General features: G+C 74.9%; 111 protein-coding genes and 4 tRNA genes (1 of these 115 running past the window's edge). 56 read left to right on the forward strand and 59 right to left on the reverse strand.

Features of this window, described 5'->3' with window-relative positions; genetic code table 11:
- Positions 1-155 precede the first annotated feature (155 nt).
- Positions 156-1,415 carry a phosphoserine phosphatase SerB gene (gene serB / locus ACI79E_RS02125; RefSeq protein ID WP_456930898.1) on the forward strand — a complete coding sequence of 420 codons (1,260 nt, stop codon included), beginning with the start codon at positions 156-158 and terminating at the stop codon, positions 1,413-1,415.
- 137 nt (positions 1,416-1,552) lie between these two features.
- On the opposite strand, the gene ACI79E_RS02130 is transcribed toward serB, so the two are convergent.
- Positions 1,553-2,128, reverse strand: a complete 576-nt coding sequence (locus ACI79E_RS02130; protein WP_456930899.1) for a nicotinamidase — start codon at positions 2,126-2,128, stop codon at positions 1,553-1,555.
- Between the two features lie 13 nt (positions 2,129-2,141).
- Positions 2,142-3,425 carry a nicotinate phosphoribosyltransferase gene (locus ACI79E_RS02135; protein WP_456930900.1) on the reverse strand — a complete coding sequence of 428 codons (1,284 nt, stop codon included), beginning with the start codon at positions 3,423-3,425 and terminating at the stop codon, positions 2,142-2,144.
- Positions 3,426-3,491: 66 nt separating this feature from the next.
- Between ACI79E_RS02135 and clpS the strand changes: the two genes are divergently transcribed.
- Together clpS and ACI79E_RS02145 are read left to right on the forward strand one after the other, a co-directional pair.
- Positions 3,492-3,788, forward strand: coding sequence for an ATP-dependent Clp protease adapter ClpS (gene clpS / locus ACI79E_RS02140; RefSeq protein ID WP_456923165.1), 297 nt, complete (start codon positions 3,492-3,494; stop codon positions 3,786-3,788).
- Positions 3,789-3,792: 4 nt separating this feature from the next.
- Positions 3,793-4,290 (forward strand): DUF2017 family protein, encoded by a 498-nt coding sequence (locus ACI79E_RS02145; RefSeq protein ID WP_456930901.1) that lies wholly within the window; start codon positions 3,793-3,795, stop codon positions 4,288-4,290.
- Here ACI79E_RS02145 and ACI79E_RS02150 read toward each other — a convergent pair.
- The gene (locus ACI79E_RS02150; RefSeq protein WP_456930902.1) at positions 4,229-4,585 is read right to left on the reverse strand and encodes a hypothetical protein; all 357 of its coding nucleotides are present in this window, start codon (positions 4,583-4,585) and stop codon (positions 4,229-4,231) included. The genes ACI79E_RS02145 and ACI79E_RS02150 overlap by 62 nt on opposite strands.
- Before the next feature lie 82 nt (positions 4,586-4,667).
- Here ACI79E_RS02150 and ACI79E_RS02155 point away from each other — a divergent pair, with 82 nt between their 5' ends.
- The 5 genes from ACI79E_RS02155 (at position 4,668) to ACI79E_RS02175 (ending at position 8,681) form a co-directional block, all read left to right on the forward strand.
- Positions 4,668-5,141 (forward strand): Mov34/MPN/PAD-1 family protein, encoded by a 474-nt coding sequence (locus ACI79E_RS02155; protein WP_456930903.1) that lies wholly within the window; start codon positions 4,668-4,670, stop codon positions 5,139-5,141.
- Between the two features lie 169 nt (positions 5,142-5,310).
- Complete coding sequence (locus tag ACI79E_RS02160) at positions 5,311-5,589, forward strand: ubiquitin-like small modifier protein 1 (RefSeq protein WP_436693918.1); 279 nt, start codon at positions 5,311-5,313, stop codon at positions 5,587-5,589.
- Positions 5,590-5,637: 48 nt separating this feature from the next.
- A complete protein-coding gene (locus ACI79E_RS02165) occupies positions 5,638-6,588 on the forward strand; it encodes a PLP-dependent cysteine synthase family protein (protein WP_456930904.1) in 951 nt (316 codons plus the stop codon).
- Between the two features lie 302 nt (positions 6,589-6,890).
- Positions 6,891-7,631, forward strand: coding sequence for an MBL fold metallo-hydrolase (locus ACI79E_RS02170; RefSeq protein WP_456930905.1), 741 nt, complete (start codon positions 6,891-6,893; stop codon positions 7,629-7,631).
- A 96-nt stretch (positions 7,632-7,727) separates the two neighbouring features.
- A complete protein-coding gene (locus ACI79E_RS02175) occupies positions 7,728-8,681 on the forward strand; it encodes a DNA polymerase domain-containing protein (RefSeq protein ID WP_456930906.1) in 954 nt (317 codons plus the stop codon).
- Positions 8,682-8,716: 35 nt separating this feature from the next.
- On the opposite strand, the gene bcp is transcribed toward ACI79E_RS02175, so the two are convergent.
- Together bcp and ACI79E_RS02185 are read right to left on the reverse strand one after the other, a co-directional pair.
- Positions 8,717-9,217, reverse strand: coding sequence for a thioredoxin-dependent thiol peroxidase (gene bcp, locus ACI79E_RS02180; RefSeq protein ID WP_456930907.1), 501 nt, complete (start codon positions 9,215-9,217; stop codon positions 8,717-8,719).
- A 61-nt stretch (positions 9,218-9,278) separates the two neighbouring features.
- Complete coding sequence (locus ACI79E_RS02185; RefSeq protein ID WP_456930908.1) at positions 9,279-9,683, reverse strand: YjbQ family protein; 405 nt, start codon at positions 9,681-9,683, stop codon at positions 9,279-9,281.
- A 59-nt stretch (positions 9,684-9,742) separates the two neighbouring features.
- Between ACI79E_RS02185 and rph the strand changes: the two genes are divergently transcribed.
- Together rph and rdgB are read left to right on the forward strand one after the other, a co-directional pair.
- The gene (gene rph, locus ACI79E_RS02190) at positions 9,743-10,498 is read left to right on the forward strand and encodes a ribonuclease PH (RefSeq protein ID WP_456930909.1); all 756 of its coding nucleotides are present in this window, start codon (positions 9,743-9,745) and stop codon (positions 10,496-10,498) included.
- Positions 10,495-11,106, forward strand: coding sequence for an RdgB/HAM1 family non-canonical purine NTP pyrophosphatase (gene rdgB, locus ACI79E_RS02195; protein WP_456930910.1), 612 nt, complete (start codon positions 10,495-10,497; stop codon positions 11,104-11,106). The genes rph and rdgB overlap by 4 nt, the downstream gene beginning before the upstream one ends.
- A 6-nt stretch (positions 11,107-11,112) precedes the next feature.
- Here the strand turns inward: rdgB and ACI79E_RS02200 are convergent, their stop codons facing one another.
- From ACI79E_RS02200 to ACI79E_RS02210, 3 genes are all read right to left on the reverse strand, one after another.
- Complete coding sequence (locus ACI79E_RS02200; protein WP_456930911.1) at positions 11,113-11,697, reverse strand: hypothetical protein; 585 nt, start codon at positions 11,695-11,697, stop codon at positions 11,113-11,115.
- Positions 11,694-13,742: a glycosyltransferase gene (locus ACI79E_RS02205; protein WP_456930912.1), complete on the reverse strand. Its 2,049-nt coding sequence runs from the start codon at positions 13,740-13,742 to the stop codon at positions 11,694-11,696. The genes ACI79E_RS02200 and ACI79E_RS02205 overlap by 4 nt, the downstream gene beginning before the upstream one ends.
- 70 nt (positions 13,743-13,812) lie before the next feature.
- Positions 13,813-13,992 carry a hypothetical protein gene (locus ACI79E_RS02210; RefSeq protein WP_456930913.1) on the reverse strand — a complete coding sequence of 60 codons (180 nt, stop codon included), beginning with the start codon at positions 13,990-13,992 and terminating at the stop codon, positions 13,813-13,815.
- A gap of 189 nt (positions 13,993-14,181) precedes the next feature.
- Between ACI79E_RS02210 and ACI79E_RS02215 the strand changes: the two genes are divergently transcribed.
- Both ACI79E_RS02215 and ACI79E_RS02220 read left to right on the forward strand, forming a co-directional pair.
- The gene (locus tag ACI79E_RS02215; protein ID WP_456930914.1) at positions 14,182-16,359 is read left to right on the forward strand and encodes a putative bifunctional diguanylate cyclase/phosphodiesterase; all 2,178 of its coding nucleotides are present in this window, start codon (positions 14,182-14,184) and stop codon (positions 16,357-16,359) included.
- Between the two features lie 54 nt (positions 16,360-16,413).
- Positions 16,414-17,388 (forward strand): Hsp20/alpha crystallin family protein, encoded by a 975-nt coding sequence (locus tag ACI79E_RS02220; RefSeq protein WP_456930915.1) that lies wholly within the window; start codon positions 16,414-16,416, stop codon positions 17,386-17,388.
- A 108-nt stretch (positions 17,389-17,496) separates the two neighbouring features.
- Here ACI79E_RS02220 and ACI79E_RS02225 read toward each other — a convergent pair.
- Positions 17,497-17,577: transfer RNA gene (locus ACI79E_RS02225), tRNA-Leu, on the reverse strand.
- A gap of 90 nt (positions 17,578-17,667) precedes the next feature.
- Between ACI79E_RS02225 and ACI79E_RS02230 the strand changes: the two genes are divergently transcribed.
- Positions 17,668-17,898, forward strand: coding sequence for a DUF3618 domain-containing protein (locus tag ACI79E_RS02230; protein ID WP_456930916.1), 231 nt, complete (start codon positions 17,668-17,670; stop codon positions 17,896-17,898).
- A gap of 24 nt (positions 17,899-17,922) precedes the next feature.
- On the opposite strand, the gene ACI79E_RS02235 is transcribed toward ACI79E_RS02230, so the two are convergent.
- Positions 17,923-18,531 carry a TetR/AcrR family transcriptional regulator gene (locus ACI79E_RS02235; protein WP_456930917.1) on the reverse strand — a complete coding sequence of 203 codons (609 nt, stop codon included), beginning with the start codon at positions 18,529-18,531 and terminating at the stop codon, positions 17,923-17,925.
- A gap of 140 nt (positions 18,532-18,671) precedes the next feature.
- Between ACI79E_RS02235 and ACI79E_RS02240 the strand changes: the two genes are divergently transcribed.
- Positions 18,672-19,781, forward strand: coding sequence for an EAL domain-containing protein (locus tag ACI79E_RS02240; protein WP_456930918.1), 1,110 nt, complete (start codon positions 18,672-18,674; stop codon positions 19,779-19,781).
- A 177-nt stretch (positions 19,782-19,958) separates the two neighbouring features.
- Here ACI79E_RS02240 and ACI79E_RS02245 read toward each other — a convergent pair whose 3' ends face one another.
- A complete protein-coding gene (locus ACI79E_RS02245; protein ID WP_456930919.1) occupies positions 19,959-20,540 on the reverse strand; it encodes a histidine phosphatase family protein in 582 nt (193 codons plus the stop codon).
- A gap of 116 nt (positions 20,541-20,656) precedes the next feature.
- Between ACI79E_RS02245 and ACI79E_RS02250 the strand changes: the two genes are divergently transcribed.
- A complete protein-coding gene (locus tag ACI79E_RS02250) occupies positions 20,657-21,511 on the forward strand; it encodes an aldo/keto reductase (protein WP_456930920.1) in 855 nt (284 codons plus the stop codon).
- Positions 21,512-21,523: 12 nt separating this feature from the next.
- Here the strand turns inward: ACI79E_RS02250 and ACI79E_RS02255 are convergent, their stop codons facing one another.
- Complete coding sequence (locus ACI79E_RS02255) at positions 21,524-22,018, reverse strand: STAS domain-containing protein (protein WP_456930921.1); 495 nt, start codon at positions 22,016-22,018, stop codon at positions 21,524-21,526.
- Positions 22,019-22,192: 174 nt separating this feature from the next.
- Between ACI79E_RS02255 and ACI79E_RS02260 the strand changes: the two genes are divergently transcribed.
- Complete coding sequence (locus ACI79E_RS02260; protein WP_456930922.1) at positions 22,193-23,347, forward strand: acyl-CoA dehydrogenase family protein; 1,155 nt, start codon at positions 22,193-22,195, stop codon at positions 23,345-23,347.
- Positions 23,340-24,029 (forward strand): PaaI family thioesterase, encoded by a 690-nt coding sequence (locus ACI79E_RS02265; RefSeq protein WP_456930923.1) that lies wholly within the window; start codon positions 23,340-23,342, stop codon positions 24,027-24,029. Before ACI79E_RS02260 ends, ACI79E_RS02265 begins: the two co-directional genes overlap by 8 nt.
- A gap of 58 nt (positions 24,030-24,087) precedes the next feature.
- Here the strand turns inward: ACI79E_RS02265 and ACI79E_RS02270 are convergent, their stop codons facing one another.
- Positions 24,088-25,098 (reverse strand): methyltransferase domain-containing protein, encoded by a 1,011-nt coding sequence (locus ACI79E_RS02270; RefSeq protein ID WP_456930924.1) that lies wholly within the window; start codon positions 25,096-25,098, stop codon positions 24,088-24,090.
- Positions 25,099-25,207: 109 nt separating this feature from the next.
- Positions 25,208-26,326 (reverse strand): NAD-dependent epimerase/dehydratase family protein, encoded by a 1,119-nt coding sequence (locus ACI79E_RS02275; RefSeq protein ID WP_456930925.1) that lies wholly within the window; start codon positions 26,324-26,326, stop codon positions 25,208-25,210.
- Positions 26,327-26,480: 154 nt separating this feature from the next.
- Here ACI79E_RS02275 and ACI79E_RS02280 point away from each other — a divergent pair, with 154 nt between their 5' ends.
- Positions 26,481-27,857 carry an ammonium transporter gene (locus tag ACI79E_RS02280; protein ID WP_456930926.1) on the forward strand — a complete coding sequence of 459 codons (1,377 nt, stop codon included), beginning with the start codon at positions 26,481-26,483 and terminating at the stop codon, positions 27,855-27,857.
- A 15-nt stretch (positions 27,858-27,872) separates the two neighbouring features.
- Here the strand turns inward: ACI79E_RS02280 and ACI79E_RS02285 are convergent, their stop codons facing one another.
- From ACI79E_RS02285 to ACI79E_RS02325, 9 genes are all read right to left on the reverse strand, one after another.
- Entirely contained in the window at positions 27,873-29,249 is a 1,377-nt protein-coding gene (locus ACI79E_RS02285; RefSeq protein WP_456930927.1) for an MFS transporter, read from the reverse strand.
- 52 nt (positions 29,250-29,301) lie between these two features.
- Entirely contained in the window at positions 29,302-29,493 is a 192-nt protein-coding gene (locus tag ACI79E_RS02290; RefSeq protein WP_456930928.1) for a hypothetical protein, read from the reverse strand.
- Between the two features lie 113 nt (positions 29,494-29,606).
- A complete protein-coding gene (locus tag ACI79E_RS02295) occupies positions 29,607-30,596 on the reverse strand; it encodes a heme-dependent oxidative N-demethylase family protein (RefSeq protein WP_456930929.1) in 990 nt (329 codons plus the stop codon).
- A complete protein-coding gene (locus tag ACI79E_RS02300) occupies positions 30,593-31,531 on the reverse strand; it encodes a PDR/VanB family oxidoreductase (RefSeq protein ID WP_456930930.1) in 939 nt (312 codons plus the stop codon). Before ACI79E_RS02300 ends, ACI79E_RS02295 begins: the two co-directional genes overlap by 4 nt.
- A complete protein-coding gene (locus tag ACI79E_RS02305) occupies positions 31,528-32,079 on the reverse strand; it encodes a dimethylamine monooxygenase subunit DmmA family protein (protein WP_456930931.1) in 552 nt (183 codons plus the stop codon). Before ACI79E_RS02305 ends, ACI79E_RS02300 begins: the two co-directional genes overlap by 4 nt.
- Positions 32,076-33,068 (reverse strand): heme-dependent oxidative N-demethylase family protein, encoded by a 993-nt coding sequence (locus tag ACI79E_RS02310; protein ID WP_456930932.1) that lies wholly within the window; start codon positions 33,066-33,068, stop codon positions 32,076-32,078. Before ACI79E_RS02310 ends, ACI79E_RS02305 begins: the two co-directional genes overlap by 4 nt.
- Positions 33,065-34,051, reverse strand: coding sequence for a PDR/VanB family oxidoreductase (locus ACI79E_RS02315; RefSeq protein ID WP_456930933.1), 987 nt, complete (start codon positions 34,049-34,051; stop codon positions 33,065-33,067). Before ACI79E_RS02315 ends, ACI79E_RS02310 begins: the two co-directional genes overlap by 4 nt.
- Complete coding sequence (locus tag ACI79E_RS02320; RefSeq protein ID WP_456930934.1) at positions 34,048-34,587, reverse strand: dimethylamine monooxygenase subunit DmmA family protein; 540 nt, start codon at positions 34,585-34,587, stop codon at positions 34,048-34,050. Before ACI79E_RS02320 ends, ACI79E_RS02315 begins: the two co-directional genes overlap by 4 nt.
- Before the next feature lie 5 nt (positions 34,588-34,592).
- Positions 34,593-34,952, reverse strand: coding sequence for a cupin domain-containing protein (locus tag ACI79E_RS02325; protein WP_456930935.1), 360 nt, complete (start codon positions 34,950-34,952; stop codon positions 34,593-34,595).
- 219 nt (positions 34,953-35,171) lie between these two features.
- On the opposite strand from ACI79E_RS02325, the gene ACI79E_RS02330 reads away from it, so the two are divergent.
- The 7 genes from ACI79E_RS02330 (at position 35,172) to ACI79E_RS02360 (ending at position 43,152) form a co-directional block, all read left to right on the forward strand.
- Positions 35,172-35,786: a helix-turn-helix domain-containing protein gene (locus ACI79E_RS02330; RefSeq protein ID WP_456930936.1), complete on the forward strand. Its 615-nt coding sequence runs from the start codon at positions 35,172-35,174 to the stop codon at positions 35,784-35,786.
- 253 nt (positions 35,787-36,039) lie between these two features.
- Positions 36,040-37,374 (forward strand): ammonium transporter, encoded by a 1,335-nt coding sequence (locus ACI79E_RS02335; protein ID WP_456930937.1) that lies wholly within the window; start codon positions 36,040-36,042, stop codon positions 37,372-37,374.
- A 252-nt stretch (positions 37,375-37,626) separates the two neighbouring features.
- A complete protein-coding gene (gene glnT / locus ACI79E_RS02340; RefSeq protein WP_456930938.1) occupies positions 37,627-38,988 on the forward strand; it encodes a type III glutamate--ammonia ligase in 1,362 nt (453 codons plus the stop codon).
- Positions 38,989-39,028: 40 nt separating this feature from the next.
- The gene (locus tag ACI79E_RS02345; RefSeq protein WP_456930939.1) at positions 39,029-39,922 is read left to right on the forward strand and encodes a hypothetical protein; all 894 of its coding nucleotides are present in this window, start codon (positions 39,029-39,031) and stop codon (positions 39,920-39,922) included.
- Positions 39,910-40,653, forward strand: coding sequence for a GltB/FmdC/FwdC-like GXGXG domain-containing protein (locus tag ACI79E_RS02350; protein ID WP_456930940.1), 744 nt, complete (start codon positions 39,910-39,912; stop codon positions 40,651-40,653). The genes ACI79E_RS02345 and ACI79E_RS02350 overlap by 13 nt, the downstream gene beginning before the upstream one ends.
- 13 nt (positions 40,654-40,666) lie before the next feature.
- Positions 40,667-41,971 (forward strand): FMN-binding glutamate synthase family protein, encoded by a 1,305-nt coding sequence (locus ACI79E_RS02355; protein WP_456930941.1) that lies wholly within the window; start codon positions 40,667-40,669, stop codon positions 41,969-41,971.
- Positions 41,968-43,152 (forward strand): NAD(P)/FAD-dependent oxidoreductase, encoded by a 1,185-nt coding sequence (locus ACI79E_RS02360; protein ID WP_456930942.1) that lies wholly within the window; start codon positions 41,968-41,970, stop codon positions 43,150-43,152. The genes ACI79E_RS02355 and ACI79E_RS02360 overlap by 4 nt, the downstream gene beginning before the upstream one ends.
- Positions 43,153-43,192: 40 nt before the next feature.
- Here the strand turns inward: ACI79E_RS02360 and ACI79E_RS02365 are convergent, their stop codons facing one another.
- From ACI79E_RS02365 to ACI79E_RS02375, 3 genes are all read right to left on the reverse strand, one after another.
- Positions 43,193-43,843, reverse strand: coding sequence for a pyridoxamine 5'-phosphate oxidase family protein (locus ACI79E_RS02365; protein WP_456930943.1), 651 nt, complete (start codon positions 43,841-43,843; stop codon positions 43,193-43,195).
- 37 nt (positions 43,844-43,880) lie between these two features.
- On the reverse strand, positions 43,881-44,321 hold the full coding sequence (locus ACI79E_RS02370; RefSeq protein ID WP_456930944.1) for an Hsp20/alpha crystallin family protein: 441 nt from the start codon (positions 44,319-44,321) through the stop codon (positions 43,881-43,883).
- A gap of 74 nt (positions 44,322-44,395) precedes the next feature.
- The gene (locus tag ACI79E_RS02375) at positions 44,396-45,229 is read right to left on the reverse strand and encodes an alpha/beta fold hydrolase (protein WP_456930945.1); all 834 of its coding nucleotides are present in this window, start codon (positions 45,227-45,229) and stop codon (positions 44,396-44,398) included.
- 113 nt (positions 45,230-45,342) lie between these two features.
- Here ACI79E_RS02375 and paaD point away from each other — a divergent pair, with 113 nt between their 5' ends.
- Entirely contained in the window at positions 45,343-45,843 is a 501-nt protein-coding gene (gene paaD / locus ACI79E_RS02380) for a 1,2-phenylacetyl-CoA epoxidase subunit PaaD (protein ID WP_456930946.1), read from the forward strand.
- Between the two features lie 6 nt (positions 45,844-45,849).
- Here the strand turns inward: paaD and ACI79E_RS02385 are convergent, their stop codons facing one another.
- On the reverse strand, positions 45,850-46,461 hold the full coding sequence (locus ACI79E_RS02385) for a TetR/AcrR family transcriptional regulator (protein ID WP_456930947.1): 612 nt from the start codon (positions 46,459-46,461) through the stop codon (positions 45,850-45,852).
- Positions 46,448-47,257, reverse strand: coding sequence for a hypothetical protein (locus tag ACI79E_RS02390; protein ID WP_456930948.1), 810 nt, complete (start codon positions 47,255-47,257; stop codon positions 46,448-46,450). Before ACI79E_RS02390 ends, ACI79E_RS02385 begins: the two co-directional genes overlap by 14 nt.
- A 92-nt stretch (positions 47,258-47,349) precedes the next feature.
- On the opposite strand from ACI79E_RS02390, the gene idi reads away from it, so the two are divergent.
- The 4 genes from idi (at position 47,350) to ACI79E_RS02410 (ending at position 49,973) form a co-directional block, all read left to right on the forward strand.
- A complete protein-coding gene (idi, locus tag ACI79E_RS02395) occupies positions 47,350-47,892 on the forward strand; it encodes an isopentenyl-diphosphate Delta-isomerase (protein ID WP_456930949.1) in 543 nt (180 codons plus the stop codon).
- Between the two features lie 91 nt (positions 47,893-47,983).
- Complete coding sequence (locus ACI79E_RS02400) at positions 47,984-48,799, forward strand: polysaccharide deacetylase family protein (RefSeq protein WP_456930950.1); 816 nt, start codon at positions 47,984-47,986, stop codon at positions 48,797-48,799.
- 77 nt (positions 48,800-48,876) lie between these two features.
- Positions 48,877-49,656: an SDR family NAD(P)-dependent oxidoreductase gene (locus ACI79E_RS02405; RefSeq protein WP_456930951.1), complete on the forward strand. Its 780-nt coding sequence runs from the start codon at positions 48,877-48,879 to the stop codon at positions 49,654-49,656.
- 29 nt (positions 49,657-49,685) lie between these two features.
- On the forward strand, positions 49,686-49,973 hold the full coding sequence (locus ACI79E_RS02410) for a hypothetical protein (protein ID WP_456930952.1): 288 nt from the start codon (positions 49,686-49,688) through the stop codon (positions 49,971-49,973).
- Here the strand turns inward: ACI79E_RS02410 and ACI79E_RS02415 are convergent.
- Positions 49,970-52,285 (reverse strand): SpoIIE family protein phosphatase, encoded by a 2,316-nt coding sequence (locus tag ACI79E_RS02415; protein ID WP_456930953.1) that lies wholly within the window; start codon positions 52,283-52,285, stop codon positions 49,970-49,972. The genes ACI79E_RS02410 and ACI79E_RS02415 overlap by 4 nt on opposite strands.
- Positions 52,282-52,887 carry a biliverdin-producing heme oxygenase gene (locus ACI79E_RS02420; RefSeq protein WP_456930954.1) on the reverse strand — a complete coding sequence of 202 codons (606 nt, stop codon included), beginning with the start codon at positions 52,885-52,887 and terminating at the stop codon, positions 52,282-52,284. Before ACI79E_RS02420 ends, ACI79E_RS02415 begins: the two co-directional genes overlap by 4 nt.
- 183 nt (positions 52,888-53,070) lie before the next feature.
- Between ACI79E_RS02420 and ACI79E_RS02425 the strand changes: the two genes are divergently transcribed.
- Positions 53,071-54,006 (forward strand): proline dehydrogenase family protein, encoded by a 936-nt coding sequence (locus ACI79E_RS02425; RefSeq protein ID WP_456930955.1) that lies wholly within the window; start codon positions 53,071-53,073, stop codon positions 54,004-54,006.
- A gap of 53 nt (positions 54,007-54,059) precedes the next feature.
- The gene (gene pruA / locus ACI79E_RS02430) at positions 54,060-55,685 is read left to right on the forward strand and encodes an L-glutamate gamma-semialdehyde dehydrogenase (protein ID WP_456930956.1); all 1,626 of its coding nucleotides are present in this window, start codon (positions 54,060-54,062) and stop codon (positions 55,683-55,685) included.
- A 41-nt stretch (positions 55,686-55,726) separates the two neighbouring features.
- Here pruA and ACI79E_RS02435 read toward each other — a convergent pair whose 3' ends face one another.
- Positions 55,727-56,371, reverse strand: a complete 645-nt coding sequence (locus ACI79E_RS02435) for a nitroreductase family protein (RefSeq protein WP_456930957.1) — start codon at positions 56,369-56,371, stop codon at positions 55,727-55,729.
- A complete protein-coding gene (locus ACI79E_RS02440; RefSeq protein ID WP_456930958.1) occupies positions 56,368-56,910 on the reverse strand; it encodes a DUF488 domain-containing protein in 543 nt (180 codons plus the stop codon). Before ACI79E_RS02440 ends, ACI79E_RS02435 begins: the two co-directional genes overlap by 4 nt.
- 88 nt (positions 56,911-56,998) lie before the next feature.
- Between ACI79E_RS02440 and ACI79E_RS02445 the strand changes: the two genes are divergently transcribed.
- Both ACI79E_RS02445 and ACI79E_RS02450 read left to right on the forward strand, forming a co-directional pair.
- Positions 56,999-58,147 carry an MFS transporter gene (locus ACI79E_RS02445; RefSeq protein ID WP_456930959.1) on the forward strand — a complete coding sequence of 383 codons (1,149 nt, stop codon included), beginning with the start codon at positions 56,999-57,001 and terminating at the stop codon, positions 58,145-58,147.
- A gap of 52 nt (positions 58,148-58,199) precedes the next feature.
- Positions 58,200-58,640, forward strand: a complete 441-nt coding sequence (locus tag ACI79E_RS02450) for a nuclear transport factor 2 family protein (RefSeq protein ID WP_456930960.1) — start codon at positions 58,200-58,202, stop codon at positions 58,638-58,640.
- A 122-nt stretch (positions 58,641-58,762) separates the two neighbouring features.
- Here the strand turns inward: ACI79E_RS02450 and ACI79E_RS02455 are convergent, their stop codons facing one another.
- The 5 genes from ACI79E_RS02455 to ACI79E_RS02475 form a co-directional block, all read right to left on the reverse strand.
- Complete coding sequence (locus tag ACI79E_RS02455; protein WP_456930961.1) at positions 58,763-59,104, reverse strand: hypothetical protein; 342 nt, start codon at positions 59,102-59,104, stop codon at positions 58,763-58,765.
- A gap of 125 nt (positions 59,105-59,229) precedes the next feature.
- Entirely contained in the window at positions 59,230-60,042 is an 813-nt protein-coding gene (locus ACI79E_RS02460; protein WP_456930962.1) for an ABC transporter permease subunit, read from the reverse strand.
- The gene (locus tag ACI79E_RS02465) at positions 60,039-60,956 is read right to left on the reverse strand and encodes an ABC transporter ATP-binding protein (RefSeq protein ID WP_456930963.1); all 918 of its coding nucleotides are present in this window, start codon (positions 60,954-60,956) and stop codon (positions 60,039-60,041) included. The genes ACI79E_RS02460 and ACI79E_RS02465 overlap by 4 nt, the downstream gene beginning before the upstream one ends.
- Before the next feature lie 205 nt (positions 60,957-61,161).
- Entirely contained in the window at positions 61,162-62,226 is a 1,065-nt protein-coding gene (locus ACI79E_RS02470; protein ID WP_456930964.1) for an NAD(P)-binding domain-containing protein, read from the reverse strand.
- A gap of 50 nt (positions 62,227-62,276) precedes the next feature.
- On the reverse strand, positions 62,277-62,633 hold the full coding sequence (locus ACI79E_RS02475; RefSeq protein ID WP_456930965.1) for a hypothetical protein: 357 nt from the start codon (positions 62,631-62,633) through the stop codon (positions 62,277-62,279).
- Positions 62,634-62,778: 145 nt separating this feature from the next.
- Between ACI79E_RS02475 and ACI79E_RS02480 the strand changes: the two genes are divergently transcribed.
- The 4 genes from ACI79E_RS02480 (at position 62,779) to ACI79E_RS02495 (ending at position 66,700) form a co-directional block, all read left to right on the forward strand.
- On the forward strand, positions 62,779-63,387 hold the full coding sequence (locus ACI79E_RS02480; RefSeq protein WP_456930966.1) for a hypothetical protein: 609 nt from the start codon (positions 62,779-62,781) through the stop codon (positions 63,385-63,387).
- 382 nt (positions 63,388-63,769) lie between these two features.
- The gene (locus ACI79E_RS02485; RefSeq protein ID WP_456930967.1) at positions 63,770-64,396 is read left to right on the forward strand and encodes a TetR/AcrR family transcriptional regulator; all 627 of its coding nucleotides are present in this window, start codon (positions 63,770-63,772) and stop codon (positions 64,394-64,396) included.
- A 57-nt stretch (positions 64,397-64,453) separates the two neighbouring features.
- Complete coding sequence (locus ACI79E_RS02490; RefSeq protein ID WP_097203593.1) at positions 64,454-64,840, forward strand: DUF6394 family protein; 387 nt, start codon at positions 64,454-64,456, stop codon at positions 64,838-64,840.
- 12 nt (positions 64,841-64,852) lie between these two features.
- The gene (locus tag ACI79E_RS02495; RefSeq protein WP_456930968.1) at positions 64,853-66,700 is read left to right on the forward strand and encodes a potassium channel family protein; all 1,848 of its coding nucleotides are present in this window, start codon (positions 64,853-64,855) and stop codon (positions 66,698-66,700) included.
- 55 nt (positions 66,701-66,755) lie between these two features.
- Here ACI79E_RS02495 and ACI79E_RS02500 read toward each other — a convergent pair.
- Positions 66,756-66,831, reverse strand: a tRNA-Lys gene (locus tag ACI79E_RS02500).
- Between the two features lie 176 nt (positions 66,832-67,007).
- On the opposite strand from ACI79E_RS02500, the gene ACI79E_RS02505 reads away from it, so the two are divergent.
- From ACI79E_RS02505 to ACI79E_RS02520, 4 genes are all read left to right on the forward strand, one after another.
- Entirely contained in the window at positions 67,008-68,183 is a 1,176-nt protein-coding gene (locus tag ACI79E_RS02505; RefSeq protein ID WP_456930969.1) for an Ig-like domain-containing protein, read from the forward strand.
- Between the two features lie 80 nt (positions 68,184-68,263).
- Positions 68,264-68,686 carry a hypothetical protein gene (locus ACI79E_RS02510; protein WP_456930970.1) on the forward strand — a complete coding sequence of 141 codons (423 nt, stop codon included), beginning with the start codon at positions 68,264-68,266 and terminating at the stop codon, positions 68,684-68,686.
- A gap of 72 nt (positions 68,687-68,758) precedes the next feature.
- A complete protein-coding gene (locus tag ACI79E_RS02515) occupies positions 68,759-69,838 on the forward strand; it encodes a WD40/YVTN/BNR-like repeat-containing protein (protein ID WP_456930971.1) in 1,080 nt (359 codons plus the stop codon).
- Between the two features lie 2 nt (positions 69,839-69,840).
- The gene (locus ACI79E_RS02520) at positions 69,841-70,122 is read left to right on the forward strand and encodes a MoaD/ThiS family protein (protein ID WP_456930972.1); all 282 of its coding nucleotides are present in this window, start codon (positions 69,841-69,843) and stop codon (positions 70,120-70,122) included.
- Between the two features lies 1 nt (position 70,123).
- On the opposite strand, the gene ACI79E_RS02525 is transcribed toward ACI79E_RS02520, so the two are convergent.
- Both ACI79E_RS02525 and ACI79E_RS02530 read right to left on the reverse strand, forming a co-directional pair.
- Positions 70,124-70,369, reverse strand: coding sequence for a hypothetical protein (locus tag ACI79E_RS02525; protein ID WP_456930973.1), 246 nt, complete (start codon positions 70,367-70,369; stop codon positions 70,124-70,126).
- A 176-nt stretch (positions 70,370-70,545) separates the two neighbouring features.
- On the reverse strand, positions 70,546-72,054 hold the full coding sequence (locus ACI79E_RS02530) for a mannitol dehydrogenase family protein (protein WP_456930974.1): 1,509 nt from the start codon (positions 72,052-72,054) through the stop codon (positions 70,546-70,548).
- A 349-nt stretch (positions 72,055-72,403) separates the two neighbouring features.
- On the opposite strand from ACI79E_RS02530, the gene ngg reads away from it, so the two are divergent.
- On the forward strand, positions 72,404-74,155 hold the full coding sequence (gene ngg, locus ACI79E_RS02535) for an N-acetylglutaminylglutamine synthetase (RefSeq protein ID WP_456930975.1): 1,752 nt from the start codon (positions 72,404-72,406) through the stop codon (positions 74,153-74,155).
- Between the two features lie 99 nt (positions 74,156-74,254).
- On the opposite strand, the gene ACI79E_RS02540 is transcribed toward ngg, so the two are convergent.
- Together ACI79E_RS02540 and orn are read right to left on the reverse strand one after the other, a co-directional pair.
- Positions 74,255-74,330 (reverse strand) — tRNA-His (locus tag ACI79E_RS02540).
- A 68-nt stretch (positions 74,331-74,398) separates the two neighbouring features.
- On the reverse strand, positions 74,399-75,073 hold the full coding sequence (gene orn / locus ACI79E_RS02545; RefSeq protein WP_456930976.1) for an oligoribonuclease: 675 nt from the start codon (positions 75,071-75,073) through the stop codon (positions 74,399-74,401).
- A 151-nt stretch (positions 75,074-75,224) separates the two neighbouring features.
- On the opposite strand from orn, the gene ACI79E_RS02550 reads away from it, so the two are divergent.
- A complete protein-coding gene (locus ACI79E_RS02550; protein ID WP_456930977.1) occupies positions 75,225-76,442 on the forward strand; it encodes a hypothetical protein in 1,218 nt (405 codons plus the stop codon).
- Positions 76,443-76,567: 125 nt separating this feature from the next.
- Positions 76,568-78,328 (forward strand): hypothetical protein, encoded by a 1,761-nt coding sequence (locus ACI79E_RS02555; RefSeq protein WP_456930978.1) that lies wholly within the window; start codon positions 76,568-76,570, stop codon positions 78,326-78,328.
- An 11-nt stretch (positions 78,329-78,339) separates the two neighbouring features.
- On the opposite strand, the gene ACI79E_RS02560 is transcribed toward ACI79E_RS02555, so the two are convergent.
- On the reverse strand, positions 78,340-78,933 hold the full coding sequence (locus ACI79E_RS02560) for an SACE_7040 family transcriptional regulator (protein ID WP_456930979.1): 594 nt from the start codon (positions 78,931-78,933) through the stop codon (positions 78,340-78,342).
- Positions 78,934-78,989: 56 nt separating this feature from the next.
- On the opposite strand from ACI79E_RS02560, the gene ACI79E_RS02565 reads away from it, so the two are divergent.
- Genes ACI79E_RS02565 through ACI79E_RS02575 form a run of 3 tightly spaced genes read left to right on the forward strand, consistent with a single transcriptional unit; the run spans position 78,990 to position 83,822 of the window.
- On the forward strand, positions 78,990-80,603 hold the full coding sequence (locus ACI79E_RS02565) for a carboxyl transferase domain-containing protein (RefSeq protein WP_456930980.1): 1,614 nt from the start codon (positions 78,990-78,992) through the stop codon (positions 80,601-80,603).
- 49 nt (positions 80,604-80,652) lie between these two features.
- Positions 80,653-82,662, forward strand: coding sequence for an ATP-binding protein (locus tag ACI79E_RS02570; RefSeq protein ID WP_456930981.1), 2,010 nt, complete (start codon positions 80,653-80,655; stop codon positions 82,660-82,662).
- Complete coding sequence (locus tag ACI79E_RS02575; protein ID WP_456930982.1) at positions 82,659-83,822, forward strand: acyl-CoA dehydrogenase family protein; 1,164 nt, start codon at positions 82,659-82,661, stop codon at positions 83,820-83,822. The genes ACI79E_RS02570 and ACI79E_RS02575 overlap by 4 nt, the downstream gene beginning before the upstream one ends.
- Before the next feature lie 76 nt (positions 83,823-83,898).
- Here the strand turns inward: ACI79E_RS02575 and ACI79E_RS02580 are convergent, their stop codons facing one another.
- From ACI79E_RS02580 to ACI79E_RS02590, 3 genes are all read right to left on the reverse strand, one after another.
- Positions 83,899-85,428, reverse strand: coding sequence for an AMP-binding protein (locus tag ACI79E_RS02580; protein ID WP_456930983.1), 1,530 nt, complete (start codon positions 85,426-85,428; stop codon positions 83,899-83,901).
- 205 nt (positions 85,429-85,633) lie between these two features.
- Positions 85,634-86,647: an NADPH:quinone reductase gene (locus ACI79E_RS02585; protein ID WP_456930984.1), complete on the reverse strand. Its 1,014-nt coding sequence runs from the start codon at positions 86,645-86,647 to the stop codon at positions 85,634-85,636.
- A 58-nt stretch (positions 86,648-86,705) separates the two neighbouring features.
- Entirely contained in the window at positions 86,706-87,353 is a 648-nt protein-coding gene (locus tag ACI79E_RS02590) for a haloacid dehalogenase-like hydrolase (protein WP_456930985.1), read from the reverse strand.
- A 142-nt stretch (positions 87,354-87,495) separates the two neighbouring features.
- On the opposite strand from ACI79E_RS02590, the gene ACI79E_RS02595 reads away from it, so the two are divergent.
- Entirely contained in the window at positions 87,496-89,361 is a 1,866-nt protein-coding gene (locus ACI79E_RS02595; protein WP_456930986.1) for a putative bifunctional diguanylate cyclase/phosphodiesterase, read from the forward strand.
- 23 nt (positions 89,362-89,384) lie between these two features.
- Here the strand turns inward: ACI79E_RS02595 and ACI79E_RS02600 are convergent, their stop codons facing one another.
- From ACI79E_RS02600 to ACI79E_RS02635, 8 genes are all read right to left on the reverse strand, one after another.
- On the reverse strand, positions 89,385-90,803 hold the full coding sequence (locus ACI79E_RS02600) for an APC family permease (RefSeq protein ID WP_456930987.1): 1,419 nt from the start codon (positions 90,801-90,803) through the stop codon (positions 89,385-89,387).
- A gap of 59 nt (positions 90,804-90,862) precedes the next feature.
- Positions 90,863-92,899 carry a primary-amine oxidase gene (locus tag ACI79E_RS02605; protein ID WP_456930988.1) on the reverse strand — a complete coding sequence of 679 codons (2,037 nt, stop codon included), beginning with the start codon at positions 92,897-92,899 and terminating at the stop codon, positions 90,863-90,865.
- Positions 92,900-93,044: 145 nt separating this feature from the next.
- Complete coding sequence (locus tag ACI79E_RS02610) at positions 93,045-95,648, reverse strand: bifunctional FO biosynthesis protein CofGH (protein WP_456930989.1); 2,604 nt, start codon at positions 95,646-95,648, stop codon at positions 93,045-93,047.
- Between the two features lie 28 nt (positions 95,649-95,676).
- Complete coding sequence (locus ACI79E_RS02615; RefSeq protein ID WP_456930990.1) at positions 95,677-96,534, reverse strand: ABC transporter permease; 858 nt, start codon at positions 96,532-96,534, stop codon at positions 95,677-95,679.
- Positions 96,531-97,544, reverse strand: coding sequence for an ABC transporter ATP-binding protein (locus tag ACI79E_RS02620; RefSeq protein ID WP_456930991.1), 1,014 nt, complete (start codon positions 97,542-97,544; stop codon positions 96,531-96,533). Before ACI79E_RS02620 ends, ACI79E_RS02615 begins: the two co-directional genes overlap by 4 nt.
- A 2-nt stretch (positions 97,545-97,546) precedes the next feature.
- Positions 97,547-98,626 carry a hypothetical protein gene (locus ACI79E_RS02625; RefSeq protein WP_456930992.1) on the reverse strand — a complete coding sequence of 360 codons (1,080 nt, stop codon included), beginning with the start codon at positions 98,624-98,626 and terminating at the stop codon, positions 97,547-97,549.
- Complete coding sequence (locus ACI79E_RS02630; RefSeq protein WP_456930993.1) at positions 98,610-99,131, reverse strand: RNA polymerase sigma factor; 522 nt, start codon at positions 99,129-99,131, stop codon at positions 98,610-98,612. The genes ACI79E_RS02625 and ACI79E_RS02630 overlap by 17 nt, the downstream gene beginning before the upstream one ends.
- A gap of 151 nt (positions 99,132-99,282) precedes the next feature.
- On the reverse strand, positions 99,283-99,795 hold the full coding sequence (locus ACI79E_RS02635) for a flavin reductase family protein (RefSeq protein ID WP_456930994.1): 513 nt from the start codon (positions 99,793-99,795) through the stop codon (positions 99,283-99,285).
- Between the two features lie 37 nt (positions 99,796-99,832).
- On the opposite strand from ACI79E_RS02635, the gene ACI79E_RS02640 reads away from it, so the two are divergent.
- A complete protein-coding gene (locus ACI79E_RS02640) occupies positions 99,833-101,251 on the forward strand; it encodes a dihydrolipoyl dehydrogenase family protein (RefSeq protein WP_456930995.1) in 1,419 nt (472 codons plus the stop codon).
- A 51-nt stretch (positions 101,252-101,302) separates the two neighbouring features.
- Positions 101,303-102,547, forward strand: a complete 1,245-nt coding sequence (locus ACI79E_RS02645) for an FAD-dependent monooxygenase (RefSeq protein WP_456930996.1) — start codon at positions 101,303-101,305, stop codon at positions 102,545-102,547.
- A 28-nt stretch (positions 102,548-102,575) separates the two neighbouring features.
- Here ACI79E_RS02645 and ACI79E_RS02650 read toward each other — a convergent pair whose 3' ends face one another.
- Positions 102,576-103,361 (reverse strand): transglutaminase-like domain-containing protein, encoded by a 786-nt coding sequence (locus ACI79E_RS02650; protein ID WP_456930997.1) that lies wholly within the window; start codon positions 103,359-103,361, stop codon positions 102,576-102,578.
- Between the two features lie 98 nt (positions 103,362-103,459).
- On the opposite strand from ACI79E_RS02650, the gene ACI79E_RS02655 reads away from it, so the two are divergent.
- Positions 103,460-104,254 carry an SGNH/GDSL hydrolase family protein gene (locus tag ACI79E_RS02655; protein ID WP_456930998.1) on the forward strand — a complete coding sequence of 265 codons (795 nt, stop codon included), beginning with the start codon at positions 103,460-103,462 and terminating at the stop codon, positions 104,252-104,254.
- Between the two features lie 2 nt (positions 104,255-104,256).
- Here ACI79E_RS02655 and ACI79E_RS02660 read toward each other — a convergent pair whose 3' ends face one another.
- The gene (locus ACI79E_RS02660) at positions 104,257-106,203 is read right to left on the reverse strand and encodes a putative bifunctional diguanylate cyclase/phosphodiesterase (RefSeq protein ID WP_456930999.1); all 1,947 of its coding nucleotides are present in this window, start codon (positions 106,201-106,203) and stop codon (positions 104,257-104,259) included.
- Between the two features lie 212 nt (positions 106,204-106,415).
- On the opposite strand from ACI79E_RS02660, the gene ACI79E_RS02665 reads away from it, so the two are divergent.
- Positions 106,416-107,456 (forward strand): LLM class flavin-dependent oxidoreductase, encoded by a 1,041-nt coding sequence (locus ACI79E_RS02665; protein WP_456931000.1) that lies wholly within the window; start codon positions 106,416-106,418, stop codon positions 107,454-107,456.
- A gap of 54 nt (positions 107,457-107,510) precedes the next feature.
- Here ACI79E_RS02665 and ACI79E_RS02670 read toward each other — a convergent pair whose 3' ends face one another.
- Both ACI79E_RS02670 and ACI79E_RS02675 read right to left on the reverse strand, forming a co-directional pair.
- Entirely contained in the window at positions 107,511-109,088 is a 1,578-nt protein-coding gene (locus ACI79E_RS02670; protein ID WP_456931001.1) for a flagellin N-terminal helical domain-containing protein, read from the reverse strand.
- Between the two features lie 151 nt (positions 109,089-109,239).
- Positions 109,240-109,312, reverse strand: a tRNA-Arg gene (locus ACI79E_RS02675).
- A 268-nt stretch (positions 109,313-109,580) separates the two neighbouring features.
- On the opposite strand from ACI79E_RS02675, the gene ACI79E_RS02680 reads away from it, so the two are divergent.
- The 3 genes from ACI79E_RS02680 (at position 109,581) to ACI79E_RS02690 (ending at position 112,474) form a co-directional block, all read left to right on the forward strand.
- Positions 109,581-110,114 carry a single-stranded DNA-binding protein gene (locus tag ACI79E_RS02680; protein WP_456931002.1) on the forward strand — a complete coding sequence of 178 codons (534 nt, stop codon included), beginning with the start codon at positions 109,581-109,583 and terminating at the stop codon, positions 110,112-110,114.
- A gap of 103 nt (positions 110,115-110,217) precedes the next feature.
- On the forward strand, positions 110,218-111,888 hold the full coding sequence (ettA, locus tag ACI79E_RS02685) for an energy-dependent translational throttle protein EttA (RefSeq protein ID WP_456931003.1): 1,671 nt from the start codon (positions 110,218-110,220) through the stop codon (positions 111,886-111,888).
- Between the two features lie 169 nt (positions 111,889-112,057).
- The gene (locus tag ACI79E_RS02690) at positions 112,058-112,474 is read left to right on the forward strand and encodes an acyl-CoA thioesterase (RefSeq protein WP_456931004.1); all 417 of its coding nucleotides are present in this window, start codon (positions 112,058-112,060) and stop codon (positions 112,472-112,474) included.
- Positions 112,475-112,492: 18 nt separating this feature from the next.
- Here the strand turns inward: ACI79E_RS02690 and ACI79E_RS02695 are convergent, their stop codons facing one another.
- A protein-coding gene (locus ACI79E_RS02695) for a YccF domain-containing protein (protein WP_456931005.1) crosses the window boundary here: on the reverse strand, positions 112,493-112,742 show its 3' portion. 191 nt of this gene lie beyond the right edge of the window; the window shows 250 of its 441 coding nt (coding positions 192-441); the start codon falls outside the window, past its right edge; it ends in the stop codon at positions 112,493-112,495.

Consider the following 112,742-nt stretch of genomic DNA (forward strand, 5'->3'; position numbering starts at 1 on the left):
CCCCCCCCCCCCCCCCCCCCCCCCCCCCCCCCCCCCCCCCCCCCCCCCCCCCCCCCCCCCCCCCCCCCCCCCCCCCCCCCCCCCCCCCCCCCCCCCCCCCCCCCGCGTCCGGGGCGGTCTCCGGACGCCGCGAACCGGTGGGGCACGATGGCGTCGTGCTGCACGACCCCACTCCCCGGACGCCGTCGGACCCGTCCGCGACGCCGCCCCGGGCGCTGCTGACCGTCACCGGGGTCGACCACCCGGGCGTCACGGCCCGGCTGTTCGGTGCCCTGGCCGCAGCCGGTGACGGCCGGCGGGCGATCGAGGTGGCCGACGTGGAGCAGGTCGTGGTGCACGGTCAGCTGGTGCTCGGCGTCGAGGTGACCGCGGTGGCGCTCGACGGCGGCGACCCGGTGGACGAGGCGGCGTTCCTGCGCCGGCTCACGCGGCTGGCCGCCGAGGTCGCCGACGCGACGGGCATGCAGGTGCAGGTCGACTCCATCGACGAGCAGGGCCGCCCGAGCGGCCGGGCGCACCACGTGATCGTCCTCGGCCGCCCCGTGCCGCCCGCCGCGGTGGCCGGCGCCGCCTCGGCGATCGCCGGCATCGGCGGCAACATCGACGCCATCCGCCGGCTGTCGGACTACCCGGTCACCAGCTTCGAGCTCACCGTGTCGGGGGCGGAGTCCACCGAGCTGCGCACCGCCCTCGCATCCGTGGCCGCCACCACCGGTGCCGACATCGCCGTGGAGCAGGTGGGCCTGGCCCGCCGCAGCAAGCGCCTGATCGTGCTCGACGTCGACTCCACGCTCGTCCGCGGCGAGGTCATCGACGAACTGGCCGCCCGTGCCGGGCGCGCCTCCGAGGTCGCCCGCATCACCGCCGCCGCGATGAACGGCGAGCTCGACTTCGCCGAGTCGCTGCGGGCCCGTGTCGCCGCCCTCGCCGGGCTGCCCGTCGGCGTGCTCGACGAGGTGCGCGAACACCTGGTGCTGACCCCCGGGGCGCGCACCCTGATCCGCACCCTCAAGCGACTGGGCTTCCGCTGCGGCATCGTCAGCGGCGGCTTCACCCAGATCACCGACCCGCTCGCCGCCCAGCTCGGGCTGGACTTCGCCGCGGCCAACACCCTGGAGGTCGCCGACGGGTGCCTCACCGGCGGACTCGTGGGCGAGATCGTCGACCGGGCCGGCAAGGCCCGCGCCCTGGCCCGCTTCGCCGACGAGTACGGCATCCCGCTGGACCAGACCGTGGCGGTGGGGGACGGCGCCAACGACCTCGACATGCTCAACGCGGCCGGCCTGGGCATCGCCTTCAACGCCAAGCCCTACGTGCGCGAGCAGGCGCACACCGCGCTCAACCAGCCCTACCTGGACGCCGTCCTGCAGGTGCTGGGCTTCACGCGCGACGAGGTCCTCGACGCGGTGCCCTGACACGGTGACACCGTCGTCCTCCGGACGACACCGCGGCCACGTGGCGTCCCCGGCCTGCGCGCAGCCGCTGCCCGTGTCCCGGTCGGGAGGCCCTCCGGGCCCCTGCCGTCCCCTGCGTCCGAGCGTCCGCGCGGCGCTCAGCCGGGCTGGTGGACCGTGCCCTCGAGCTCGACGCCGGCGGTGCGCAGCTGGTCCAGGGCGGCCGCGGTGGTCTCCGGCGCCACGCCCGCGGTCAGCGGCAGCAGGACGCGCGTGGTGAACCCCTCCGCGACGGCGTCCAGGGCGGTGGCGCGCACGCAGTGGTCGGTGGCGATGCCGACGACGTCCACGGCGTCCACCCCGTGCCCGCGCAGCCAGTCCGCCAGGGGCACGCCGTCGGCGGCGCCCTCGAAGCCGGAGTACGCGGCGGCGTACTCGCCCTTGTCGAACACCGCCTCGATGGGCCCGCGGTCGAGGCGGGGGTGCAGCTCGACGCCGCCGGTGCCCACCACGCAGTGCCGCGGCCAGGTCTCGACGAAGTCCGGCGCCGCGGCGAAGTGACCACCGGGGTCGACGTGGTGGTCGCGGGTGGCCACGACGTGGGCGTAGTCGCCGGCGTGCCGGCGCACGTGCTCGGTGATCGCGCCGGCCACCGCCTCGCCGCCGGCCACCGCGAGGCTGCCGCCCTCGCAGAAGTCGTTCTGCACGTCCACCACCACCAGTGCCCGGGTCATCGCCGATCCCTCCTCAGACCGTGACCGTCTCGATCGCGCACTCGCCCCGCGACAGCGCCCACGCCTCCTGCGGCAGGGCCTCCTTCACCCGCTCGTGGTGGGCGCGGGCCGCGGCGAGGGCCGCACGCGGCGACACGGGGTCGCACACCCGGCCGCCGCGCACCAGCTCCACGACCAGCTGCCGGTCGCCGTCCTCGGGGGTGATCGGGCTGCTGCAGATGACCTCGGCGGTCGCCGTCCCGTCGGCGTCGTGCCGGCGGACGGCGTGCTTGCGGCCGCCCACGGAGTTCTTGCCCTCGGACCGCTTGGCCACCGGGACGCCGTCGCGCTCCACCAGCTTGTAGACCATGCCGGCCGTCGGCGCCCCGGACCCGGTCACCAGCGAGGTGCCGACGCCGTACCCGTCGACCGGCGCCGCCATGAGCCCGGAGATGGCGAACTCGTCCAGGTCGCTGGTCACGATGATCCGCGTCCGCGTCGCGCCGAGGGAGTCCAGCAGCTCGCGGGCGTGCGTGGCCAGCGTGGGCAGGTCCCCGGAGTCCAGCCGGATCGCGCCGAGCTCCGGGCCGGCCACCTCGACCGCCGTCCGGATGCCCTGGTCGACGTCGTAGGTGTCCACCAGCAGGGTCGTGCCGACCCCGAGGGCGGCGACCTGGGCCCGGAAGGCCGACGCCTCGTCGTCGTGCAGCAGCGTGAAGGCGTGCGCGCTGGTCCCCGTCGTGGGGACGCCGTAGCGCCGACCCGCCTCGAGGTTGGACGTCGACGCGAAGCCGACCAGGTGCGCGGCGCGGGCCGCGGCCACGGCGGCCTCCTCGTGGGTGCGCCGCGAGCCCATCTCGATGCACGGACGCTCGCACGCGGCGGCGACCATGCGCGCGGCGGCCGAGGCGATCGCGCTGTCGTGGTTGAGGACCGACAGGATCAGCGTCTCCAGCAGCACGCCCTCGGCGAACGGGGCGCGCACGGTCAGCACCGGGGAGCCGGGGAAGAAGAACTCGCCCTCGGCGTAGCCGTCGACGTCCCCGCTGAAGGTGAAGTCGGCCAGCCAGTCCAGCAGCCGGGCGTCGGTGAGCCCCTGCTCGCGCAGGGTGGCGAGGTCCTCCTCGGAGAAGCGGAACCGGGGCAGCTGCTCCAGCAGCCGGCTGGTGCCGGCGACCACGCCGTACCGGCGGCCGTGCGGCAGGCGGCGGGCGAACACCTCGAAGACGCAGTCGCGGTCGGCGGTGCCGTCGGCGAGGGCGGCGGCGACCATCGTGAGTTCGTACCGGTCGGTGAGCAGGGCGGGACCCGTCGACATGGCTCCGGAGCGTAGGCGGCCGCGCCGGGGGCGACCCGTCGAGCGGCGGGGTCCTAAGGTGGGGGAGTGGGCGGACCACTTGCGCCGACACGGACGCCGGAGACGACGGTCGAGGAGCACGCCGATCTCGACCGGCCCTGGGTGACCATCGTCTGGGACGACCCGGTCAACCTGATGACGTACGTGACCTACGTGTTCCAGGAGCTGTTCGGCTACGACGAGGCGACCGCGACCGCGCTCATGCTCGAGGTGCACCACGAGGGCAAGGCGATCGTGAGCTCCGGGCCCCGCGAGCGGATGGAGCACGACACGAACCGGTTGCACGCCTACGGGCTGTGGGCCAGCTTCCAGCGGGACACGTGAGCCGGTGAAGCCCTTCCGCCGCCGCGGCGACGAGTTCGTCGCCCGGCTCAACGACGCCGAGGTCAGCATCGTGGGCCTGCTGCTCGACCAGCTCGAGCAGCTGCTGGACGCCGACGAGGCCGACGCGGGGTCCGACCCGGTCCTGGCGCGGCTGTTCCCCGCGGGGCACCGGGGGGACCGACAGCTGGCCGACGAGTACCGGGAGCTGACCCGTGACGGCCTGGCGTCGGGCAAGAGCGACGACCTGGCCACGGTGCGGGCCACGCTGCCCGCCGACGGCGGCGCCGTCCGGCTGGACCCCGACCAGGCGCAGGCCTGGCTGCGCACCACCAACGACCTGCGCCTGGCGCTGGGCACCCGGCTCGGGATCGAGGCCGACAGCGAGCCACCGGAGGACCTCGCCTCCGAGGAGGGCCAGCAGCTGGCGGTCTACTACTGGCTCACCGGCCTGCAGGGCTCACTCGTCGACGCGCTCGTGGCCGGTCGCGCCGGCCGAAGGTGAGCAGCACCAGCACGGCCAGCAGCAGGTCGAGCACGAAGAAGACGTGGACCAGGCCGTGCAGCTCCACGCCCCGGACCATCGCCCCGACCGTGGAGACGAGGACGACCAGCGACAGGGTGGCCACCAGCAGCAGGGTGAGCAGTCGGATCGACACCAGCAGGACCAGTGAGGCCCGGTCGGCCCCGACGTCGCTGCTGTAGTGCCCGCTGCGCCGGCTCAGGCCCCCGACGCCGAGGACCAGGGCCGGCACCGCGACGACCAGGACACCGACGACCAGGAGCACTCCGAGGACCACGGTCCGGCACGGTAGCCGGTGCCCGAGGCCCGTCGTCCCGGCCCGAGCGGGGGCGTTGCGACCGGGCGCCTAGACTGGGGCCGTGCTGCGCATCGACCGCGCGACCTACGACGCCATCGTGGCCCACGCCCGGGAAGACCACCCGGACGAGGCCTGTGGCGTCGTCGCGGGCCCCGAGGGCAGCGACCGCCCCGAGCGCTTCATCCCGATGCTCAACGCCGCGCGGTCGCCCACGTTCTACGAGTTCGACTCCGGTGACCTGCTGCGGCTGTACCGGGAGATGGACGACCGGGACGAGGAGCCGGTGGTCATCTACCACTCGCACACCGCCACCGAGGCCTACCCGTCGCGGACCGACATCAGCTACGCGTCCGAGCCCAACGCCCACTACGTGCTGGTCTCCACGCGGCACCACGGGGAGCAGACCGGGCTGGCCGGCGACGAGGTCGAGTTCCGCAGCTTCCGCATCGTCGACGGCGAGGTGAGCGAGGAGGACGTCGAGGTCGTCGAGTCCTACCTGTTCGGCCACTCGCCGACCACCGTCGTCTACGACTGAGGAGACCCCCGGCCCCCACGGCCCGCACGCCCGGCGCGGGACCCTGGACGGGGCCGGGCCGACGGGGCCGCCAGGAATGCCCCGCGGCGAGCGGGCGTTGCCCGTCCAGATGCACGTCCCGCGGCACGCGGGTCCGTACACCCCCACATCCTGAGGAGACCAGTACGCCATGGCCATCGAGGTCCGGATCCCGACCATCCTGCGCACCCACACCGGCGGCAACAAGACCGTCGAGGGCACCGGCGACACCCTGGGCGCGCTCGTCGACGACCTCGACGCCAAGCACCCGGGCCTGAAGAACCGCCTCGTCACCGAGGAGGGCAAGCTGCACCGCTTCGTCAACGTCTACGTCAACGACGAGGACGTCCGCTTCACCGGCGCGCTGGACACCCAGGTCAAGGACGGCGACTCCGTCACGATCCTCCCGGCGGTCGCCGGCGGCTGCTGAGCCCCGCTCGGCTCCCGCCCCGCACCCGTCTCCCGGAAGAGCACCCCGATGGCCCGCTTCGCCTCCCTCGTCGACTCTCTCGGCAACACCCCCCTCGTGGGGCTGCCGAACCTGTCGCCGACCCCTGACGTCCGGCTGTGGGCCAAGCTGGAGGACCACAACCCCACCGGCTCCATCAAGGACCGCGCGGCGATCTCGATGATCGAGGCGGCCGAGAAGGAGGGGAAGCTCAAGCCGGGCGACACCATCCTCGAGCCCACCAGCGGCAACACCGGGATCTCGCTGGCGATGGTCGCCCGCCAGCGGGGTTACCGGCTGATCTGCGTCATGCCGGAGAACACCTCGATCGAGCGGCGTCAGCTGCTGGAGATGTACGGCGCGCAGATCATCAGCTCCCCGGCGGCCGGCGGCTCCAACCAGGCGGTCGCCGTCGCCAAGGGGCTGGCCGCCGAGCACGAGGACTGGGTGATGCTGTACCAGTACGGCAACCCGGCCAACGCCGAGGCGCACTACACCGGCACCGGCCCCGAGATCCTGGCCGACCTGCCCTCGATCACCCACTTCGTCGCGGGCCTGGGCACCACCGGCACGCTGATGGGCGTCTCCCGCTACCTGCGGGAGAAGAAGCCCGACGTGCGGGTGATCGCCGCCGAGCCGCGCTACGGCGAGCTGGTCTACGGGCTGCGCAACATCGACGAGGGCTTCGTGCCGGAGCTCTACGACCCGGAGCTGCTGGACTCCCGGTTCAGCGTCGGGCCGCAGGACGCCGTCCGCCGGACCCGCCAGCTGGTGGAGCAGGAGGGCATCTTCGCCGGCATCTCCACCGGCGCGATCCTGCACGCCGCCCTCGGCATCGCCGACAAGGAGGTGGCGGCCGGGCGCCGGGCCGACATCGTCTTCATCGTCTGCGACGGCGGCTGGAAGTACCTGTCCACCGGCGCCTACGCCGGCACGCTGGAGGAGGCGACCTCCGCGCTGGAGGGCCAGCTGTGGGCCTGAGCCGGGGCCTGCCCTCCACCTGAGCGGGGGCATGCCCTCCACCTGAGCCGGGGCCTGCTCTGCGCCTGAGCCGGGGCCTGCTCTGCGCCCGAGCCGGGGCCTGCTCTGCGCCTGAGCCGGGGCCTGCTCTGCGCCCGAGCCGGGGCCTGCTCCGGGCGTGAGCCGGGGCCTGCTCTGCGCCCGAGCCGGGTCCTGCTCTGCGCCCGAGCCGGGTCCTGCTCCGGGCGTGAGCGCCGTCTCCCGGCGTCGCCCGCTAGCCTGACCTGCGTGCCTGGGACAGTCGACCGCCCGCGGGGCGCCGCGTGAGGCTCACGATCGTCGGCTGCTCCGGCAGCGGCCCCGGGCCGCAGTCGCCCGCGTCCTGCTACCTCGTGGAGCACGACGGCTTCCGGCTGCTGCTCGACCTCGGCAACGGCTCCTTCGGCGCCCTGCAGGGGCTGGCCGACCCGGCCGCCGTCGACGCGGTGTTCCTCTCCCACCTGCACGCCGACCACTGCCTGGACGTCGCGCCGTTCGTGGTCTGGCACCGCTACTCCGGGCGGTCCACCCGCCAGCTGGTGCCGATGTACGCGCCGGTGGGTGCCGAGCGCCGGCTGGCCCTGGCCTACGACATGGACGGCGAGGGGCTGACCGACGTCTTCGACTTCGTCCCCGTCGGGGCGGGGCGGCTGGACCTCGGGCCGTTCACCGCCGAGCTGGTCCGCACCGCGCACCCGGTCGAGTGCTACGCCATCCGCCTGGACGCCGGCGGCCGGTCGCTGGTCTACACCGGCGACACCGGCGCCAGCGACGCCGTCGTCCAGCTGGCCCGCGGAGCCGACGTCCTGCTGGCCGAGGCCGCGCACCCCGACGTCCCGGGCCTGCCGCCGGCCCTGCACCTCAGCGGCCGCGAGGCCGGTGAGCACGCCGCGGCCGCGCAGGCCGGGCGGCTGCTGCTCACCCACGTGCCGGCGTGGATCGACCGGGAGGCCCAGCTGGCCGACGCGCGTGCGGTGTTCGCGGCCAGCGAGCTCGTGGAACCCGGCGCCACCTACGACGTCTGACGGTCCCCCTCGCGCGCTCGGGGCGGTGCCCTGGACCGGGCGTGGCCGGCTCCCTCCGCGCTTGCTCGCTGCCGCGATGGCGGGCACGGTGGGCCGGTGGTCGACGACGAACGGGACGGCGTCCGGCTGACCAGCCTGGACGCGCCGCTGGGTGACGGGCTGGACGTGACCAAGGGCGACCTGGTCGACCACCTCGACGCCTTCGCCGACCGGCTCGTCCCCCTGCTGGCCGGGCGCCCGCTGTCGGTGATGCGGGTGCGCCCGGGCCAGCAGCCGTTCATGCAGCGCAACGTCGCCAAGGGCGCCCCCGACTGGGTGCGCACGGTCGCGGTCTGGTCCCAGGGGGCGCACCGCGAGGTGCACCAGGTGCTCTGCGACGACCGCCGGACCCTGCTGTGGCTGGCCAACCAGCGGGCGGTGGAGTTCCACGTCCCGTTCGTCCCGGCCGGCGCGGAGGAGCCGACGGGGATCGTCCTGGACCTCGACCCACCGGAGGGCGCCGGATTCGACGTCGTGGTGCGGGCCGCGGGCCTGGTCCGGCAGGCACTGGCCGACGCCGGGCTGGCCGGGGCGGTGAAGACCAGCGGCTCCAAAGGCGTGCACGTCGTGGTGCCCGTGCGGGGCGCCCGCGCCGACGACGCCGCGGCCGCCACCCGGGCGCTGGCGGTGCGGGCCGAGCGACTGGACCCGGAGCTCGCGACGACGGCCTACATCAAGGCCGACCGCCACGACCGGGTCTTCCTGGACTCCACGCGCTCCTACGCGTCGACGATCGTCGCCGCCTACAGCCCGCGGGTGCGGCCGGGGCTGCCGGTGTCGGCCCCGGTGTCGTGGGAGGACCTCCCCGCGACCCGGCCGGGCGACGTCACCGTCCGGACGGCGTCCGAGCGGCTGGGGGACGGCGACCCGTGGGCCGCCCTGCTGCCCGACCCCCAGGAGCTGCCGCCCGACCTCGTCGCCGAGGGGCACACCATCCCGGTCGCCCGCGTGCAGGCGATGCACGAGGGGCGCCGCCGGGCCCGCGCCCGCCGCGCGGAGGAGGCGGACTGACCCCCCGGCCCTGACGCGGTGACCGCGGCGGGATCTCAGGCCAGGCCGAGCTCCCGGCGCAGCTTGGCCACGTGACCGGTCGCCTTGACGTTGTAGGAGGCCTTCTCGATGCGGCCCTCGGCGTCGACGATGAAGGTCGAGCGGATCACCCCGACGACCTCCTTGCCGTAGAGCTTCTTGGGGCCGAACGCGCCGTAGGCAGTCAGCACCTGCTTGTCGACGTCGGAGACCAGGGTGATGCCGAGGTCCTCCTCCTCCCGGAACCGCAGCAGCTTCTCCGGCGGGTCCGGCGAGATGCCGATGATGTCCAGCCCGGCCTCGGCGAGGTCGCCCGCGGCGGCGGTGAAGTCGACCGCCTGGGTGGTGCAGCCGGGGGTCAGGGCGGCGGGGTAGCAGTAGACGATCACCCGGCGTCCGCGGTGGTCGGCGAGGGAGACCGGGTTGCCGTCCGCGTCGGGCAGCGTGAACTCGGGCGCCGGGTCGCCGGGGGCGAGGCGGACGGGTGCCGTGTCGGTGCTGCTGTCGGTGTCGGTCATGCCCGGCATCCTGCCGTGCGCCTCCGACGGCCCTCTACGGGGAGCACCCCGTGGGGAGGACTCAGCCCGGGAGGAACGACAGGCGCACGTGCCGCTGCGGGTTGTCGGTGTTGGTGTCGACGAAGCAGATGCGCTGCCAGGTGCCCAGCTGCAGCCGCCCCTCCAGCACCGGGACGCTCGCGTGCGGCGGCACGAACGCCGGCAGCACGTGGTCGCGGCCGTGCCCGGGGCTGCCGTGCCGGTGCCGCCAGCGGTCGTCCCGGGGCAGCAGGACGTCGAGCTGGGCCAGCAGGTCCTGCTCGCTGCCCGACCCCGTCTCGATGATCGCCACCCCGGCCGTCGCGTGCGGCACGAACACGTGCAGCAGCCCGTCGGCCTCGGCGCGCACGAACTCGGCGCACTCGTCGGTGAGGTCGACGACGGTGGGGACGCCGCCGGTGCGGACCGCGCGCAGCTCCGATCGCATGCCCCCGATCCTGCCGGGGCCGACCGGTGGCCGCGCGGCGCGCACTACTGTCGGCGTACGTGACGGCGACCCCCGCGAAGACCCGCCCCGACGGCCGGGCGGCCGACCAGCTCCGGCCGGTGACGATCACCCGCAACTGGCTCGACCACGCGGAGGGCTCGGTGCTCGTCGAGTTCGGCCGCACCCGCGTGCTGTGCGCGGCGAGCGTCACCGAGGGCGTGCCGCGCTGGCGGAAGGGCTCGGGCCTGGGCTGGGTGACCGCCGAGTACTCGATGCTGCCGCGCGCCACCCACACCCGCAGCGACCGCGAGTCGGTGAAGGGCCGGATCGGCGGCCGCACGCACGAGATCAGCCGGCTGATCGGCCGGTCCCTGCGCGCCTCGATCAACCTGGCCGCGCTGGGGGAGAACAGCATCGCCATCGACTGCGACGTCCTGCAGGCCGACGGCGGCACCCGCACCGCGGCGATCACCGGTGCCTACGTGGCCCTGGCCGACGCCGTGTCCTGGCTCGGTGCCCGCAGGAAGCTGGCCCGCCCCACGGCCATCGTGCAGTCGGTGGCCGCGGTGAGCGTCGGCGTCGTCGACGGGCAGCCGCGCCTGGACCTCGCCTACGAGGAGGACGTCCGGGCCGGCACCGACATGAACGTCGTCTGCACCGGCGACGGCAGCTTCGTCGAGGTGCAGGGCACCGCGGAGAACGGCGTCTTCGACCGGGCCACGCTCGACGCGCTGCTCGACCTCGCCGTCGCCGGCTGTGCCGAGCTGAGCCGGCTGCAGGCCGACGCGCTGGCCGGGGCGGAGGGCGGGCGGTGAGCACCCGGCTGCTGCTGGCCACCCGCAACCCGGGCAAGCTCGCCGAGCTGCAGCGGCTGCTGGAGTCCGCCGTCCCCGGGGTGGAGGTCGTCGGCCTGCGGGACGTCGAGGAGTACCCCGAGGCGCCCGAGACCGGTGCCACCTTCGCCGAGAACGCGCTGCTCAAGGCGCGGGAGGCGGTGCGGTACACCGGCCTGCCCGCGGTGGCCGACGACTCCGGGCTGACCGTCGACGCGCTCAACGGCATGCCGGGTGTGCTCAGCGCGCGGTGGTCGGGGCGGCACGGGGACGACGAGGCCAACACCGCGCTGCTGCTGGGTCAGCTGGCCGACGTCCCCGACGAGCGGCGCGGCGGGGCGTTCGTGTGCGCGGCCGCCGTCGTGACCCCCAGCGGGGCCGAGCACGTGCTGGAGCGCTCGTGGCGCGGCCGGGTGGTGCGGGAGAAGCGCGGCAGCAACGGGTTCGGCTACGACCCGGTGTTCCAGCCCGACGGCCTCGACCTCACCGCGGCCGAGCTGGCCCCGGCGGAGAAGGACGCCCGGAGTCACCGCGGTCAGGCCTTCTCGGCGCTGGTCCCGCTGGTGGCCGAGCTGCTGCGGCCGGCCTGACCGGGCTCACCGCAGGGCGACCCACCCGACGAACCACAGCGACAGCGCGGCGATCGAGGGCGGGAAGGCCAGCACGAGGAAGGCCGCGAACGCCCGGTCACCGCGCCAGACGATCCGCTGGCGGGGGCCCTTCATCCGGTGCCGGCCGGTGAGGGGCAGGGCGGTGCGGGCCACCCCGGCCTCCTCCCCGGCGGTCAGTGCGACCGAGCGGGCGGCCTGCCAGGCCTCGACCCGCGCCCAGCCGGGGGCGACCCCGCAGAGCAGCGCGAGCAGGGCCGCGCCGGCGAGCACCGGCACCAGGCCGACGACCCCGAGCACGAGCAGGCCCGCGGCGGCGGCGCCGGCGGTGAAGCCGGCGACGGTCACCGCGGCGAGGCAGAACACCGCGCCGAAGGTCACCATGAGGATCGCGTAGCCGGGCAGCAGCGCCTCGTCCCACGACCTGCCCATGACCAGCATCAACGGGATCTCGGCGGCCAGCACCAGACCGCAGACGAGGAAGACCCTCCGCAGGTCGACGCGCGGCGGGCGCACCGCCCACGCAGCCGCGGGAGCCGGCCGGGCGGGCGCCGGCAGCGAGGTCGTGGTCACCGCTGCACCTCCGGTGCGATGTCGGTCCAGGCCACCCGGCCGTGGACGTCGGCGGCGGCGTGCCGGCCGGCACCCGTGGACGCCGGTGCCTCGGAGCGCGCCGCCTGCCCGGACGGCGCAGCCGGTGCGCCCGGGCCCTGGACGTGGGCGGAGAGCCCGTGCTGGGTCTTCTCCCAGTAGAACGGCTTGGTCAGGAGCTGCCAGGCGGCCTTGTACGAGGCGATCGAGTGCAGCAGCCAGTAGAGCGGCGACAGCAGCGCGAAGGGCACCAGGCCGTAGCTGCGCCGCTTGAAGCCGGCCAGCAGCGACAGGTAGATGATCACGCCGTTGCCGAACAGCAGGTTGGCCAGGCTCACGAGGGTGAGCCACTCCGGCAGGTCCGGGACGATCACCCCCGGCAGCAGCAGGTCGGCGAGGAACAGCGCGTACAGCCACGGGGTGGCCAGGAACATCAGCGGGGTGCCGCCGATGAGCAGCGCGAAGCCCGCCGTCTGCCGCAGCCCGACGGTGCGGACCAGCGTGAGCGGGTGCCGGGTGTGCACCAGGACCGTCTGCATGTAGCCCTTGATCCAGCGGCTGCGCTGCCGGATCCAGTTGCCGACGGCCATGTTGGCCTCTTCGTAGGTCGTCGAGTTGACGACCGCGACGCGGTGCCCCCGGGCCGAGGCGCGGATGCCCAGGTCGGCGTCCTCGGTGACGTTGTACGGGTCCCACCCACCGAGCTGGCGGAGCAGGTCGGTGCGGAAGTGGTTGCTCGTGCCGCCCAGCGGGATCGGCAGCCGCAGCTTGTCCAGGCCGGCCAGGGTGTAGTCGAACCACGAGGAGTACTCGAGGGTGAACATGCGGGTGAGCAGGTTCTCCCGCGCGTTGAAGTAGTTCAGCGCGGCCTGCACGCACACCAGGTCCTCGCCGCCCTTGCGGAAGGCGATCAGCGACTTCTTCAGCTGGTCGGGGTCGGGACGGTCCTCGGCGTCGTAGATGACGACGAACTCGCCACGGGCGAACGCCAGGCCCACGTTGCACGCCCGCGGCTTGGTCTTGGGCAGCGAGTGCGGGACGACGATGATCCGGACGAGGTCCGGCGGGGCGGCGGCCAGGGCGGCGCTCAGCGTCTCCGGGTCGTCCTCCTCCAGCAGCAGGAGGATCTCCAGCTTCTCCCGCGGGTAGTCCAGCGCGGCGAGGTTGCGCATGAGCAGGCCGACGATGCCGGCCTCCTTGTAGACCGGCACGAGGATCGTGTACCGGGGCAGGTCGGTGTCCTGGAGCGCCGCGACCTCGGCGTCGGTCACCTGCTCGACGGTCTCGTACGCGGTGCCCACGGTGCTGATCAGCGCCTTGGTGCCGACGGCGAGGGCGACGGCGACGTTCACGACGGCGACCAGCCAGAACATCGTGGTGGAGAACCACAGCGCGGCGCAGACGATCGTGCCGACGGCGAGGGTGACGCCCAGCGCCACCTGCTGCCAGACGAACACCTTGGACGCCGACTCGTCGGGACGCCGCTCGGCCAGCGACCGCACCGCGTCGTGCACCAGCTCGTCCCGCCACACCGTGCGCAGGGCGCGCTGCACGTCCCAGTCGGTGGTGACCACCTGGCGCACCCGCTGGATGCCGGTGCGCTGCACGACCTCCTGGGCGACGTGGGCGGACGGGCGGCCGGCGGTCGCGACGACGACCTGCGGCTCGCCGTCGGCGTCGTGCTCCACCTGCAGCGGCACCCACACCTCGCGGGCGAGCATCGCCGAGGGGAACAGCCGCGCCAGGTCGGGGTCCACCTCGACCGGGTCGACGAAGGCCATGTCCGCGCCCCACACCTCGGCGAGCGCCACGTACAGCTGCCGGCGGGTCACCAGGCCCCGGGCGAGGAGCACCGCGCCGAGGGGCTCGCCGACCTTCTGGTGCTGGCGGAGCGCGTCGGTGAGCTGGGCCTGGGTCAGCACACCCTGCTCGACGAGGACGTCACCCAGCCGGCGCTCGGGGGGCGGCAGGGCCGCGCCGGGTGCCGTCAGGCCGGAGGTCGCCGGCTGCGAGGACAGAAGTGTCACGGCGAGGGAGTCGGCAGACCCGGGGCCCCGGTCAAACCGGGGGCCCCGGGCCGTCACCCGGACGGGTGAGTCAGCCGGCGGCCGGGGCGAACCCCAGCCAGTCCAGCAGGTCGCCGTCCACCCGGGGGTCGTACTCCGCCCGGTCCTCCTCGGGGGCGGCGTGCCGGCCCGGGCCGCGGTCGGTGGCGATGCGGACGACGTCGTCGGCGTCGGGGGCGAGGTGGCGGGGGCCGGTGAGGGAGAGGGTCACGCGACGTCGTCGGCAGGTCCGGCCGCGCGGCGGAGCGCCCCGGGCGACGACGACCCGATCGGGCGACGGGACGGCCCCCTCCGCGGGGTGAGACCGGCGCCGCCGGGCTCGGGACCGGTCGGTCCGGAGCCGATCCCCACCCCGGGTGCCCGCAGACGGCGGGCGCCGGACCGTGGGGGACGAGCACACATGAGCAACCCGACTGTGAGGACGTTGCGGGCGCGGCGCCGCCCGGGCGGGCGGAGGCTGTCCACCCACGCCGCCACCGCCGGCCTGGTCGCCGTGCTGCTGGTGCTGACCGTCTTCTCGGTCGTCGCCGCGGTCGCCAACGCCCGCGCGGCCCAGGAGGCCGAACGGAGCGCGGCGGTCTCGACGTGGTCGGCGGAGGCCGAGCAGTCCCTCCTGCAGATGGAGGACCTCGCCGACGAGCTGGTCGTGGAGCCGGACGACGAGGTGCGCGCGGAGTACGAGGCCACGCGGGCGGCCACGCGCCACGCCCTGGAGGAGCTGGGCTCGGTGGAGGGCGCCGGCCACGAGGGCCTGGTGGCCGGCTGGCTGCAGCGCCTGGACAGCTACGCCCGGTCGGTGGACGCGCTGATCGCCGCCGCCGCGCAGGACCCCGCCGCCGCGGAGGCGTTCGAGGAGGAGTTCGTCGACCCCCACTACGACGAGCTGGAGATCATCGTCAAGGACCAGGCGAGCGAGCACTGGGCCGACGCCAGCACGGCGCTGGACGCGATGGGCGACTCCCAGCAGCTGCTCGTCGTCGCCACGCCGGTCGTCTTCGGTGTGGGGCTCGGACTGGTCGGCTGGTTCACGGCGGTGCTCACCCGCAGCCGCCGCGAGACCGTCGCCCAGGCCGAGCGGAACCGCCAGCAGGCGCTGCACGACGCCCTCACCGGGCTGCCCAACCGGGCGCTGCTGCGCCAGCGCGGGGAGGCAGCCCTCGCCGCCCTCACGCCCGGGACGGCGCCGGCCGCGCTGATGCTCATCGACCTCGACCGGTTCAAGGAGATCAACGACACCCTCGGCCACGCCTACGGGGACCTCGTGCTGCAGGCCGTCGCCACCCGGCTGCGGGAGACCCTCCGCGCGACCGACACCGTGGCCCGGCTCGGTGGTGACGAGTTCGCGATCCTGCTGCCCAGCGTGGACGGGCCCGAGGCGGCGCTGGACCTGGCGGCCCGCGCGCTGGCGGCCATGGAGGCGCCGATCGACGCCGACGGGGTCTTCCTCGACGTCGACGCCAGCATCGGCATCGCGCTGTCCGGCGTCCACGGGACCGACGTCCAGACGCTGCTGCAGAGCGCCGACATCGCGATGTACTTCGCCAAGGACCGCGGCCTGGGCGTCTGCGTCTACGACGCCGAGCTCAACGTGCACAGCCCGGAGCGGCTGGGGCTGCTCGGCGAGCTGCGCCGCGCGATCGACGCGGGGGAGCTGGTGCTGCACTTCCAGCCCAAGGCCGCGCTCTCCGGCGAGGAGGTGCGCGGGGTGGAGGCGCTGGTGCGCTGGCAGCACCCCGAGCGCGGCCTGGTGGGGCCCGCCGAGTTCATCCCCCTGGCCGAGCGGACCCCGCTCATCCGGCCACTGACGCGCCACGTGCTCGACGCAGCGCTGGCGCAGTGCGCCCGGTGGCGGGCGAGCGGCCGGACGCTGCGGGTGGCGGTCAACATCTCCGCCCGCAACCTGCTCGACGAGCGGTTCGTCGACGACGTGCTCGAACTGCTGGCCCTGCACGACGTGCCGGCGTGGTGCCTCGAGCTGGAGGTCACCGAGAGCGCGATCATGGCCGACCCCGAGCGGGCACGGGCCATCCTCACCCGGCTCGCCGAGGTGGGCGTGACCCTCTCGATCGACGACTTCGGCGCCGGCTACACCTCGCTGGCCCACCTCAAGGACCTGCCGGTGCACCAGCTCAAGGTGGACCGCTCCCTGGTCACCGGCGTGACCCTGGACGGGAGCAACGCGCTCATCGTCCGCTCGGTCGTGGAGCTGGCCCGCAACCTCGGTCTCACCACCGTGGCCGAGGGCGTGGAGGACAGGGAGACCTGGGACCTGCTCGCCCGGCTGGGCTGCGACGTCGCCCAGGGGTACCTGCTGTGCCGGCCGATGCCGGCCGAGCAGCTGGAGGAGTGGTTCGACCGCACGGCGGTCGACGTCCGAGCTGGGACGCGACCGGAGGCCCGCGTGCGGGAGGGGGAACACCCGCCGGCTGCTATGCATCAAGGAGCCTGGCCGTGCGGGGGTCCCTCGTCGAGCGGGGCCCAGGCGACACTCCCTGCGTCCAGTGTCACTCATGTTCACGCTAGCGACGCTTCTGTCACCTCCTGCCGTCCACCAGTCAGCGAGCGTGACGTCTCCTAGAGCTCCTAGCTACCGTGGCCGAGTGCCGGCCCGGATCACGACACCGCCGCGCTGATGGACGACCCCTCGGCCTCGGTGGTCGCTGCCCTCCTCACTGCCTCAGTGGCGCTACTAGTCGGCCTGGTGACCGTTGCTCAGAAGTGGCGCAGCGAGGCACGCGAGGCCTGGTGGGCGCGGGCGCAATGGGCCATCGACAAGAGTCTGAGCGCCGACCCCGTCGAACGGGAGATTGGCGGTGACACCATGGGAGTCCTGGGTGCGCACTCGGACTTCGGCGTGACGGATGCCGACGTCCGCGTGCTTGAGATCGCGCTCCTGCGGGCCATGGTGGACACGGCGGCGTCGACGCGGAGCGGGCTAGAGCAACCTGCCGCGGAGTCGCGCTCAGCGAGCGGGAACTCGGGCGAGCTCGACCTGTCGGCCCGCGCCCTGCCACGCATCCCCACGGATGCCTATCGCGTCGGTGACAACATCGTCGTCCAGTTCGATCTCCCCGGCGCGAACTGCGAATCGATCGACCTAAGCGTCGAAGGCAACGAGTTGACCGTCAGCGCAGGGCGGTCGGTGCCACAGCTGGAGAATGCCGAGTGGATCGTGTCGGAGAGGCCGTACGGCACCTTCACAAGGCAGCTGGCACTCGGGAGCGACCTCGACGCCATCCGACACGAGGCGCTCTACCGCGACGGCGTGTTGACCGTCAGCATCCAGATGGCCGAGAAGGGGAAGCCCCGCAAGATCGTGGTGGCGCCATCGGCGCGCGATGAGGACCAGCGGGCGGGCACCACGGAAGACGCGGAGGACCTGGACACCGTCACGCCCCCCGTCGCCGCTACCGCAGTGCGTCATCTTCCGGACCCGGTGGAACGCGCCCAACGCTCAGCTGCCAGGGCGTTGGTCGCCGTGAAGGACCGGCTTGGTGAGCCTGTCGACGCCGAAGCCATCGAACGCGCCGGGATGGCGGTGGATGAGCGCCGCACCTCGCGTCGCAGACCCTCGAGCCGCCTAGGGCGCGGAGGTCGGGGCAACTGAACATCGAGGACGGGCCGGCGATGCGTGGTGACCTTGAATCCAGCTCAGGTCCCATTGCTTGCGATCCGCCACTGGACGTCGATTGACCTGCGAACAGGCGGCGACGCGTGCGGGAGGGGGGAGTCGAACCCCCACGCCCGAAGGCACCAGATCCTAAGTCTGGCGTGGCTGCCGTTACACCACTCCCGCTCGAGGGCCGAGTGTAGGGATCGCCCGTGCGGGTGGCCCTCGGCCGACGGGAACGCGCTGGACCGTGCCGCGTCTGGCAGGCTGTCGCCCGTGCCTCGCGACCCTCGACAGATCCAGCTGGAGATCGACGCCGCCCGTGAGTCGCTGGCGGCCACCCTGGACCAGCTGGTCTACCGGAGCAGCCCGCAGCGCCTGAAGGCCAAGGGTCAGGCCGCCGTCCAGCAGTTCCTGCAGACGCCGGCCGGGATGGCCACCGTCGGGGCGGTCGGCCTGCTGGTCACCCTCGTGCTCGTCCAGAGGGTCCGGCACCGCAACGACTGACCCACCGCCGCGCGCGGCGGGGGCTCAGGCCCCCGGCCGCGCGTTGGCGATCAGCGGCAGGACGACGACCTCGAGCACGCGCTCCACGTACTCGTCGTCCACCGGCTCGCCGGTGAGCAGCCACCGCTGCACGATCAGCGCGCTCGTGGCCTCGGCGGTCACCGACTGCGCCAGCCCGGGGCGGACCTCGCCACGGGCCTCGGCGCGCGCCCACATCCGCGCGTAGGCCGCCCGCCACACCGCCAGGGGCCCGTTCCGGAACGCCTCGACGAGGGCCGGCTGGTGCTGCATCGCGGGCAGCAGGGAACGGATCGCGGCCCCGGCGGGGCTCGTGGTCGCCGTGGCCACCAGGTGCATGAGCTCCCGCAGGTCGCCCTCGATGGTGCCGGTGTCGGCCGGCACGGCCATGGCGCGGCTCATGTCGGAGATCGTGTCGACGACGAGGTCCTGCTTGGTCCGCCAGCGGCGGTAGATGGTCGCCTTGCCGACGCCGGCCTCCGAGGCGACGGCGTCCATCGTCAGCGCGGCGTACCCGACCTCGGCCAGCAGTCGCAGGATGGCCGCCCGGATCACCTCGTCCCGGCTGGGGTCACGAGGGCGCCCACCCCGCGCGGGGCGTGGCATCTCAGTCATCTGCGGTGCGACCATGGAGCTGACCTTAGACATTCAAGTTGGCGACGCCCGACAGGCGTGCAACGTGTTTGTGTCCGACGGGGTTCCGCGAACCCGCGCGCCTGTCCGCGCCCCCGCCGCCGCTCGGTCATCCTGCTGCGGTGGGGAGCACCGTCGGCAGCGCGCGGCGCCGGGAGTACTGGCACGTCCCCGGCTCCGTGGGCCGGGTGATGCTGGGCAGCACGGACGAGGACCTGCTGGGGGAGGTGGCCCGCGCCGCACGGGGCGCCGGGTTGTCGGTCTCGGGTGGGCCGGACCTGCTCGACCTCACCGACGAGGACGGCGGCCGCGGCGTCGACCGCCTGTTCCGGCACCTGGCCCGGGAGCTGACCACCGCGGAGGCCGAGCACGTGCGGGTGGCCACCGACCCCCCGACGCACGGCTCCCCGCTGGCCGCCCGGCTGCTGAGCGCCCCGACGCTCGCCGTGGAGCTGGCCCGCCGCGGGGTGACCGCCGAGATCGGCGTCCTCGCCGAGGCCGAGCTGTGGTCGGTGTACCAGCCGATCGTCCGCCTGGCCGACCGGTCGGTCGTCGCGCACGAGGCGCTGCTGCGTGGCCTGGTCGACGGTCGGGAGGTCGGCGGTGAGGACCTCTTCTTCGTCGCCGAGTCCGCCGGCTGGCTGCCGCGGCTGGACCGGATCGGCCGGGAGTCGGCGATCGCCGGCGCCGCGCCGTGGCTGGGTGGGGCCGACCTCTACGTGAACTCCGACCCGGCGTCGGTCGTCCGGCCACGGACCGGCCTGGCCTCGACCGAGCAGGCGTTGCACGAGGCCGGCATCGAGCCCGGCCGGCTGGTGGTGGAGGTGGGCGAGGTCTCGGCCGTCGCCGACCGGGGTCACCTGCTGTCGGTGCTCGAGCACGCCCGTTCGCTGGGCTGGCGGGTCGCGCTGGACGACGTCGCGGCCGGCTGGTCGAGCCGGTCCCTGCTGTCCACGGTGCGCCCGGACGTCGTGAAGCTCGGCCGGGCGCTGGTGCAGGCCCTCCCCGACGCCGGCGCGCGGACGATGGTGCGCTCGGTGGTGGAGGTGGCCCACGGGCTGGGCGCCGAGGTCGTCGCCGAGGGCGTGGAGAGCGAGCAGGTCGCCGAGGAGGTCACGGACCTGGGGGCCGACCTGGGGCAGGGCTGGCTGTTCGGGCGCCCGGTGCCGCCGCCTCGGGGCGACGACGGGACGTCCGCCGGCTCCCCGCCCGTCCTCCGGGCGCCGCGCTGACCGTCGGCTGACCACTCCGGCAGCGTGCGCGCGGCCGCACCGGCGCGCGCGGGCCCGACGACGTGTTCCGGGGGGACCGAAGGACCCTGCCCGCGGGGTGTCGCCCCCGGGGGCGACCGCTCGGATCGGCACACCACTGGAAGACGCCTCCGCGCCCGGCGGATGACGGATCGGCCGTCAGTGCAGGCCCCACCCGGTGAGCACGGGGCGGCTGTGCTCGTGGCCGAGGATCCCGTAGGACCCCGCGGGCAGCGCCAGCAGGCGACCGGCCGCCGGGTCCAGACCGAGCCAGCGGGCGGTGAGGATCCGCAGCACGTGCCCGTGGGCGACCAGCACGACGTCGCCGTCGGCCAGCAGCGGCCGCGCCCGCTCCAGGACCCGGTCCACGCGCGTGCCGACGTCGGCCAGCGACTCCCCGGGGGTGTCCCCGGCGACGGTGCCGTCGACCCAGATGGACCACGTGCGGCCGAGCTCCTCGCTGATCGCCGCCGTCGTCCGGCCCTCGTAGCCGCCGTAGTCGAGCTCGACGAGGTCCTCGTCGGTGCCGGTCGGGGTCAGCCCGGCCAGCTCGGCGGTCCGCCGGGCCCGCAGCCGCGGGCTGATCCACACCGCGGCGAGGGTCCGGTCCGCGAAGACGCCGGCCAGCCGGCGCGCCTGCTCCTCCCCCTCGGGGAGCAGGGGGAGGTCGGTGACGCTGGTGTGCTGCCCGCTGAGGCTCCACTCCGTCTGCCCGTGCCGCAGCACGACGATCTCGCCCATCAGGCCTCCTGACTGTCCGGGAGGTCACATCGGGGAAGAGCAACCCCGGTTGTCCTCGCTGGCGCGGGCAGAGCCCCGCCGGCACCAGGCCGCGGGGCGCGGACCCGGGAGGATCCATGACCACGGTCGCACCCTCTGACACCTTCGTCCTCGGCGGCGACCTCCCCGTCCACCGTCTCGGCTACGGCGCCATGCAGCTGCCCGGCCCCGGCGTGTGGGGCGAGCCCGCCGACCCCGAGGCCGCGCGGGCCGTCGTCCGTGCCGCCGTCGAGCAGGGCGTGGACTTCATCGACACCGCCGACTCCTACGGTCCGGTCGTCAGCGAGCGGCTCATCGCCGAGGCGCTGCACCCCTACCCCGAGGGCCTGGTCGTCGCGACCAAGGCCGGCCTGGTGCGCACCGGCCCGGGGGAGTGGCACCCCGTCGGCCGCCCGGCCTACCTCAAGCAGCAGGTGGAGCTGTCGCTGCGCACCCTCCGCGTGGACCGCATCGACCTCATCCAGCTGCACCGCATCGACCCCGAGGTGCCGCTGGCCGACCAGCTCGGCGCCCTCCGGGAGCTGCAGGAGCAGGGCAAGGTGAGGCACATCGGCGTCTCGGAGGTCTCGGTCGCGCAGCTGGAGGAGGCGCGGCAGGTCGTCGACGTCGTCAGCGTGCAGAACCTCTACAACCTGACCAACCGGCAGTCCCAGGACGTCCTCGAGTACGCCACCGAGCACGGCATCGCCTTCATCCCGTGGTTCCCGATCGCCACCGGGGACCTCGCCGCACCCGACAGCCCGGTGGCCGACATCGCCCGCGAGCTGGACGCCACGCCGTCGCAGGTCGCGCTGGCCTGGCTGCTGCACAAGTCCCCGGTCGTGCTGCCCATCCCCGGCACGAAGTCGGTCGAGCACCTCACCGAGAACCTCGGCGCCGCGCGGCTCGTCCTCTCCGACGAGGACACGGCCCGGCTGGACGCGCTGGCCTGAGACCGGCTCCGGTCACCGCCAGCGGCGCAGCGCCGCGGTGCGGGTGCGCCGCCGGACCGGCCGGTCCTCGGACCGCCGCGCCGTCCGGCCCAGACGCAGGGCGACGGCGCGGCGGCCGGCGGCCGGCTCGGCCGGGAGCGCTCCCGGGGGCCGGTGCGCCGGGCCGGTCCGCACCGGGTCCTCCCCGTCGAGCGGGCCGTCGAGCTCCAGCCGGTCGGCCAGCCCCGCGTCACGCACCAGCCGGCGGGTGTCGGCGGGGGCGCCGACCACGCGGCACTGGCGGCCGGCGAGCGCGAGCGTGTCGGTGAAGACGGTGAGCGCGTGCAGGCCCGAGCAGTCGGAGAACCGGGTGCCCGCCACGTCGACCACCACCCTCCCGGTGCCGAGGCCCGCGGCCCGGCGGAGCGCGTCGGTGAGCCGGTCGACGGTGGAGGCCTCCGCGTCGCCGGTGACCCGGACGACGACCTGGTAGGGAGCGGGGACGAGGGCGACCTGCAGGTGCGGCACGGGCTCTCCGGCGGGGTGTGCAGCAACCGCCGGCGGGTTCGGGCGGCTGCCGTCGACGCTAGTGCGGACGGCCGACCGCCACAACACGGAGTGCTGGACCGACTGCGCTGCGCGGTGGCGTGTCGAGCGCGACCCGCCGAGGCGCGACACCGCCGCGCGCGGCAGCATGGCGGCGTGGACGCCGAGGACTTCAGCCAGGTCAGGGACGCCGTCCGGCAGCTGGTGCGGGACGTCGTGATGCCGCTCGAGGAACGCATCGAGGACGAGGACCGCATCCCCGACGAGCTGCGGGCGCGGGCGGCGGAGATGGGCCTGTTCGGGTACGCGCTGCCCGAGGAGTACGGCGGGCTCGGCGTGACCATGGCCGAGGACGTCGAGCTGGCGTTCGAGTTCGGCTACACCACCCCCGCGTTCCGGTCGCTGTTCGGCACCAACAACGGCATCGCCGGCCAGGTGATCGCCCGGTTCGGCAGCGACGCGCAGAAGCAGCGGTACCTGCCGGGGCTGGCCGCCGGGGAGCTGATCGGCTCCTTCGCCCTCACCGAGGCCGAGGCCGGGTCCGATCCGGCCGGCCTCCGCACGAGCGCCCGGCGGGACGGGGACGGGTGGGTGCTCTCCGGCAGCAAGCGCTACATCACCAACGCACCGCTGGCCGACCTGTTCGTCGTCTTCGCCCGCAGCGACCCCGCCGAGAAGGGCGGCCGCGGCATCTCCAGCTTCGTCGTCGACGCACGGACACCCGGGCTCACCGTCGGCCCGCACGACGCGAAGATGGGTCAGTCCGGCGCCTGGACCGCCGAGGTCTTCCTCGACGACGTGCGGGTCCCCGCCGACGCGCTGATCGGGGAGGAGGGCCGCGGCTACGCCAAGGCCCTGACCGTGCTCTCCCGCGGCCGGCTGCACATCGCGGCGCTGTGCGTCGGCATGGCCCAGCGGGTGCTCGACGAGTCCGTGGCCTACGCCGCCACCGCCAGGCAGGGCGGGGCGCCGATCGGGCGGTTCCAGCTGGTGCAGGCCCACCTGGCCGACATGCACGCCGAGCTGCTCGCGGGCCGGGCGATGGTGCGCGACGTCGCCGCCCGCTACGACACCGGCGAGGACACCTCGGTCGGGCCGTCGTCGGCCAAGCTGTTCTGCACCGAGATGGTCGGCCGCGCCGTCGACCGGGCGGTGCAGGTGCACGGCGGCCTCGGGTACCTGCGGACCACGCCGGTGGAGCGCTTCTACCGCGACGCCCGGCTGTACCGGCTCTACGAGGGCACCAGCGAGGTGCAGCGGGTGATCATCGGCGGCGGGCTGCTGCGCGCGGCGGGCATGCCCCGTGGGTGACGCGACGCCGGCCGACCGGGCGGCCCGTCGCGAGGTCGTCGGCGAGCTGGGGACGGCGCTGCGGGACCTCGTCGACGCCGCCGTCCGCACCGAGGCGCCGGCCGGTGAGCTCGTCGCCGTCGCCGCGGCCGCCCGCGAGCTCACCGCCCGCCTGCGGGCCTCCGGGCGTGGCCTGCACGAGGTGGCCTCCGTCGACGACCCCGAGCGCGGGGAACGCTGGTACAGCCCGGTCTACGGCCCGGGCAGCCCGGTGGCGCCGCCGCTGGAGGCGACCGACACCCCTGACGGCCGCGTCACCGGCCGGGTCACCGTGGGCAAGGCGCACGAGGGTCCCCCCGGGCTGGTGCACGGCGGGGTGGTCGCCACCCTGCTCGACCACGTCCTGGCCCGCGCCGTGCGCGCTGCCGGGCGGGGCGGCCTGACCGCGACGCTGACCGTGCGCTACCGCCGTCCGGTGCCGCTGGGCGTCCCGCTGCTCCTGGCCGCGGAGGCGGGGCCTGCCGACGGGCGGCGCACCCCGGCGACCGCACGCCTGGTCGCCGAGGACGCCCCGGACACCGTGCTCGCCGAGGCCGAGGGCCTCTTCGTGGCCCTGCGTCCGGAGCGGGCGGCCGGCGTGTTCGCCGCGACCGGCCGGCCGATCGGTGCCTGGACCGCCCGCGACCACCGGTCCGGCGACTAGGGCCCGTCTCCCGACCGGTCGTCGCTGCGGGCCGCCCGTTCGTGGACGGCTCGGCCGGTCAGCGCCGGGCCGTGACCGCGACCAGCGGCTGCCCCGGGACCAGCCGCCGGGCCGGTGAGGGTCGCAGCCCCGCCTCGGCGAGCTGCTGGCGCAGCGGCTCCACCTCGGGCAGCTCCATGCCCTGGCCCTGGGCGCGCAGCAGCAGGTCGAAGTGCCGACTGAACGGGTCGGGCGTGGCGGCGGTGGTCGTGACCAGCAGCGCGCCGCCCTCGGAGAGCAGGCCGGCCAGGGTCCGGAACAGCGGGACCCGATCGGCGAGCGGCAGGTAGTAGACGACGTTGGCGAGGAGCGCGAGGTCGTAGGGGCCGCCGGCCTGGCCGCCGGCCGCCAGGGCCACGACGTCGCCGCGCACCACGCCGGCCCGCCCGGCCAGCCCCCGCCGCGCGAGCAGCCGCTCGGCGAGGTCGGCGACGGCGTCGTCCACCTCGATGCCCGTGCCCTCGGCCGCCGGCGCGGCGGTCAGCATCGCGGCCAGGTTCTGCCCCGCCCCGCAGCCGACGTCCAGCACCCGCGCGGGACGCACCTCGCGCACCGCGGCCACCAGCGCCTCGTGCAGGACCGGCTCCATCGCCCGGGTGAGCTGCGCGATCGTCTCCCCGTGGTCCGCGGTGTCGCGGCGTGGCGGGCCCCCGTGCAGCTGGCGGGGGAGCTCCCGGTAGAGCCCGGTGTGGAAGCCGGCGAACCCCTCGTACGCGGCGCGCACCACCTCGTCGTCCAGCAGCCGCCGTCCGCGCCGGGACAGTGACCACCCGCGGGCCGAGGCGCGGACGAGCCCGTGCGCCTGCAGCACCCGCAGCCACGGCTCCAGCAGGTCACCGTCGTCGAGGTCGAGCTGCGCGCGCACGGACGCGGAGCCGACGGGCCCGTCCCGCAGGCACTCGAGCACGCCGGTGGACAGGCCTGCCGCGGCCACCCCGAGCCGGATGGCGGCCCGACCGTCACGGGCGGCCCGCAACCGCGGCACCCCGCCACCGCGGAGGAGCTCCGCGGTCGCGACGAGGCGGCTCATGCTCCACTCCCGAGCTCGGGGCCACCGGCCAGGACGAGTACGGCGCCGTCTCCCACGGCGCGATCATCCTCACCCCGCTCCGGGCTGCTCACCGAGGGGGAGGCGTGCCCTAGTTCGCCCGCGGCCCCGGGGCGTTGGCCGGGTCACCGGCCGGGTCGCGCTCCGGGCCGCCGGCCGGGCGCAGCAGCGGCCCGGGTGCCCCCTCGCCGCGGCCGAGCGCCGCGACGAACTGGGTGAGCACGTCGTCGCCCTTGTGGAACGGCGCCCAGTCCAGCAGCTTGCGGGCGCGGGTGGTGTCGAGGGCCGGCGCCTGCGTGCCGAGGTCCAGCCAGCCGGGCTCGGTGGGCACCAGGTGCGCGTGGAAGGCGGCCGACAGCGCCGTCCGCAGCACGAACGCCGGCGTCGGCACCCGCACGGTGCCCAGCGCGCGGGCGATGTCGTCGGCGTCCATGACCGGCTCGGCGGCTACGTTGAACGGGCCCGGGGCGCGGCGGTCCAGCACCCGGCCGAGGGCGTCGGCGACGTCGTCGGCGTGCACGAAGGACACGTGCACCGACGGCAGCGGCAGGGGCAGCAGCCGCGCCACCGCCCCCGGCAGCAGGCGCGCGGCCCCGAACAGCAGCGGGCCGAGGAAGTAGCGGCCGATCTCGCTGCTGGCCTCCGGCTGCAGCACGAGGGTCGGGCGCACGACGGTCAGCGTGGTGTCCGGACGCCGGCCCAGGACCTCCCGGACCACGCGCTCGGCCTCGGACTTGTCCCGGCTGTACTGGGAGCTGGGGATGCCGGTGGTCGGCCAGTCCTCGGTGACCTTCTGCCCGCCGGAGCCGGCGGCGTAGGCGCCGAGGGAGGACATGTGCACGAACTGCGTCACGCCCGCGGCCGCGGCGGCCCGGGCCACCCGCCGCGTGCCCTCCACGTTCACCCGGTGCAGCCGCTCCGGCTGCCGCCCGGGCTGCAGCGCCCAGGCCAGGTGCACGACCGCGTCGGCGCCGTCGAGGAACCGGGTCAGCACATGCTCGCTGCGGGTCTCCCCGAGGTCGGCCGGGAACCACCGGACGGCGTCGTACGGTGCACCGTCCGGCGGCTGGCGACGGGCCAGCCCGCGCACCTCGGCCACCCCGCTGCCCGGTGCGGTGAGCCGGCGCAGCAGCGCCGTCCCGACGTTGCCGCTGGCGCCGGTGACGGCGACGGTCAGGCCCTCGAGGTGACCCCGGGTCAGTTCAGCCATGGGAGGCGGCTACCCGCAGCGGCGCGGGTGAACCCGGGAGCCGCGGGCCGACGCGTCACCCGAACGTCACAGACGACGACCACGGCGGTAACCCACGTCCCGTCTACTCACGCGCAACCGCGAACACCGCGAGTAGACGACACGAGAGGTCCCCATGGACGTCGGAAGCACAGCCTTCATCCTCGCCGCCACGATGGCCGTCGCCCTGATGATCCCGGGCCTGGCGCTGTTCTACGGGGGGATGGTCTCCTCCCGCGGCATCCTGAACATGGTCATGATGGTCTTCGGTGCCGTCGCCGTCGTCGGGGTGCTGTGGACGCTGTTCGGCTTCTCCGCCGTCTTCGGGGACAGTTACGGCGGGGTCGGCCTGCTGGGGAACGTGACCGAGTACCTCGGGCTCGGCTCGCTCGTGCCCGGCGACGACAGCGCGGCCCTGCCACCGGCGCTGGTGGCGGTGTTCCAGGCGCTCTTCGCGGTCATCACGACGGCCCTCATCGCCGGTGCGGTCGCCGACCGGGTGCGGTTCGGCCCGTGGCTGCTGTTCGCCGGGCTGTGGGCCGCGCTGGTCTACTTCCCGGTCGCGCACTGGGTGTTCGCCTTCGACTCCGCCGACGGCAGCGTGCAGGGTGGCTGGATCGCCAACGAGCTGGCCGCGGTCGACTTCGCCGGTGGCACCGCGGTGCACATCAACGCGGGTGTGGCCGCGCTGGCCGTCGTCCTCGTCGTGGGCAGGCGCACCGGCTGGCCGCGCCAGGCCCGGCCCAACAGCCTGCCGCTGGTCGCCCTCGGCGCCGGCATCCTGTGGTTCGGCTGGTTCGGCTTCAACGGCGGCTCGGCGCTCGCGGCGGGCAACAGCGCCTCGGTGGTCATGCTCAACACGTTCAACGCCACCTGCGCGGCGATCCTCGCCTGGCTGCTGGTCGAGCGGCTGCGCGACGGGCACGCCACGGTCCTGGGCGGGATGTCCGGTGCCATCGCCGGCCTGGTCGCCATCACCCCGGCCTGCGGCGCGGTGACCCCGATGGGCGCGCTGGCCGTGGGTGCCGTCGCCGGTGCGGTCTGCCCGCTGGCGGTCGCCCTGAAGTACCGCCTCGGCTACGACGACTCCCTCGACGTCGTCGGCGTCCACCTGGTCGGCGGCATCGTCGGCACCCTGCTGGTCGGCGTCCTCGGCTCGGCCGCGGCGCCCAGCGGCCGCGACGGCCTCCTGTACGGCGGTGGCCTCGAGCTGCTCGGCGTGCAGGCGGTCGCCGCGCTCGCGGTGGTCGGCTACTCCTTCGTCGTCTCGCTGCTGATCGCCCTGGCGATCCACAAGACGATCGGCCTGCGGGTGTCGCGGGAGGTCGAGGTCAACGGCATCGACCTGGCCGAGCACGCCGAGGTCGCCTACGACCTGGAGGGCGCGCTGCACGCGCCGGGCGCGACGACCACGCCGGAGAGCGTCATCGCCTCCGCCGAGCGGATCGCCGCCGCCGGTGCCCCGGCGCCGCGCGCCGGGACGGGCGCGCCCACGGAGACCCCCGCCGGCTGACCGGTCCCCTGCGCGTCAGGCCGGCCTCGCGGCTGCGGGGCCGGCCTCACGCGCGTCCGTGCCGACCTCCTCCAGCGTGTGGCCGCGGTGCTCGGGCAGCGCCCACGACGCCGCGGCGGTGACCACGAAGAACGCCGCGAACGTGCCGAAGACCAGCCCGTTGCCACCGGCGTCCAGCAGCGGGGGGACGCACAGGGGTGCGGCGATCGAGGCGATCCGGCCGAACCCCGCGGCGGCCCCGGCGCCGGTGCCGCGCAGCGCCGTGGGGTAGACCTCGGGCGTCACCGCGTAGACCGCCCCCCAGGCGCCGAGGTTGAAGAACGACAGCACCATGCCGGTGACCAGCACGGCGGTGTCGCCGTCGGCGAGTGCGAACAGGCCGGCCCCCACCGCGGAGCCGAGGAGGAACACCACCAGGGTCGGCCGGCGTCCCCACCGCTCGATGAGCACCGCGGCCGCGGCGTAACCGGGCAGCTGGGCGAGGGTGATCAGCAGGGTGAACCCGAAGGACCGCACCAGCGAGAACCCGGAGGCCACCAGCAGGGTCGGCAGCCAGATGAAGGCGCCGTAGTAGGCGAAGTTGATGCCGAACCAGACCGTCCACAGCGCCGCGGTCCGGCGCCGGGTGCCCCGTGCCCACAGGGCCGCGGGCCCGGGAGGCGCCGTCGGCTCCGGCGTCGTCGACGGCACCGGCCGCACCCCGGCCGCGGACTCGAAGCGGCGCACCGCCGCCTCCGCCTCGTCCACCCGGCCGCGCAGCTCCAGGAAGCGCACCGACTCCGGCAGCCCGCGGCGCACCACGACGGCGTAGACCGCCGGGACGGCGCCCAGCGCCAGCGCCCACCGCCAGCCCGCGTCACTGCGGGGGACGACGAAGTAGCCGATCAGCGCCGCGAGCAGCCAGCCCACCGCCCAGAACGCCTCCAGCGCCACGACGACCCGACCCCGGACCCGCGCCGGGGCGTACTCGCTGACCAGCGTGGAGGCCACCGGCAGCTCGGCGCCCAGGCCCAGGCCGATGAGGAAGCGGAACACCAGCAGCGCGCCCACCGACCAGGCCAGCGCCGCCGCGCCGGTGGCCAGGCCGAACACCAGCAGGGTGAGCGCGAAGACCTGACGGCGGCCGATCCGGTCGGCCAGCAGCCCGCCGAGGGTCGCGCCCAGCGCCATGCCGACGAAGCCGATCGACCCGATCCACGACAGCTCGGTCGGGGTCAGCGACCACTGGACGGCGAGCGCGGCCATCACGAAGGAGATGAGGCCGACGTCCATGGCGTCCAGCGCCCAGCCCAGACCGGAGCCGACGACGAGCCGGCCGTGCTCGCGGGTGAACGGCAGCCGGTCCAGCCGCTGGGCGCGGGTCGCCGAGGTCGTCGTCGCGTCGGTGCTCATCGCCCGCGCCCTACCCCGCGCGGTGGCCGGTCACGCGGGGGCGGAGGCGTGCTCAGCCGCCGTCGCTGTCCTCACCGTCGGTGGCGTCCTCCACCTCCCGCTCGGCGTCGTCGACGCCCTGCTCGACGTCCTGCTGCACGTCGTCGTCGACGACGTCACCGCCGCAGCCGGCGGCGGTGACGGAGGCGAGGGCGATGACGAAGCCGGCGGCGACGGTGCGCCAGCGGCGGCGGGGTGCGGACACGGGGACCTCCCGGGGTGTCTCCGATGGGCTCCCTGGGTGCCCGCCCGGGCGGCGGTCCATGCGCTCCGGAGCACCCACGGTGGCCGCGGGTGCTCCGGAGCGCCGCGTGGCGGCTACGCCGCGGCGACGTGGGAGCGGGTGGCCTCGGTCAGCCACGCCACGACCTCGTCGCGGTAGGGCGCGATGCCCTTGTAGGCGGCGATGTCGTCGGGCAGCTCGGCGACGACGGCCGTGAGCTGGTCGCTCCACTCGGGGATCGTGGCGATCTCGGCCAGCGGGGCCATGTAGGTGCGGATGTTGAACGTCAGCGTCCCGGTCAACGGCAGCCGGGTGAGGTGCTCGAGCTCGATGCGCAGCTGCAACCGGCCGTAGTCGCTGTCCCGCACCAGCTGCGGCACGTCGGCGTCCCACTCGGGCTTGACCTCGAGGCTGATGTCCCGCCGCGGTGAGCCGTGCGCGGAGAACGTCCAGTTGACCCGGCGGTAGGTCTGCTCGGCCGTCAGGCTGCGCATGAACCGGGTCGCGCGGCTGGTGACGCCGTTCTCGTTGAGTCCCGGCACCGGCCCGTGGACCTCGTCCAGGTGCATGCCGACGTCGAACGTCACCGACCAGGCCGCCGCCCAGGTCACGAGGGCGGCGTCGAACCACAGCCGCCCGCCGCGGTCGCTGACCATGAGGATGTCGTCGGGCACCTGGCAGCCGATCCACGTCAGGGGGTCGGCCGGGAGCGTGGCGGCGTCGCCGAGGACGAACTCCTGCTCGACGCCGAGGAGGTCGTTGCGCCAGGCGAACGCCCGGCCGTCCCCGCTCAGGTGCATGGCGTCGGGGCGGGCGACGACCAGCTCCCGCAGCAGGTACAGGAGCATGTCCCAGCAGGCGGGTTCCATGTGCGGGAGGACCTGCCGCCGTCCCGGATCGCGCGCGAGCAGTTCGCGGCGCATCCGCATCTGCTCCTCGTAGTCGTCCCCGAGGTCGACGACGTGCGCGCCCCAGGAGCCGGCCGGGGTCTCGACGCGCCGGCGGGCCGGCTCGACGTTGACCGCGTACCGGAACGCCCGCTCACCGGGGGCGAAGGGCCAGGGGAGCCGGGACAGATCGCTCACAGGTCGAGCTCCACTTCGCTGTCGGCCGCCCGCGACACGCAGGCGAGCATGCTGGTCGAGGCCTGCTTGTCGGCCTCGTCGAGGACGAGGTCGCGGTGCTCGACACGGCCGGCGGTGACGGGCACCAGGCACTGCCCGCAGACGCCCTGGCGGCACATGTTCGGCACGTCGACCCCGGCGCCGAGCACCGCCTCGAGCAGGCTGGTGCCGCTCGGCACCGGCAGCTGCCGGCCGCTGCGCCGCAGCCGCGCGGTGAACGGCCGGCCGGGGTCGAGCGGGGGAGCCGCGAAGTGCTCCAGGTGTACGCGGGCGGACGGCCAGCCGGCCGCCCGGGCCGTCTCGGTGAACAGGTCGAGGACGGCGGCCGGCCCGCACGCGTAGGCGTGCGTCCCCCACGGCTGGGCCGCCAGCCGCTCGCGCAGGGCGCCGGCGAGCGCGTACCGGCCCGGTGCCTCGACCAGTTCGGCGCCGGCCAGGTCCCGCAGCTCCGCCAGGTGCGCCGCGGCCCCGGGGCGGTACCCGTAGACCACCTCCACGGGCCGGCCCCACGTCCGAGCGGCCCTCAGGTGCGACAGGATCGGGGTGACGCCGATGCCCGCGGCCACCAGCAGCGACTTCGTCGACGCCAGCTCGGGCCGGAACGCCGCCCGCGGCCCCTCCACCTCCAGCAGGTCGCCGACCGACACCGAGTCCTGCAGCCAGGCCGACCCCTGGCCGTCCTCGGTGCGCAGGACGGAGATGCGGTAGTCCGCGGGGGCGATCCCGGACCCGGTGAGGGAGTAGGCGTTGCGCTTGCCGCCGGCGGTCACCACCAGGTGGCTGCCCGGTGCGTAGCCGGCCAGCGTCCGGCCGTCGGGGCTGGTGAGGACGAACTGCCGGACGCCGTCGGTGACCTGGTCGACCCGCGTGACCCGCAGCCGGGTGGTGGTGCTCACGTGGCGGCCTCGGTCACGGCCGAGGCGAGGTAGCTGCCCCGGTGACCGGAGACGTGCTCGTGCACCTCCAGTCGCGTGCCGCAGCCCGGGCAGTCCACCTCGGCGCCGGGCGCGGTGGCCAGCCGCGAGGTCGTCCCGCAGTGGACGCAGAAGACGCGCAGGGACTCCCGCTCGACGGCGAAGGTGGTGGTCTCCTCCGGCAGGAGCCCGGCCCGGCGGGCGTGCGCCGCCAGCGCGAGGACGTCGGCCTCCGGGCCGGCGATCGCCAGCCGCGCGCCCACGCACAGCGCGCCCAGACGGCGGGCGAGCTCGGCGCCCGAGCCCTCGTCGGTCCGCGGCAGGCCCCACAGGCGCACCGGCCGGCCGTGCTCACGTGCCTGGGCCAGCCACTGCTCGACCACGCCGTCGGCCGCGGGGCCGACGTGCACGATCAGGAACGACCGGCCCGTGAGGTCCAGGGGCGGGGCCTCGGTGGGCCAGACCGGCACGCTGGTGAGGCGGGGTCGTCGGGGGAGGGCCGCTGGGGGAGGGGGCAGCAGGGCGGTCACGCGGCGCTCCTCAGCCAGGCGACCGCGGCCTGGCGGTACCGGGCCAGGCCCTTGTAGTCGGCCATGTCCTCGGGCAGCTCCTCGAGGACGGCGGCGAACCGGTCCCGCCAGGCCGGCACACGGGCGACGTCCTGCAGGGGGAGGAGGTACGTGCGGATGAGGAAGAGGACGGCACCGGAGCCGGGCAGGCGGACCAGGTGCTGCACCTCCACCCGCAGGTGCAGGCGGGATCCGAGGTCCTGCCGCAGGACGAGCCTGCGGTCGGGCCCCCACTCGGGATAGGTCTCGGTCGCGGTGTCCAGGCGCCGGCCCACGGTCATCGTCCAGTTCGTCCGCCGGTACACCTCACCGGGCTGCAGCCGCATGAGGAACTGGTGCGCACGCGTGATCACCCCGGCCGGGTGGACCCGGGGGACCGGGCCGTGGATCTCCGGGAAGCTCATGCCGACGTCGAAGCGCATGGACCAGTCGGCGGCCGCGGTGACGACACCGGCGTCGGCCCAGAGGGAGCCCTCGCGCTGGTCGAGGAGCACCAGGTCGTCCTGCACCTGGGGGGCGATGAAGCGCAGCGGGTCGGTGGGCAGGCTCGCCTCGTCGCCGAGGACGAACTCCTGCTCGATGCCCAGCAGCTCGTTGCGCCAGTGCCAGCGGTCCCCACCGAGGTGGTCGAGGGCGAAGGCGTCCGGCCGGGCGAGCCGGAGCTCGCCCATGACGTAGAGCATCGCGTCCCAGCACGCCGGCCTCATGTGCGGCAGCTCCTGCAGCCGCGAGGGGTCGGCGGCCAGCAGCGCGGCGCACTCGGCGCTGTCGGACCCGTAGAACTCGTCCACGTGCAGGACGTGCTCCCCCCAGCTGCCGGCCGCGGTCGCGTGGGCGGCGCCCGCCGGCTCCACGTTGGTGCTGTACCGGTAGCGGTCGGTGGGGAACGGGAAGGGGAAGGAGGCGATGCGGTCGGGCAGCGCCCGGTCGATCAGGTCGGTGCTGGTCACAGGTCGAGCTCCAGGGACGGACCGGTGCTGCGCGACACGCAGCACATGACGCTGTCGGCGGCGGCCTTCTCCTCCTCGGAGAGGAAGAGGTCGCGGTGGAGGGGGCGGCCGGCGACGACCGGGACGCGGCACTCGCCGCAGACCCCCTGCCGGCAGAGGTTGGGCACGCTGACCCCGTCGCGCTCCAGGGCCTCGAGCAGGCTCACGCCGGAGGGGACGGCGACGCGGCGTCCGGACCGGGTCAGCGTGGCCTCGAACGGCTCGCCCGGGTCCAGGGCCTCCGCGGAGAAGCGCTCGGTGTGCACCCGGTGCTCCGGCCAGCCGAGCCGGTCGGCCGTGGCGAGCACGAAGTCCAGCAGCGGCGCGGGCCCGCAGGCGTAGAGGTGCGTGCCCAGCGGCGCGGAGCCCAGGACGGCCTCGAGCCGGGGCAGGAAGGCCGCGACGTCCGGGTGCTCCTCCAGCCGCGGGCCGCACAGCTCCCGCAGTTCGGCCAGGTGGGCCCCCGCCCCGGGGCGGTAGCCGTAGAGCAGGGTGAAGTCGCGGCGCCAGCGGACCGCCGCCCGGGCGTGGGAGAGCATCGGCGTGATGCCGATGCCGCCCGCGACGAGCAGGTGGTGCCGGGCGGTGGCCACCGGGGCGAAGGCGCTGCGCGGCCGCTCGGCGCGGACCACGTCGCCCGGTGCCAGCCGGTGCACCCACCGGGAGCCGCCGGCGCCGTCCGGGCGCAGCAGCACCGAGATCGAGTAGCGGTCCGGGGAGGTCCCCGAGCCGGTCAGCGAGTAGGCGTTGCGGCGCTCGCCGCAGTGCAGCACGAGGTGGCTGCCCGGCGGGTGGGCCGGCAGTGCGCTCCCCTCGGCGGCGACCAGGGTGACCGAGCGGATGCCGTCGGCGGCCTCGCCCACCTCCGCCACGAGGAGGTCCAGCGGGCCCCGCCCGGGCGGGACGGCGACCTGGGCCGGGGTCGGCAGGGACAGGGTCGTCACGCCGGGACCCCTGCTGCGAGAGCCGGCTCGGCGTCCTCGGCGTCGACCATGTAGCCGAGGTAGGCGCCCAGCCGGCGGGACACGTGGTGGTAGACGTGCAGGGTGCGGCCGCAGCCGCGGCACGTGCAGGTCGCGTCCACGGGGGCGGTCGTCTCCGTCTCGCTCGCGCAGTGCGCGCAGTGGACCCGGCGCACCGGCACGCCGGTGACGAAGGTGAGGACCTCGGCCGGGACGGCGCCGAGGTGCAGGGCCCGGGCGCGGGCCCGGAGGACGTCCGCCTCCGGGCCCGCCACGAGCAGCCTCCAGCCGACGACGGCGTCCGCCATCCGCGCGGCCAGCCACGGCAGCGCCTCCGCGCAGCCGCGGGTGCGCAGCACGTGCGCGTCGATCCCGGCGTCCACGGCGGCCGCCTCCCACGAGGTGACGACCTGCTCCGCGGCCTCGTCCAACCCCAGGAGCGTGACGCTGCGCGCGTGGCCGGGCAGCGCCGGCGCCGCGGCCTCCCACCGCGGCACGCTGGTGTGCTCGATGCCCATGCCGATCAGGGGGCGAAGGACCGCTGGCCGGTGTAGAAGCCCAGCGCGCGGTCAGGGGTCTCGAACCGGATCCGCGACCCCTTGGGGAAGAAGAGCACGTCCTTGGCCCGGGCGACCACCTGCTCACCGCTGTCGAGGTCGGTCAGGTGGAACTCGCCCTCGACGACGACCTTCATCTCGTCGTAGGTGTACGTGTAGTCCAGCGGCTCGCCGGCCTGAAGCTCGAAGAAGCCGGAGCAGAGCTCGGAGCCCCCCGGGTTGGCGAACGTGTCGCCGATGAAGGCGTTGACCCCGGGGACCTCCATGCTCGGCAGTCCCTGGTGGGTGCCGCTCGCGTGCCCGAAGACGATGGTGTCCGTTGCCATGGTGGCCTCCTCAGCGGCGGGACCGGCCGGAGTGACGTGGTCCCTGTCGGTGGACACCATGTAACGGGAGTGGACGATGGAGCGGGTTCCGGTGCTGTTACGAGTTGGTGACCACTGCGACCGGTGACCGCTCGCGGGCGCAGCGTGGCCCTGTCTCCATGGGGTTACGTTCGCTTTTCACGGGCTCCGGGGCGGCGCGCGGGCTCCTATGCTCCGGCCGTGGAGGTCACCCCGCTGCCCGGTGGGCACGACGACGCGCCCGGTGGGCACCTCGAGGACGTCATCGCCCTGCGCGTCCGCGAGTTCCGGCTGGCCAAGGGCATCTCGCTGGCGGAGATGGCCCGGCTGGCCGGCATGAGCAAGGCGATGCTGTCCAAGATCGAGCACGCCCAGACCTCGTGCAGTCTGTCCAGCCTGGCGCGCCTCGCGGACGCGCTGGCCGTGCCGGTGACCGCCCTGTTCCGCGGGGTGGACGCCGAGCGCGAGGCGGTCTTCACCCCGGCCGGCCACGGCGCCCGGATCGTCCGGCGGGGCAGCAACGTCGGGCACCACTATCAGCTGCTCGGCGCGCTGCGCGGTGAGCACAAGCGGCTCGAGCCGCTCCTGGTGACGCTCACCGAGGCCAGCGAGGTGTTCCCGCTCTTCCAGCACCCCGGGACCGAGTTCCTCTACGTGCTCGAGGGCGTGATGGTCTACGGGCACGGCGAGGCCCGGTACGAGATGCACCACGGCGACTCGCTCATCTTCGACGGGGAGGGTCCGCACGGTCCGGCCGAGCTCGTCGAGCTGCCGGTCCGCTTCCTGACCGTCACCGGGTACGGGCACGTCGTCTAGGTCGCCGACCACCCGCGGTCGCCGGAGGACCTGCGCCGCAGTGCACCACCGTTCGTAACGCGGTTTCACGCCACGGTAACCACCGGCGCGTCGCTCGCCCCGAGACTCGGTCTCCCGGGGCGACGCCGTCGCCGCGGGTCCCTGCCGAGGAGCGTTGGCCGTCCCCCTCCCCGTGGTGACGCGACCGCCTCCCGGACCCCCACCTCCCCGCGGCGTGGCACGTCCGCGCCCGGACGACCCGAGGAGACCTCTCATGCCCGCAGCCGACCTGGCGTGGCTCCTGGCAGCGTTCGCGCTGGTCCTCCTGATGTTCCCGGGGCTCGCCCTCTTCTACGGGGGGATGCTCGGCGGCAAGAACGTGCTGAACATGTTCATGATGGTGATGAGCACGCTGGCGGTGACCAGCGTGCTCTACGTCCTCTTCGGCTACGGGCTCGTCTCGGGGAACTCGCTGGGCGGCTGGGGCCTCATCGGCAACCCCGTCGAGCACCTGGGTCTCGCGGGCTTCCACGAGGACGGCGGTTCCGGAGGCGCGGAGGGCGTCTACTGGACCGCGTTCTTCATCCTCTTCGCGGCCATCACCATCGCCATCGTGGCCAGTGGTGCGGCCGGCCGGATGACGTTCGGGGGCTGGCTGGTCTTCTCGGCCGTCTGGCTGACGCTGGTCTACTTCCCGCTGGCGCACTGGGTCTTCACGTTCGACGACGAGGCGAGCGGTGTCGTCGGCGGGTGGATGCGCAACGTCCTGCAGCTCCACGACTTCGCGGGCGGGACCGCCGTGCACATGAACGCGGGCGTCGCCGCCCTGGCGCTGGCCATGGTCCTCGGCAAGCGGCGCGCCCCGACCCACCGGCCGCACAACATGCCGCTGGTCGTCCTGGGCGCCGGGATCCTCTGGTTCGGCTGGTTCGGCTTCAACGGCGGGTCCGCGGCCGGGGCCAACTTCACCGCCCAGTACGTCGTCCTCACCACGCTGCTGGCCGGGTCCACCGGCATCCTCGGCTTCCTCCTCGTGGAGAAGGTCCGCGACCGCCACGCCACCACCCTCGGCATGGCCTCCGGGGCGATCGCCGGCCTGGTCGGCATCACGCCGTCAGCGGACGCGGTCAACTCCGTGGGCGCCCTGGTCGTCGGCTTCGTCTCCGGCGCTGTCGTGGCCTGGGCGGTGACGTGGAAGACCCGGCTGGGCATCGACGACAGCCTCGACGCGTTCGCCGTCCACGGCGTCGGCGGCATCGCCGGGACCGTCTGCGTCATGCTGATCGGTGCCTCGAACGCACCGGGTGGCGTCACCGGCGTCCTGCTCGGCGGCAGCTGGGACATCGTCTGGCGGGAGCTGGTGGCGATCGTCGCCACCTGCACCTTCTCCTTCGTCATGACCTACGCCATCGCCTGGGTGCTGCAGCGGACGATCGGCCTGCGCGTCGACCCCGCAGCGGAGGACGCCGGTCTCGACGTCTCCGTGCACGCCGAGTCCGCCTACGACCTCGACCGGGGGGCTGCTCCCACGCGGGTGACCCCCTCCGTCTACGGCCCCGACCAGGTGCCGCCGGCCCACACGGCCGCGTCCGCGCACACGCCGGCCTGATCCCGGCCGGCCGCGGCCGCGACTGCGGCCGCCCCGGCGCACCGCAGTGCGGGCGTTCCTCGTGCACCCCGGGTCCTGCCGGACCCTGCGGCACGGAGGACGCCCGCACTGCCGTGCGCGGAGCCGGGCGGAGCCACGTGGTACGGCGGGCAACAGGAACTCCCCGCGCCGGAAACCCTCCGGAAACCCGCCGCCGGTTCACTCTCAGGCGACAGCAGTTCACGCCAGTGGACGCACCGCCAGGAGGCTCCCGTGTCGCTCACCGCCACCCGCCCCGAGGCCCCGCCCGTGCCGCGGCCCGCCGCTCCCGTCCAGCCCGACCTCGCGACCCGGGCCCGCGCCGACGGCATCGAGTTCGTCATGGCGCTGTTCGTCGACCTCACCGGCAAGCCGTGCGCCAAGCTGGTGCCGATCGAGGCGGTCGAGGAGCTGCAGACCGAGGGCGTCGGGTTCGCCGGCTACGCGGTCGGCGCGATGGGCCAGCAGCCGCGCGACCCCGACCTCATGGCCATCCCGGACCCGGCGTCCTACATGCCGGTGCCCTTCCTCAAGCCCGGCCTGGCGATCGTGCACTGCGACCCGCACGTCGAGGGCCGGCCGTGGCCCTACGCGCCCCGCGTCATCCTCAAGGAGCAGCTGGCCCGCGCCGCCGAGCTGGGCCTGGAGCTCAAGGTCGGCGCCGAGGTCGAGTACTTCCTGGTGGAGCGCGGCCCCGACGGTGCCCTGCGCCCGGCCGACCCCAAGGACACCGCCTCGCGCCCCTGCTACGACGCCCGCGGCCTGACCCGCATGTACGACCACCTCACCGAGGTGTCGAAGGCGATCAACTCGCTGGGCTGGGGCAACTACGCCAACGACCACGAGGACGGCAACGGCCAGTTCGAGCAGAACTTCGCCTACGCCGACGCTCTGACCACCGCCGACCGGGTGGTCACCCTCCGGTACCTGCTCAGCGTGCTGGCCGAACAGCGCGGCATGACCGCGACGTTCATGGGCAAGCCGTTCACCGACCGCACCGGCAGCGGGCTGCACATGCACCTGTCGCTGTGGCGCGACGGCCAGGCGGCGTTCCCGGACGCCGGCGACCCGCGCGGGCTCGGTCTGTCCCCGCTGGCCTACTCCTTCGTCGCCGGCCTGCTCGACCACGCCTGCGGGCTGCAGGCGGTGCTGGCCCCGACGGTGAACGCCTACAAGCGCACCGGCGCCAGCTCCACCCGGTCGGGCGCCACGTGGTCTCCGCGGACGGCGACCTACGGCGGCAACGACCGGACCCACCTGCTGCGGGTGCCCGACGGCAACCGGGTGGAGCTGCGCGGCGGCGACGGCTCGGCCAACCCGTACCTGGCCGCAGCGGCCGCGCTGGCCGCCGGGCTGGACGGCGTCCGCCGCGGGCTGGACCCGGGCGACCCCGGCGCCACCCGCAGCGCCGCGCTGCCGCCGACCCTGCTGCACGCGGTCGAGGCGATGGTGGCCGACCCGGTCGTCGCCGGCGCCCTCGACGCCGCGGGCCCCGGGGTGGCCGGCTACTTCGCCGACCTCAAGCGCGACGAGTTCTTCGAGTGGCACGGCCAGGTGACCCCCTGGGAGGTCGACCGCTACGTGACCGCCTTCTGACGCCCAGCCGCCCCCATCGACACGAGAGGACCCCACTGACGTGTGCGGGATCGTCGGGCTCCACCTGCGGGAGCCCTCCCTGTACCCCCGGCTCGGCGAGCTGCTGACCGGGATGCTCTGCCAGGTCACCGAGCGGGGCCCGGACTCCGCCGGGGTCGCCGTCTACGGCGACCCGCGCTGGTCGCCGCCGGGGCGCTCCACCGTCTCGCTGCTGACCGGCGACCGGACGGCGGACGACGTCGCCACCGCCGTCCGCGCCACGCTGCCGGAGGCGGAGGTCGTCGACGCCGGCCAGACGCTGGTGGTGCACGCCGCGGTCGACCCCGACACGCTGGCCGCCGCCGTCCGCGAGGCGGTGCCGGCTGCGCTCGTCATCGGCGCCGGCGAGGAGGTCGCCGTCCTCAAGGGCGTCGGGCACCCGCAGCTGCTCGCCGCGGAGTTCGGCCTGCCCGCGGCGCAGGGCTGGCAGGGGGTGGCGCACACCCGGATGGCCACCGAGTCCGCGGTCACCCCGGCGCACTGCCACCCGTTCTCCGTCGGCACCGACCAGTGCCTGGTGCACAACGGCTCCTTCGCCAACCACGCCACCATCCGCCGCGAGCTGACCGCCGCCGGCGCGGTGTTCGACAGCGACAACGACTCCGAGGTCGGCGCCCGCTTCGTCGCCGCGCAGCTGGCCGCCGGGTACGACCTGGAGAAGTCGCTGAAGCTGCTGTGCGAGCGCTTCGACGGCTTCTACACGCTGCTGGTGTCGACCCGCGACAGCTTCGCCGTCGTCCGTGACGCCATCGCCTGCAAGCCCGCCGTGGTCGCCGAGACGCCGCAGTGGGTGGCGATGGCCTCGGAGTACCGCGCCCTGGCCGGCCTGCCCGGCATCGAGCACGCCCGCATCTTCGAGCCCGAGCCGGAAGAGGTCTACGCATGGCAGCGCTGAGCACGTCCCTCGACCCCACCCCGGTGGAACTCGCCGAACTCACCGAGCCCGCCCTCGTCGACCTGTCGGTGGCCAGCGTGCGCGAGCTCAACGCCGCGCTGCACGCCCGTGACGTGGCCGAGAAGGCGCCGTCCTGGCGGGTCACGCACCCCGACGGCAGGCACAGCCTCGCGGTCGGCCTGGACGCCGACATCGACGTCCGCATCGAGGGCCACGTCGGCTACTACTGCGCCGGCATGAACAAGTCCGCGACGGTCACCGTCGAGGGCAACGCCGGCGTCGGCGTGGCCGAGAACATGATGAGCGGCACCGTGCGGGTGCGCGGCAACGCCTCCCAGTCGGCCGGCGCCACCGCGCACGGCGGGCTGCTGGTCGTCGAGGGCTCGGCCGCGGCCCGCTGCGGGATCTCGATGAAGGGCGTGGACATCGTCGTCGGCGGCGACGTCGGCCACATGAGCGCCTTCATGGGCCAGGCCGGCCGGCTCGTGGTCTGCGGGGACGCCGGCGACGCGCTCGGCGACTCCCTCTACGAGGCCCGCATCTACGTGGCCGGCTCGGTGCGGTCGCTGGGGGCCGACTGCGTCGAGAAGGAGGTGCGCCCCGAGCACCTCGCCGAGCTGACCGGGCTGCTCGCCGCCGCCGGCCTGGACGCCGACCCGCGGGACTTCCGCCGCTACGGCTCGGCCCGCCGTCTCTACACCTTCCACGTCGACAACGCCTCGGCGTACTGAGGAGCGCGCTGCCATGACCCTCCGTGAGTCCGCCACCTTCGACCGCACGACCATCGCCGAGATCCAGCGCGCCGCCGAGACCGGCATCTACGACATCCGCGGCGGCGGGGCCAAGCGCCGCGTCCCGCACTTCGACGACCTGCTCTTCCTCGGCGCGAGCATGTCCCGCTACCCGCTGGAGGGCTACCGCGAGCGGTGCGACACCGACGTCGTCCTCGGTGACCGGAACGCCACCTACCCGCTGCACCTGTCCACCCCGGTGACCATCGCCGGCATGAGCTTCGGCGCGCTCTCCGGCCGGGCCAAGGAGGCCCTCGGGCGGGGCGCCAGCGAGGTGGGGACGTCGACCACCACCGGCGACGGCGGGATGACCGAGGAGGAGCGCGGCCAGTCCAAGCACCTCGTCTACCAGTACCTCCCCTCGCGCTACGGCATGAACCCCGACCACCTGCGCATGGCCGACGCCATCGAGGTCGTGCTCGGCCAGGGCGCCAAGCCCGGCGGCGGCGGCATGCTCCTCGGCCAGAAGATCACCGAGCGGGTCGCCGGGATGCGCACCCTGCCGGTCGGCGTGGACCAGCGCAGCGCCTGCCGGCACCCGGACTGGACCGGCCCCGACGACCTGGAGATCAAGATCCGGGAGCTGCGGGAGATCACCGACTGGGAGAAGCCGGTCTACGTGAAGATCGGCGCCAGCCGCACCTACTACGACGTCAAGCTCGCGGCCAAGGCCGGCGCCGACGTCATCGTGCTCGACGGCATGCAGGGCGGCACCGCCGCGACGCAGGACGTGTTCATCGAGCACGTCGGCATCCCGACCCTCGCCGCGCTGCCGCAGGCGGTCCAGGCGCTGCAGGAGGAGGGGCTGCACCGGCAGGTCCAGCTGGTCGTCTCCGGCGGCATCCGCAACGGCGCCGACCTCGCCAAGTGCATGGCCCTCGGCGCCGACGCCGTCGCGATCGGCACCGCCGCGCTCGTCGCGCTCGGCGACAACTCCCCGCACCTGGATGAGGAGTACCGGGCGCTGGGCTCGGCGGCCGGCTTCTACGACGACTGGCAGGCCGGCCGCGACCCGGCGGGCATCACCACCCAGGACGACGAGCTGGCGTCCCGGCTCGACCCGGTCGTCGGCGGGCGCCGGCTGGCCAACTTCATCCGGGTGATGACGATGGAGGCGCAGATCATCGCCCGGGCCTGCGGCAAGGCCCACCTGCACTCGCTGGAGCCCGAGGACCTCGTCGCGCTCACCATCGAGGCCGCGGCCATGGCGCGGGTGCCGCTGGCCGGCACGTCGTGGATCCCGGGGCAGGGGCTGTGACCTCCGCCGAGGTGGTGGTGGTCGGCGGCGGCCTGGAGGGGACGGCGATCGCCTGGTCGCTGGCCGCCCGCGGGGTGACCGACGTCGTCGTCTGCGAACGGGACACCGTCGGCTCCGGCGGGACGGGCAAGTCCAGTGGGATCGTCCGCTGCCACTACGGCGTCTCCTCGCTGGCGGCGATGGCGAACGCGGGGCTGGCGCTGTTCGAGCAGGCCCAGGAGGTCCTCGGCGAGGACGTCGGCTTCTGCCAGACCGGCTACGTCGTCGGGGTGGGGGAGCAGAACGCCGGCGCACTGCGGGCGTCCCTGGCCAACCAGCGGGCGCTCGGCGTGCAGACCGAGGAGATCGACCGGGACGAGGTGGCCCGGCTGTGGCCGGCCGCTGACCTGTCGGACTTCGCCGCGTTCGGCTGGGAGGCCCGCGGCGGCTACGGCGACGCCTACCAGACCGCGCAGGCGTTCGCGGCCGCCGCCCGGCGCCTGGGCGTGCGCATCCGCCAGGGGACGCCGGTGGCGGAGGTCCTCACGGACGGGACCCGGGCGACCGGCGTCCGGCTGGCCGACGGCTCGACCCTCGCCGCGGGGACGGTCGTCGTCGCGGCCGGGCCGTGGTCGGTCGGCCTGCTCGCGCCGCTGGGCATCGAGCTGCCGATCCGGGTGCACCGCGAGCCGATCGTGCTGCTCGACCCGGGCACCGAGCTCGGGCCGGTGCCGGTCTTCTCCGACCTGGTGTCGCTGCAGTACATCCGCCCGGAGACCGGCGGGCAGCTGCTGTTCGGCAACAGCGACCTGTCGGTGCCCGAGCCGGCCGACCCGGACGCGTACCTCAACCGGGCCACCGACGACTTCCTCGAGATGGCCGTGGAGAAGATCTCGCACCGCTTCCCCGGCCTGGAGGACGCCGCGGTCGCCAGCACCTACGCCGGCTGCTACGACGTCACCCCCGACTTCAACCCGGTCATCTCCGAGACGCCGGTCGAGGCGCTGGTCGTGGCCGCCGGGTTCAGCGGTCACGGGTTCAAGATCTCGCCCGCCGTCGGGCGGCTGGTGGCCGACCTCGTCGTCGACGGCAAGAGCTCCGACGCCGACGTGCCCGAGTCGGACTTCCGGCTCTCCCGGTTCGCCGAGGGGGCACTGCTCACCAGCCCGTTCCCCTACGTGGGCGCCGGCGAGATGCGCTGAGCGGGGGGCCCGGGAGCGGGCACCGCTCCCGGGCCCCTGCTCAGCGCTGCCAGGCGGTGACGTGCTCCGGGGTCGCGGTGCCGGGGGCGAGGTCCGGCGCCGGGACGGCGGGGCCCGCCACCGTGGCCAGCGGGAGGACGCCGGCCCAGTGCGGCCCGTCGAGGTCGGCAGGGTCGTCGCTCGGGGGGCCGCTGCGGACCTTGACCGACACCTCGACCAGCGGCAGCCGCAGCACCGTCGTGGCGGCCAGCTCCCTGCGGTCGGGCGCGCGGGTGCCCGCCGTCCGGCCCGGGACGACCGCGTCGACCAGTGCCTCGAGCGCGGTGGTCTTCTCGGTGGGGTCGGTGACCACCTGCGCCGTCCCGTGGACGACGACCGACCGGTAGTTCACCGAGTGGTGGAACGCCGAGCGTGCCAGCACGAGCCCGTCGACCAGCGTCACCGTGACGCAGACGTCCAGGCCGCCGTCCCGCGCCGCCACGAGGGCCCGGGCTCCGGTGGAGCCGTGCAGGTAGAGGGTGTCGTCCACGCGCGCGTGCAGCTGCGGCAGGACCACCGGCCGGCCGTCGACGACGAAACCGACGTGGCACACCACCGCCTCGTCGAGGACGGCGTGCACGGTGGCGCGGTCGTAGGACACGCGGTCCCGGGCACGGGTCGGTGCGGTGCGGGGGCTGGGGGCGTACTCCACCCGCTCATCCTCCCGGTGGCCGCCAGCCCGTTCCCGGTCAGCCGGTGATGACGATCCGCCGCGGCTTCGCCCGCTGGGCCTTGGGGACGCGCACCGTGAGGACGCCGTCGGTCAGCTGCGCGGTCACCCCGTCGGGGTCCACGTCACCGGGCAGCGTGACGGCGTAGGAGAAGCGGCCGACGCGCCTGGTGCGGCGGCGCAGGATGCCGGTGCGCTCCTTCTCCCTCACCTCGCCGGAGACGGTCAGCTCCCGCTCGCTGAGCTGGATGTCGACGTCGTCCCGTGCGACGCCGGGCAGGTCGATCTCCACCGACCAGGCGTCGTCGGTCTCCTCGACGTCGGCCAGCGGCGACCAGCGGTCCACGTCGCCGAGGCCGGTCTCCCAGAGCCGGTTCATCCTGTCGCTGAGCTCGGCCAGCTCGCGGAACGGGTCCCACGAGGCGACGGAGCGCGACGGGGTGCGGACGGGGAGGGTCATGTCGGAACTCCTCTCGACTCGATCCGATCCGGTCACCCCGTAGAACTTGCAGTGGCCGCTGCAGATTCCCGCCGTCAGCGGTGCGCGTCGACGTGCTCGACGACGAGTTCGGCGACCCGGTCGGGCGCGAGCTCGGGGATCCAGTGGGTCACGCCCTCGAGCACCTCCAGCCGGTAGGGCGCGTCGACGAAGTCGCGGGTGGCCTCGGTCGCGGCGCGGCCGAGGAAGGCGTCGCCGGTGCTCCAGAAGTGCAGCGTCGGCACCCGCACCGTGCCGACCGTGTCGCGCGCGCTCAACGGCAGGGCGCGGTACCAGGCCAGCGCCGCCGACAGGGCCCCCGGCTCCCGCATGCGGGCCAGGTAGTGCTCGCAGACGTCGCGCGGCAGGTCGCTGCGCAGGAACATCCGGCGCAGCGGCTCCCCGCCGGCGGCCAGCAGCAGCCGTTCGGGCAGGAACGGCAGCTGGAACAGCCCCACGTAGTACGAGCGCAGCGCCTGGTCGCTGGTGACCATCGCCCGGCCCATCGCCGCCGGGTGCGGCACCGACAGCGCGGTCAGCGTGCGGACCCGCTCCGGGTGCCAGGCCGCCAGCGCCCACCCGACGATGCCGCCCCAGTCGTGGCCGACCACGTGGGCGCTGTCGAGCCCGGCCTCGTCGAGCAGGGCCAGGACGTCGGCGGTCAGCTCGCGCACCCGGTAGGCCGAGCGGCCGGTCGGGCGCGCGCTGGGGGAGTAGCCGCGCTGGTCGGGAGCCAGCGTGCGCAGGCCCGCCGCGTGCAGGCCGGCGGCGGCCGCGGCCCAGGCGGTGGAGTCCTGGGGGAAGCCGTGCAGCAGCACCACCGGCTCCCCGTCGGGCGGGCCGCCGTCCCGCACGTCGAAGACCATGCCGTCGCGCCGGAAGCCGTCCATCCCGCGACCCTCACCCGCCCGGACGCCCCGCGCCACCCGTCGGGACGCGACGGTCGGCCCGGCGGGGTGAGGGGACTGGCGCGACCGCACCCCGCGGCGACAGGGTGGGTGTGATGACCACCACAACCGGGCCCCGCGCCGTGGCCGACACCGTCACCGACCCCGAGCTGCCGATGCTCACGCTCTCCGACCTCGGCGTGCTGCGCGACGTCCGGGTGGAGGAGGGGATCGTGGTCGTGGAGATCACCCCCACCTACACCGGCTGCCCGGCGATGGGCACGATGCGGGCCGACCTGCTGCGCGCCCTGCGGGAGGCAGGCTTCCCCGACGTCGACGTCCGCACGGTGCTCGCGCCGTCGTGGAGCACCGACTGGATCACCGCCGAGGGCCGCCGGAAACTCGTCGAGGCCGGGATCGCCCCACCGGGGCCGGCCCCGCGCCTCGCCACCGGGCCCGTGCCGCTCGAGGTGGGCCCGCCCCGGCGGACGGCGTCCTGCCCGCTGTGCGGGTCGGCCGACACCGAGCAGCTCAGCGAGTTCAGCGCCACCGCGTGCAAGGCGTTGCGCCGGTGCCGCTCGTGCCACGAGCCGTTCGAGCACGTGAAGGAGGTCTAGCGGCGGTCAGGCCGGTTCCGGGCCGGTGTACCGCAGCGCCCGGGCGATGAGCCGCTCCGCGGTGACCAGTTCGGCGGCCCGGTCGCGGTCGGGCTCCGGGTAGCCACGGGTGAGGAACCCGTCGGTCAGCGTGAGCACCCAGCGCGCCGCGGTCGCCGACGGCATGCCCGGGTCGGCCAGACCGGCGGCGCACAGCCGGTCGACGAGGTCGGCGATGCCGCGCATCATCCGCCGGTCGCCCTCGGCCACGAGCCCGGCGACCTCCGGGTCGCGGTGCGCCTGGGCCAGGATCTCGACGACCAGCCCCTGCATGAGGGGGTGCGCGGCCTCGGCGGCCAGCCGCTCGACCACCCCGAGCAGGGCCGCCCACGGGTCGTCGGCGGCGTGGGCGGCGGCGAACGCCTCGTCCCACTCGGCCCGGTCGGCCTCGAACAGGGCGAGGAACACCGCGCGCTTGGACGGGAAGTAGTGGAACAGCGCGCCGGTGGAGACCCCGGCCGCCCGGGCGATCTCGGCGGTCGTCGTCGCCGCCAGGCCCTTGGTGGCGAACAGGTCCAGCGCCGCCCCGACGATCTCCATCCGGCGCTGCCGGTGCCGCTCGGGGTCAACGGTGCGCATCCGCTCCATCTCCTCCCGCGGCCGCGGGGGAGTCCTCGCGGGCCCGCGGCGTGCGTCGCTCCCGCCGCACCTCCCGGACGGCCAGGGCGACCCCGACCAGGACGGGCCCCCAGTACTCCGCCGTCGCCAGCACGGCTCCCAGCCAGCCCGGCGGCGACACGTCGGGCAGGTCGACGTCGGGCCAGGGGATCGACGGCAGGTCGAGGTCCGGCCACGGGAGGTCGGGCAGGTCGACCCGGGGGAGCAGGCCGAGCAGCCACGTGACGAGCGGCTGCACCAGCCCCTGCAGGAGGACCGCGAGGCCGAGCAGTGCGCCCACCACCCTGGCCACGGCGAGGGCCACGTGCCGGGACGCCCACAGCCGGGGGTGGCGCTCCTCTATCGCGCGCAGCCGGGCCGCGAGGGTGCCGGGCGCCGGGGCGAACCGGTGGCGTTCGGCGGTGGCGAGGTCGAGGGCGGTGCGGGCGCCGGCCGGCAGGTCGTCGTCCGCACCCGGGGCGCCGGCGGCGCCCTCCGCCGGCTGCTGGGGAGCGTCGTCCGCCGCCGATCCGGCGTCCCCGGGTGACCGGGGCACCAGCAGCACGGTCTGCGCCACCACGCCGGGGGCCGGCGCGAGCACCAGCACCGTCGGGGCGGGGCCCTCCGGCCCGGGCAGGGGGAGGACGACGCGTCCGGACCCGGTCGCCTCGCCCACCGGGACGGAGTCACGCACCAGGGTCGCCGCCGTCCGGAGCCCCTGCCGTCGCGTCCTGACCTCCAGTTCCTGGCCCTGCCACCGCAACCGCTGACCGGTCATGAGCCCATACTCCGACCGATCAATCGGTTCATCAATACCGGAGAACCTGGTCGTCATGGGCGCCGAGGCGGGGGATCCGGGACGATGGGGGCGTGACGGCACCCGCGGAGGAGCTCATCGTCCTGGTCGACGACGACGGGACGGCGATCGGCACCATGCCCAAGCCGCTGGTGCACCACGGGGAGACGCCGCTGCACCGCGCCTTCTCCGCCTACCTGTTCGACGACGCCGGCCGGTTGCTGGTCACCCGCCGCGCCGAGGGCAAGCAGACCTTCCCCGGCATGTGGACCAACACCGTCTGCGGCCACCCCGGCCCCGGGGAGGACGACGCGGCCGCCATCGCCCGCCGCGCGGACTTCGAGCTGGGGCTGCGGGTCGGCGAGCTGCGCGAGGCGCTGCCGGGCTACCGGTACCGCGCCGAGTTCCGCGGCGTCGTGGAGAACGAGGTGTGCCCGGTCTACCTGGGGCGCTTCACCGGCACGCCCGCGCCCGACCCCAGCGAGGTCGGCGACTGGGAGGTGCTGGACTGGGCCGCGTTCCGCCGCCGGCAGGAGACCGAGGGCGACGCCTGGTCGCCCTGGTGCCGGGAACAGGCCCGGCTCATCGAGGAGGCCGGGCTCGCACCCCTGAGCTGACCGTCACCGTGGCGCCACGGTGGGTGTCGGCCACCCTCGGTGCCCGTGTCGTTGCCCGGCGCCGCGCCGCCCCGCCCCTAGCGTCCGCCGCGTGGAGCGCCGACGGTTTCTGCTCGTCCTCGCGGCCGGCCTGGCAGGGACGGCGGTGGCTCGTGGCGCCGTCGACCTCGCCGCCCCGGACGTGGTCGCGCGGGCGGCCACCGTCCCGGTCGGGGCCCCCGAGCCGGTGCGCCGGGCCCACCTCCCCGAACCGCCGGTCGGCCCGGTGTCGGCCCTGCCCGGCGAGGGCACGTCGATCGCGTTGACCATCGACGACGGCACGAGCTCGGAGGTGGTGGCCGCCTTCTGCGCGTTCGCCGTCGACACCGGCGTCCGGCTGACCTTCTTCCCCAACGGCAGCTACCGCTCGTGGGAGGAGAACGGTGAGCTGCTGCAGCCCCTCGTCGACTCCGGTCAGGTGGCGATGGGCAACCACACGTGGTCCCACCCCGACCTCACCGCCATCTCCGACGACGAGGTCGCCGAGGAGATCGGCCGCAACGGCGAGTGGCTGCGGACCACCTTCGGCGTCCGCACGCCGTTCCTGCGGCCGCCCTACGGGGCGCACGACGAGCGCACCGACCGCATCGCCGCGGAGGCCGGCCACCCCTCGGTGGTCCTGTGGAACGGCACGCTCGAGGACAACCGGCTGCTGACCCCCGACGAGCTCATGGCCGCGGCCCGCCGGTGGTTCACCGCGCAGTCGATCGTCGTCGGCCACGCCAACCAGCCGACCGTCACCACCGTCTACGACCAGCTGCTGGCCCTCCTCACCGAGCGCGGCCTGCAGACGGTGACCCTCGACGACGTCTGGCCCAGCGGCCTGGCCCGCGTGGACGCCACCTCCGGGAGCGCCGCCTACGCCTGAGCGCCGCCGACCTGCGCCGCCCGCCGTTGTCGGGAAGGGTGGTCGCCGACAGACACGGTCGGTGGACGGAGGAGCGGATGGTCGACAGCGGGACGTTGGCGGGGCGGGTCGCCCTGGTCACGGGGGGTGCGAGCGGGCTGGGGCGGGCCACCTGTGTCGCCCTGGCCGAGGCCGGTGCGCACGTCGCGATCGCCGACATCGACCCGGCCGGCAGCGAGGCGACCGCCAAGCTCGTCGCCGAGGCGGGTGGCTCGGCCGAGGTCGTCCCGCTCGACGTCACCGACGACGCCAGCCGGCGGCGGGTCGTCGCGCAGCTGTTCGACGCCCACGGCGACGCCTTCGACGTCCTGGCCAACGTCGCGGGGATCGACCGGCCCGGGTACATCACCGACATCGACCTCGCCGACTACCAGCGGGTGCAGGCGGTCAACTGCGAGGGGCCGGTGTTCCTGACCAGCGAGTTCATGAAGCGGGTGCAGCACCTGCCGGAGGGCCGCACCGCCGACGTCGTGCACGTCGTGTCGCTGTCGGCGATCACCTCCGGCAGCGGTGCGATCGCCTACAACGGCTCCAAGGCCGGCTTCCTCAACGCGACCAGGTGCATCCAGCGGGAGCTGCGGGAGAAGGCCGTCAGGGCCGAGGACGGCACCGAGCGACCGTTCCCCTGCCGGGTGCAGGCGGTCATCCCGGCCGCGATGGACACCCCGATGATGGAGCAGTGGGGCATCCCGTCCCACCTGATGATGCCGCCGTCGGCCGTCGCCGAGATGGTGCGGTACCTGGTCACGCTGCACCCGGCGGCGTTCGTGCCGGAGATGCAGATCGTGCCGCGACTCGAGCCCAACTTCCCCCGTTGATCCCCGTGACCGGCAAGAGGAGGCGCGGCATGAGCGCGACCGACCCCGAGGACCCGACCCCCGACACCGCGATGGCCTCCGGCTCGGACGCCGGGGAGCCCGGTGGTCACCTCGGCCCCGGCGACCTGGCGCCGGACGAGGAGCGGCTCCTGGCCGCCCTCGAGCGTGACGCCCGCACCACCGCGTCCGCGCCGGAGGACACGACCGCCGAGGTGCGGGCGGCCGAGGACGAGGCGCCGCTGCCGGCCGAGGGCGGCGACCAGGGCGACGGGCTCAGTGCGCGCTTCGCCGCCCCGCCGGAGGACCAGCAGGGCTAGGGGCGCAGGCGGACGGCGACCAGCGCGACGTCGTCCTCCGCGCCGTCGGCGAGCAGCCGGTCGAGGACCTCGTCGCAGACCTCCTCGACCGGCCGCTCCCGCAGCTCCGCCAGCTCGGCGGCCAGCCGTCCGACGCCGTCGTCGAAGACCTGGTCGCGGCGCTCGACCAGCCCGTCGGTGTAGAGCAGCAGCGTCGAGCCGGCGTCCAGCCACGCCTCCTGCTCGCTGCGGACGGCGCCGGGGTCGACGCCCAGCAGCAGCCCCGCCCGCGGCGCGGACAGCGCCCGGACCGTGCCGTCGGGCCCGGCCACCAGCGGCGGCAGGTGCCCGGCGCTGGCCCAGCGCAGCCGCGCGCCCCCGGAGGCGGGGTCGGGCACCAGCCGGCCGACGAGCACGGTCGCCAGGGCGTGCAGGCCCAGCCCGTCGATCGCGCCGTCGAGCCGGCGGAGGACGTCGGCCGGCCCCTCCGCGTTGTCGTAGGCGATGCCGCGCAGCACGCCGCGCAGCTGGGCCATGTCGGCCGCCGCGGCGGTGTCGTGGCCGACCACGTCGCCGATGACCAGGACCGTCGAGCCGTCGGGCTGGTCGAACACGTCGTACCAGTCGCCACCGACCTGCGCCTCGCGCGTGGCCGGCACGTACCGCACCGCGATCTCCCGGTCGGCCCGCCGCGGCGGCTCGGTGAGCAGGCTGCGCTGCAGCGTCTCGGCGGCGCGCACGATGCTGCGCGAGCGGGCGTAGAGCGCCTCGAGCAGGTGGGTGCGCAGCTCGGTCACCTCGGCCAGCTGCTGCGCCGTCCACGGGTCGGAGCGGTCGCGCACCGTCTCCCGCCACCGGTCGAAGCTCTTGCGCGGGCTGAGCCGGACGCCGTCGCCCTCCCGGGCGGCGATCGCCTTGTTGTGCGGGTCGCCGCCCCAGTCGACGGTGCGCACCGCCTCGGCGCGGTGCCAGAGCACGAACTGGCCCTCGGGCAGGGGCAGGACGAGCACCCCGCAGGCCGGGCCGGCCGGCACCCCCGGTGCGTGCAGCGGCAGGGAGTCGGTCGCCACGACGTCCTCGCCCTGCGCGGCGGCCCAGGCGGCGATCGACTCGGCCACTCCCTCCGGCAGCGGCACGCCGCGGCTGCCGGCGTGCCCGTGCAGGCAGACCACGACGCCGTCGGCGGGCAGCAGGTCCAGCAGGCTGGGGGAGCCCAGCAGGGTCTCGGCCAGCGGGCGGTCCTCGTCGAGGGCGGCCGCGGTCAGCCAGGCGAGGGTGGAGCGCACCTGCAGCGCGCGGTGCACCTCGTCCTCCTCGGCCCGGTCGACCAGCCGCAGCGACAGCGTGGACCCGAGGAACTCCGCGGCCGCCCGGGTGGCGTGGGGCGGGGCGTGCGGACCGGTGTAGTGGTGGCAGGCGATGAGCCCCCACAGGCGGTCGTCGCGCAGCAGCGAGATCGACATGGACGCCCGCACGCCCATGTTCTGCAGGTACTCGACGTGGATCGGGGAGACGCTGCGCAGCGCCGAGTAGGTGAGGTCCAGCGGCTGCCCGGTCGACGGGAGCGCCGTCGGCCGCAGCCGGGCCGGCACGTAGTCGACGTCGGAGATCAGCCGGATCCAGTTCTTCTCGTACAGCGCGCGGGCCTGGGCCGGGATGTCGGAGGCCGGGTAGTGCAGGCCGAGGAACGAGTTGAGGCCCGGGGCGGCGGCCTCGGCGACGACCTCGCCGTTGTGGTCGGCGTCGTAGCGGTAGACCATCACCCGGTCGAAGCCGGTGAGCTGGCGGACCGCCCGCGCGGTGATGTCGTAGAGCTCCTGCAGCGACGAGGCCCGGTTGAGCTCGCCCACGGTCCCGCGCACCGCCTGGTAGGTGTTCGGGAAGGAGAACGGCCGCGGCCCGCGCGCCGGCTCGAGCTCGACGACCAGGGTGGGCGCCGGCGGCGTCCCGTCGGTGTCGGTGCCGGTGCCGGCCCGCGCCCGGTGCAGCAGCGCGTCGACCGGGACGGGGCTGCCGGCGACGTCCAGGGTCACCTCGACCGGGTTGCGCTCGCGCAGGTCGCCGAAGGCGCTCGCCGAGCGGGCGACCGCCCCGGCGGCGGCGACGCCCAGGACGTCGGGCAGCCGCCGGCCGAGCGCGTCGTCCGGCTCGACGCCGACCAGGTCGGCGAGGTTCTCCGACACCTGGACGACGACGAGGTCGGGCTCGGTCACGGCCAGCAGGACGCCCCGCGGCTGGATGCTGCCCGGCACGTGGATGGGCTCGCGCTCGCAGTTGGAGAGGTCCACCGGCGTGCCCGGCGGCAGCAGCTCCAGGCCGGGCCCGTCGGTCACGCGGCTTCCCCGAGCGGGGCCACCCAGGTGGCCAGCGCGCCGAACGTGGAGACGGCGGCCCCCACCAGCCGGTCGGCGTCACCGCCGGCGGCCACCCGCTCGCGGGTCACCCGCCGGTAGGCGTGCCACATGGCGCCGGTCTCGCCGCCGTAGGGGGAGAAGGCCCCCACCCGCGCGTCGGGGCCGAGGGTGGGCAGCGTGGCCAGGTGCCGGGAGATGAAGGTGCCGCCGAGCGTGGAGCCCTCGAGCACGTAGAGGCGGCCCAGCGCCTGGTCGGTGTCCCCGACGGCCGGCAGCCCGGGGTCGGGGGCCGGCTCCGGCGCCGCGCCGAGGGCCTGCAGGTCCTCGGCGAACAGGTGCGCGCGCCGACGGCGGGCCCAGTCGACGGTCGCGGCGTCGGCCGGCTCGCGGCGCGCCCACTCGTCCAGGCCGGCCTCCGCGGCCGACCAGAAGCCGTGCAGCCGGGCGAGGACGGCGACCAGGCGGTCGCGGCGCAGCTGCGGGTCCATCAGCGCCAGGGTGGACTCCACCTGCTCGTGCTCGGCGGCCGTCGCCGTGCGCAGTGCCGCGAGGACGTCGGCGCCCCCCACATCTCGAGGCAACGCCCCTCCTCCACCAGCCACCGCGTCGAGGGTAGGTCACCGGGACGACAGCGGCTCGCACGACCGGTGCAGAGTGCAACCGGTCACGGTCCGGCAGCCGGGCCGTACGCCCGTCGCTGGTGGCGGCGACCGCAGCTGCCTAGCGTCGACCACGTCGACGTCCCCGGGTGCCGGAGGTGGCCCGTGCTCTCGCAGAAGGCACTCCTGCTGGGCGCCTCGCGGCGGCCCGAGCTGCGCCGGCTGGTCACCGGCACCCCGGCGACCCGGCGGGTGGTCGACCGGTTCGTCGCCGGCGAGACGCTGGACGACGCGCTGGCCGTCGTCCGCCGGCTGACCGGGGAGGGCATCGCGGTCACCCTCGACCACCTCGGGGAGGGCGTGACCGACCGGGCCGAGGCGGTGCGCGCCCGCGACGCCTACCTCGCGCTGCTCGACGGGCTGGCCGGGCTGGGCCTGCGCGGGCGGGCGGAGGTCTCGGTGAAGCTGTCGGCGTTCGGGCAGGCGCTGCCCGGCGGTGGCACCGACCTGGCGCTGGAGCTGGTCCACCCGGTGGTGGAGACCGCCGCTGCGATCGGCACCACGGTGACCCTCGACATGGAAGAGTCGGCCACCGTCGACTCCACCCTCACCGTCCTCGCCGAGCTGCGCCGCGACCACCCCGGCACCGGCGCGGTCCTGCAGGCCGCGCTGCACCGCACGCTCGACGACGCGCAGGCCCTGGCCGTGCCCGGCTCGCGGGTGCGGCTGGTCAAGGGCGCCTACGACGAACCGCCGTCGGTCGCGTTCCAGGGCCGCGACGAGGTGGACGCCGCCTACGCCCGCTGTCTCGGCGTCCTGGTGCGCGGGCCCGGCTACCCGATGGTCGGCACCCACGACCCGCGGCTGATCGCCATCGCGCAGCGGCTGGCCGCGGAGGCCGGCCGGACGCCGGCGTCGTGGGAGGTGCAGATGCTCTACGGCATCCGCACCGCCGAGCAGCGCCGGCTGGCCGCCGCCGGCGTGTGCGTGCGCGCCTACGTCCCCTACGGCGCCGACTGGTACGGCTACTTCATGCGGCGCCTGGCCGAGCGGCCGGCCAACCTGCGCTTCTTCCTCCGCGCCCTGGTCACCACGTCCTGACCCGTCTCCGGCCAAAGTGGCCACTTTGGCCGCCGTCCCCCCAGGAGGCCCCCATGGACGGCATCACCCGAGTCCCCGCGCCGCGCAACGAGCCGGTGCTCACCTACGCCCCCGGCTCGCCGGAGCGGGCCGCCCTGCAGCAGCGGCTCACCGAGCTGGCCGCCGAGCCGGTCGAGCTCACGATGACGCTGGGGGGCACCCACCGCCTCGGCGGCGGTGAGCGCTTCGACGTCGTCCAGCCGCACCGGCACGCCGCCGTCCTCGGCACCGGCGCGCACGCCACGCACGCCGACGCGCAGGAGGCGGTGCGCTGCGCGAAGGACGCCGCGCCGGCGTGGCGGGACCTCTCCTCCGACGACCGCGCCGCGGTCTTCCTGCGGGCCGCCGAGCTGCTCGCGGGACCGTGGCGGCAGACCCTCAACGCGGCGACCATGCTCGGCCAGAGCAAGACCGCCTCCCAGGCCGAGATCGACAGCGCCTGCGAGCTGGCCGACTTCTGGCGCTGGAACGTGCACTTCGCCCGGGAGGTCCTCGCCGAGCAGCCGGTCTCCAGCCCCGGCGTCTGGAACCGCGTGGACCACCGCCCGCTGGAGGGCTTCGTCTACGCGATCACCCCGTTCAACTTCACCGCGATCGCCGGCAACCTGCCCACCGCCCCGGCGCTCATGGGCAACACCGTGATCTGGAAGCCCGCGCCCACCCAGCAGTTCGCCGCGCACTTCCTCATGCGGCTGCTGGAGGAGGCCGGCCTGCCGCCGGGCGTCATCTCGATGGTGACCGGCGACGGCGTCGAGGTGTCCGAGGTGCTGCTGGCCGACCGCGACCTGGCCGGCATCCACTTCACCGGCTCGACGGCGACGTTCCACCACCTGTGGCGGACCGTCGGGCAGAACATCGACCGCTACCGGGGTTACCCGCGCATCGTGGGGGAGACCGGCGGCAAGGACTTCGTCGTCGCCCACCCGTCCGCCGACGTCGACGTGCTGCGCACCGCGCTGATCCGCGGCGCCTTCGAGTACCAGGGGCAGAAGTGCTCGGCGGCGTCGCGGGCCTACGTGCCGCGCAGCGTCTGGGCCCGGCTGCGCGACGACCTCGTGGGGCAGACCGAGGCGCTGCCGATGGGCGACGTCACAGACCTGGCCAACTTCCTCGGCGCGGTCATCGACCGGCGGTCCTTCGCCAAGCTCACCGGCGTCCTGGACCGGGCGGCCGACGACGACGCGCTGACCGTCATCGCCGGGGGGACGGCCGACGACAGCGAGGGCTTCTTCGTGCGGCCGACCATCATCGAGGGCACCGACCCGGGCCACGAGGTCTTCACCACCGAGTACTTCGGTCCGGTGCTGGCGGTGCACGTGTACGACGACGCGGACTACGACACGGTGCTCGCGCAGATGGAGTCGGTGGCGCCGTACGCGCTCACCGGCGCGGTCATCGCCTCCGACCGCGCGGCGATCGCGCACGCCCAGCACTTCCTGCGGTTCGCCGCCGGCAACTTCTACGTCAACGACAAGCCGACCGGTGCGGTCGTCGGTCAGCAGCCCTTCGGCGGCGGGCGCGCCTCGGGCACCAACGACAAGGCCGGCGCCGCGCAGAACCTGCTGCGCTGGACGAGCACCCGCTCGATCAAGGAGACGTTCGTCCCGCCGACCGACCACCGCTACCCGCACATGGGGTGACGGGGTGGATCCGCCGCGTTCGGCCCGGCGGATCCACCCCGTCACCAGCGGTCGAGGTGCAGCACGGTGTCCAGGGGCTCGCGGGCGGCGGGCCTGAACGTCTCGCCGGTGTAGAAGGCCGTCGGCACCAGCGCCGCCTGGTGGACGCCGTCCGGGATGCCCAGGACCTCGGCGACCTCGGCCTCCCGCGCCAGGTGCAGCGAGGTCCACGCCGTGCCCAGCCCGCGGGCGCGGGCGGCCAGCATGTAGCTCCACACCGCCGGCAGCAGCGAGCCCCACAGCCCCGCCTGGTTGCCCTGGGGCAGCGGCCGCCCGGTCGCGATGCACGGGACGAGGAGCACCGGCACCCGGCCCATGACCTCGCCCAGGTGGACGGCGCTGTCCCCGACCCGGGACTGCACCTGCGCCCGCTCCGGCCGGTCGGCGAACAGCTTGCCCGCGAACGTGCTGGACTCCGCGTAGCGCACCACCTGCTCGCGGTAGATCTCGCCGATCGCCTTGCGCTGGTCGGCGTCGGTGACCACCACCCAGTGCCACGACTGCGCGTTGGACCCCGACGGCGCCTGCAGCGCGACCTCCAGGCACTCGCGCACCAGCTCCAGCGGCACCGGACGGGTGAGGTCCAGCCGCTTGCGCACGGCGCGGGTGGTGGTGAGCAGCTCGTCGGGCGTCAGCGGCAGCGTCATGGGGTCACCCTGCCCGACGCCGGCCAGTGCACGAGGCCGTCGGGACCCCTCACGGCGCCGGCCGACGGGACGTGCGGGCCCAGCCGCCCGTCGGGCATGAGGTGGTCGACGGGCACCCCGCGGCCGAGGACGGCGACGTCGGCGACCAGCCGCCGGTGGCAGCGCCACCACACGCTCTCGCTGCACATCACCGCGACGGTGGTCGCGCGCGCCTCGGCCAGCACCTCGTCCAGGGCCGCGCCGAAGCCCGCCGTCCGGGTGTGCGCGGCGTAGGCGGCGAACTGCGCGACGGTCCACCAGTCGTCGGCGACCGGCTGGTCGGGCGGCAGCCGGCGCCGGCCGCCCAGCCGCTCCTCCCACCGGTAACCGATCCCCGCCGCGGGCAGCCACTCCTCGAGCGCCTCGCGCCGCACGTCCGGGTTGCTGCGGCTGCCCGGGAACCGGCGGACGTCGACGACGAGGTCCACGCCCGCCCCGGCCAGCCGCGCGCCCAGGCGGGTGCGGTCCTCCGGCCCGTGGCCCACGGTCAGCAGCGGCACGGGGGTCCCCTACCCGGCGGGCGGCCGCCCTCCCCGGCCGGTCATGCTGGTCGGCCGGGCGACGGGGCCCGGAGCGAGGGGGAGCGGCGTGGCCGGTACGACGGAGGTGCGGACGTCGCTGTGGCGGCTGCCGGCGATGCGGGCGCTGATCGGCGCGACCGCGCTGGGGTTCGCGAGCTACTGCCTGACGCTGGCGTCACTTCCGGCGTACGCGGTGACCGGGGGTGCCGGTGCGGGGACCGCCGGAGTGGTCACCGCGGTCCTGCTGGTCGTCACGATCGCCGTGCAGTCGGTCGTGCCGGCGCTGACCGGCCGGTTCGGGGTGGGGCCGGTCCTGGCCGTCGGCCTGGTGGCCCTCGGGGCGCCGTCCCCGCTGTACGTGGTGGACGACGGACTGGCCTGGCTCTCGGCGATCTCGGCGGTGCGCGGCGTCGGCTTCGGCATCCTCACCGTGCTCGGGGCGACCCTCGCCGCCCAGGTGGCCCCGCCCGAGCGGCGCGGGGAGTCGATCGGCCTGTACGGCCTGGCGATCGCGGTGCCCAACCTGGCCGCCGTCCCGGCGGGGGTGGCGCTGGTGCTCGACGGGCACGTCGCCTGGCTGGCCTGGCTGTCGGCCTCCCCGGTGCTGGCGCTGCCGCTGGTGCCGCTGCTGGCCCGGTCGGTGCGCCTGGAGCCGACCACCGGGCGGGCCTCGCGCGCGGCGGCGGTGGCCGCGCTCGCCCCGTCGGTGGTCCTCCTGGTGGTCACCCTCGCCGGTGGCGGGCTGGTCACGTTCCTGCCGATCGAGCGGCCCGACGGGGTCGTGGCGACGGCGGCGCTGCTGGTCTTCGGCGTCACCGGCGCGGTCACCCGCTGGCGGGCGGGGCTGCTCGCCGACCGGCTGGGCACCCGCCTGCTCATGCCGCTGGCGCTGCTCCTGTCCGCGGGCGGGCTGGCCGTCGTGGCGCTGGGGCTGGTCGCCGGCGACGCGCTGGTCCTCGTCGGGGCCGGGGTGTTCGGCGCCGGGTTCGGGGCCGTGCAGAACCTCACCCTGGTCACCGCGTTCGTCCGGGCCGGGGAGGGTGGGGCGACGGCGGCCAGCGCCATGTGGAACGCCTCGTTCGACGCCGGCACCGCCGCCGGCGCGCTGGCCCTCGGGGTGGTGACGACCGGTATGGGGCTGCCGTGGACCTACGTCGCGGTCTCGGTGGCGCTGGTCGTCACCCTGCCCGTGGCGCTGGTCGCCACCCGGCCCTGACGGGGGCCGGCGACCCTGTCGGCCGGCCGGGATGCGGGTGTAGGAGAGCCGCATGGGCGAGGCCGAGGTGCTCGAGTCGTTCCGCCGCGCGGTGGCCGACGACGACGCCGACGCGATGCGGGCCGGGCTGGAACGGCTGTTCGGCCTGTCGTCGGGCGGCGGGCTCTCGGCCGAGGACGAGTACCGCGTCCGGCACCCCGACTACGTCATGGAGATGCCGCAGTCCGGTGAGCGGATCCGCGGCCGCGACGCCATGCGGGCGATGCAGGAGGCGTTCCCGGCGCCGCCCCGCATCCGGCTGCGCCGGGTCGTGGGCGCCGGCCGGGTGTGGGTCGTCGAGGGCGTCAACGACTACGGGCAGGACGACGTCTGGCACGTCGTCCTCACCCTGGAGCTCGACGACGACGGCCGGATCGTGCGCGACACCCGGTACTACGCCCAGCCGGTGGAGGCACCGGCCTGGCGGGCGCGGTGGGTGGAGCCGCTCGGCTGAGCCCCAGCCGGCGATGACCCTGGCCGGCTTGCGCGCCTCGGTCCGCTCCTCGCCCGCTGGCGCTCGCTGCGGTGCTCCCGCGGCTGTCAGCCGGCGATGACCCTGGCCGGCTTCCGCGCCTCTCAGCCGGCGAAGCGGTCGGCGACGGCCTGCTGGGAGCGGATGAGCACGACCTCCTCGGCGGCCCGCAGCAGCCAGCCGCGCAGCCCCTCCGGGTCGTCGCGGTGGGCGTCGCGGAGCGCCCCGAGCCGCAGCTGTCGGGTGCTGGCCTGAGCCCGCTGCGCCGGGGGCAGGCGACGGCCCTCGGTGCGCGCGACCGACGTCAGGCCGGCCCCGACGAAGACCAGCTCACGGATGGTGGGGATGCCCGCCAGCAGCCGCTGGGCACCGGCCACGTCGTCCTCGGTCATCAGGCGGAGCAGTTCGTCGGCGGCGTGCCGCCCGGCGCCGTGTGCGTCAGTCACGCTGAGCCATTGTCGTCCCACCGGACGGGCGCCCTCCCCCCGCCTCTGCCGGCGTTCCCCCCGCGTCGCCGGTCCCGCAGGACCGGCAGTGCACGGGGGACGCCGGCAGAGGGTGGTGGGAGCCGCTAGGCGTCGCGGCGGGAGAAGGACGTCGCGGCGATCGCGAGCAGGACGGCGACCTCGGCGACGAACACCGCGAAGCCGGCCCAGGGCTCCAGCAGCAGCGGGTTGAACGACTCCGGCGTGGCGATCCGGCCACCGGCGTTGCCCGGCATGAGCTTCGTGGCCCACTCGCCCCAGGCGTCGGGCAGCAGCATCACCATGTTGCCGACCACGAACACCAGCCCGAGCACGATCGACAGCGCCGCGGCGGTGTGCCGGACCAGCAGGCCGACGGCGGCGGCGAGCAGCCCGAGCCCGGCCATGTAGAGGCCGCTGCCGACCAGGGCGCGCAGCACCCCGTCGTCGGTCAGCGCGAGGCCGATGCCCTCCCGCTCGAGGAACCAGTTGCCGGCGAGGTACCCGGCCAGGGCGGTCAGCGTGCCCGCGACGAACAGCGTCCCGGTCAGGACGACGGCCTTGGCGGCGAGCACCGTCCCGCGGCGCGGGGTCGCGGCGAGGGTCGCCCGGATCATGCCGGTGCCGTACTCGCTGGTCACGGACAGCGTGCCCAGCACGATGGCGGTCACCTGGGCGAACATCATCCCCCAGGTGACGAAGGCGCCGACCGGCTCACCGGTGCTGTCGGCGGCGAGTTCCTCGGCGGCCAGCGCGCAGACCAGCGTGGTCAGCCCGGCGCCGAGGACGAACATCGCCACGACCGACCACGTGGTCGACCGCACGGTCCAGAACTTGATCCACTCGGCGCGGACGGTCGCGGCGAACCCGGGGGCCGGGGTCTCGGTGCGGGTCCAGGCGTGGGTGCCCACGGCGGTCATCGCTGGGCTCCTGCGGGGGTCGCGGCGTACTCGACGCTGTCGGCGGTCAGGGTCATGAAGGCGTCCTCCAGGGAGGAGCGCACCAGGGTGAGCTCGTGCAGCAGCAGCCCGGCGCGGCCGACGAGCTCGCCGACCCCGGGGGCGTCGAGCCCCTGCACCCGCAGCTCGCCGCCGTGCGCGGCGACGTCCAGGCCGTGCCGCCGCAGCACGGTGGCGGCCTCGTCGTGCTGCGGGCTGCGCACCCGCACGTAGGAGGCGGCGTGCTCGGCGATGAAGTCCGCCGTCGAGCAGTCGGCCAGCACCCGGCCGCGGCCGATCACCAGCAGGTGGTCGGCCGTCTGCGCCATCTCCGCCATGAGGTGGCTGGAGACGAACACGGTGCGGCCCTCGGCGGCCAGGTCCCGGGCCAGGGTGCGCACCCAGCGGATGCCCTCGGGGTCCAGGCCGTTGACCGGCTCGTCGAGGACGACGACCGGCGGGTCGCCCAGCAGCGCCGCGGCGATGCCCAGGCGCTGGCCCATCCCGAGGGAGAAGCGGCCCACCCGCTGCTCGGCGACCGCGGTGAGCCCCACGAGGTCGAGCACCTCGTCGACGCGGGCGCGCGGGATGCCGTTGCTCGCCGCCAGCCAGCGCAGGTGGTCGCGGGCCGACCGGCCCGGGTGCAGGGACCGCGCCTCGAGGAGCGCACCCACCTCGCGCAGTGGGGCGGGGGCGGCGGAGTAGCGGCGGCCGTTGACGGTGACGCTGCCGGAGGTGGGCCGGTCCAGGCCCAGGACCATCCGCATCGTCGTCGACTTGCCGGCGCCGTTGGGGCCCAGGAAGCCGGTCACCCGGCCGGGCTCGACGGTGAAGGTGACGTCGTCGACGGCGGTCCGGGTGCCGTAGGTCTTGGTGAGGCCGTGCGCGGTGATCATGCGGTCACCGCGCGGGGGAGGTCGGGGAGGTCATGCCGTCGAGGCTGGCCGGTGCCGGCGCCGGTGGACATCCGGGAACCCCCTGGACCGACCCTGAACGGTCCCCGAGCACGTGGTCGAGATCGCGCGATCTCGCACACCCAGGGCCGTGGTTCCGTGCGAGATCCCGCGATCTCGACGGGGACTGGGGGTGCCGTCCGCGGGGTCAGGCGGTGTGCGGCAGCCCCGCGGCCGGGTGCAGCAGCCGGCGCAGGTCGCGCGCGGCCTCCCGCCCGGCCCGGTTGGCGCCGACGGTGCTGGCCGAGGGGCCGTAGCCGACCAGGTGCACCCGGGGCTCGCCGGCGACGGCCGTGCCGTCCATCCGGATGCCACCGCCGGGCCCGCGCAGGTGCAGCGGCGCGAGGTGGCCCAGCGCGGCGCGGAAGCCCGTGGCCCACAGGACCGCGTCGGCACGGACGCAGCGGCCGTCGTCCCAGGCGACGCCGTCCTCGGTGAGCCGGTCGAACACCGGCAGCCGGTCGAGGACGCCGCGCTCCCGGGCCGCCCGCACCCACGGGGTGACCACGAGCCCGGTGACGCCGACGACGCTGCCGGGGGAGCGGCCCTCGCGGACGGCGTCGGCCACCAGCGCGACCGCCGCACGGCCGGCCTCGGGCCCGAACGCCTCCTCGCGCCAGACCGGCGGGCGCCGCGTCACCCACGTGGTGTCGGCGACCTCGGCGATCTCGCCCAGCAGCTGCACCGCCGAGGCCCCACCGCCCACCACGACGACCGACTGCCCGGCGAACTCGTGGGCGCCGCGGTAGTCGACCGGGTGCAGCTGGCGGCCGCGGAACAGCTCCTGGCCGGGGTAGCGCGGCACGAAGGGGCGGGTCCAGGTGCCGGTGGCGTTGACGACGGCGCGGGCGGTCCAGTCGTCGTCCTGCGTCTGGACGAGGAACCGGCCGTCGACGGTCCGGCGGACGGCGCGCACCCGCACCGGCCGCTGGACCGGCAGCCCGAAGCGCCGCTCGTAGTCGGCGAAGTAGGCCGGCACTGCCTCCGCGGCCGGGACGTCGTCGGCCGCGGCGGGGAAGGCCAGGCCGGGCAGGTCGTGCACGTGGTGGGTGCGGGCGAGGGTCAGCGACGGCCACCGGTGCTGCCACGCGCCACCGGCACGGGCGTCGGCGTCCAGGACGACGAAGCCCGTGCCGGGCGCGAAGCCGACCCGCGCGAGGTGGTACGCGGTGCTCAGCCCGGCCTGACCGGCGCCGATGACCACGACCTCCACGTCCCTGTCCACGGACGGGACAACCGGGACCGGGCCCGGCTGCTTCCGCGTCAGGCCGGAGGGGTGAGGGTGAGCCGGGCCAGCTCCGCGCCGGACAGCGTGACCGACTCCGGGTCGTGGCCGAAGCGCACGGTCACCTCACCCAGCCGCGCCTCGACCAGCGTGGCCGGCCGCTCGGGGGACCCGTCGGCGGGGCGGTACCACCAGCGCTCGGCCAGCAGCGGGAGACCGCGGTGGCGCAGGAACGCGGCGGCCTGCTCACGGTCGGGGAACGCCTGCAGCGGGGCGCCGAAGAGCGAGTGGGCCACGCACGCGTCGGCGTCCTCGCGGCGCGCGGTGGTCAGGTAGCCCACGAGTTCGCCGTCCTCGCGGCGGTGGACCGGCTCCAGCTCCTCGGTCGGGGTCATGCGCCGACGGTAGGGAGGCCCGCAAACGGGTTTCGGCATCTTGCGGATCCCTTGCGGTTCCCCGGCGGGAGGCCTGCGGTTGGCCCGCCAGAGTTCCTCCTGTCGCCGGAACACCGACGGCGCACCAGCACCGAGGAGGAACACCGTGATCGCCGCAACCCAGCGCACCAAGGGGCGGATCGCCGCGTCGATCGCCGTGGTCGGCGCCGCCGCGGCGGTCGCGGGCCTGGGCACCTACGGCACCTTCACCGACAGCACCACGCCGGTGGTCACCCAGCTGGACACCGGGGTGCTGTCGATCGAGCTCACCAAGGCCGCGGACGCCGCCACGCTGTCGCTGTTCGACGACGGCAGCTTCCTGGCCGGTGACTCCGAGAGCTCGGCCATCGACCTGGTCAACGCCGGCACCGTCACCCTCGGCGAGGTGCGGATGGCCTCGGTCGCCACGCGCTCCAGCGCACTGGACACCGACGCGGTCAACGGCCTGCAGCTGGCGGTCGACTCCTGCTCGGAGTCCTGGGCGCTCGACGACGGGGTGTGGAGCTGCGACGGGCAGACCACGCGGTTCTACTCGGGCCCGATCGTGGCCGACGCGCCGTTGACCGGGGCGGCCAGCCTCGCCCCCGGCGAGGTGGACCACCTGCTGCTGACCGCGTCGCTGCCGGCGACGACCACCGCGGACATGGTGGCCGGCGCGACCAGCGGCCTGGACTTCACCTTCAGCACGACGCAGCGCGGCGGCACCGCGCGATGAGCCGGCCCTCCGGGGCCTGATGGACAGCCGGCGTCTCCATCGCACGGGGGGACGGAGCCGCCGGCGGCACGGCCGGTGCTCCCGCGGGGGAACGGGAGCACCGGCAGCACGACCGACGACGTCGCGGGGGAACGCCGCCGTCGGCAGCAGGACCGGTGCTCCCGCGGGGGAACGGGAGCACCGGCAGCACGACCGACGACGTCGCAGGGGAACGCCGCCGTCGGACACGACCGGGGACGCCGCGGGGGAACGGCGGGACCGGTCGAGGGGGAACGCACGGGGCCGGTCGCGGGGACACCGCGACCGGCCCCGCCGCGTGGTTGCAGGGGGTGTCGTCCCGCCACACTCTGCGCTACCGACGGATACGAGATACGTTCGATCGGTGACTGTGGGTGAGGGTTTCCGTCGTCCGGAGAACGCGCCGCCGCGGACCCGCACCGGCAGCCGGCGGCTGGACCCCGCCCGGGACGAGGCGATCGCCGCGGCCGTCCTCGAGGTCCTCGCGCGCGAGGGCTACGCCGGGCTGACCATGGACGCCGTGGCCATGGCCGCCGGGGTGGGCAAGGCGACCATCTACCGGCGCTGGTCGAGCAAGGCCGACCTGCTGCTCGGCGTCCTCGACGTGGCCGTGGAGGACGAGCTGCCCCTGCCCGACACCGGGAACCTGCGCGACGACCTCGTGGTGCTGCTCACCACCACCCTCGACCTGATGGACGGCCCGGCCGGGCGGGCGACCCGCAGCCTGCTCGGGGCGGTCGTCGGCGACCCGGCGCTGGCCGAGGCCTCCCGGCGGGGCCCGCTGGCGGCCTGGTCGCAGGCGCTGACCGCCGTCCTGGAGCGGGCGGTGGACCGCGGCGAGATCACCGCGGCGGCCGCCGCCTCCTGCGCGGCCGAGGTGGGACCCGCCGTCCTCCTCGTCCGGTGGCTGGTGACCGGCCGACCCCTGGACGCGACCGTGGTGACGGAGCTCGTCGACGAGGCCATGATGCCGTTGCTGCGCAGGCGGTAGCGCGTTTCGGGACCGCCGGATCGGGGCAGCGGGCAGGGCCACGACACGGGAGGCCGGGTGAACCTGGAGAAGGTCGTCTTCGGCTTCTTCGTCGTGCTCGCGGCCACCCTGAACTTCGGCTTCTTCATCGGCGACATCGACGACCCCGCGCTGCACAACCCCTACGAGCTGTTCGCCGCGGTGGTCGTCAACCTGATCGCGACCGTGCTGAAGTTCGGCGACCGCACCCAGATCGGGGCGGTGCACCTGGCCACCAGCCTCGTCGCAGACCTCCAGCTCATCGGCGCCACGCTGATGTTCGGCTACGCCGAGTACGTCTCGTCGGCCGGCATGACCCCGTCCTGGACCGCCAGCGTGGTCTCGCTGTCCGGTGGTGCACTGCTGGCCAACATCGTCTCCGTCGTCCTGCTCGTGGTGGAGACGGTGTCCTTCCACCGCGGGTGACGGGAGGTCGTCGTGGGCAACCCCCTGCTCACCTTCTGGCGCACCATCTTCGGCCGGGAGGAGGACGACCGGCGGATGCGCCGGGGACCGCTCCGGGTCGCCGCGTCGTCGGCGGTCGAGGCCTCGGAGACGATCTTCCTGGTCATGCGGCGCATGCGTGCGCCGCTCATCGTGCTCATCACGATCTTCGCGGTCAGCGTGCTCGGGCTGACCCTCATCCCCGGGCAGGACGCCGAGGGCGACCCGTACCGGATGGGGTTCTTCGACGCCTTCTACGTGATGAGCTACACGGCCTCCACGATCGGGTTCGGCGAGATCCCGTACCCGTTCACCTACAACCAGCGGATGTGGGTGACCATCTCGATCTACCTGGCGGTGATCGGCTGGGCCTACGCCATCGGCTCGCTGCTGGCGCTCGTGCAGGACCGCGCGTTCCGCTCGGCCCTGGCGCTGCAGCACTTCACCCGCAAGGTGGCCCGGCTGCGCGAGCCGTTCCTGCTCATCGCCGGGTACGGGCGCGCCGGCGAGCTGCTCGGGAGGTCGATCGACGCGCTGGGCCTGCGGTTCGTCGTCCTCGACGTCTCCCCCCAGCGGATCGACGACCTCGAGCTGGCCCCGCTGCACGCCGACGTCCCGGCGCTGGCCGCCGACGCCCGCGACCCCGGGCACCTCAGCGTCGCCGGCCTGGACCACGCCTGCTGCGAGGCGGTGGTCGCCCTCACCGACGACGAGGAGGCCAACCTCACCGTCGTGATGGCCGCCGCCCTGCTGCGGCCGGACCTGCCGGTCATCGCCCGCGCCACCTCGGAGGGGATGGCCGACCGCATGCGGGCGTTCGGTCACCCCAGCGTGGTGGACCCCTTCGACCGGTTCGGCGACCACCTGCGCCTGGCGCTGAGCGCGCCGGCGTCCTACCAGCTGCTGACCTGGCTGGAGAGCGGGCCCGGGGCGCCGCTGCCGGCCCGCGGGACGCCCCCGCGGTCGGGGCGCTGGGTGGTCTGCGGGTACGGCCGGCTCGGCCGCGAGCTCACCGCCGACCTGCGGGCCGAGGGGGTCGGGGTCACCGTCATCGAGCCGAACCCGACCGGCCCCGAGGACGCCGACATCATCGTGGGCGACGGCTCCGAACCCGAGGTGCTGGAGCAGGCCGGCCTCGCGGAGGCGGTGGGGTTCGTGGCCGGCACGGACAACGACACGGCCAACCTGTCCCTCGTGGCCGCCGCCCGGCGCGTCAACCCGCGGCTGTTCGTCGCCGCCCGCCAGAACCGCCCCGAGAGCGCGCCCCTGTTCGCCGCCATGGAGCTCGACGCGCGGCTGGTGCCCACCGAGGTGATCGCGCACGAGGTCTACGCCCAGCTGTCCACCCCGCTGCTGTGGCGGTTCATCCGCGAGCTGCCGGCCCGCGGCGACGCCTGGGCCGCCGACCTGGTGGACCGGCTCACCGATCTGTGCGGCTCGGACCTGCAGGCGCTGTGGAAGGTGCGGCTGACCCCGCACGAGGCCCCCGCGCTGCGGCGGAGACTGACCTCCGGAGCGGTGCGCCTGGGCGACCTGCTGCGCAACCCGGAGAACCGCGACGAGCCGCTGCACGCGATGGTGCTCCTCGTCCTCCGCGGCCAGGAGGCGCTGCTCGCGCCGGACGACGACCTGGAGCTGCGCGCCGGCGACGAGCTGCTGCTGGCCGGCTGGGCCGCCGCGCGCCGGGCGCTCGGCAGGATCCTGCTGGTCGACTCGGTGCTGGAGTACGTCGTGTCCGGACGCCGGGTGCCCTCCAGCTGGGTGTGGCGCAAGCTCACCCGCACGCCGGTCGAGGCGGCGGAGCTCCCGGCGGAACGGCCGCCGACCCGGGCCGGGGCGTAGGTGATCGCCCGCCGGACGACGACGGGCCCCCTCCCGGAGGAGGGGGCCCGTCGTGTGGTGCGCCATCAGGGACTCGAACCCCGAACCCGCTGATTAAGAGTCAGCTGCTCTGCCAATTGAGCTAATGGCGCGTGTCGTGCGGCTGCACCGCGTGACGGATGGCAACGATACCAGCGCCGTCCGGGGTGCTGACGGGGTGGTCCGCAGGCCCGGCGTTCGACCGCGTTCCGGATCCTCCGTGGACACTGGTGTGTCGGCGCCGGTGGCCGGCTCGGGCACGGCCACCCACGACGCGGAGGGAACGCGGATGAGACGGACGGCTGCGCTGGTCACGGCGGGGGCACTGGTCCTCCTGGCCGGCTGCCAGCAGGACCGGGGAGACAGCGGGGCGGCGGCTGCGCCGACCTCCGACGCGCCGCCGGTCTCGCTCCAGGTGGCCCCGGCGGACGGGTCGGTCGACGTCTCGCCCGTGGTGCCCGTGGAGATCTCCGTCACCGACGGCGAGCTGACCGAGGTCACCGTCGTCGACGGCGCCGGCGCCGCGGTCACCGGCGCGGTCGCCGACTCGCCCGAGGACCCGGCCACCGACGTCTGGACGCCGGACGCCCCGCTGGCCTACGGCACCAGCTACACCCTGACCGCGACCGCGGCGGGGGAGGACGAGCAGCCGGTCGAGGCCACGACGACGTTCACGACGGTCACCCCGGCGGCGGTCTCGACCCCGTCCATCGGCCCGCTCGACGGCCAGACCGTCGGGGTCGGCATGCCGATCCGGGTGTGGTTCGACGACCCGGTGGTCGACAAGGCCGCCGTCGAGAGCCACCTGCGGGTCACCAGCTCCACGCCCACCGACGGCGTGTGGAACTGGTTCAGCGACACCGAGGTGCACTTCCGGCCGTCGCAGTACTGGCCGGCGAACACCGACGTCACGCTCGAGGCTGACCTCTACGGCGTCTCCTTCGGCGACGGGGTGTGGGGCGAGAAGGACCGCACCGTGTCCTTCTCCATCGGCGCGCGGCACGTGTCGATCGCCGACGCCTCCACCCACACGATGGAGGTCTACGACGGCGACCAGCTGGTGCAGACCTGGCCGATGAGCGCCGGCAGCCCCGACAACCCCAGCTACAACGGCCCGCACGTGGTCACCGAGATGAACCGCGACCGCGTCATGGACTCCAGCACCTACGGCGTGCCGGTCGACAGCCCCGGCGGCTACCGGACGCCGGTCGAGTACGCCGTCCGCATCTCCGACAGCGGCGAGTTCGTGCACGCCGCGCCCTGGTCGGTGGGCCAGCAGGGCCGGGCGAACGTGTCGCACGGCTGCATCAACCTCAGCACCGAGCGGGCGGCGTGGTTCTTCCAGTTCTCCCAGCCCGGCGACATCGTCGAGATCCGCGGCTCCAGTGCCGGGACGCTGCGCTCGGCCGTCTACGACTGGACCATCCCGTGGGAGGAGTGGCGGGCCGGCAGCGCGCTGACGTGAGCTGACGCCCGGCGGTCAGGCGTTTCGGGATCCGCAGCGCGGCTATTGATCACCCGGTTCCCGACCCCGAGGAGAGTGCCGTGGACACCTGGGTGATCGTGCTCATCGTCGTGGTGGCGGTGGTGCTGCTGGCGCTGCTGGCGCTCGCACTGGCCAAGCGCAACCGGATCAACGGCGCGAAGAAGCGGGAGCAGGCGCGCGAGCACCTGCAGGAGGCCCAGCTGCGCGGGGCCCAGGCGGAGAAGGAGCGGGCCGCCGCCGAGGAGCAGGCCGCCCGTGCCCGCCGGGAGCGCGCCGAGGTGGAGGAGCGCACGCGCCTGGCCGAGCAGGAGGCCCGGCAGCGCGCCGAGCAGGCCCAGGAGCACGCCTCGGCCGCCGACCAGTTGCGCGCCAAGGCCGAGAAGCTCGCCCCCGGGCTGGGCCAGCAGCACGAGCGGACCGCGGCGGAGCGTGCCCAGCACGCCACCGGCCCGGACCAGCCCGGCGGCGCCACCCGCCGCTGAGTTCTGCGCCCCTCGGCGGTCTGACCTCCGAGGGGCGCGGCGCGCGCCCCGACCGACGCACGGAGGGGCGCCATGACCGACCTGCTCGCCATCGGCACGCGCAAGGGGCTCTGGCTGGCCCGCAGCGACGACGACCGGCGCACCTGGACGCTGGGGGAGCCGCACCTGCTCGCCCAGGAGGTGGCGGCGGTGTCGATCGACACGCGCCGGTCGCGGCCCCGGGTCCTCGCCGGGATCCAGTACGGCCACTGGGGCCCGACGGTGATGTGGTCCGACGACCTCGGCGGCAGCTGGCAGGAGACCGAGTCCGGGGCGATCCGCTTCCCCGCGGACACCGGGGCCGCCCTGGCCCGCGTCTGGCAGCTGCGGCCGGACTCCGCCGGGCGTCCCGACGTCGTCTGGGCCGGCTGCGAGCCGCACTCGCTGTGGCGCAGCACCGACGGCGGCTGCAGCTTCGACCTCGTCCGCGGCCTGTGGGACCACCCGCACCGGCCGACCTGGGAGCCCGGTGGCGGCGGCGCGGCGGTGCACACGGTCCTGCCCGACCCCGCGTCGGACCGGGTCGTGGTCGCGATGAGCGCCGGCGGCGTCTACGTCAGCGAGGACGGCGGCGCCGGGTGGACGCCGCGCAACAGCGGGATCAGCGCCGTGTTCCTCCCCGAACCGCCACCTGAGTACGGCCAGTGCGTGCACAAGGTCGCCGTCGACGCGGGCGATCCCGACCGCATGTACGCGCAGAACCACTTCGGCGTCTTCCGCACCGACGACGCGGGGAGGGCCTGGACCTCGATCGCCGACGGCCTCCCCGCCGACTTCGGGTTCCCGATCGTGTCCTCGCCGTCCACCCCGGGGACGGCGTGGGTGGTGCCGCTGGTCGCCGACATGCAGCGGGTGCCGCCGGGCGGGCGGCTGCGGGTGCACCGCACCCGCGACGCCGGGGAGACCTGGACCGAGCTGGGCGCGGGGCTGCCCGACGGGTTCTGGTCCGCCGTCATGCGCGACGGGTTCTGCGCCGACGACGCCGACCCGACCGGCATCTACGTCGGCACCCGGGACGGGTGCGTCTACGCCAGCGCCGACGAGGGCGAGACCTTCCAGCTGGTGGCCGACCACCTGCCCGACGTCCTCGTCGTGCGCGCGGCGCGGGTCTGACGATGTCGGTCGAGGTGGTGCTGCCCGGTGTCCTGGCCGACCTGGTCGGCGGCGCGCGGCACCTGCAGGTGGACCCGGGCGGCGGCACGCTGGGCTGCCTGCTCGACACGCTGGACGCCGCGCACCCCCGGCTCGCCCGCCGCATCCGGGACGAGTCGGGGGCGCTGCGGCGCTTCGTCAACGTCTACGTGGACGGCGACGACGTCCGGTTCAGCGGGGGCGTGGACACCGCGGTGCGCGACGGGGCCGTCGTCCAGGTGCTGCCGTCGGTGGCCGGCGGGTGAGTCAGAGGGTGGCGAGGGTGGCGCACTCGGCGCACAGCTGCGAGCTCTCGTACCCCTCCGGGGGCCACACCGTCTGCTCGTCGACGGCGACGTAGGCGCCGCACAGCGCCTTGCGGCTGCGGCCGTTGACCCGGCCGATGGTCGCGTGCGCCGGGCCGATCTGCCGGGGCTGGAGGCCCTCCGCGGTGCCCACCGAGCCGACCATCACGACGGCGTGAGCGGTCCCGTAGGAGTAGGCGAGAGTCATGCCCCCAGGGTCGCCAGCCGGCCTCGGCGCCCGGTGGAAGCCGACCGCGCGTGTTCGGCGCACTCGCCCCAGCCGTCCCACGCGCACCGCGGCGGGGTCAGCGCAGCAGCCGCTCGACGTCGGCGTCGCAGAGCGGGGTGGTCACCGTGGCCGGGTCCAGCGGACGGGCGGCGCGGTCACCGCCGGCTCCCCCCGCCGGCGAGGTACTCCTCGATGACCTCGCGCGGCCCCTGCCGGTCGAGGGCGGACAGCGCCGCCTGGACGCACTCGGCGAAACGCGGGTCGGCACCGATGGAGTCGAAGACCGACCGCTCCGACAGCAGCGGGGTGGCGTCGCCCCCGGCCTCCTGCGCCAGCGGCACGAGGTCGGAACGCGGCCCCTCGATCGGCACTTCCTCCCCGGCGTAGTCCGCACCGCGCAGGAAGCGCAGCCAGCCGGCGACCGCGAGGCACAGCAGGGTGTGCGGCCGTCCCTGGTCGACCGCCGCCCGGATCGAGGGCAGGAGGTAGTTCGGGATCTTGCTCGAGCCGCGCCGGGCCAGCCGGGCCAGCTGGTCGGCCATCCGCGGGTTGGCCAGCCGGTCGAGCAGCGTGGCCCGGTACTCGGCGAGGTCCACGCCGGGGACCTCGGGCAGGAGCGGGGCGATCTCCTCGGCCATCAGTCGGGAGAGGAACGTGCGGAAGGCCGGGTCGGCCATGACGTCGGCGGTGGTGCGGTGGCCGGCGAGGTAGCCCAGGTAGGCGATGGCGCTGTGCCCGGCGTTGAGCAGGCGGGTCTTCACCGTCTCGTAGGGCGAGACGTCGTCGACGAACTGGACGCCGACGGCCTCCAGCGGCGGCCGGCCGTTGCAGAAGGAGTCCTCGACCACCCACTGGCGGAAGGGCTCGGTGACCACCGGCCACCGGTCGTCGACGCCGGTCGCGGCGGCGACGGCGTCCCGGTCCTCGGGCGAGGTGTTGGGGGTGATCCGGTCGACCATGCTGCTCGGGAAGGCGACGTGGGCCTCGATCCACTCGGCGAGGTCGTCGTCGCGGAGCCGGGCGAAGGACACCACCGCGGTGCGGGCCGCCGTCCCGTTGGACTGCATGTTGTCGCAGGAGAGGACCGTGAACGGCGCCCGGCCGGCCCGCCGCCGCCGGTGCAGGGCCTCCACGAGGTAGCCGAAGACCGTCTCGGGGTGGCCGGGGTCCTCCAGGTCGCGGGCGATGTGCGGGTCGTCGGCGTCGAAGTCGCCGCTGTGCGCGTCGATGCGGTAGCCGGTCCCGGTGATCGTCAAGGTCACCACGCGGGTGTGCTCGTCGGCCAGCGCCGCGAGCACCGCCTCGGGGTCGTCGGGGGCGTACAGGTACGCGGTCAGCGCACCGACGACGGTGGCGCGGTCGCCGTCGGCGGCGCGCTCGACGACGGTCCACAGCCGGTCCTGGCCCGCGAGGACTTCGCCGATCGCGCGGCTGTGCAGTCCGACGCCGATCACGCCCCAGTCGGTCGACCCCCGGCGGGCCAGCTCGTCGAGGTACACCGCCTGGTGGGCGCGGTGGAAGCCCCCGACACCGATGTGCACGATGCCGGGACGGAGCGCGGCACGGTCGTACGTCGGGGTGGAGACCTCCGGGGGGAGGTCGGTGAGGGTCCGGTCGGAGAGGGCGACGGCGGCTGCCGTCGCCCGGGTCGGGGCAGACGTCATGGGAGACCTTCGGCAGGAGGGGCGGTCCGGGGTGGCTGTTCACCCGTGGCCGCCCCCGCCCCATGCCCGGGCGGCCACGATCCCAATCCGGAACGGTTCAGATGTGGTGTGTCCGTCGACCGGTGGGTAGGAGGACGGGGCCTCGAGCCGACGGGGACGCCCCCCTCCCGGAGGCCGCGCCGGAGTTACGGGTGTGTTTCGTCCGCTTTCCTGCGGGCATGTGGCACCGGCACGGCAGGGGTGGAGCACACCGCCCGACGAGCCGCGTACGACTCCGGGTGGCCGCAGATCGTGATCGCCAGAACCTCGACCCCGTCCCCTCGACGCGCGCGGCTCGGGGAGGTGTCCCGTGGTTGCGCGGCCTGACCTGCGCCGGCGGTCGCTGACCGCCGTCCCGACCATCACCGGCACCCCGTGGCGGCCGCCGTCGGAGCACCAGCTGCGGGGCATGGACACCGACGTCACCCTCGACCTGGGCTGGGGGCGACTGGTGTTCGGCCAGACCTTCGCCGACCCGCACCGGCTGGTCGAGACGATGCGCGGTGAGGCCGACGGCCGTCGCGACATCTGCATCTACGCCCGCGACCCGCAGGTGCTGCTGGCTCTCGCGCCCGGTGAGCTGTTCCTGGACCCCTCGCTCACCTTCCGGCTGGACCTGCACCACTACCGCCCGCGCCGGGAACTGGTGGAGAACGTCTTCGTGCGGACGGTGACCTGTCCGGACGACGTCGCCGCGATGGACCGCATCGTCACGCTCACCGGCATGGCCCCCGGGGACCCCACCACCGTGTGGCACAACCACTCCACCCGCACGGTGCGGTACCTCGTGGCGGAGGACCGGCGCACCGGACGGGTCGTCGGCACGGTCACGGGGGTCGACCACGTCCGGGCGTTCGGCGACCCGGAGGGCGGCAGCAGCCTGTGGTGCCTGGCCGCCGACCCGCGCGAGGCCCCGCCCGGCACGGGGGAGGCGCTCGTGCGCGTGCTCGCCGAGCGCTACCTCGCCCGGGGGCGCAACTACCTCGACCTCTCGGTGCTGCACGACAACGCGCCGGCCATCGCGCTCTACCGCAAGCTCGGCTTCCGGCAGGTGCCCGCCCTGGTGGTCAAGAGCCGGAACGCGGTGAACGCGCCCCTGTTCGTCCCCGGCCCGCCCGGGCTCGACCGGCTCAACCCCTACGCCCGGATCCTCGCCGACGAGGCACTGCGCCGGGGCATCCGCGTGGAGGTGACCGACGCCGCGCACGGCGAGATGCGGTTCACCCTCGGCGCCCGCAGTGTCCTGACCCGCGAGTCGCTCTCGGAGCTGACCACCGCCGTGGCCATGAGCCGCTGCGACGACAAGCGGGTCACCCGCCGGGTCATGGCCGGCGCCGGGGTCCGGGTCCCGGTCGGCGCCGAGGTGGCCGGGGACGACCTCGGGCCGGCCCTGGACCTGCTCGCGCGGTGCGGTGAGCTGGTGGTGAAGCCGGCGCGCGGTGAGCAGGGCAGGGGCATCACCGTCGGCGTGCGGGACGAGGCGGCCCTGCGGTCGGCCGTCGCGCTCGCGCGGCAGCACTGCCCGGACGTCCTGGTCGAGGAACTGGTGCCGGGGGAGGACCTCCGGGTGGTCGTCATCGACTCCGAGGTGGTCGCCGCCGCCGTGCGCCGGCCGGCCACGGTGGTCGGTGACGGGGTCTCCGACGTCACGACGCTGATCCGGCGGGCCAGCCGGCGCCGGGAGCGGGCCACCGGCGGGGAGTCGCGGATCCCGCTGGACGCCACGACCGCCGCTGTCGTGGCCGAGGCGGGCTGGGCGATGGACGACGTCCCGCCGGCCGGGACGCCGATCCGGGTCCGGCGGACAGCGAACCTGCACACCGGCGGCACCATCGAGGACGTCACCGACCGGCTGCACCCCGAGATCGCCGCAGCGGCCGTCCGGGCGGCGCGGGCCATCGGCATCCCGGTGACCGGCCTGGACTTCCTCGTGCCCGACGTGGACGGGCCCGAGCACGTCTTCGTCGAGGCCAACGAGCGGCCCGGGCTGGCCAACCACGAGCCCCAGCCGACCGCCGCCCGATTCGTCGACCTGCTGTTCCCCGAGACCCGCCGCCGCTGACCGCCGTCGTCCCAGGCGCGGGGGACGCCGGTCGCCAGTTCGGGAGAGGCCGGAACGGCGGGAGGCCCTGGTCAGCGAACCGACCAGGGCCTCCACCGGTGGGGTGAGTGACGGGGCTCGAACCCGCGACACCCAGGATCACAACCTGGTGCTCTACCAGCTGAGCTACACCCACCACGTCTCCCGGCCGGCCGCTGGCGAGAGCGGGTCGGCCGGGGAACCGGAGCAACGATACCCGGCTACTCAGATCCCCGACGCAGCGGGTGGCGTGCCCGGCTCGCCGGCCTCCTCGGCGGCGAAGACGGCCGCGAAGGCGTCGGTCACCTGGGCCGAGGCGGCCTGCGCCTCGGCCGTCGAGGGCCCGGGGCCGTCGACGAACAGCGTCTTCCGGTAGTAGGCGAGCTCCCGCACCGACTCGATGATGTCGGCCAGCGCGCGGTGGGCGAGCCCCTTCTGCGGCTGGGCGAAGTAGACCCGCGGGAACCAGCGGCGGGCCAGCTCCTTGATCGAGGAGACGTCGATCATCCGGTAGTGCAGGTGGTCGTCGAGCTCGGGCATGTCCCGCGCGAGGAAGCCCCGGTCGGTGCCGATCGAGTTGCCGCACAGGGGGGCGGTCCGGCGCTCCGGGACGAAGCGCTTCACGTAGGCCAGCAGCTGCTCCTCGGCCTCGGCGACGGTCAGCGTCGCGGCGCGGACGGCGTCGGTGAGACCGGACTTGGCGTGCATCTCGGTGACGACGTCGGCCATCCCGTCCAGGTCGGCGTCGGAGGCCGAGATCACCAGGTCCAGCCCCGGGTCGAGCACGGTGAGCTCGGAGTCGGTGACGAGCACCGCGACCTCGATGAGCTTGTCCCGGGTGAGGTCCAACCCGGTCATCTCGCAGTCGATCCAGACCAGGTGTCCTGCGCTCTCCGCCACGTCCGACGACAGTACGTCCCGTTGGCCACGGCCGCCCCGCGGATGCCCCCTCTACCGCATGCGGCACACCGGTGCCACTCGGGCGTCGAGGATCGGGGGGCTGCGCCACTAGGCTCGGCCCGGTCCCGCCCCGAGCCCAGGAGTTCCCGCCGTGCCCGCTGCCCCAGCCCCCGTCGCGACCGGGCGGCCGGTCCCGCCGGCTCCGGGCTCGTTGCCTGCCGCGCTGCGCCACCCGATCGGCGCGCTGCGCTGGCTCTGGGCGGCCTACGCGACCCCCGGTCGCCCGGGGCGGCCCACGTCGCAGGAGGAGCTGCGGTGGATCTACACCGCCTGGCTCGGCGCCTTCCTGCTCAAGATGCTCGGCTCGTCGTGGGACGTCTCCTGGCACTTCAAGTGGCTGCGTGACGACCTGGCCCCGCCGCACCTGCTCAACTCCGCGGGCACCGCCGTCGTCGTCGCCCTGGTGGTCTTCCACAGCTACAGCGGCTACGGCGTCGACCGCCGGGCGCTGCGGCTCATGCAGGTGGGCATCGCCACCTTCCTGGTCGCGATCCCGATCGACATCGTCAACCACCGGGTCAACGGCCTGGACATCACCAGCTGGAGCCCCAGCCATGCGCTGCTCTACGTCGGGACGGCGATCATGCTGGCCGGTGCGATCCGCGGCTGGTGGCTGTACGCCGCGCCGGGCCGGGTCCGCGACCTCGTCGCGCTGGGCCTGTGGCTGTTCTTCGTCGAGAACGTCGTCTTCCCGAACCAGCACCAGGAGTACGGCGTCCTGTCGCTGCAGGCCTACGAGGCCGGCCGGACGACGGCCGAGCCGCAGCTGCTGGACTTCGCCGCCTCCCAGGGGCAGACGCCGACGATGTTCATGCTCCCGGTGCCCTCGTGGGTGCACCCGGCGTGGATGCTGTGCGCCGGCCTGCTGGCCCTCGTGGTGGCCCGCAGGCTGGTGGGGCTGCGCTGGACCGCCACGGTCGTGGCCGGCACCTACCTCGCCTACCGCGCGGTCATGTGGCTCGGGCTGGTGGCGATGGACTTCCCGCCGTCGGTCCTGCCGCTGGTGCTCGTCGTGGGCGCGGCAGCGATCGACCTCGCGGTCACCTGGCGGGTGCCGGGCTGGCTGGCCGCGCCGGTGGTCGCGGCCGTCTTCTACGCCGCCGGGGCGGCGCAGGACGCGATCGGCTTCCTCCCGCCGTGGAACTGGACGTGGGAGTCGGTGCTGCTGGTCGGCGCCGCCTTCACCGTCCTGTGGACCGCGGTGGACGTCGTGGCGCGCAGCCGCTGGCTGGCCGCCTGGGCGCAGCCGGTGGGTGCGGGTGCGGAGGACGAGGTCGCCGTCCGGTCCGGCGGCGCGTCGACCCGCTGAGGGAGTCGGCCCCACCCGTCACATGACGTAACGTCGGGTGACGACCCACCCGCCGGCCCTGTCATCGGCGCCGCCGGTCGCGGCGCGTGCCGCCCCCCTTCCCCCTGACCCGCTCGGAGGACGACGTGCTGCCCCTCACCCCGATGCCGCTGCAGACGGCGGGTGAGCGGGCCCTGTTCGAGGAACTGGCGCGCTGGGAGACCGGCGGCGCGGTGCGGGGCGCGGTGGTGGCCTCCATCCCGATGGTCGACGGGCCGATGGAGCGCCGGCTCTCCGACGCCGTCGTGTTCGTGCCGGAGGGCCTGGCCGTCCTCCGGGTGGTGGAGGTGGTCCGTCAGAGCGGCGTCGTCACCGCCGCGGCCGAGGGCGCCTGGACCATCGGCCCGGAGGGCGGGCAGCCCGGGGACGTGCTGCAGCTCGCCGGTGGCGGCTCCAGCCCCCTCGACGGCCTCATGCGGTCGGGCATGGACGCCGCCGTCCGGCTGCGCCGCGCCGGCCTCGAGCCCGGCCGGATCGCCCGGCTGACGGTGCTCGTCGGCGACCTCACGGGCCTCGTCCCGACCGACGGCGACCTCGGCGAGGGTGACCAGGTCGCGCTCCTGGAGCCGCGGTCCCTGCTGCTCGGCATCGCCCGCAGCGCCCGGTACGCGGGCGTGGACAACCCCCGGCTGTGGACGACGGCCGACGTGCGCGCCGCCCTGGAGGCACTGGGGCTGGCCGGACGGGGCCCGTCGGTGCAGGAGCTCAACGGCGAGGGCTTCCCGTACTCGCCGTACGTGCTGCGCACCCCGGAGCTGCTGGCCCCCGCCGCGATGACCGCCGGCCCCGCCTTCACCGCTCCCACCCCGGTGCCGCAGCCCCCGGCTCCGGGTGCTCCGCAGGGGCCCGCCCGTCCGCTGGTGGACCCGGTGGCGGCCGCGGCGGTCGCGGCCGCGGCCATCCGTGCCGACGAGGAGGCCGCCGCGCGTGCGGCCGCCGCCCGGGACGCCGCGGTGGCGCAGGCGCTCGCGACGTCGGACGGGGCGGCCGCGGGTCCGAAGGACACCCTCGTCGGCCCGACGGTCGGGGTGCCCGCCGACGAGACCGACGGGATCGGTGGGCTGTTCGCCGGGGCGGAACGGGACGACGTCGCGCCGCCGGCCGCCGCGCCGCCGGCACCTGCTCCGGTGGCGCCCGAGCCGTCGGCCCCGCCGCGGGCGCCGTCGACCGGGGGCGCGCCCTCCGCGGCGGGCCAGGGGCGCCCGCGCTCGTGGCGGCGGACGGCGCTGCTGGTGGCCGCGGCGCTCGCGCTCGCCGTCGTCCTCGGGATCGGCGCCGCGCTGCTGTTCGGCGGCGACGAGACGCCGGCCGCCTCCGGCGCCGGGACGCCGCCGGCCGAGGACACACCGGCATCGGCCGACACCCCGGCCGGGCCGGAACCGGGTGACTCCGAGGTCGTGGACGGCAGCACGTTCGTCGCCCGGGAGGTGCAGGTCGACCCCACCTGTGCCGGCAACGCCTACGGCGCGGTGGCCGACTTCTTCGCCGACACCGACTGCACCGGTCTGGCCCGCGCGCTCTACTCCACCGACGTCGACGGGCGTCCCGTCGTCGTCTCCGTCGCCACGGTCGACATGGGCGACACCGCCGGGGCGCGGGCCCTGCGCGCGCTGACCGACCGCAACGGCAGCGGCAACGTCAGCGACCTGCTGCGCGAGGGGGTCCGGTACGACGGCAGCCCCGACCGGCTCAGCGGAGCCGAGTACGCCAGCGCCGTCTCGGGCAGCACGGTCACCATCGTCGAGGCGGCGTGGGCGGCGCCCGGCGACACCGGCAGCACCGCGGACCTCGACGTCCTCGCCTCGACCGCGCTGGTCCTGCCCATGCCGGAGCCGACCGCCGGCTGAGGGCGGGGCGCTCAGGCCGTCGCGGCGGCCTCGGCCATCGCGGCCAGCAGGACGGCCATCTGCTCCCGCGGCACCCGGCCGGCGCTGTGCGGCGTGGAGTTGATCAGCCCGAACACCGCGTGCGCCCGGGCCCGGCTGGTCGCGGCGTCCGCGGCGGGGTGCAGCCGGCGCAGGACCTCGACCCACACCTCGACGTAGCGACGCTGCAGCCGGCGCACCTGGGCGGCGTCGTCGCCGGGCAGCGAGCCCAGGTCGCGGTCGTGCACGGTGATCAGTGCCGGGTTGTCGAGGGCGAAGTCGACCTGGAAGGCGATGAGCGTCCGCAGCTGCGCCAGCGGGTCGTCCCCGGCGTCGGCGACCCGCTCGGTGCCGCCGGCCAGCAGCCGCTCGCTGATGCGCAGCAGCATCTCCGCGAGCATCGCGTCCTTGCTGGCGAAGTGCCGGTAGATCGCCGGGCCGGTCACCCCGACGGCCGCGCCGACGTCGTCGACCCCGACCGCCCGCGACCCGCGCTCGGCGAACAGCTGCGCGGCCGCCCGCAGGATCTGCTCCCGCCGCGACGGCCGCGCCGCGTCGGCGTGCAGCGCGGTGTCCACGTCGCCCACGGCGGGATGTTAGCGCGCGTTGACCCATGACGTGAACCGTCGTTAACATCGCCGCCGTGGACGCACCTGTGCTCTCCCGCACACCGGCCGCGGACGGCGAGGTGGCCGTGCGGAACGCCGCAGCCCACGCCGCGCTCGCCGCGGACCTGGCCGAACAGCTGCGCCGGGTGGCCCAAGGGGGAGGGGAGCGGGCCCGGGCTCGGCACGTCGAGCGCGGGAAGCTGCTGCCCCGCGAGCGGGTCGACGCCCTGCTGGACCCCGGCAGCCCGTTCCTCGAGCTCTCCCCGCTGGCCGCGCACGGCCTCTACGGCGGGGACGCCCCGGCGGCCGGGATCATCACCGGCATCGGGCGGGTCGCCGGTCGCGAGTGCGTCGTCGTGGCCAACGACGCCACCGTCAAGGGCGGCACCTACTACCCGATGACGGTCAAGAAGCACCTGCGCGCGCAGGAGGTGGCCCTGCACAACCGGCTGCCGTGCGTCTACCTGGTCGACTCCGGCGGCGCGTTCCTGCCGATGCAGGACGAGGTCTTCCCCGACCGGGAGCACTTCGGCCGGATCTTCTACAACCAGGCGACGATGTCCAAGGCCGGCATCCCGCAGATCGCCGCCGTCCTGGGCTCCTGCACCGCCGGTGGCGCCTACGTGCCGGCGATGAGCGACGAGGCGGTGATCGTCCGCGAGCAGGGCACGATCTTCCTGGGCGGCCCGCCCCTGGTGAAGGCCGCGACCGGCGAGGTGGTCACCGCCGAGGAGCTCGGCGGCGGCGACCTGCACAGCCGGGTCAGCGGCGTCACCGACCACCTGGCCGAGGACGACCCGCACGCGCTGCAGCTGGTCCGCCAGATCGTCGGCACCCTCGGCCCGCGTCCGCCGCGGCCGTGGGACGTCGAGCCGGTCGAGGAGCCGCGGTACCCGGCGGAGTCGCTCTACGAGGTGGTGCCGCCGGATCCGCGCACCCCCTACGACGTGCGTGAGGTGATCGCCCGGCTGGTCGACGGCAGCCGCTTCGCCGAGTTCAAGCCGCTCTACGGGCCGACGCTGGTCACCGGCTTCGCGCGGCTGCACGGCCACCCCGTCGGGGTCGTCGCCAACAACGGCGTCCTGTTCGCCGAGTCCGCGCTCAAGGGCGCGCACTTCATCGAGCTGTGCGACCGGCGCTCCATCCCGCTGCTGTTCCTGCAGAACATCTCCGGGTTCATGGTCGGCCGCGACTACGAGGCCGGCGGCATCGCCAAGCACGGCGCCAAGATGGTCACCGCCGTCGCCTGCGCCCGGGTGCCGAAGCTGACCGTCGTCATCGGCGGCTCGTTCGGCGCCGGCAACTACTCGATGTGCGGCCGGGCCTACTCGCCCCGGTTCCTGTTCACCTGGCCCAACGCCCGCATCTCGGTGATGGGCGGGGAGCAGGCCGCCTCGGTGCTGGCCCAGGTGCGCCGCGACGGCCTGGAGGCCCGCGGCGAGCAGTGGCCGGCGGCCGAGGAGGAGGCGTTCAAGAAGCCGATCCGCGACCAGTACGAGACCCAGGGCCACCCCTACTACGCCACCGCCCGGCTCTGGGACGACGGCGTCATCGACCCCGCGCAGACCCGCACCGTGCTGGGGCTGGCCCTGTCCGCCTGCGCCAACGCACCGCTGGAGGACGTCGGCTACGGCGTCTTCCGGATGTGAAGGGGGCCGTTGTGGCCACGATGGCCGTCCTGGTCGGGGAGTGAGCAGGGTGTTCGAGACAGTCCTCGTCGCCAACCGCGGCGAGATCGCCGTCCGCGTCATCCGCACGCTGCGGTCGATGGGCATCCGCTCGGTCGCCGTGTACAGCGCGGCCGACGCCGGGGCGCTGCACACCCGCGTCGCCGACGTCGCCGTCCCGATCGGGCCCGCGCCGGCCGCCGAGAGCTACCTGTCCATCGCGCGGGTGCTCGACGCCGCCGCCCGCACCGGCGCGCAGGCGGTGCACCCCGGCTACGGGTTCCTCTCCGAGAACGTCGAGTTCGCCCGGGCCTGCGAGGAGGCCGGCATCGTCTTCATCGGCCCGCCGGTCGCCGCGATCGAGGCGATGGGTGACAAGATCCGCGCCAAGCGGACCGTCATGGCCGCCGGCGTTCCCGTCGTCCCGGGCCGCACCGAGCCCGGCATGGACGACGAGGCGGTGGCCGCCGCGGCCGTCGAGGCCGGCTTCCCGGTGCTGCTCAAGCCCAGCGCCGGCGGGGGCGGCAAGGGCATGCGCGTGGTGCGCTCGGCCGCCGAGCTGCCCGACGCGATCGCCGCGGCCCGGCGCGAGGCCCGCGGCTCCTTCGGCGACGACACCCTCCTCGTCGAGCGCTACATCGGCGCGGCCCGGCACATCGAGGTGCAGGTGCTCGGCGACGCCCACGGCACCGTCGTCCACCTGGGCGAGCGCGAGTGCAGCCTGCAGCGCCGGCACCAGAAGGTCGTCGAGGAGGCGCCTTCCCCGCTGCTCGACGACGTCCAGCGGGCCGCGATGGGCGCCGCCGCCGTCGAGGCCGCCCGCGCGGTCGGGTACACCGGCGCGGGGACGGTCGAGTTCATCGTCGACGCCGACCCGGGCGGGCGGGGCGGGGGCATCGACTTCTTCTTCCTCGAGATGAACACCCGCCTGCAGGTGGAGCACCCGGTCACCGAGCTGGTGACCGGCCTGGACCTGGTCGAGCTGCAGGTGCGGGTCGCGGCGGGGGAGCGGCTGCCCCTCACCCAGGACGACGTCCGGCTCGACGGGCACGCGATCGAGGCGCGGCTGTACGCCGAGGACCCCGTCCGGGGCTTCCTCCCGCAGACCGGCACCGTGCTCGGCCTGCGCGAGCCCACCGGCGCCGGGATCCGGCTGGACAGCTCGCTGGCCGTCGGCTCGGTCGTCGGCACCGACTACGACCCCATGCTGGCCAAGGTGGTCGCGCACGGCCCCGACCGCGACACCGCCCGCGCCCGGCTGGTCGGGGCGCTCGGGCACACCGCCGTCCTCGGGGTGCCGACCAACACCGCCTTCCTGCGCGCGCTGCTCACCGACCCCGACGTGGTCGCCGGCCGGCTGGACACCGGGCTGATCGAGCGGCGCGGCGAGGCGCTGACCGCCGCCGACCCGGTGCCGCCCACGGTGTACGCCGCGGCCGCCCTGGCCCTGCTGGTGGAGTCCGAGCCGCCCGGGCCGGTCGTCGACCGCTGGGACGTCCCCGACGGGTGGCGGCTGGGCGAGCCGGCGTGGACGGTGCGCCGGCTGCAGGCCTCCGGCGGCGACCCGGTCACCGTGCGGGTGCGCGGGCGGTCCGGCGCGGCGCAGGTGGCCGTGGCCGACGGCGACCCGGTGCCGGCCGCGGCGGTGCGGGACGGCGACGAGCTGGTGGTCACCCTGGACGGCGTCACCTCGCGGTTCGCCGTCGTGCACGTGGGCGGGCAGGTGTGGCTGGCCGCGAACGGCCGGGTGGCCGCGTTCCGTGAGCACGAGCGGCTGCAGTCCGCCACGGAGGGGGCCGGCGGGGGCGGTGTCGTCACCGCGCCGATGCCGGGGACGGTGACCGTGGTGCAGGCGTCCGTCGGCGACCGGGTGGAGGCGGGGACCCCGCTGCTGGTCGTCGAGGCGATGAAGATGGAGCACGTGCTGACCGCCCCCGTCGCGGGGACGGTCACCGAGCTCGGCGTGACGGCCGGCCACCAGGTCCGGCTCGACGAGCGGGTGGCCGTGGTGACCCCATCGGCCACCGACGAGGGGGAGTGACGCGGGTGCTGGACTACCGGCTCGACGAGGAGACGGACGCGCTGCGCACGCTGGTGCGGGAGTTCGCCCAGGAGGTGATCGCCCCGCAGATCGGGGAGTTCTACGAGCGCGACGAGTTCCCCGCCGCGATCGTGCGGCAGATGGGTGAGCTGGGGCTGTTCGGGCTGCCCTTCCCCGAGGAGTACGGCGGCTCGGGCGGCACCTACTTCACCCTGTGCGTGGCGCTGGAGGAGCTGGCGCGGGTCGACTCGTCGATGGCGATCACGCTGGAGGCCGGCGTCTCGCTCGGCGCGATGCCGATCTACCGGTTCGGCACCGAGGAGCAGAAGCAGCGGTGGCTGCCCCGGCTGTGCGCCGGCGAGGCACTGGGCGCGTTCGGGCTCACCGAGCCCGGCGGCGGCTCCGACGCCGGCGCGACCCGCACCACCGCCCGCCTGGAGGACGGCCACTGGGTGGTCAACGGCTCCAAGGCGTTCATCACCAACGCCGGCACGGAGATGACCGACCTGGTGACGGTCACCGCGGTCACCGGCACCCGGCCCGACGGCGGCAAGGAGATCTCGGCGATCGCGATCCCGACCGGGACGCCGGGGTTCGCCGTCGGCCAGCGGTACTCGAAGGTCGGCTGGAACGCCTCCGACACCCGGGAGCTGTCGTTCAGCGACTGCCGGGTGCCGGAGGAGAACCTGGTGGGGGAGCGGGGCCGCGGCTACGCGCAGTTCCTCTCGATCCTCGACGAGGGGCGGGTCGCCATCTCCGCGCTGGCCGTGGGGCTGGCCCAGGGGTGCGTGGACGAGTCGGTCCGCTACGCCGCCCAGCGCGAGGCGTTCGGCCAGCCCATCGGCCGCAACCAGGCGATCCAGTTCATGATCGCCGACATGGAGGTGCGGGCCTCCACCGCGCGGCTGGCCTACTACCGCGCGGCGGAGAAGATGCTGCGCGGGGAGCCGTTCAAGCGGGAGGCGTCGATCGCCAAGCTGTACAGCTCCGAGGTGGCCATGGACAACGCCCGCTACGCCACCCAGGTGCACGGTGGCTACGGCTTCATGAACGAGTTCCCCGTGGGCCGGTTCTACCGCGACGCGAAGATCCTCGAGATCGGCGAGGGCACCAGCGAGGTGCAGCGGATGCTCATCGCCCGCGACCTCGGCGTCGGCTGAGGGCCGCGGCGTCGGTGGAGTGGGCGAGCGCGGGATCCGCGTCCCTCCCGCTCCACCGCACCGGGGCGCTCCGGGCTCACGTCAGCAGGCGGCGCAGCACCTTGCCGGTCGGCGAGCGGGGGACGTCGTCGACGAAGACGACGTCGCGCACCTTCTCCTGGGGGGCCACCCGGTCGGCCACGTAGTCGATGAGCTCCTCCGCGGAGACCGTGCCGCGCCGGACGACGAACGCGCGCGGCAGCTCCCCGGCCTCCTCGTCGGGGACCCCCACCACGGCCGCGTCCGCCACCGCCGGGTGGGTGACCAGCACGGCCTCCAGCGCCGCGGGGGCGACCTGGTGGCCCTTGTACTTGATCAGCTCCTTGACCCGGTCGAGGAGGAAGAGCCAGCCGTCGGCGTCCATGGTCGCGAGGTCGCCGGTGCGCAGCCAGCCCTCGGCGTCGAGCGTGGATGCGGTCGCCTCCGGTGCGTGCAGGTACCCGACCATGACCTGCGCGCCGCGTACCCACAGCTCCCCGACCCCGGCGTCCCGCCCGCTGACCGGGTCGACCAGCCGCGCCTCGGTGCCGGCCACGAGCAACCCGGCCGACCCGGGCGGTCGGGGGAGCTCCCCACCCAGGGGGGCGATGGCCAGCATGGGGCCGGTCTCCGTCATCCCGTAGCCCTGGAGGACCACACAGCCCAGGCGGGCGGCGCAGGCCTGCTCGAGCCCGGCGCCCAGCGGGGCCGCGCCGCTGCCGAGCACCTCCAGCGCGGAGAGGTCGACGTCGTCGACGGCGGGGTGCTTGGCCAGCGCCAGCACGATCGGCGGCACCACGATCTGCTTGCTCACCCGGTGGCGCGCCAGCAGGCCGAGGAACTCCGGCAGGTCGAAGCGGGGCATCGTCACGGTCGTGGCGCCCTCGTGCAGCGGGTGCACCAGCTGGGTGGCGAACCCGGCGGCGTGCCACCACGGGAGCACGGCCACCGTGGTGTCGGTCGGGGCGTAGGTGAACAGCGGCTCGGTCTGCACACAGCTGGCGACCAACGACCGGTGGGTCAGCCGGACGCCCTTGGGCAGGCCGGTGGTGCCACTGGAGTACGGCAGCAGGGCGACGTCGGTGGGGTCGCCGGGGACGACCCGGCCGCCGACGGCGCCCAGCAGCTCGGCGAAGGGCCGGGCCCCGGGTGCCTCCCCGAGGACGACGAGGTCGGTCACGCCCGCCTTCTCCGCGGCCACCGCCACCCGGTCCAGCAGGGCGGGGACGGTCACCAGGCACCGGGCGCCGGCGTCCTGCAGCTGCACGGCGACCTGCTCGGGCGGTGCCAGCGGGTTGACCGGCGTGACGGCGGCCCCCGCGGCCTGGGCGCCGAGCAGCGCCACCGCCCAGTCCGGGCAGTTGGGTGCCATGAGCGCCACGACGTCGCCCCGGGCGGTGCCGGAGGCGGCGAAGCCGGTCGCGGCCCGGTGGACGGCCTCCGCGAGCTCGGCGTAGCTGGTGACCCTCCCGGTGGACCCGTCGACGAGCGCCGGGGCCTCGCCGGAGACGGCTGCGCGGTCCAGCAGGAAGGCGGGCAGGGTCTGCTCGGGGATGGGGACGGCGGGGAACCGGCTGCGGATGGTCATGACGGGTCCTCCCCGGTCCGTGGGGTGCGGACGACGGTCGCGGGAGCGAGGGCCTCCGCCGGGCGTTCGCGGCGCCGAGCTGGACGACGAGGGGCGCTCGACGCCACACCCATGCTGGCCCCCGCCGACGCCGATGGGGAGGCGCTCGTCGACGGCACCCGCGGCCGCCCCGGTCCGTCGGCCGGGAGGGGCGGACCCGCGCGGCTCAGGCGGTCACGTCGACCAGCACCTTGCCGATCGTCCCCTCCTCGACCGCCCGGTGCGCCTGCGCGGTCTCGGCCAGCGGGAACACGTGCAGCGGCAGCCCGGCGTCGTCGCCGACGCGGACCGCGCCGTCCAGGACCGCGGCGTCGACGTCCTCCACGGCGAGGTCCTTGGCCCGTCGCGGCTCGGTGTACACGTAGACGAACTGCCAGCGGGCGTTGGCCACCATCTGCGCCCGCACCGGGACGGTCACCTCGGCGCCGCCGTCGTCGGCGTACATCGCCACGGCCCCGTGCCGCGCGAGCACCTGCGCGTCCACGGCGGCGTTGCGGGCGGCGGAGACCTCCACGACGGCGGCGACGCCGTCGGGGACGATCTTGCGGACCTCCGCCACCACGTCCTGCCGCGTGTAGTCGACGACGTGGGAGGCGCCGGCCGCGGCGGCCAGCTGCGCCTTGTGCGGGCTGCTCACGGTGGCGATGACCGTGGCGTCCGACCAGCGGGCCAGCTGGATCGCGGCGTTGCCGACCGCGCCGGCGCCGCCCTGCACGAGCACGGTGCGGCCCTCCAGGGTGCCGGGACCCAGCCGGTCGGGCACCGACTCGCCGAGGGTCAGGCAGCGGTGCGCGGTCAGGAACGGGATGCCCAGCGCGGCGCCGAGCTGCAGGGACGGCGCCGCGCCCAGCAGCACGGTCTGGCGCGCCGGGACGACGGTGTACTCGGCCGCCGTCCCGTGCGGACGCTGCCACGCCGCCTCCCACACCCACACCCGCTCGCCGACCAGCGCCGGGTCCACGCCCTGGCCGACCGCGTCGACGGTGCCCGCGCCGTCCTGGCCGGGCACCTGGCCGCCCGGCTCGGGCGGGGTGTTGCGTCGGGACTTCCAGTCGGTCGGGTTCACCCCGGACCAGGCCAGGCGCACGCGCACCTCGCCCGGGCCGGGCTCGGGGGTGGGGCGGTCGCCCAGCTGCAGGACGTCGGGGTCGCCGTTCCGGGTGTAGGTGATGGCTCGCACGGCCCGCCCCCTACCCGCGGCGGGCCGGTTCAGCGCACGGATCCGTTCCGCGGTGGCCTCAGCGCCAGGTGACGGTCTCCGGACGGCGGCCGAGCACGCGGGTCACCTGCCGCAGGGCCCGGTCGCCGGCGTTGACCAGCACCGGTCGCGGCGTGCCGGCGAACAGCGGGAGGTCCGATGGGCTGTCGCTGTACACGGCGGCCCACGGCGGGGGGTACCCGCGCTCGGTCAGCACCCGCACCTTGGTCGCCCCCATGGCACGGCGCACCCGCGGCGGGAGCAGCGACCCGGTCGAGCCGACGACGTCGACGTCGGGCAGGTCGACGGCCGCGAGGAACCCGCGGGCCATCGTCTCCTCGCAGCCGGTGGCCACCACCACGTCGTCCCCGGCGGCCCGGTGCGCCCGCACGCACGCGACCGCCTCGGCGACGACGGCCTCCGGCCGGCGCGCCATCGCCGCCCGGTAGGCGTCGGCGACGGCCGCGACGTCGGACGCCGGACGGCCGCCGACCGCCAGCCGGGTGAGCAGCCGGGCGGCCAGGGGGCGGGTCCAGGGCAGCGCGGATCCCACGAGCAGCACCGGCGCGACCAGCAGCAGGGGGACCGCGCGCCACGGCGCCTGCCGCAGCCGGCCGGCGAGGAACAGGGTCGAGGCGTCCCCGTCGAGCAGCACCTTGTCCAGGTCGACGACGACGGTCCGGGCCATGCCGGGGGAGTACCGGGGTGCGGTGGTGCGGGAAACCTGCGCGGACGGCCTCCGCTGCCCACCCCGGTCCTCGCCTGCCCCTTCCGGGTGACGGGTGCCGCTGGTCCCTCCACCTCGCGGCCGCCGTGCCGATCACAGGGAGGTGCAGCTCAGACTCCCCGGCCGCCTCGCGGCCCTCCTCCCCGAGGGGCGGAGCCTGCCCGACCAGGTGTGGCTGCGGCGGCACCGCGCCATCGTCTGGATCGCCGCCGTCCAGGCCCTGGCCCTGGGCCTGCTGACCGGAGCGGTCGGCCACGCGCCGCTGACCGCGCTGTTCGTGACCTGCGGTGTGGCCTACCCGCTGGCCTTCCTGCTGCTGCCCGGGGCGGGTCGCGGGCTCCAGGGTGCCGCGACGTCGCTCAGCCTGCTCTGGGCCTCCGTGGCACTGGTGCACGTCCTCGGCGGGCTGACCGAGTCGCACTTCCACTTCTTCGTCGTCATCGGCCTGGTCGCCCTCTACCAGAGCTGGCTGCCCTTCGGGATGGCGCTGGTGGTGGTCCTGCTCCACCACGGTGTCGTGGGCACCGTCTTCCCCCACGAGGTCTTCGGGCACGACGGCGCCTACCGCTCCCCGTGGGCGTGGGCGGCGGTGCACGGCGCGTTCGTCCTCGCCGCCAGCCTCGCCCACCTCGCCTCCTGGCGCCTCAACGAGCAGCAGGGGCTGCGCGACCCCCTCACCGGCCTGGCCAACCGCACCCAGCTGGTGGAGAACGCCGACCGTCTGCTGGCGCGGGACCCCGCACCGGTGAGCGCGCTGATGCTCGACGTCGACGACTTCCGGGACGTCAACGACGCCCGCGGCCACGCCGCCGGCGACCGGCTGCTGGTCGCCGTCGCGCAGCGGCTGGCCGGGTGCGTCCGCCCCGGGGACGAGGTCGCCCGCCTCGGCGGCGACGAGTTCGCCATCGTGGTGGACGGCGGCCCCGAGGTCGCCGCTGCCGTCGGCGAGCGGGTCCTGCGTGCGCTGGTCGACCCGGTCACCGTCGACGGCCGGCCACTGGCCGTGCACGTCAGCATCGGCGCCGCCGACACCGGCACCGCCGCCCAGCGCGACGCGGTCACCCTGCTGCGCAACGCCGACCTGGCGATGTACATGGCCAAGGCCCGGGGCAAGAACCGGCTGGTCCAGTACGCCGACGGCATGGCCGAGGACGCGCAGGACAAGGCCGAGCTGCTCGAGGACCTCGCCGTCGCCACCGCGGCCGGCCAGTTCGAGGTCCACTACCAGCCGACCATCGACCTGGCCGCCGGCGTCACCACCGGCTACGAGGCGCTGCTGCGCTGGCACCACCCCACCCGCGGGCTGGTCCCCCCGGTCGAGTTCGTCCCGCTGGCCGAGGAGGGCGGCCACATCGTCGAGATCGGCCGCTGGGTGCTGGGCGAGGCGACCCGGCAGGCCGCCGCGTGGTCGGTCCAGGCCGGCCGGCCGATCGGCATCGCCGTCAACCTCTCGCCCCGGCAGCTGGCCGACGACGACGTGGTCGCCACCGTGCGCGCCGCGCTCGCCGCCAGCGGACTGCCGGCCCGTCAGCTGACCCTCGAGGTCACCGAGGGCGTGCTGGTCCGGGACGTCGACGAGGTCGTCGGGCAGCTGCTGGCGCTGCGGACCCTCGGCGTGCGCATCGCCATCGACGACTTCGGCACCGGCTACTCGAGCCTGTCCTACCTGCGCCGGCTGCCCGCCGACATCGTGAAGATCGACCGCAGCTTCGTGCAGGAGCTCGGCACGGGGAACCGGTCCACCACGCTGGTCGCCTCGATCATCGAGCTGGCCCGCAGCCTGCACCTCGACGTCGTCGCCGAGGGGGTGGAGACGCCGGAGCAGCAGGCCGTGCTCGGCCGGCTGGCCTGCTCGCACGCCCAGGGCTACCTGTTCGGGCGGCCCGCGCCCGCCGATGCGCAGGCACCGGCGGCCGTGGACGCCCCCGTCGTCCCCGCCCCGCGGGGGCAGGTCAGCACGCGCTCCTGACCCGCCCCGCGTCGGTCAGCCGCTCACGGCCGGCGCTCGGGCTCGTCGTGCCCGCCGAGGTGGACCGGCGCCGTGCCCGGCGGGACCGGCTCCTCCTCCACCGTCCCGACCTCCGCGAGCACCTGCGGGTTCCGGATCCGGACGGCGGCGTACCAGGCCAGACCGAGGACGAGCGCCCCCAGGAAGATCCACGGCATGAGGTTCATCGGCCAGTCGGGGACCGGGACGACGTTCTTGTAGAACACGTAGAGCAGCGCCGCCACGACGACGACCGCGAGGAGCGTCGACAGCGGGTTGCCCTCGCCCCGCCGGCGGAGGAAGAACGGCAGCGCCAGCGCCATCAGCAGGTAGCCGAGCATGTAGCCGAACGTGCCGATCGTGCCGACGTAGGCGTAGACCTCCAGCGGCGCCCGCCCGGCGACCATCAGCAGGATCGGCACCAGGCCGACGACGGGCGCGATGACGCCGATGGCGACGTGCGGCGTCTTGTGCCTGGCGTGGGCCCGGCCCAGCGCCGCGGGCAGCACCTCCTCCTCGCCCATGGTGTAGATCACGCGGGAGGCGGCGTTGATGCTGGCGATGGCGACGGCGAAGAACGACGCCGTCACCCCGAGGTCGACCAGCCAGGTCACCCCGCCCAGCCCGTTGCGGCCGGCCAGGTCGCTGATCGGGGCCGAGCTGGCGCTCAGGGCCTCGGTGCCGCCGAACCCCAGCACGGAGGCGTAGGTCGCGAACACGTAGAGGACGCCGACGAGCACCGCGCTGCCGATCACCGCGCGGGGGATGGTGCGGTGCGGGTCGCGCGCCTCCGCGCCCAGGCTGGCCGAGCTCTCGAACCCGACGAACCCCAGGACGGCGAGGACGATCCCGAACGTGACGCCGTCCGAGGTGAGGCCGGACAGGTCGAACTGCGACGGGGCCGAGCTGTCGCCGCCGCGGGCGACGACGACGACCAGGACGAGCAGGACGGCGGCCACCGAGACGACCTCGAGCACCAGCCCGATGCGCGTGGAGATCTTGATGCCGGCGATCGCGAAGGCGGCCGCGGCGACCGTCGTGATCGCGGTGATCACGATGAACCCGGTCTGCCCGGCCGTGGGCAGCCCGAGCGTCTCGAGGAAGCTGGCGGCATAGGGGCCGATCAGCGTCACGCCGAGCATCGCGATGCAGGTGTACCCGATGACCAGGCCCCAGCCGGCCGCGAACGCCCCGGTGGGGCCCAACCCGCGGGCGACGTAGCTGTACAGCGAGCCCGAGGACGCGAACCGCCGTCCGAACTGCGCCACGACCAGCCCGACGAGGACCACGATGACCGTGGCCGCCACGTAGGACAGCCACGCCCCCTGGCCGGCGAACAGCACGATCAGCGCGGGGCCGGTGGCCATGACGGCGCTGGGGGCGATGCCGGCCACCGACTGGGACAGCACCTCCACCTGGCTCATCGACGCATGGGCCAGGCCCTGGTCGGACTGGACCGGCCGGGGTTGTGCCTCCCTGGCCGTCACCGGGCCACGTGTCCGTGGCCGTCGGGAGCGTGGCCGTCGGGTGCGTGGCCGTCGGGTGCGTGGCCGTTCCCGTGCCCGTTGCCGGTGTGGCACGCAGGCGTCGAGGGCGGCAGGTCGAGGGCCGGGTTGCCGTCGAAGAACCCCACGGGCTTGAGGTGGAACCCGATGTAGCTGACCGGCATGACCGGCCAGTCCTCGGGGCGGACGACGTGGTGGGCGCCGAACGAGTACCAGACCACGACGTCCTGGTCCTCGAGGGGCCGGTCGGCCTTGACGAACTCGGGCAGCCCGCCGGCGTTCTCGCACTGGTTGGGGTAGTCCCCGGCGGCGAACATCTCGCGCCCGTCGTACTGGGTCACCCACAGGTGCTTGTAGGCGAACTGGGCGCGCGAGAAGGCCTGCGAGCCCTCCTGCTGCAGCGGGAGCACGTTGTCCCCGGGCATGAGCTTGTACCCGGCCGGCTGGCCGAGCTCGTTCACCGAGGAGGGGTTGACGATGTACCAGACCCGGGCGGCGAACGGGTCGATCAGCCGCTGGGCCTCGCTCTCCCGGCCCAGCAGCGTCTTCTGGGTGACCCAGGCGTTGCCGTAGGGGTTGTCCGCACCCGGGGGCAGCGGGACGGAGTCGACCTCGTAGACGGAGTTGCGCTCGCCGTCGACCTGCATGTCCAGGCGGACGTTGAAGAAGTGCTGGTGGTGCGGGCCGTAGAGGCCGGGGGCGACGAGGGTGCCGAACCGCGGCTGCTCACCGGGTGGGACCGCGCCGGTGGAGATGACGCCGGTGAGCTTGACCTCGAACTGGATGCTGCCGTCGGTGTAGAGGTACCAGAAGAACCCGTACTCGTAGTTGCCGACGGTGGCGAAGCAGGAGATGACCAGCCGGCGGGAGCGCCGGACCTCCATCTTCTCCGTGCGGAAGTCGGTGTGCTTCCAGCCGACCCCGTAGTCCTCCTCGTGCATGCAGATGGCGTTGGGGATGGTGAGCGGCTCGCCGTCCTGGTCGTTGGCGACGGCGTCGAAGTAGTGGATCTCGCCCAGGCAGTCGCAGCCGAGCTGCAGCGGGTTCAGCAGCAGCCCCACGCCGTACTCGCCCTCGTCGAAGACGTTCTTGATCCGGTGCGTGGGAGCCGGGTCGGCGTAGGGGATGTACATCTCCGACAGCGACGCGCGGTAGACCACCGGGCGCAGCCGGCCCTTGTCCTCGTAGCCGACCTGGTGCAGCACGAGGCCCTCGCGGGGGCTGTAGCCCACCCGCAACCGCCACTTCTGCCAGCTGACCGCGTGGCCGTCGACGGTGAAGCTCGGCCCCTGCGGCTGGGTGATCTCGATCGGCCGGACGTCGTCGCGCAGCCCGGGGAACGCCGGGCGGTTGTCCTCGTCGAACGCCAGCTCGGGCACGTAGTTGCCGGCCTTCTCGGGCAGCGGCACGACGCCGTGGTCGCGGACGTCGATGACCTCCATCCGGTCGAGGTCGACCAGCACGATGAGGCCCTCGACCGGGCGGGCGTAGCCGTTGTCGTCCTCGCGGGAGCGGACGAAGGTCAGCGGTCGGATGAGCCGACGGCCCGTGGGGTCCTCCAGGTCGTAGCCGGCGGCCCAGGGGTCGATCATCGTCAGCGAGAAGTCGGTGACCCCGCGCTTGCGCATCGCCTCCTGCCAGCGGGGGTCGGCGCGGGTGATCTCCTCGGTCTGGAAGAACTCCTCCAGCATCACGCTGGGCTGGACGCCCTCCACGACCTCCCAGGAGGTGACCAGGCCGCTGGAGAGGGAGACCACCGCCTCGACCGTCTGCTGGTGGCCGCGGTCGTAGAGGACGACGGAGGCCGCCCGTTCCGGTTCGGGTCCGCCCGCGCGGTCGTACGCGAGGACCTCCTGCTTGGAGGGCTCGTGCAGGCGGATCATCACGAACCGGACCTGCTCGCCGAGGTCCCGCTGCTCGCGGAGGACCTGCGACGTCCGCCGGATCTCGTCCGGGCTCAGGGGCTCGAGCGGGTTGCTGGTGGTGGTGCGTACGTCGGGAGCGTGGATGGCCACGGCATTCTCCTCGAGGAGCGTCGACCGGGTCTGGGGGCGCGGGGGCGCGCGGCCAGGTGCGCGGGACCGTACCGAGGACGGTTGCGGTCGACAAGGAGGTGCAGTGACCTAGGTCACAAGTGCTGGTCGGGGCCGTGACCCGCCGTCAACGCGGAGTGATGGAGAGGGTCAGCGCGCGGCGGCCCTCCTCCGACCGCGCGGTGGCCATCCGCTCGGCCGACGGCGTGCCGTACTCGGTGGTCCGCTGGCGCGCGGGGCGGCCGATGGCGGCGGCCATCGCCTCGAGCTGGGCGATGGTCTTCAGCGAGCCGTTCTCGCTGCCGGCCATCCGGCTGATCGTCTCCTCCATCAGCGTGCCGCCGAGGTCGTTGGCCCCACCCTGCAGCACCGCCTGGGTGCCGACGTCGCCGAGCTTGACCCAGGAGGTCTGCACGTTGGCGATCCGCCCGTGCAGCAGCAGCCGGGCCACGGCGTGCACGGCGCGGTTCTCCCGCACGGTGGGCCCGGGGCGGGCGACGCCGGCCAGGTAGATCGGTGAGCTGTGGTGCACGAAGGGCAGCAGCACGAACTCGGTGAACCCACCCGTCCGGTCCTGGATCGCGGCGAGGGTGCGCAGGTGGGCGACCCAGTGCGCGGGGGTGTCGACGTGGCCGTACATCATCGTCGAGGTCGTGGGGATGCCCACCCGGTGCGCGGTGGTGATGATCTCGATCCACGTGGCGGTGGGCAGCTTGCCCTTGGTGAGCACCCAGCGGACGTCGTCGTCGAGGATCTCCGCCGCCGTGCCCGGCACGCTGTCCAGGCCGGCCTCCTTGGCCGCGAGGAGGAACTCCTCGAACGACAGCCCGGTGCGCGCCGCGCCGTTGACGATCTCCATGGGGGAGAAGGCGTGCAGGTGGATGCCGGGCCGGCGGCGCTTCACCTCGCGGGCCAGGTCGAGGTAGGCGCTGCCGGGCAGGTCGGGGTGGATGCCGCCCTGCATGCAGATCTCGGTCGCCCCGGCGGCCCACGCCTCGTCGACGCGGTCGCCGACCTGGGCCATCGACAGGGTGTAGGCGTCGGCGTCGGTGCGCCGCTGGGCGAACGCGCAGAACCGGCAGCCGGTGTAGCAGACGTTGGTGAAGTTGATGTTCCGGTTCACCACGTAGGTGACGTCGTCGCCCACGGTGTCGCGGCGGACGGCGTCGGCCAGCGCGCACAGGTGCTCCAGGTCGGTGCCGTCCGCGCCGAGCAGGGTCAGGTACTCGGCGTCGGAGAGCCCGGCCGGGTCCTGCTCGGCGTGCAGCAGCGCGGCGAGGACCGCGCGGTCACCGACCGCCCGCGCGGTGGAGGAGCCGTCGCGGGCGCTCTCGGTGCGGGAGCGCAGCTCGGCCCAGTCGCCGTAGACGGCGTCGAAGTCGCTGCGCCGGTCGCCGGTGCGCCCGACGGTGTCGACCTCCACGTGTAGGTCGGTGCGTCCGGTCGACACCCACGCCTCGTCCGGCTCCTGCCACGGCCGCCCGACCGGCACCCGGCCCTCCACCGCGAGCCCGTCGGCGCCGGCCAGCGCGGCGACGTGCGGGCGCACCCGCGGGTCGATCCACGGCTCGGGGGCCTGCACGTAGGGCGGCTGGGCGGCCAGCCGCTCGCGGAGGGTGAACCCCGCCTCGGCGGTCAGCGCGGCCAGTTTGTCGATGTTGGGCCAGGGCCGCTCGGGGTTGACGTGGTCCGGGGTCAGCGGAGACACCCCGCCCCAGTCGTCGACGCCGGCGCGCAGCAGCAGCTCCAGCTCGGTGGAGTCCGACAGGTTCGGCGGTGCCTGCACGCGGGCCTTCGGGCCGAGCAGCAGCCGGGTGACGGCGACCGCGGCGACGTACTCCTGCAGCTCCAGGTCGTCGGCGGCGGCCATCGCGGTGCGCGGCTTGGCCCGGAAGTTCTGGACGATGACCTCCTGCACGTGCCCGTGCCGCTGGTGGGCGCCGCGGATCTGCAGGACGGCGTCCACCCGCTCGGCCGCGCTCTCGCCGATGCCCAGCAGCACGCCGGTGGTGAACGGCACCGCCGAGCGGCCGGCGTCCTCCAGCACCCGCAGCCGCACCGCCGGCTCCTTGTCCGGGGAGCCGAAGTGCGGGCCGCCCGGCTCGGCCCACAGCCGCGTGGCCGTCGTCTCCAGCATCATCCCCATCGACGCCGACACCGGCTTGAGCCGCTGGACCTCCTCCCACGACAGGACGCCGGGGTTGAGGTGCGGCAGCAGCCCGGTCTCCTCCAGCACCCGGATCGCCATCGCCCGCAGGTAGGCCAGGGTGGAGTCGAAGCCGTGCGCCTCCAGCCACTCGCGCGCCACCGGCCACCGCTGCTCGGGCCGGTCGCCGAGGGTGAACAGCGCCTCCTTGCAGCCCAGCGCGGCCCCGGCGCGGGCGACGTCGAGCACCTCGTCCGGCGACAGGAACGGCGCCTTCCCGTCCCGGCGCAGCTGCCCGGGGGTGGTGACGAACGTGCAGTAGTGGCAGCGGTCGCGGCACAGGTGGGTCAGCGGGATGAACACCTTGCGGCTGTAGGTGACCACGCCGGGCCGGCCGGCCGAGGCCAGGCCGGCGTCGCGCACCCGCCCCGCGGCGGCCAGCAGCCGGTCCAGCGGCTCGCCGTCGCCCAGCCCGCGGGCGGACAGCAGGGTCTCGGCCTCGGTCGCGTCCAGCGCGACGCCGCGCTCGGCGCGGACGACGGCACGGCGCACGGCGGACTCGGTGGGGATCAGCGGCTCGGTCATCGCGCCCGACGCTAGTCGGAGCCCCCGGCTAGAGGTCCTTGCGGGAGAACGCCAGCGCCGCCAGCGCCCACACCATCGCCACCCAGACCACGGCCCACGCCAGGTAGGCCACGGTGAGCGGGGCCTCGCTGAGGAAGGGGAAGCCCTCCATCTCGACGCCGAACTGGGCCAGCGCGGAGGGGTCCTGCAGCGCGTGCATGGCGCCGCGCCAGAGCCCGTCGGTGGGCAGCAGCACCCGCGACACCGTGCCGACCCGGGCCACGCCGTCGTTGCCGAGCGCCTGCCCGATGCCGCCCACCACGCCGGCGATCCAGGTCGCCCCGAACAGCCCCACGGCCACCACGCCGGAGGCCATGGGCGAGACGACGGTCGACAGCAGCAGGCCCAGCGTCAGCAGCACCGTGGTCTGCCCGGCCAGCAGCAGCAGCGCGCCGACGATGTCCGGCGGCCAGTAGCCGACGGTCAGCTGGACGACGAGGCACTGCGCCAGGCCCGCGAGGACGACGAAGCCGCTGCCGAAGGCCACCAGGCCCAGCCACTTGCCGAGCAGCACCGTGGAGCGGCGCACCGGGCGGGCGAGCATGGTGAGGGAGATGCCGCTCTCCACCTCGCCGGCCAGGGTGGGCCCCGCGAGGAACGCGGTGCCCAGCGCCGCGATGAGGCTCATGCCGAACATGACCAGGTTGAGCAGCTGCGAGGCGACCAGCCGGGCCTGGCCGCTGGTCAGCGTGCCGAACTCGGTGTCGGTGCTCGCCAGCTTCGCGAACCCCCAGGCGCTGAGCCCCAGCAGGGCGACGGTCAGGGCGGCCAGCGCCCACACGACCCGGCGCCGCGAGGCCTCGCGCAGGGTGAGCCCGGCGACGGTGAGCACCACGCGGGCGGTCACGGCCGGTCCTCCGCCGAGCCGGCCCGCAGGATGCCGAGCAGGCGCTCCTCCAGGCTGATCCGCGCCGGCTCCACCGCGTGCACCCGCACGCCCAGCGCCACCAGGTCGCGCACCAGGTCGGGCACCGCGGCCCCGTCGTCGTCGGCCGGCAGGCCCACGGTGAACCACTCGCCCTCGCGCACCACCGGCCCGGCCGTGGCCAGCCTGGCCTCCGCGCCCGCCACCACGCCGGTCAGGTGCAGCCGGACCTCGTGCTGGCCCAGCAGCTCCAGCAGGGTGCCGGCCGCGGCGACCCGGCCGCGGTCGAGGACGACGACCCGGTCGCACACGCGCTCCACCTCGCCGATCAGGTGCGAGTTCAGCAGCACCGCGACGCCCCGGTCCCGCAGCGACAGCACCACGTCGCGCACGTCGGCCCGGCCGAGGGGGTCCAGGGCGCTGGTCGGCTCGTCGAGCACCACGAGCTCGGGCCGGGCCACGAGCGCCACGGCCAGCCCGAGCCGCTGCTGCATGCCCTTGGAGAACCCGCCGACGCGGTCCCCGCTGCGCGCGGCCAGCCCCACGAGCTCCAGGCAGCCGAGCTGCTCCTCCCGCGGGACGTCCAGGCCGGCCAGCCGGACGTGCAGCCGCAGCACCTCGGCGGCGGTCAGCCATGGCTGGTAGCGGAACAGCTCGGGCAGGTAGCCGACCCGGGCCCGGGCGGCCGGGTCGCCGCCCGGCCGCCCGAGCACCAGCACCTCGCCGGCGTCGGGGCGGACCAGCCCCAGCAGCATCTTGATCACCGTGGTCTTGCCGGCCCCGTTGGGTCCGAGCAGGCCCACGACCTCACCGCGCCCCACCGACAGGGAGACGCCGTCGACCGCCGTCCGCCGTCCGTACCGCTTGCGCAGGCCGTCGCACCACAGGGCCGGGGCCGGTGGCAGGTCGCGGACCAGCTCCGCCGCGGCGCGGACCGCGGCGGCGCCGGGACCGGCGACCGGAGGGGCGTCGGCCCCGGCTGCGTCGGCCATGGTCAGCCCAGGTCGCGGGCGACGGCCAGCACCTCGTCGGCACCGAGGGCGCCACCGACGAGGGTCACGACACCGTCGTCGACCCAGACCACACCGGCCATGCCCTGGTCACGCGAGGTGAGCACGGTGGCGGGCACGCCGTCGACCTCCGCGGAGGAGGTCTCCACCAGGTCGGCCGGCACCGGGAGGGGCAGGGTCGAGCCGTCGGCCGTGAACGTGCGCAGCTGGGCGGCCACGTCGTCGGGCAGGCCGGGCAGCGAGAGCAGGTAGTCCCGGACCGTCTCGAACGGCGCACCGGAGGTGAACGCCGCGGGGGCCACGGCCCGCCCCACCACCAGCGTGGGCAGGCCCGAGGATTGCGACCAGACCGCTGCCACCCCGGGGCCGGCGGTGAGCCGCACCTGGGTGCCGTCCAGGCCCGCCGGCACCGGCGGGAGGGGATCGCCGGACGCCGCCGCGGCCTGCGCCGCGCGCTCGGCCGAGAAGGTGAAGACGCCGCTCAGCTCGCCGACCACCTGGTACTCCGGCTGGCCCTCCACGCCCCGCGGGAGGTCGCCGACCTCGGGGACGTCCAGGCCGCTCTCGGCGCGGGCGGCCGCGGCGTCGGGCACCGCGTGCGGCTCGCCGTCGCCGGTCACCTCGACGTCGCCGTAGGCGGTCAGGTCGGGCAGCGCCACCAGGTCCGCGGGGTCCACCTCGAGCGCGGCCACCTGCTCGGTGCGGAAGATCGGCAGCCAGTCGTTCGCGGCGGCGACACCGGCGCCGGTGAGGACGACGACGAAGGCCAACGCCGCGGCGGCGGGGCGGTGCAGCCACCCGCCCCACCGCCGGGAGGCCGCGGGCGCCGGCGTCGCGGCCCGGGCCGGCAGCGCCGTGGACAGCCGCTGCCACCCGGCCACGGGGTCGGCGTCCGGGGTGCCGTCGGCGTGCAGTGCGGCCCCGACCAGCGTGGCGTCCTCGCGCGCGGCGGCGAGGCCGGCGAGGCACGCCGGGCAGTCGGCCACGTGCCGGCGGTCGGCGTCGGGGACCCCGGCCGGCTCGTCGACGAGGCGGCGCAGCACTCCCTCACTCGGATGACGCATGACGGTTCAACTCCTTGCGCAGGGCGGACTCGGCGCGCCGCACGGTCGTGCCGACGCTGCCGGGGGACATGTCGAGTGCCGACGCGACGTCGGCGTAGCTCAGGCCGCTGTGCCGCAGCACCAGCGCCACGGCCTGCTTGCGGGGCAACCGGGCCAGCGCGGCCCGCACGCGGCTGCGGTCCTCGAGGGTCAGCACCGCCTCGGCCACGTCGGGGACGGCGGTGTCGGCGGCCGCCGCGGCGACCTCCTCGCGGGCCGTGCGGCGCCGGCCGGACCGGAGCAGGTTCAGCGAGGTGTGGGCCGCCGCGACCGACAGCCAGCCCCCGGCCTCGCCGGCGGGCACCGTGGAGCGCCCGAAGGCCAGGAACACCTCCTGCGCGACGTCCTCGGCGGAGTCGCGGGACCCCAGCACCCGGGCGGCCACCCCCACCACGCGCTGGTAGTGCAGGCGGAAGACCTCGGCCAGGTCGGCGCGCACGGCACCGCGCGCGGCGGAACCGGTCACCGCTGCGCCGCCCCTCCCTCGGGCGCCGCCGCGCACCCGGCCCGGGACGGGGAGGGCGGCGGCCGGTCCTCCGGTCCGGATGAGCTCCATGCCCCTACAGCACCGCCGGAGCCGCGGATGTGACAACCGGTGGCGTGCTCCCCGACGGCGGTCAGGCCCGGCCTGCCGCGGCGCCGGTGTCGTCGACGTAGCGGCCCCGGTGCCGGAGCAGCGGCGGAGCCGAGCCGTCCCCCGGCAGCACCTCCTCGACCCCGAGCAGCGCCAGCACGTGGTCACCGGCCTCGACCAGCCGCTCCAGCCGGCAGTCCAGCGCGACCAGTCCCCCGGTCGGCACGATGCCGCCACTGCCCGGTGCCCGGGTCCACGGCAGCGACTCCAGCAGGTGCCGGGCGCTGGGCCGGCCGGCGGAGGAGAACCGCGACGCCACGATCGCGTGCTCCGCGGCGAGCACGGTCAGCGCGCAGGTGCCGACCGCCTCGAGCACCTCCGCCGGGTAGCCGCCCGCGGTCAGCCCGACGGCGACCAGCGGCGGCCGGGCCGACACGCTCATCACCGAGGTGACCGTGGTCCCGACGTCGTCGATGTCGTCCTGCACGGTCATCAGGCACACACCGGCGGCGTACTGGCGGAGGGCCTCGGCGAACGTGGCGGGGTCGACCGGCATGGCGGCCAGTCGACCACACGGCCAGGATGCAGCGGTGATGGCTGAGGAGCAGGTGGTCGACGTCGTCGTCCTCGGGGCCGGGTCGACGGGGGAGAACGTGGCCGACACCGTCGTGCGCGGGGGCCTGACCGCGGCGCTGGTGGAGGCCGAGCTGGTTGGCGGCGACTGCTCGTACTGGGCGTGCATGCCCAGCAAGGCGCTGCTGCGGGGCACCGAGGTGCTGGCCGCGGCCCGGGCGGTGGACGGCGCGCGGCAGGCGGTCACCGGGGACCAGGACGTCGCCGCGACCCTCGCCCGCCGCGACGGGTTCACCCACTCCTGGGACGACACCTCACAGGTGCAGTGGGTCGACGGCGCCGGCATCACCCTGGTCCGCGGCACCGGCCGGCTCGACGGCGAGCGCACGGTGGTCGTGACCGGCCCGGACGGGACGACCACCCGGCTCACGGCGCGGCACGCGGTCGCGGTCTGCACCGGCTCGGAGGCGGCCGTCCCACCGGTGGACGGGCTGGCCGGCGTCGGGCCCTGGACGCCGCGGGAGGCGACCAGCGCCAAGGAGGCGCCCGGCCGGCTGCTCGTGGTCGGCGGCGGGTACGTCGGCTGCGAGATGGCCACGGCCTGGCAGGCGCTCGGCGCCCGGGTCACCCTGCTGCAGCGCGGGGATCGGCTGCTCGACGACATGGAGCCCGAGGCCGGCGAGGCGGTGGCCGCCGCGCTGCGTGGCCGCGGCGTCGACGTCCGGCTGGGCACCGACGTGGTGGCCGCCTCCCGGGAGGGGGACGAGGTGGTGCTGCGGTGCACCGACGGGGAGGTGCGCGGCGACGAGGTGCTGGTCGCCGTCGGCCGCCGGGCCCGCACCGCCGACGCCGGGCTGGACACCGTCGGCCTGACGCCGGGGGAGTACCTCGACGTCGACGACTCGCTGCAGGTGCGGGGCCTGCCGTGGCTCTACGGCGTCGGCGACGTCAACGGCCGCCGGCAGCTCACGCACATGGGCAAGTACCAGGCGCGGCAGGCCGGCGCGGCGATCGTGGCCCGCGCCCGCGGCGGCGAGGTGTCGACCGCCGACTGGTCCCCGACCGCGGCCACCGCCGACCGGCGGGCGACCCCGTCGGTGGTCTTCACCGAGCCGCAGGTGGCCAGCGTCGGCCTGACCCGGGAGGCGGCCGCAGCGGCCGGGGTGGCCCACCGCGTCGTGCAGTACCCGCTCGGGGACGTCGCCGGGGCGGCGCTGCACGCCGACGGCTACACCGGGACGGCGGTGGCGGTCGTGGACGCCGACCGGGAGGTGCTGCTCGGGGTCACCTTCGTCGGGCCGGGCGTGGCCGAGCTGCTGCACGCGGCGACGGTCGCGGTGGTCGGCGAGGTGCCCCTCGCGCGGCTGTGGCACGCCGTCCCGGCCTTCCCCACGATGAGCGAGATCTGGCTCCGGTTGCTGGAGACCGACCGCGGCTGACGCGCCCCGATGCCTTGTCCCGCCGGGGCCGTCCGGTCATCCTCGGGACGCATGGACGTGGTGTGCGTCGGCGGCGGACCCTCCGGGCTCTACTTCGCGATCTGCACGAAGCGGCAGGACTCGGGCAGCCGGGTCAGGGTCGTCGAACGCAACCCGCCCGGTGACACGTTCGGCTGGGGTGTCACCTACCCCGACGAGCTGCTGGACCTGCTGTACGAGCACGATCCGGAGAGCGCGCGGGAGATCCGCGCCCGGTCGGTCACCTGGCACGAGCAGGAGTTCCGCCTCCACGGCCGGTCGGTCTTCCTGCCGCACACCATCTCCGGCATCGAGCGGGCGACCCTCCTCGACGTCCTGGCCCGGCGCGCGGTGGAGCTGGGGGTGGAGTTCGAGTACGGGAAGGAGGTCACCGACGTCACGCCCTACGCGGACGCCGACCTGGTCGTGGCCGCGGACGGGGTGAACAGCAGGGTGCGGCAGCAGTTCGGGGACGCCTTCGGCACGCAGGTGACGGTCGGCCGCAACCGCTACGCCTGGCTGGGCACCGACCACCGGTTCCCGTTCATCACGTTCGTGTGGGAGAAGACGCCGGCCGGGTGGCTCTGGATCCACTCCTACCCGGCCCAGGGGCCGATCAGCACGTGCGTCGTGGAGTGCAAGCCGGAGACCTGGACGGGCCTGGGACTGGACCGGATGTCCTCCGACGAGGGACTGCGCCTCCTCGAGGACGTGTTCCGGGAGTCCCTGGCCGGCGGCCGGCTGTACGCGAGCCCCCGGGGCGAGCCGGCGCGGTGGCTGCGCTTCAAGCACCTGACCAACGAGACCTGGCGGCACGGCAACGTCGTCCTCATGGGCGACGCGGCCCACGCCGTGCACTACACCCGCGGCTCGGGCACCCGGTACGCGATCACGGACGCCGCGACCCTGGCCGACTGCCTCGCCGCCCACGGCGACCTCCCGCGCGCGCTGGAGGCCTACGAGCAGGAGCGCCGGCCACTCATGGACCGCGCGGTCAAGAGCGGGCAGCACCGGGCGGAGCGGTCGGAGAACGTGGACCGGCTCCTCGAGTACGACGTCATCGACTACATCACCGCCAAGAAGGGCTGTCCGCCCGAGGACCTGTGGCGCTACCGCCCGCGGACGCTGGTCCGCCAGCTGCCCCCGGTCCGTGCCGCGCGGCGTCAGGCCCTGGTCCTGCGGCGCTGGTACCACGCCCGCAGCCACTGGCCCGACGGCGACGGCGCCGCCGCCGAGCCCGCATCGGCTCAGCCCCGGTCGAGCAGCAGCAGGGTGTAGGCGGCCAGGCTCGGCCCGCCGGCCCGCGTCAGGGCAGCGGGTGCGGGGCCGTGGTCGTCTGCGGCAGTCCACCCGCGACGGTCGCGGTGACCGTCATGGACTCGAACCGGGCCACCCCGCCCAGCGTGGTCAGGAACGCGGTGTCGGCGGCGTCGCGGCCGGAGCAGATCCGCACCAGCGACCGCAGCGGCGCCAGCCGGGTGGCGTCCACCACGTGCCAGGTGCCGTCGACGTCGGCCTCGACGACGGCGTGGAAGTCCATGGGGTCCAGCCCAGGGGCGTAGACGGCGACCAGCCGAGCGGGCACCTCGAGCGCGCGCAGCAGCGTCACCGTCAGGTGCGCGTAGTCCCGGCACACGCCCCGGCCGGCCAGCAGGGTGTCGACGGCGGTGTCGACCGGCCGGCTCGCGCCCGCGGTGTAGACCAGCCGGTCGTGCACCCACTGCGCGACGCTGCCGACCAGCTCGGCGCGCGGGAGGGTGCGGTCGAACTCGGTGGCGGCGAAGCCCTCCAGCTCGTCGCTCGGGCAGTAGCGGCTCGGCCGCAGCGCCTCGGCCCAGGCGGCCGGCGTGACCGGTCGCGGCGGTCCGTCGCCCTCGACCGCGGCGGTGTAGGCGACCGTCGTCGTCCCCGCGCCCAGCTCGACCCGGTGCACCCGGGCCTCGCCGACCGCGAACTCCTCGACCGCCAGCGGCCGCCCGTCGCACAGCACGGTCAGCTGCTCCTCCAGCGGGGCGGCGGCGGCCACCTGCAGCAGCGCCGTCGCCGGGGCGGGGGAGGAGATCGTCAGGGTCGCCGCGACGTCGGTTCGCACGGACCCATGGTGGCGTCGCCGCAGGTCGCGCGCCCTGTGTGGTGCCTCACCACACCCGTGGTCGCGGGTGCCTCCGGGCCCGTGCTGGAGTGGACGCCGTGCAGCTCGAGCCCTCCCGGACCACCTGGCGCCGCTACGTCGCCCTCGGCGACTCCTTCACCGAGGGCCTCAGCGACCCCGACCCGCAGCGACCGGGGGAGTACCGCGGCTGGGCCGACCGGTTGGCCGAGCACCTGGCGGCCGCGGCCGAGGGCGAGGTCGAGTACGCCAACCTCGCCGTGCGGGGGCGGCTGCTGACGCAGGTGGTCGAGGAGCAGGTGCCGGTGGCGCTGGCCGCCCGGCCGGACCTGGTGAGCCTGGTCGCCGGCGGCAACGACCTGCTGCGCCCCGGTGCCGACCCCGACGCGCTGGCCGCCGTCCTGGAGGACGCCGTCGCCCGGTTCCGGGCCGCGGGTGCCGACGTGCTGCTGGCCACGGGGGTCGACCCGCGCCAGACGCCGATCATCCGCCGCACCCGGGGCCGGGTCGCGGTGTTCAACGCCTCGCTGTGGTCGATCGCGGCCCGGCACGGCGCCGTCGTCCTCGACCAGTGGGGCGCGGAGTGGGTGCAGGACTGGCGGATGTGGGACAGCGACCGCATCCACCTCACCGACGAGGGGCACCGCCGCACCGCGCTGGCCGCCGCGACCGCCCTCGGCCTGCCCGTCGGCGACGACTGGCGGCAGCCGCTGGCCCCGCAGCCGCCGCGGGCGCTGCGCGCGGCGCTGGCCGAGGAGGCGGCCTGGGTGCGCGGCTTCGTCGCCCCGTGGATCGCCCGCCGCCTGCGCGGCCGCTCCTCGGGGGACGGCCGCGCGGCCAAGCGGCCGGTCCCGCTGGCGCAGCCGCGCGCCTGACCTCAGTCCCGGTCGTCGTCCTCCGCGGCCGGGCCGGCGTCGGCCTCCGGGTCGCGGACCAGCCGCAGCGCCGGTCCGGACGGCGGGCCGACGTCCACGGCCGGGTCGGTGTACTCGAGCTCCTCCACCACCAGCGCGTGCTCGGCGGCCAGGACGTCCTCGACGGTGACCGTGCCGGGCGGCATGGTCCCGGCCAGCTCGACGTCCTCGGTCGTGGGGGCGGGGCCGGGCAGCGGGGCGGGTCGGCCGAACGCGTACCCCTGGGCCATCACGCAGCCGTGCTCGCGCAGCCACTCGGCCTGGTCGAGGTCCTCGATGCCCTCGGCGATGACCTGCAGGCCCATGCCGAGACCGAGCTGCACCAGCCCCTGCACCAGCGCGGCGGTGGAGGGCTCGGTCACCACGTCGGCGACGAACGAGCGGTCGATCTTGACCGTGTGGATGGGCAGCCGGTGCAGGGCGGTGATCGCCGAGTAGCCGGTGCCGAAGTCGTCCAGCGCCAGGGTGACGCCGGCGTCGGTCACCTCGGACACCGCCTGCAGCGTGGCCTCGGCGGCGAAGAGCGCGGTCGACTCGGTGATCTCCAGCTCCAGCCGCTCCGGCGGCAGGCCGGACTCGGCGAGGGCGTCGGTCACCAGCTCGGCGAAGCCGGGCTCGGCCAGGTGCCGGGCGGAGATGTTGACGTGCACGCGCAGCCCGGCCGGCCAGGTCGCGGCGTCCACGCAGGCCCGGCGCAGCACCCACGCGCCGAGCTTGGAGGTCAGCCGGTTGTCCTCGGCCGCGGCCATGAACGCGCCCGGGGGCAGCAGCCCGCGGGTGGGGTGCTGCCAGCGGATGAGCGCCTCGTAGCCGAGCAGCGTCTCGTCGGCCAGGGCCACGATCGGCTGGTAGAACAGCCGCAGCTCGTCGGAGTCCAGCGCGTGCCGCAGGTCGGCCTCCAGCTGCAGCTGGTCGATCTCGCTGTCGCTGAGCACCCCGTCGTGCACCTCGATGCGGGCCCGGCTGCCGTCGGCCTGGGCGCGGGTGAGCGCGTTGTGGGCCTGGCGCAGCAGGTCGTCGGGGGCGACGTCGGAGCCGAGGGTGAGCCCGACACTGGCCGACAGCACGATCTCGCGCTCGCCGATGAGGAACGGGTCGTCGAGCACCGACAGCAGCCGGTCGGCCAGCGCGCGCAGGCCCTCGAGGTCCTCGACGTCCTCGGCGAGGATGAGGAACTCGTCCGAGCCCAGCCGCACCGCGGTGTCCTCCACCCGGGTGCTCCAGCGCAGCCGGTCGGCGACCTGGATGAGCAGCTGGTCGCCGGCCTCGTGCCCGAGGACGTCGTTGACCGCCTGGAACCGGTCCAGGTCCAGGTGCACCAGCCCCACCTGCAGCCCGCGGCGGCGGGAGAGGGCCAGCGCGTGGTTGAGGCGCTCGCCCAGCGCCCGGCGGTTGGGCAGGCCGGTGAGCGGGTCGGTGTAGGCCCGGCGGACGAGGTCCTCCTCCGCGCGGCGCCGGTCGGTGACGTCGACCAGCGACAGGACGACGAACTGCGGCGCGCCGGTGCTGGTGTGGATGACCTCGTGGGACTGCATCGCCCACAGCTCGCTGTTGTCGGCCCGGCGCAGCCGCCGCTCGCCGTCCAGGCGCAGCCACGGGTCCAGCGGGCCCTCCGGGGCCGGGGGCAGGTCGGGGACCGGCGCCTCGTCGGGGTGGGCCAGCAGGTCGACGTGCCGGCCGACGAGGTCCTCGGCGGTGCGGCCGGTCATGGAGCACAGCGCCTCGTTGACCACGAGGAGGTGACCGTCGAGGTCGACCAGGGCCTTGGGGATCGGGGCGGCGAGGAACAGTGCGCGGAAGAGCTGGCCGCGGTCGGCCAGCAGGGTGTCGATGGCGCGGAGCCGCGAGCCGGCGGCGGCGCCGGGGTTCCCACCCCGGGGCCGCGGTACGTCGGGGGCGCTCAGGTTCACCGGTCCAGGGTGAGGGACCGATGCCGTCAAGTGACGGAACCTCTCGTCGGAGAGTCGTGGTCAATCGAGCACACTCAGTGATGACGCGGTACGGCGGCGACGGGGGTGACGGGTGGGACGCCGCTGTGGCCGTCGTCCTCCTCCGGTGTCGGGCGGGAACAGGCGGCGCCGCCGCCGCGCTTGCCTCCCCGGACGACGAGAGAGGTGGAGCGATGGACGGCTTCCCGAAGCGGATCGGTTTCCTGTCCTTCGGGCACTGGCAGCCGGTTCCCGGATCGCAGGTGCGCACCGGGCGTGACGCCCTGGTGCAGAGCGTGGAACTGGCGGTCGCCGCCGAGGAGCTCGGCGTGGACGGCGCCTACGTGCGCGTGCACCACTTCGCGCGGCAGCTGGCCTCCCCGTTCCCCCTGCTGGCCGCCATGGCCGCGCGGACCAGCCGGATCGAGGTCGGCACCGGCGTGACCGACATGCGCTACGAGAACCCGCTGTACATGGCCGAGGAGGCGGCGGCGACCGACCTGCTCGCCGACGGCCGGCTGCAGCTCGGCATCAGCCGGGGGTCACCCGAGACGGCGCTGCGCGGTTCGGAGGCGTTCGGGTACGTGCCGCCCGAGGGGGCGACGGACGCCGACCTCGCCCGGCAGAAGACCGCGCTGTTCCTCGCGGCGATCTCCGGTCAGCCGGTCGTGGACGCCGATCCGCAGATGACCGGCGGGATGACCGGCCGGCTGGCGGTCCAGCCGCAGTCGCCGGGCCTGGCCGAGCGCATCTGGTGGGGGTCGGGCACCCGCGCGACCGCCGAGTGGACGGCGCGCCAGGGCCTGAACCTCATGAGCTCCACCCTGCTCGTCGAGGACACCGGCGTGCCCTTCGACGAGCTGCAGGCCGAGCAGATCGCCCGCTACCGGGCCGCCTGGGCCGACGCCGGCTGGGAGCGGACGCCGCGGGTGTCGGTGAGCCGCAGCGTGATGCCGATCGTCACCGACCTCGACCGGCAGTACTTCGGCGAGCGGTCCGGCGACGACCAGGTCGGCCTGCTCGAGGGCGTGCGGGCCCGGTTCGGCAAGAGCTACGTCGGCGAGCCCGACCAGCTGGCCGAGGAGCTGGCGAAGGACGCCGCCGTCCGGGAGGCCGACACCCTGCTGCTCACGGTGCCCAACATGCTGGGCGTGGACTACAACGCCCGCCTGCTGGAGACCATCGTGCGGCACGTGGCCCCCGCGATCGGCTGGGTGCCCCCGGCCGAGCGCTGAGGCCGGGCGGCTCCTCGCGGTCGCCGCGGGACGCCGGCGCCGAGCTCTCGTCGCTCAGCTCTGCAGGAGCCTGAGGACGGTCGAGGCGCCCTGGTTCGCCTGCGACAGCATCGCGGTGCCGGCCTGGACGAGGATCTGGTTCCTGCTGAAGACCGTCATCTCCTGCGCCATGTCGGCATCCACGATCCGGGACAGGGCGGCAAGGGTGTTCTCGCGCGCGACGCCCAGGTTCGCGATCGTGTGCTCGAACCGGTTCTGGAGCGCACCCAGGTCCGCCCGCTGGGTCGACACGGTCCGGATGGCCGCGTCGATCATCGTGAGCGCGTCCAGGCCCGGGGTGAAGACCGGGCTGGCCTCCACCAGGTCCTCGGCTGTGGCGTCGTCGGCGGGGACGGGGCCGCGGAACTGCAGGCTCGTGCCGCGGTCCACGAACTCGTCGTCGCTGAGGGTGGTGAGGCGGCTCTCCACGAAGGCGTGGTCGTCGTCGGTGATGCCCGCGGCCTTGGCCGCCGCGTTCAGCTGGGCCAGCGCCTCGTCCCCGTCGACGGCGCCGTCCCCATCGGTGTCGGTGTAGGCGACGGAGCCGAGCTCGAGGGTCCTGCCGTTGGCGGAGATGCCTCCCCGGAGGGTCGGGAGGGCGGCTGCGCCCGTACCGGGGAACACGAGGACCCCGCCCTGCGGGGGGATGGACGTGCGGGCCGCGACCTCCAGGACCTGGGGAGATCCATCGCTGTAGCGCGGGGTGAGCGCGACCAGTTCCGCGTCCGTCGCGTTCGGCGCGGGGTCCTCACCCCGGAAGATCAGGTCGTCGCCGTCGTCCACGAACGGGTCGACCCGGTGGGTGACGCCGCTTGCGGCGGCCGCGGCGTTCAGCTGGGCCACCCGTTCGCAGTTGTCGACGGCACCGTCGCCGTTGCTGTCGGTGTAGGTCACCGTGCTCAGGTCGAGGGTGCGACCGTCGTAGCTGATCGTGCCCCGCAAGGCGGCGATGCCACCGGGCTCGGTGGTGGCCCCCATGAAGACGACCTTCCCGGTCTGCAGGCCGTCGACACGACCCCGTGCCGGGAACGCGCCCACCGATGCGGGGTCGCTGTTCGCAGCGAGGTTCACGCCGTCCACCCGGAGGCCCTTGGCGTCGAGGGCGGCCCTGATGGTCACGGAGATGGTCTCGCCGGCGTCGGCCCCCACCTGGAAGGTGCCGTCGTAGGTGCCGTCCAGCAGCCGGCTGCCGTTGAACGTGGTCGTCTCGGTGATGCGGGTCAGCTCGCTCTTGAGCTGGTCCAGCTCCGCCTGGATGCCGGCCCTCGCGTCGCCGGCCAGGGCACCGGCGTTGGCGCCCTGGACGGCGAGGTCGCGCATGCGTTGCAGGATCGCGGTGGTCTCCGTCAGCGCACCCTCGGCGATCTGCACGACGCTGACCCCGTCCCGGGTGTTGCGGACGGCCTGGGTGAGGCCACCGAGCTGCGAGCGCAGCCCCACGGAGATGGCCAGACCCGCCGCGTCGTCGGCCGCCCGGTTGACCCGGTACCCGGAGGACAGCCGCTCGAGCGACCGGCTCATCTGGTTGCTGGTCACCGCCAGACTGCGGTGGGCGCTCATCGCCGCGATGTCGGAGAGAACCCGCAGAACCACGGACCCTCCTCGTGGCTCGGTGGACGGGCGCTCAGCGCTGAGGGTGGCGCACCACCAGTAACGGCCGGTGGTGGTGACAGTTGAGCCGAACGCCCTGCACAGCCCGGGGATCGACGTACCGAGGCCCGGGTGCAGACGCAGCCGGCACGAGCGCGCCCGGCAGGGATCGAACCTGCGACCAAGTGCTTAGAAGGCACCTGCTCTATCCGCTGAGCTACGGGCGCTCGGGTGCCGATCATCGCACTGGACCGCGCCGGCCCGCGGGGTGCCGGGCCGGTCGCAGCGGCACCGCTGTGGGCGGTGCGGGTGAGGCGGTCACCCCGGCAGTGCACCAGGTCCCGCCGCTCGCACCGCTCCGGTCGTCCACAGGCGGTGGCGCCGTCCACAGATGCCGGCACCCGCCCTCGCACAGGTGCTGCGGCACCCAGGGTCGGTCGCACACCGGCACCGCGCCGGTCGCGCCGTCCCGGCGCAGCACCCTCGAGGAGCACCGTGAACGACACGATCGTCACCGTCGTCGGCAACGTCGTCGACACCCCCCGCCGCTACCGCCCGGAGGGCGGCACCCCGGTGACCAACTTCCGCCTGGCCTCCACCGCCCGCCGCTTCGACAGCCGCAGTCAGGAGTTCGTCGACTCCGGCACCTTCTGGGTCGACGTCGAGTGCTGGAACGACCTGTCGGGCAACGTCTCCGGCAGCGTGAGCAAGGGCGATCCGGTGATCGTCCACGGCACGCTCACCACGCACAGCTGGGAGTCGGAGAACGGTCGCCGCAGCACACCGCGGATCCGCGCCTCGGCCGTCGGCCCGAACCTCGCGCGAGGTACGACCGCGTTCACCCGTGCCCGGGCGGCCCGCCCCGCCGAGGCCGCGGAGCCCGTGCTGCCGGCCCCATTGCGCCCGGCCGACGACGGTTTCCCGGCGGAGGTCGACGACCCGGTGGCCGGCCGGGACTACGTGGACGCCACCGAGACGTTGCACGGGGTGGACGCCACCGACCTCGCCGCGGTGCCCGCGCACGCCTAGTTGCCCGGGCTGGGAGGATCGGAGGCGAGAACGCACGGGGGTGGGCCGGCAGACGGCCGGCCCGCCCCCCACTCGCGAATCGACGGAAGGCCTGCGAAGCCCAGTGGCTCAGTACATCTACACCATGGTGCGTGCGCGCAAGGCGCACGGCGACAAGGTGATCCTGGACGACGTCACCCTGTCGTTCCTGCCCGGCGCCAAGATCGGCGTGCTCGGGCCGAACGGTGCCGGCAAGTCGACGGTCCTCAAGATCATGGCCGGCCTCGAGCAGCCGTCCAACGGCGACGTGATGCTGGCGCCGGAGGCCACGGTCGGCATCCTGCTGCAGGAGCCGCCGCTCAACGAGGAGCTCGACGTGCGCGGCAACGTCGAGGAGGCGGTCAAGCCCCTCCGCGACGCGCTGACCCGCTTCGAGGAGGTCAGCGCGGCGATGGGGGAGCCCGACGCCGACTTCGACGCGCTCCTGGGCGAGCAGGGCGAGCTCATGGAGTTCATCGAGAACCACGACGGGTGGGAGCTCGACGCCCGCATCGAGCAGGCCATGGACGCGCTGCGCTGCCCGCCCGGGGACGCCGACGTGACCGTGCTCTCCGGTGGTGAGCGCCGCCGCGTGGCGCTGTGCAAGCTGCTGCTGGAGGCGCCCGACCTGCTGCTGCTCGACGAGCCCACCAACCACCTCGACGCCGAGAGCGTCGCGTGGCTGGAGCAGCACCTGGAGAAGTACGCCGGCACCGTCGTCGCGGTCACCCACGACCGGTACTTCCTCGACAACGTGGCGCAGTGGATCCTCGAGCTCGACCGCGGCCGCGCCTATCCCTACGAGGGCAACTACTCCACCTACCTGGAGACCAAGGCGGCCCGCCTCAAGGTCGAGGGCGCCAAGGACGCCAAGCGGCAGAAGCGGCTGGCCGAGGAGCTGGAGTGGGTCCGGTCGGGCGCCAAGGCCCGCCAGGCCAAGAGCAAGGCCCGTCTCCAGCGTTACGAGGAGATGGCGGCCGAGGCGGACAAGTACCGCAAGCTCGACTTCGAGGAGATCCAGATCCCACCGGGCCCGCGGCTGGGCAACGTCGTCGTCGAGACCCGCGACCTCACCAAGGGCTTCGGCGACCGGGTCCTGATCGACGACCTGTCGTTCACCCTCCCGCGCAACGGCATCGTCGGCGTCGTCGGCCCCAACGGCGTCGGCAAGACCACGCTGTTCAAGATGCTGGTCGGCGAGGAGAAGCCCGACGACGGCGAGATCAAGGTCGGCGAGACGGTCAAGCTCTCCTACGTCGAGCAGAGCCGGGCCGGCATCGACCCGAAGAAGACGCTGTGGGAGGTCGTCTCCGACGGTCTGGACCACATCCAGGTGGGCAACGTGGAGATGCCGTCGCGCGCCTACGTCGCCGCCTTCGGGTTCAAGGGCCCGGACCAGCAGAAGCCCGCGGGCGTGCTGTCGGGCGGTGAGCGCAACCGGCTCAACCTCGCCCTGACCCTCAAGCAGGGCGGCAACCTGCTGCTGCTCGACGAGCCGACCAACGACCTCGACACCGAGACGCTGACCAGCCTGGAGAGCGCGCTGCTGGAGTTCCCCGGCTGCGCCGTCGTGGTCAGCCACGACCGCTGGTTCCTCGACCGGGTGGCCACCCACATCCTCGCCTACGAGGGCGAGTCCAAGTGGTTCTGGTTCGAGGGCAACTTCGCCGACTACGAGAAGAACAAGGTGGAGCGGCTCGGTCCCGAGGCGGCCCGCCCGCACCGCGCCACCTACCGGAAGCTGACCCGGGACTGAGTGAGGGGATCCCGCTGCCCCCGCCTCGCACGCGCGGTGCGGGCGCTGCAGCGGGGCCGCTCCAGCACCTCACCGACGGCCGGTCGGAGCACCCGCTCCGGCCGGCCGTCGGCGTCCGAGGGGCGACCGGCGTGCGGGGCGGCGGGGCCGGTACGGCAGGGTGGAGCGCGTGAGGCACACCGTGCGCGTCCCGATGCGCTGGTCGGACATGGACGCCTACCAGCACATCAACAACGTCGCCTTCCTCGGCTACTTCGAGATGGCCCGGGTGAACCTGTTCTTCGAGCACCCGACCCACGACTCGGAGACCGGGATGCGGCGTGGGCTGGTCGTCGCCGGGCACGACATCCAGTACAAGCGCTCGGTGGTCTACGACGCCGACCCGCTGGAGGTGCAGGTCTGGGTCTCCGGGATCCGGGCGGCGGCGTTCACCTGCCACTACGAGCTCTTCGACCACGGGCAGCTCGCCGCCACCGGCAGCACCCTGCTGGTCCCGTTCGACTTCGCCCTCAACCGGCCGCGCCGCCTCACGCCGGGGGAGAAGGAGTTCCTCGCCCGCTGGACCGACGAGCCCACCGCGGCCTGACCACCTCGGGTCCCCGGCTCAGCGCGCGGGTGCCGCCTGCACCAGTCCGGCGCCGGCGTGCCGCCAGTCGCGCGGGGGGACGCTCGGCACCACCCGCTTACCGAGCGGGAAGAGCCCGACCGCGGCGAGCTTGAAGGACGCGATCCCGAACGGGATGCCGACGACGGTCAGGCAGAACCCGATCCCGCTGACGACGTGCACCAGCGCCAGCCACCACCCGGCCACGAGGAACCACACCAGGTTGCCCAGTGCCGACGGCGCCCCGGCT

The sequence above is a fragment of the Geodermatophilus sp. SYSU D00079 genome (genome assembly GCF_054050635.1).

Excerpts from the sequence above, each read along its gene's own strand:
- ACI79E_RS02130 (WP_456930899.1), bottom strand. The coding sequence starts at position 2,128 with ATGACCCGGGCACTGGTGGTGGTGGACGTGCAGAACGACTTCTGCGAG.
- ACI79E_RS02135 (WP_456930900.1), bottom strand. The coding sequence starts at position 3,425 with ATGTCGACGGGTCCCGCCCTGCTCACCGACCGGTACGAACTCACGATG.
- ACI79E_RS02160 (WP_436693918.1), top strand. The coding sequence starts at position 5,311 with ATGGCCATCGAGGTCCGGATCCCGACCATCCTGCGCACCCACACCGGC.
- ACI79E_RS02165 (WP_456930904.1), top strand. The coding sequence starts at position 5,638 with ATGGCCCGCTTCGCCTCCCTCGTCGACTCTCTCGGCAACACCCCCCTC.
- bcp (WP_456930907.1), bottom strand. The coding sequence starts at position 9,217 with ATGACCGACACCGACAGCAGCACCGACACGGCACCCGTCCGCCTCGCC.
- ACI79E_RS02185 (WP_456930908.1), bottom strand. The coding sequence starts at position 9,683 with ATGCGATCGGAGCTGCGCGCGGTCCGCACCGGCGGCGTCCCCACCGTC.
- ACI79E_RS02215 (WP_456930914.1), top strand. The coding sequence starts at position 14,182 with ATGAGCAACCCGACTGTGAGGACGTTGCGGGCGCGGCGCCGCCCGGGC.
- ACI79E_RS02220 (WP_456930915.1), top strand. The coding sequence starts at position 16,414 with ATGGACGACCCCTCGGCCTCGGTGGTCGCTGCCCTCCTCACTGCCTCA.
- ACI79E_RS02235 (WP_456930917.1), bottom strand. The coding sequence starts at position 18,531 with ATGACTGAGATGCCACGCCCCGCGCGGGGTGGGCGCCCTCGTGACCCC.
- ACI79E_RS02245 (WP_456930919.1), bottom strand. The coding sequence starts at position 20,540 with ATGGGCGAGATCGTCGTGCTGCGGCACGGGCAGACGGAGTGGAGCCTC.
- ACI79E_RS02250 (WP_456930920.1), top strand. The coding sequence starts at position 20,657 with ATGACCACGGTCGCACCCTCTGACACCTTCGTCCTCGGCGGCGACCTC.
- ACI79E_RS02270 (WP_456930924.1), bottom strand. The coding sequence starts at position 25,098 with ATGAGCCGCCTCGTCGCGACCGCGGAGCTCCTCCGCGGTGGCGGGGTG.
- ACI79E_RS02275 (WP_456930925.1), bottom strand. The coding sequence starts at position 26,326 with ATGGCTGAACTGACCCGGGGTCACCTCGAGGGCCTGACCGTCGCCGTC.
- ACI79E_RS02280 (WP_456930926.1), top strand. The coding sequence starts at position 26,481 with ATGGACGTCGGAAGCACAGCCTTCATCCTCGCCGCCACGATGGCCGTC.
- ACI79E_RS02285 (WP_456930927.1), bottom strand. The coding sequence starts at position 29,249 with ATGAGCACCGACGCGACGACGACCTCGGCGACCCGCGCCCAGCGGCTG.
- ACI79E_RS02320 (WP_456930934.1), bottom strand. The coding sequence starts at position 34,587 with ATGGGCATCGAGCACACCAGCGTGCCGCGGTGGGAGGCCGCGGCGCCG.
- ACI79E_RS02325 (WP_456930935.1), bottom strand. The coding sequence starts at position 34,952 with ATGGCAACGGACACCATCGTCTTCGGGCACGCGAGCGGCACCCACCAG.
- ACI79E_RS02335 (WP_456930937.1), top strand. The coding sequence starts at position 36,040 with ATGCCCGCAGCCGACCTGGCGTGGCTCCTGGCAGCGTTCGCGCTGGTC.
- ACI79E_RS02350 (WP_456930940.1), top strand. The coding sequence starts at position 39,910 with ATGGCAGCGCTGAGCACGTCCCTCGACCCCACCCCGGTGGAACTCGCC.
- ACI79E_RS02355 (WP_456930941.1), top strand. The coding sequence starts at position 40,667 with ATGACCCTCCGTGAGTCCGCCACCTTCGACCGCACGACCATCGCCGAG.
- ACI79E_RS02370 (WP_456930944.1), bottom strand. The coding sequence starts at position 44,321 with ATGACCCTCCCCGTCCGCACCCCGTCGCGCTCCGTCGCCTCGTGGGAC.
- ACI79E_RS02375 (WP_456930945.1), bottom strand. The coding sequence starts at position 45,229 with ATGGACGGCTTCCGGCGCGACGGCATGGTCTTCGACGTGCGGGACGGC.
- paaD (WP_456930946.1), top strand. The coding sequence starts at position 45,343 with ATGACCACCACAACCGGGCCCCGCGCCGTGGCCGACACCGTCACCGAC.
- ACI79E_RS02385 (WP_456930947.1), bottom strand. The coding sequence starts at position 46,461 with ATGCGCACCGTTGACCCCGAGCGGCACCGGCAGCGCCGGATGGAGATC.
- ACI79E_RS02390 (WP_456930948.1), bottom strand. The coding sequence starts at position 47,257 with ATGACCGGTCAGCGGTTGCGGTGGCAGGGCCAGGAACTGGAGGTCAGG.
- ACI79E_RS02405 (WP_456930951.1), top strand. The coding sequence starts at position 48,877 with ATGGTCGACAGCGGGACGTTGGCGGGGCGGGTCGCCCTGGTCACGGGG.
- ACI79E_RS02410 (WP_456930952.1), top strand. The coding sequence starts at position 49,686 with ATGAGCGCGACCGACCCCGAGGACCCGACCCCCGACACCGCGATGGCC.
- pruA (WP_456930956.1), top strand. The coding sequence starts at position 54,060 with ATGGACGGCATCACCCGAGTCCCCGCGCCGCGCAACGAGCCGGTGCTC.
- ACI79E_RS02435 (WP_456930957.1), bottom strand. The coding sequence starts at position 56,371 with ATGACGCTGCCGCTGACGCCCGACGAGCTGCTCACCACCACCCGCGCC.
- ACI79E_RS02450 (WP_456930960.1), top strand. The coding sequence starts at position 58,200 with ATGGGCGAGGCCGAGGTGCTCGAGTCGTTCCGCCGCGCGGTGGCCGAC.
- ACI79E_RS02460 (WP_456930962.1), bottom strand. The coding sequence starts at position 60,042 with ATGACCGCCGTGGGCACCCACGCCTGGACCCGCACCGAGACCCCGGCC.
- ACI79E_RS02465 (WP_456930963.1), bottom strand. The coding sequence starts at position 60,956 with ATGATCACCGCGCACGGCCTCACCAAGACCTACGGCACCCGGACCGCC.
- ACI79E_RS02475 (WP_456930965.1), bottom strand. The coding sequence starts at position 62,633 with ATGACCCCGACCGAGGAGCTGGAGCCGGTCCACCGCCGCGAGGACGGC.
- ACI79E_RS02505 (WP_456930969.1), top strand. The coding sequence starts at position 67,008 with ATGAGACGGACGGCTGCGCTGGTCACGGCGGGGGCACTGGTCCTCCTG.
- ACI79E_RS02515 (WP_456930971.1), top strand. The coding sequence starts at position 68,759 with ATGACCGACCTGCTCGCCATCGGCACGCGCAAGGGGCTCTGGCTGGCC.
- ACI79E_RS02520 (WP_456930972.1), top strand. The coding sequence starts at position 69,841 with ATGTCGGTCGAGGTGGTGCTGCCCGGTGTCCTGGCCGACCTGGTCGGC.
- ACI79E_RS02525 (WP_456930973.1), bottom strand. The coding sequence starts at position 70,369 with ATGACTCTCGCCTACTCCTACGGGACCGCTCACGCCGTCGTGATGGTC.
- ACI79E_RS02530 (WP_456930974.1), bottom strand. The coding sequence starts at position 72,054 with ATGACGTCTGCCCCGACCCGGGCGACGGCAGCCGCCGTCGCCCTCTCC.
- ACI79E_RS02580 (WP_456930983.1), bottom strand. The coding sequence starts at position 85,428 with ATGACCATCCGCAGCCGGTTCCCCGCCGTCCCCATCCCCGAGCAGACC.
- ACI79E_RS02590 (WP_456930985.1), bottom strand. The coding sequence starts at position 87,353 with ATGGCCCGGACCGTCGTCGTCGACCTGGACAAGGTGCTGCTCGACGGG.
- ACI79E_RS02600 (WP_456930987.1), bottom strand. The coding sequence starts at position 90,803 with ATGAGCCAGGTGGAGGTGCTGTCCCAGTCGGTGGCCGGCATCGCCCCC.
- ACI79E_RS02610 (WP_456930989.1), bottom strand. The coding sequence starts at position 95,648 with ATGACCGAGCCGCTGATCCCCACCGAGTCCGCCGTGCGCCGTGCCGTC.
- ACI79E_RS02620 (WP_456930991.1), bottom strand. The coding sequence starts at position 97,544 with ATGGCCGACGCAGCCGGGGCCGACGCCCCTCCGGTCGCCGGTCCCGGC.
- ACI79E_RS02625 (WP_456930992.1), bottom strand. The coding sequence starts at position 98,626 with ATGCGTCATCCGAGTGAGGGAGTGCTGCGCCGCCTCGTCGACGAGCCG.
- ACI79E_RS02635 (WP_456930994.1), bottom strand. The coding sequence starts at position 99,795 with ATGCCGGTCGACCCCGCCACGTTCGCCGAGGCCCTCCGCCAGTACGCC.
- ACI79E_RS02640 (WP_456930995.1), top strand. The coding sequence starts at position 99,833 with ATGGCTGAGGAGCAGGTGGTCGACGTCGTCGTCCTCGGGGCCGGGTCG.
- ACI79E_RS02645 (WP_456930996.1), top strand. The coding sequence starts at position 101,303 with ATGGACGTGGTGTGCGTCGGCGGCGGACCCTCCGGGCTCTACTTCGCG.
- ACI79E_RS02665 (WP_456931000.1), top strand. The coding sequence starts at position 106,416 with ATGGACGGCTTCCCGAAGCGGATCGGTTTCCTGTCCTTCGGGCACTGG.